This window comes from Pseudomonas sp. RGM 3321, from assembly GCF_022836805.1.
Taxonomy (GTDB): domain Bacteria; phylum Pseudomonadota; class Gammaproteobacteria; order Pseudomonadales; family Pseudomonadaceae; genus Aquipseudomonas.
In genome coordinates this window covers 1-110,678 of sequence record NZ_JALHBH010000099.1, presented here as the reverse complement: position 1 = coordinate 110,678, position 110,678 = coordinate 1, and the positions used below count along the sequence as shown (strand labels likewise).

99 protein-coding genes, 1 tRNA gene and 1 pseudogene are annotated in these 110,678 nt (G+C 58.3%); 53 read left to right on the top strand and 48 right to left on the bottom strand.

Translation table 11 applies throughout. The annotated features are described in order from the left end of the window. Positions 1 to 764 precede the first annotated feature (764 nt). From RGM3321_RS07950 to RGM3321_RS07935, 4 genes are all read right to left on the bottom strand, one after another. The gene (locus tag RGM3321_RS07950; RefSeq protein ID WP_244392453.1) at positions 765 to 1,490 is read right to left on the bottom strand and encodes a hypothetical protein; all 726 of its coding nucleotides are present in this window, start codon (positions 1,488 to 1,490) and stop codon (positions 765 to 767) included. Positions 1,491 to 1,583: 93 nt separating this feature from the next. Continuing rightward, positions 1,584 to 2,030 (bottom strand): GNAT family N-acetyltransferase, encoded by a 447-nt coding sequence (locus tag RGM3321_RS07945; protein ID WP_244392451.1) that lies wholly within the window; start codon positions 2,028 to 2,030, stop codon positions 1,584 to 1,586. A gap of 145 nt (positions 2,031 to 2,175) precedes the next feature. Continuing rightward, on the bottom strand, positions 2,176 to 2,916 hold the full coding sequence (locus RGM3321_RS07940; RefSeq protein ID WP_244392449.1) for a FadR/GntR family transcriptional regulator: 741 nt from the start codon (positions 2,914 to 2,916) through the stop codon (positions 2,176 to 2,178). 119 nt (positions 2,917 to 3,035) lie between these two features. Further along, complete coding sequence (locus tag RGM3321_RS07935) at positions 3,036 to 3,215, bottom strand: hypothetical protein (protein WP_244392447.1); 180 nt, start codon at positions 3,213 to 3,215, stop codon at positions 3,036 to 3,038. Between the two features lie 169 nt (positions 3,216 to 3,384). Here RGM3321_RS07935 and RGM3321_RS07930 point away from each other — a divergent pair, with 169 nt between their 5' ends. The 5 genes from RGM3321_RS07930 (at position 3,385) to RGM3321_RS07910 (ending at position 9,470) form a co-directional block, all read left to right on the top strand. Continuing rightward, positions 3,385 to 4,710 (top strand): MFS transporter, encoded by a 1,326-nt coding sequence (locus RGM3321_RS07930; RefSeq protein ID WP_244392456.1) that lies wholly within the window; start codon positions 3,385 to 3,387, stop codon positions 4,708 to 4,710. A gap of 51 nt (positions 4,711 to 4,761) precedes the next feature. Beyond that, positions 4,762 to 6,114 carry a glucarate dehydratase gene (gene gudD / locus RGM3321_RS07925; RefSeq protein WP_244392446.1) on the top strand — a complete coding sequence of 451 codons (1,353 nt, stop codon included), beginning with the start codon at positions 4,762 to 4,764 and terminating at the stop codon, positions 6,112 to 6,114. A gap of 154 nt (positions 6,115 to 6,268) precedes the next feature. Next, on the top strand, positions 6,269 to 6,922 hold the full coding sequence (locus tag RGM3321_RS07920; RefSeq protein ID WP_244392445.1) for a DUF1345 domain-containing protein: 654 nt from the start codon (positions 6,269 to 6,271) through the stop codon (positions 6,920 to 6,922). Positions 6,923 to 6,962: 40 nt separating this feature from the next. Then, positions 6,963 to 7,919, top strand: a complete 957-nt coding sequence (locus tag RGM3321_RS07915; RefSeq protein ID WP_244392444.1) for a D-2-hydroxyacid dehydrogenase family protein — start codon at positions 6,963 to 6,965, stop codon at positions 7,917 to 7,919. A gap of 300 nt (positions 7,920 to 8,219) precedes the next feature. Continuing rightward, on the top strand, positions 8,220 to 9,470 hold the full coding sequence (locus tag RGM3321_RS07910; RefSeq protein WP_244392443.1) for a cellulase family glycosylhydrolase: 1,251 nt from the start codon (positions 8,220 to 8,222) through the stop codon (positions 9,468 to 9,470). A gap of 103 nt (positions 9,471 to 9,573) precedes the next feature. Here RGM3321_RS07910 and RGM3321_RS07905 read toward each other — a convergent pair whose 3' ends face one another. Beyond that, positions 9,574 to 11,700 (bottom strand): TonB-dependent receptor, encoded by a 2,127-nt coding sequence (locus RGM3321_RS07905; protein ID WP_244392442.1) that lies wholly within the window; start codon positions 11,698 to 11,700, stop codon positions 9,574 to 9,576. Between the two features lie 192 nt (positions 11,701 to 11,892). On the opposite strand from RGM3321_RS07905, the gene pncA reads away from it, so the two are divergent. The 7 genes from pncA (at position 11,893) to RGM3321_RS07870 (ending at position 21,459) form a co-directional block, all read left to right on the top strand. Next, positions 11,893 to 12,537: a bifunctional nicotinamidase/pyrazinamidase gene (gene pncA / locus RGM3321_RS07900; RefSeq protein WP_244392440.1), complete on the top strand. Its 645-nt coding sequence runs from the start codon at positions 11,893 to 11,895 to the stop codon at positions 12,535 to 12,537. Between the two features lie 140 nt (positions 12,538 to 12,677). Continuing rightward, complete coding sequence (locus RGM3321_RS07895; RefSeq protein ID WP_244392438.1) at positions 12,678 to 13,616, top strand: formate/nitrite transporter family protein; 939 nt, start codon at positions 12,678 to 12,680, stop codon at positions 13,614 to 13,616. Between the two features lie 86 nt (positions 13,617 to 13,702). Beyond that, on the top strand, positions 13,703 to 14,386 hold the full coding sequence (locus tag RGM3321_RS07890) for a response regulator transcription factor (RefSeq protein ID WP_244392436.1): 684 nt from the start codon (positions 13,703 to 13,705) through the stop codon (positions 14,384 to 14,386). Next, a complete protein-coding gene (locus RGM3321_RS07885; RefSeq protein ID WP_244392435.1) occupies positions 14,364 to 15,761 on the top strand; it encodes a HAMP domain-containing sensor histidine kinase in 1,398 nt (465 codons plus the stop codon). Before RGM3321_RS07890 ends, RGM3321_RS07885 begins: the two co-directional genes overlap by 23 nt. 432 nt (positions 15,762 to 16,193) lie before the next feature. Further along, on the top strand, positions 16,194 to 17,120 hold the full coding sequence (locus RGM3321_RS07880) for an alpha/beta hydrolase (protein WP_244392433.1): 927 nt from the start codon (positions 16,194 to 16,196) through the stop codon (positions 17,118 to 17,120). 98 nt (positions 17,121 to 17,218) lie between these two features. Further along, entirely contained in the window at positions 17,219 to 18,424 is a 1,206-nt protein-coding gene (locus RGM3321_RS07875) for an efflux RND transporter periplasmic adaptor subunit (protein ID WP_244392431.1), read from the top strand. After that, on the top strand, positions 18,421 to 21,459 hold the full coding sequence (locus tag RGM3321_RS07870) for an efflux RND transporter permease subunit (RefSeq protein WP_244392429.1): 3,039 nt from the start codon (positions 18,421 to 18,423) through the stop codon (positions 21,457 to 21,459). Before RGM3321_RS07875 ends, RGM3321_RS07870 begins: the two co-directional genes overlap by 4 nt. 4 nt (positions 21,460 to 21,463) lie before the next feature. Here RGM3321_RS07870 and RGM3321_RS07865 read toward each other — a convergent pair whose 3' ends face one another. From RGM3321_RS07865 to RGM3321_RS07845, 5 genes and pseudogenes are all read right to left on the bottom strand, one after another. After that, entirely contained in the window at positions 21,464 to 22,309 is an 846-nt protein-coding gene (locus RGM3321_RS07865; protein WP_244392428.1) for an amidohydrolase family protein, read from the bottom strand. 52 nt (positions 22,310 to 22,361) lie between these two features. After that, complete coding sequence (locus RGM3321_RS07860; RefSeq protein ID WP_244392426.1) at positions 22,362 to 23,648, bottom strand: MFS transporter; 1,287 nt, start codon at positions 23,646 to 23,648, stop codon at positions 22,362 to 22,364. A 50-nt stretch (positions 23,649 to 23,698) separates the two neighbouring features. Beyond that, the gene (locus tag RGM3321_RS07855; RefSeq protein ID WP_244392424.1) at positions 23,699 to 24,430 is read right to left on the bottom strand and encodes a GntR family transcriptional regulator; all 732 of its coding nucleotides are present in this window, start codon (positions 24,428 to 24,430) and stop codon (positions 23,699 to 23,701) included. Positions 24,431 to 24,595: 165 nt separating this feature from the next. Then, positions 24,596 to 24,988 (bottom strand): annotated as a pseudogene (locus RGM3321_RS07850) (TIGR02646 family protein); the annotation flags it as partial. After that, positions 24,975 to 26,333, bottom strand: a complete 1,359-nt coding sequence (locus tag RGM3321_RS07845; protein ID WP_244392455.1) for an AAA family ATPase — start codon at positions 26,331 to 26,333, stop codon at positions 24,975 to 24,977. The pseudogene RGM3321_RS07850 and the gene RGM3321_RS07845, both read right to left, overlap by 14 nt. 246 nt (positions 26,334 to 26,579) lie before the next feature. Between RGM3321_RS07845 and RGM3321_RS07840 the strand changes: the two genes are divergently transcribed. Beyond that, complete coding sequence (locus RGM3321_RS07840) at positions 26,580 to 27,776, top strand: MFS transporter (RefSeq protein WP_244392422.1); 1,197 nt, start codon at positions 26,580 to 26,582, stop codon at positions 27,774 to 27,776. 227 nt (positions 27,777 to 28,003) lie between these two features. Further along, entirely contained in the window at positions 28,004 to 28,750 is a 747-nt protein-coding gene (locus tag RGM3321_RS07835; protein WP_244392420.1) for a hypothetical protein, read from the top strand. Between the two features lie 50 nt (positions 28,751 to 28,800). Here RGM3321_RS07835 and RGM3321_RS07830 read toward each other — a convergent pair whose 3' ends face one another. From RGM3321_RS07830 to RGM3321_RS07770, 13 genes are all read right to left on the bottom strand, one after another. Further along, the gene (locus RGM3321_RS07830; RefSeq protein ID WP_244392418.1) at positions 28,801 to 29,520 is read right to left on the bottom strand and encodes a dienelactone hydrolase family protein; all 720 of its coding nucleotides are present in this window, start codon (positions 29,518 to 29,520) and stop codon (positions 28,801 to 28,803) included. A 73-nt stretch (positions 29,521 to 29,593) separates the two neighbouring features. Continuing rightward, positions 29,594 to 31,921 carry a type II secretion system secretin GspD gene (gspD, locus tag RGM3321_RS07825; RefSeq protein WP_244392416.1) on the bottom strand — a complete coding sequence of 776 codons (2,328 nt, stop codon included), beginning with the start codon at positions 31,919 to 31,921 and terminating at the stop codon, positions 29,594 to 29,596. Continuing rightward, positions 31,921 to 32,451, bottom strand: coding sequence for a type II secretion system protein N (locus RGM3321_RS07820; protein ID WP_244392414.1), 531 nt, complete (start codon positions 32,449 to 32,451; stop codon positions 31,921 to 31,923). Before RGM3321_RS07820 ends, gspD begins: the two co-directional genes overlap by 1 nt. Continuing rightward, positions 32,448 to 33,059: a type II secretion system protein GspM gene (gene gspM / locus RGM3321_RS07815; RefSeq protein WP_003343405.1), complete on the bottom strand. Its 612-nt coding sequence runs from the start codon at positions 33,057 to 33,059 to the stop codon at positions 32,448 to 32,450. Before gspM ends, RGM3321_RS07820 begins: the two co-directional genes overlap by 4 nt. Then, positions 33,034 to 34,131, bottom strand: a complete 1,098-nt coding sequence (locus RGM3321_RS07810; RefSeq protein WP_244392412.1) for a type II secretion system protein GspL — start codon at positions 34,129 to 34,131, stop codon at positions 33,034 to 33,036. The genes gspM and RGM3321_RS07810 overlap by 26 nt, the downstream gene beginning before the upstream one ends. After that, positions 34,128 to 34,862 (bottom strand): general secretion pathway protein GspK, encoded by a 735-nt coding sequence (locus tag RGM3321_RS07805; RefSeq protein WP_244392409.1) that lies wholly within the window; start codon positions 34,860 to 34,862, stop codon positions 34,128 to 34,130. The genes RGM3321_RS07810 and RGM3321_RS07805 overlap by 4 nt, the downstream gene beginning before the upstream one ends. Next, a complete protein-coding gene (locus RGM3321_RS07800; RefSeq protein ID WP_244392407.1) occupies positions 34,859 to 35,491 on the bottom strand; it encodes a prepilin-type N-terminal cleavage/methylation domain-containing protein in 633 nt (210 codons plus the stop codon). The genes RGM3321_RS07805 and RGM3321_RS07800 overlap by 4 nt, the downstream gene beginning before the upstream one ends. After that, positions 35,488 to 35,859, bottom strand: coding sequence for a type II secretion system protein (locus RGM3321_RS07795; RefSeq protein ID WP_002553961.1), 372 nt, complete (start codon positions 35,857 to 35,859; stop codon positions 35,488 to 35,490). Before RGM3321_RS07795 ends, RGM3321_RS07800 begins: the two co-directional genes overlap by 4 nt. Next, positions 35,859 to 36,293 (bottom strand): prepilin-type N-terminal cleavage/methylation domain-containing protein, encoded by a 435-nt coding sequence (locus tag RGM3321_RS07790; RefSeq protein WP_279613934.1) that lies wholly within the window; start codon positions 36,291 to 36,293, stop codon positions 35,859 to 35,861. The genes RGM3321_RS07795 and RGM3321_RS07790 overlap by 1 nt, the downstream gene beginning before the upstream one ends. Positions 36,294 to 36,301: 8 nt before the next feature. Next, on the bottom strand, positions 36,302 to 36,733 hold the full coding sequence (gene gspG / locus RGM3321_RS07785) for a type II secretion system major pseudopilin GspG (RefSeq protein ID WP_244392405.1): 432 nt from the start codon (positions 36,731 to 36,733) through the stop codon (positions 36,302 to 36,304). Positions 36,734 to 36,758: 25 nt separating this feature from the next. Then, positions 36,759 to 37,961 carry a type II secretion system inner membrane protein GspF gene (gene gspF / locus RGM3321_RS07780; RefSeq protein WP_244392403.1) on the bottom strand — a complete coding sequence of 401 codons (1,203 nt, stop codon included), beginning with the start codon at positions 37,959 to 37,961 and terminating at the stop codon, positions 36,759 to 36,761. After that, on the bottom strand, positions 37,958 to 39,682 hold the full coding sequence (gene gspE, locus RGM3321_RS07775; protein WP_004665672.1) for a type II secretion system ATPase GspE: 1,725 nt from the start codon (positions 39,680 to 39,682) through the stop codon (positions 37,958 to 37,960). The genes gspF and gspE overlap by 4 nt, the downstream gene beginning before the upstream one ends. Before the next feature lie 83 nt (positions 39,683 to 39,765). Next, positions 39,766 to 39,993: a hypothetical protein gene (locus RGM3321_RS07770; protein WP_005745674.1), complete on the bottom strand. Its 228-nt coding sequence runs from the start codon at positions 39,991 to 39,993 to the stop codon at positions 39,766 to 39,768. 497 nt (positions 39,994 to 40,490) lie between these two features. On the opposite strand from RGM3321_RS07770, the gene RGM3321_RS07765 reads away from it, so the two are divergent. Then, positions 40,491 to 43,232 (top strand): glycoside hydrolase family 3 C-terminal domain-containing protein, encoded by a 2,742-nt coding sequence (locus RGM3321_RS07765; RefSeq protein WP_244392401.1) that lies wholly within the window; start codon positions 40,491 to 40,493, stop codon positions 43,230 to 43,232. A 38-nt stretch (positions 43,233 to 43,270) separates the two neighbouring features. Here the strand turns inward: RGM3321_RS07765 and RGM3321_RS07760 are convergent, their stop codons facing one another. The 3 genes from RGM3321_RS07760 to RGM3321_RS07750 form a co-directional block, all read right to left on the bottom strand. Beyond that, positions 43,271 to 43,915 carry a TetR/AcrR family transcriptional regulator gene (locus RGM3321_RS07760; protein ID WP_244392399.1) on the bottom strand — a complete coding sequence of 215 codons (645 nt, stop codon included), beginning with the start codon at positions 43,913 to 43,915 and terminating at the stop codon, positions 43,271 to 43,273. Between the two features lie 84 nt (positions 43,916 to 43,999). Further along, positions 44,000 to 45,160, bottom strand: a complete 1,161-nt coding sequence (locus RGM3321_RS07755; protein ID WP_244392397.1) for an MFS transporter — start codon at positions 45,158 to 45,160, stop codon at positions 44,000 to 44,002. Positions 45,161 to 45,165: 5 nt separating this feature from the next. Further along, on the bottom strand, positions 45,166 to 45,705 hold the full coding sequence (locus RGM3321_RS07750; protein WP_244392395.1) for a GNAT family N-acetyltransferase: 540 nt from the start codon (positions 45,703 to 45,705) through the stop codon (positions 45,166 to 45,168). 103 nt (positions 45,706 to 45,808) lie between these two features. On the opposite strand from RGM3321_RS07750, the gene RGM3321_RS07745 reads away from it, so the two are divergent. From RGM3321_RS07745 to solA, 3 genes are all read left to right on the top strand, one after another. Further along, complete coding sequence (locus tag RGM3321_RS07745; protein WP_244392393.1) at positions 45,809 to 46,705, top strand: LysR family transcriptional regulator; 897 nt, start codon at positions 45,809 to 45,811, stop codon at positions 46,703 to 46,705. A gap of 271 nt (positions 46,706 to 46,976) precedes the next feature. After that, positions 46,977 to 48,560 (top strand): aldehyde dehydrogenase (NADP(+)), encoded by a 1,584-nt coding sequence (locus RGM3321_RS07740; RefSeq protein ID WP_244392391.1) that lies wholly within the window; start codon positions 46,977 to 46,979, stop codon positions 48,558 to 48,560. Positions 48,561 to 48,992: 432 nt separating this feature from the next. Beyond that, on the top strand, positions 48,993 to 50,168 hold the full coding sequence (gene solA / locus RGM3321_RS07735) for an N-methyl-L-tryptophan oxidase (protein WP_244392389.1): 1,176 nt from the start codon (positions 48,993 to 48,995) through the stop codon (positions 50,166 to 50,168). Between the two features lie 10 nt (positions 50,169 to 50,178). On the opposite strand, the gene RGM3321_RS07730 is transcribed toward solA, so the two are convergent. The 6 genes from RGM3321_RS07730 to RGM3321_RS07705 form a co-directional block, all read right to left on the bottom strand. Next, positions 50,179 to 51,528, bottom strand: a complete 1,350-nt coding sequence (locus RGM3321_RS07730; RefSeq protein ID WP_244392387.1) for a TolC family outer membrane protein — start codon at positions 51,526 to 51,528, stop codon at positions 50,179 to 50,181. Between the two features lies 1 nt (position 51,529). Continuing rightward, entirely contained in the window at positions 51,530 to 52,867 is a 1,338-nt protein-coding gene (locus RGM3321_RS07725) for an HlyD family type I secretion periplasmic adaptor subunit (RefSeq protein ID WP_122258956.1), read from the bottom strand. After that, positions 52,864 to 54,648, bottom strand: a complete 1,785-nt coding sequence (locus RGM3321_RS07720) for a type I secretion system permease/ATPase (protein WP_244392385.1) — start codon at positions 54,646 to 54,648, stop codon at positions 52,864 to 52,866. The genes RGM3321_RS07725 and RGM3321_RS07720 overlap by 4 nt, the downstream gene beginning before the upstream one ends. Before the next feature lie 81 nt (positions 54,649 to 54,729). Beyond that, positions 54,730 to 55,113, bottom strand: coding sequence for a protease inhibitor Inh/omp19 family protein (locus tag RGM3321_RS07715; RefSeq protein ID WP_244392384.1), 384 nt, complete (start codon positions 55,111 to 55,113; stop codon positions 54,730 to 54,732). 56 nt (positions 55,114 to 55,169) lie between these two features. After that, positions 55,170 to 56,600: a serralysin family metalloprotease gene (locus RGM3321_RS07710; protein WP_244392382.1), complete on the bottom strand. Its 1,431-nt coding sequence runs from the start codon at positions 56,598 to 56,600 to the stop codon at positions 55,170 to 55,172. A gap of 490 nt (positions 56,601 to 57,090) precedes the next feature. Next, positions 57,091 to 57,762: a Bax inhibitor-1/YccA family protein gene (locus RGM3321_RS07705; protein WP_002553978.1), complete on the bottom strand. Its 672-nt coding sequence runs from the start codon at positions 57,760 to 57,762 to the stop codon at positions 57,091 to 57,093. A gap of 122 nt (positions 57,763 to 57,884) precedes the next feature. Between RGM3321_RS07705 and RGM3321_RS07700 the strand changes: the two genes are divergently transcribed. Further along, positions 57,885 to 57,972: transfer RNA gene (locus tag RGM3321_RS07700), tRNA-Ser, on the top strand. 143 nt (positions 57,973 to 58,115) lie between these two features. Beyond that, a complete protein-coding gene (locus RGM3321_RS07695; protein ID WP_244392380.1) occupies positions 58,116 to 59,024 on the top strand; it encodes a LysR family transcriptional regulator in 909 nt (302 codons plus the stop codon). Here the strand turns inward: RGM3321_RS07695 and RGM3321_RS07690 are convergent. Both RGM3321_RS07690 and RGM3321_RS07685 read right to left on the bottom strand, forming a co-directional pair. Then, a complete protein-coding gene (locus tag RGM3321_RS07690; RefSeq protein ID WP_244392378.1) occupies positions 59,010 to 59,789 on the bottom strand; it encodes a substrate-binding domain-containing protein in 780 nt (259 codons plus the stop codon). The two genes, RGM3321_RS07695 and RGM3321_RS07690, sit on opposite strands and share 15 nt — an antisense overlap. 15 nt (positions 59,790 to 59,804) lie before the next feature. Beyond that, positions 59,805 to 61,106 carry an MFS transporter gene (locus tag RGM3321_RS07685; RefSeq protein WP_244392376.1) on the bottom strand — a complete coding sequence of 434 codons (1,302 nt, stop codon included), beginning with the start codon at positions 61,104 to 61,106 and terminating at the stop codon, positions 59,805 to 59,807. A gap of 234 nt (positions 61,107 to 61,340) precedes the next feature. Here RGM3321_RS07685 and tusD point away from each other — a divergent pair, with 234 nt between their 5' ends. The 6 genes from tusD (at position 61,341) to RGM3321_RS07655 (ending at position 64,833) form a co-directional block, all read left to right on the top strand. Beyond that, a complete protein-coding gene (gene tusD / locus RGM3321_RS07680; RefSeq protein WP_244392374.1) occupies positions 61,341 to 61,733 on the top strand; it encodes a sulfurtransferase complex subunit TusD in 393 nt (130 codons plus the stop codon). Position 61,734: 1 nt separating this feature from the next. Beyond that, positions 61,735 to 62,097, top strand: coding sequence for a sulfurtransferase complex subunit TusC (tusC, locus tag RGM3321_RS07675; protein ID WP_244392372.1), 363 nt, complete (start codon positions 61,735 to 61,737; stop codon positions 62,095 to 62,097). Further along, positions 62,097 to 62,396 carry a sulfurtransferase complex subunit TusB gene (gene tusB, locus RGM3321_RS07670; RefSeq protein WP_244392369.1) on the top strand — a complete coding sequence of 100 codons (300 nt, stop codon included), beginning with the start codon at positions 62,097 to 62,099 and terminating at the stop codon, positions 62,394 to 62,396. Before tusC ends, tusB begins: the two co-directional genes overlap by 1 nt. Then, positions 62,393 to 62,728, top strand: a complete 336-nt coding sequence (locus RGM3321_RS07665) for a TusE/DsrC/DsvC family sulfur relay protein (RefSeq protein ID WP_244392367.1) — start codon at positions 62,393 to 62,395, stop codon at positions 62,726 to 62,728. The genes tusB and RGM3321_RS07665 overlap by 4 nt, the downstream gene beginning before the upstream one ends. Continuing rightward, positions 62,725 to 63,726, top strand: coding sequence for a glycosyl transferase family protein (locus RGM3321_RS07660; RefSeq protein WP_244392365.1), 1,002 nt, complete (start codon positions 62,725 to 62,727; stop codon positions 63,724 to 63,726). The genes RGM3321_RS07665 and RGM3321_RS07660 overlap by 4 nt, the downstream gene beginning before the upstream one ends. Before the next feature lie 108 nt (positions 63,727 to 63,834). Further along, positions 63,835 to 64,833 (top strand): glutathione S-transferase family protein, encoded by a 999-nt coding sequence (locus RGM3321_RS07655; RefSeq protein WP_244392364.1) that lies wholly within the window; start codon positions 63,835 to 63,837, stop codon positions 64,831 to 64,833. 51 nt (positions 64,834 to 64,884) lie between these two features. On the opposite strand, the gene cysG is transcribed toward RGM3321_RS07655, so the two are convergent. The 6 genes from cysG to ftsK form a co-directional block, all read right to left on the bottom strand. Then, complete coding sequence (gene cysG, locus RGM3321_RS07650) at positions 64,885 to 66,279, bottom strand: siroheme synthase CysG (RefSeq protein WP_244392363.1); 1,395 nt, start codon at positions 66,277 to 66,279, stop codon at positions 64,885 to 64,887. Continuing rightward, positions 66,280 to 67,560, bottom strand: a complete 1,281-nt coding sequence (serS, locus tag RGM3321_RS07645; protein WP_244392362.1) for a serine--tRNA ligase — start codon at positions 67,558 to 67,560, stop codon at positions 66,280 to 66,282. 16 nt (positions 67,561 to 67,576) lie between these two features. Then, positions 67,577 to 67,951, bottom strand: coding sequence for a fluoride efflux transporter CrcB (crcB, locus tag RGM3321_RS07640; RefSeq protein ID WP_244392361.1), 375 nt, complete (start codon positions 67,949 to 67,951; stop codon positions 67,577 to 67,579). After that, positions 67,951 to 69,273 carry a replication-associated recombination protein A gene (locus RGM3321_RS07635; RefSeq protein WP_244392360.1) on the bottom strand — a complete coding sequence of 441 codons (1,323 nt, stop codon included), beginning with the start codon at positions 69,271 to 69,273 and terminating at the stop codon, positions 67,951 to 67,953. Before RGM3321_RS07635 ends, crcB begins: the two co-directional genes overlap by 1 nt. Before the next feature lie 18 nt (positions 69,274 to 69,291). Beyond that, positions 69,292 to 69,915, bottom strand: coding sequence for an outer membrane lipoprotein chaperone LolA (gene lolA, locus RGM3321_RS07630; protein WP_244392359.1), 624 nt, complete (start codon positions 69,913 to 69,915; stop codon positions 69,292 to 69,294). 75 nt (positions 69,916 to 69,990) lie between these two features. Beyond that, positions 69,991 to 72,396 (bottom strand): DNA translocase FtsK, encoded by a 2,406-nt coding sequence (ftsK, locus tag RGM3321_RS07625; protein WP_244392358.1) that lies wholly within the window; start codon positions 72,394 to 72,396, stop codon positions 69,991 to 69,993. Between the two features lie 468 nt (positions 72,397 to 72,864). Between ftsK and aat the strand changes: the two genes are divergently transcribed. The 3 genes from aat (at position 72,865) to infA (ending at position 74,630) form a co-directional block, all read left to right on the top strand. Beyond that, positions 72,865 to 73,554, top strand: coding sequence for a leucyl/phenylalanyl-tRNA--protein transferase (aat, locus tag RGM3321_RS07620; RefSeq protein WP_244392357.1), 690 nt, complete (start codon positions 72,865 to 72,867; stop codon positions 73,552 to 73,554). 48 nt (positions 73,555 to 73,602) lie between these two features. Beyond that, positions 73,603 to 74,310, top strand: a complete 708-nt coding sequence (locus RGM3321_RS07615; RefSeq protein ID WP_058400396.1) for an arginyltransferase — start codon at positions 73,603 to 73,605, stop codon at positions 74,308 to 74,310. A 101-nt stretch (positions 74,311 to 74,411) separates the two neighbouring features. Continuing rightward, positions 74,412 to 74,630, top strand: a complete 219-nt coding sequence (gene infA / locus RGM3321_RS07610; RefSeq protein ID WP_002553999.1) for a translation initiation factor IF-1 — start codon at positions 74,412 to 74,414, stop codon at positions 74,628 to 74,630. A 117-nt stretch (positions 74,631 to 74,747) separates the two neighbouring features. On the opposite strand, the gene clpA is transcribed toward infA, so the two are convergent. Together clpA and clpS are read right to left on the bottom strand one after the other, a co-directional pair. Further along, positions 74,748 to 77,021 carry an ATP-dependent Clp protease ATP-binding subunit ClpA gene (gene clpA / locus RGM3321_RS07605; RefSeq protein ID WP_004665689.1) on the bottom strand — a complete coding sequence of 758 codons (2,274 nt, stop codon included), beginning with the start codon at positions 77,019 to 77,021 and terminating at the stop codon, positions 74,748 to 74,750. A 30-nt stretch (positions 77,022 to 77,051) separates the two neighbouring features. Then, positions 77,052 to 77,414 carry an ATP-dependent Clp protease adapter ClpS gene (gene clpS / locus RGM3321_RS07600; protein ID WP_002554001.1) on the bottom strand — a complete coding sequence of 121 codons (363 nt, stop codon included), beginning with the start codon at positions 77,412 to 77,414 and terminating at the stop codon, positions 77,052 to 77,054. Positions 77,415 to 77,627: 213 nt separating this feature from the next. Between clpS and cspD the strand changes: the two genes are divergently transcribed. From cspD to nuoN, 23 genes are all read left to right on the top strand, one after another. After that, positions 77,628 to 77,912, top strand: coding sequence for a cold shock domain-containing protein CspD (gene cspD, locus RGM3321_RS07595; protein WP_279613933.1), 285 nt, complete (start codon positions 77,628 to 77,630; stop codon positions 77,910 to 77,912). Between the two features lie 596 nt (positions 77,913 to 78,508). Beyond that, a complete protein-coding gene (locus RGM3321_RS07590) occupies positions 78,509 to 80,740 on the top strand; it encodes an NADP-dependent isocitrate dehydrogenase (RefSeq protein WP_244392356.1) in 2,232 nt (743 codons plus the stop codon). Positions 80,741 to 80,877: 137 nt separating this feature from the next. Continuing rightward, positions 80,878 to 81,324, top strand: coding sequence for an NUDIX hydrolase (locus RGM3321_RS07585; protein ID WP_244392355.1), 447 nt, complete (start codon positions 80,878 to 80,880; stop codon positions 81,322 to 81,324). A 60-nt stretch (positions 81,325 to 81,384) separates the two neighbouring features. Continuing rightward, entirely contained in the window at positions 81,385 to 82,515 is a 1,131-nt protein-coding gene (mnmA, locus tag RGM3321_RS07580) for a tRNA 2-thiouridine(34) synthase MnmA (protein ID WP_244392354.1), read from the top strand. Further along, positions 82,515 to 83,135, top strand: a complete 621-nt coding sequence (hflD, locus tag RGM3321_RS07575; protein ID WP_002554006.1) for a high frequency lysogenization protein HflD — start codon at positions 82,515 to 82,517, stop codon at positions 83,133 to 83,135. Before mnmA ends, hflD begins: the two co-directional genes overlap by 1 nt. Positions 83,136 to 83,266: 131 nt before the next feature. Next, a complete protein-coding gene (purB, locus tag RGM3321_RS07570; RefSeq protein ID WP_244392353.1) occupies positions 83,267 to 84,637 on the top strand; it encodes an adenylosuccinate lyase in 1,371 nt (456 codons plus the stop codon). Between the two features lie 60 nt (positions 84,638 to 84,697). Next, a complete protein-coding gene (locus RGM3321_RS07565; protein ID WP_244392352.1) occupies positions 84,698 to 85,864 on the top strand; it encodes a cupin domain-containing protein in 1,167 nt (388 codons plus the stop codon). Continuing rightward, positions 85,857 to 86,288: a GNAT family N-acetyltransferase gene (locus RGM3321_RS07560; RefSeq protein WP_244392351.1), complete on the top strand. Its 432-nt coding sequence runs from the start codon at positions 85,857 to 85,859 to the stop codon at positions 86,286 to 86,288. Before RGM3321_RS07565 ends, RGM3321_RS07560 begins: the two co-directional genes overlap by 8 nt. A gap of 177 nt (positions 86,289 to 86,465) precedes the next feature. Further along, entirely contained in the window at positions 86,466 to 87,209 is a 744-nt protein-coding gene (locus tag RGM3321_RS07555) for a secretin N-terminal domain-containing protein (protein ID WP_244392350.1), read from the top strand. A 277-nt stretch (positions 87,210 to 87,486) separates the two neighbouring features. Further along, positions 87,487 to 88,812, top strand: a complete 1,326-nt coding sequence (aceA, locus tag RGM3321_RS07550; protein WP_244392349.1) for an isocitrate lyase — start codon at positions 87,487 to 87,489, stop codon at positions 88,810 to 88,812. Positions 88,813 to 89,274: 462 nt separating this feature from the next. Continuing rightward, positions 89,275 to 89,688: an NADH-quinone oxidoreductase subunit A gene (locus RGM3321_RS07545; RefSeq protein WP_002554011.1), complete on the top strand. Its 414-nt coding sequence runs from the start codon at positions 89,275 to 89,277 to the stop codon at positions 89,686 to 89,688. Between the two features lie 10 nt (positions 89,689 to 89,698). Further along, a complete protein-coding gene (locus RGM3321_RS07540; protein ID WP_244392348.1) occupies positions 89,699 to 90,373 on the top strand; it encodes an NADH-quinone oxidoreductase subunit B in 675 nt (224 codons plus the stop codon). Between the two features lie 74 nt (positions 90,374 to 90,447). Then, positions 90,448 to 92,229 carry an NADH-quinone oxidoreductase subunit C/D gene (gene nuoC, locus RGM3321_RS07535; RefSeq protein WP_011268276.1) on the top strand — a complete coding sequence of 594 codons (1,782 nt, stop codon included), beginning with the start codon at positions 90,448 to 90,450 and terminating at the stop codon, positions 92,227 to 92,229. A 2-nt stretch (positions 92,230 to 92,231) separates the two neighbouring features. Continuing rightward, the gene (gene nuoE, locus RGM3321_RS07530) at positions 92,232 to 92,729 is read left to right on the top strand and encodes an NADH-quinone oxidoreductase subunit NuoE (protein ID WP_002554014.1); all 498 of its coding nucleotides are present in this window, start codon (positions 92,232 to 92,234) and stop codon (positions 92,727 to 92,729) included. After that, positions 92,726 to 94,084, top strand: a complete 1,359-nt coding sequence (nuoF, locus tag RGM3321_RS07525) for an NADH-quinone oxidoreductase subunit NuoF (protein WP_244392347.1) — start codon at positions 92,726 to 92,728, stop codon at positions 94,082 to 94,084. Before nuoE ends, nuoF begins: the two co-directional genes overlap by 4 nt. Before the next feature lie 136 nt (positions 94,085 to 94,220). Next, positions 94,221 to 96,938, top strand: coding sequence for an NADH-quinone oxidoreductase subunit NuoG (gene nuoG, locus RGM3321_RS07520; RefSeq protein ID WP_244392346.1), 2,718 nt, complete (start codon positions 94,221 to 94,223; stop codon positions 96,936 to 96,938). Then, a complete protein-coding gene (gene nuoH / locus RGM3321_RS07515) occupies positions 96,935 to 97,942 on the top strand; it encodes an NADH-quinone oxidoreductase subunit NuoH (protein WP_003371726.1) in 1,008 nt (335 codons plus the stop codon). The genes nuoG and nuoH overlap by 4 nt, the downstream gene beginning before the upstream one ends. Positions 97,943 to 97,953: 11 nt before the next feature. After that, positions 97,954 to 98,502, top strand: a complete 549-nt coding sequence (gene nuoI / locus RGM3321_RS07510; protein WP_002554018.1) for an NADH-quinone oxidoreductase subunit NuoI — start codon at positions 97,954 to 97,956, stop codon at positions 98,500 to 98,502. A 10-nt stretch (positions 98,503 to 98,512) separates the two neighbouring features. Next, positions 98,513 to 99,022 carry an NADH-quinone oxidoreductase subunit J gene (gene nuoJ / locus RGM3321_RS07505; protein WP_005731865.1) on the top strand — a complete coding sequence of 170 codons (510 nt, stop codon included), beginning with the start codon at positions 98,513 to 98,515 and terminating at the stop codon, positions 99,020 to 99,022. Then, positions 99,019 to 99,327 carry an NADH-quinone oxidoreductase subunit NuoK gene (gene nuoK, locus RGM3321_RS07500; RefSeq protein WP_002554020.1) on the top strand — a complete coding sequence of 103 codons (309 nt, stop codon included), beginning with the start codon at positions 99,019 to 99,021 and terminating at the stop codon, positions 99,325 to 99,327. Before nuoJ ends, nuoK begins: the two co-directional genes overlap by 4 nt. Then, positions 99,324 to 101,177, top strand: a complete 1,854-nt coding sequence (nuoL, locus tag RGM3321_RS07495; protein ID WP_244392345.1) for an NADH-quinone oxidoreductase subunit L — start codon at positions 99,324 to 99,326, stop codon at positions 101,175 to 101,177. The genes nuoK and nuoL overlap by 4 nt, the downstream gene beginning before the upstream one ends. Positions 101,178 to 101,216: 39 nt before the next feature. Continuing rightward, positions 101,217 to 102,749: an NADH-quinone oxidoreductase subunit M gene (gene nuoM, locus RGM3321_RS07490; RefSeq protein ID WP_004665700.1), complete on the top strand. Its 1,533-nt coding sequence runs from the start codon at positions 101,217 to 101,219 to the stop codon at positions 102,747 to 102,749. Between the two features lie 7 nt (positions 102,750 to 102,756). Beyond that, complete coding sequence (gene nuoN, locus RGM3321_RS07485; RefSeq protein ID WP_244392344.1) at positions 102,757 to 104,226, top strand: NADH-quinone oxidoreductase subunit NuoN; 1,470 nt, start codon at positions 102,757 to 102,759, stop codon at positions 104,224 to 104,226. A gap of 55 nt (positions 104,227 to 104,281) precedes the next feature. On the opposite strand, the gene RGM3321_RS07480 is transcribed toward nuoN, so the two are convergent. From RGM3321_RS07480 to RGM3321_RS07455, 6 genes are all read right to left on the bottom strand, one after another. Further along, the gene (locus RGM3321_RS07480; RefSeq protein WP_244392343.1) at positions 104,282 to 105,346 is read right to left on the bottom strand and encodes an AI-2E family transporter; all 1,065 of its coding nucleotides are present in this window, start codon (positions 105,344 to 105,346) and stop codon (positions 104,282 to 104,284) included. Between the two features lie 148 nt (positions 105,347 to 105,494). Then, on the bottom strand, positions 105,495 to 107,174 hold the full coding sequence (locus RGM3321_RS07475) for a methyl-accepting chemotaxis protein (RefSeq protein ID WP_244392342.1): 1,680 nt from the start codon (positions 107,172 to 107,174) through the stop codon (positions 105,495 to 105,497). Between the two features lie 124 nt (positions 107,175 to 107,298). Then, the gene (locus RGM3321_RS07470) at positions 107,299 to 108,618 is read right to left on the bottom strand and encodes a sensor histidine kinase (RefSeq protein WP_244392341.1); all 1,320 of its coding nucleotides are present in this window, start codon (positions 108,616 to 108,618) and stop codon (positions 107,299 to 107,301) included. Then, complete coding sequence (locus tag RGM3321_RS07465) at positions 108,615 to 109,283, bottom strand: response regulator transcription factor (RefSeq protein ID WP_004659446.1); 669 nt, start codon at positions 109,281 to 109,283, stop codon at positions 108,615 to 108,617. Before RGM3321_RS07465 ends, RGM3321_RS07470 begins: the two co-directional genes overlap by 4 nt. Further along, positions 109,283 to 109,591, bottom strand: coding sequence for a PepSY domain-containing protein (locus RGM3321_RS07460; RefSeq protein ID WP_002554027.1), 309 nt, complete (start codon positions 109,589 to 109,591; stop codon positions 109,283 to 109,285). The genes RGM3321_RS07465 and RGM3321_RS07460 overlap by 1 nt, the downstream gene beginning before the upstream one ends. Next, positions 109,591 to 109,899: a PepSY domain-containing protein gene (locus RGM3321_RS07455; protein WP_244392340.1), complete on the bottom strand. Its 309-nt coding sequence runs from the start codon at positions 109,897 to 109,899 to the stop codon at positions 109,591 to 109,593. The genes RGM3321_RS07460 and RGM3321_RS07455 overlap by 1 nt, the downstream gene beginning before the upstream one ends. Before the next feature lie 214 nt (positions 109,900 to 110,113). Here RGM3321_RS07455 and queD point away from each other — a divergent pair, with 214 nt between their 5' ends. Beyond that, positions 110,114 to 110,470: a 6-carboxytetrahydropterin synthase QueD gene (queD, locus tag RGM3321_RS07450; protein ID WP_002554029.1), complete on the top strand. Its 357-nt coding sequence runs from the start codon at positions 110,114 to 110,116 to the stop codon at positions 110,468 to 110,470. The last annotated feature ends 208 nt before the right edge of the window (positions 110,471 to 110,678 follow it).

Here is a 110,678-nt window from a genome sequence, read left to right as displayed (position 1 = left end):
TGGACGGGAGAAACACGCAACTGGAACCCGATAGGGACGGTGTATCTGAATCCTGAAAGGGAGCTGACTGTGGTGGTAAAGGTCGCGTAGCACGCGGTGGACGCGACAACTACCTTGAGAAACGCCGCTACAGGGGAACCAGGCCTCTGTCGGAGCGAACGTGTCCGCGAAGGCGTTGTTTTGAGCGCCAAATCTTCTGCGACTGTAAGGGTCCTTTTGCGGTAAGCGTCGGGCCAATACACATTGCCCGGTCTAGTCTAGATATGCCCAGCTATCGGCACCGTCGAAATGGCGCACGGGTGTTGTCCCTACTAACGCCTGATCGAAATTATTGAGATTCACCCCAACGCCAGCACCTGGCCCCGGAAGGATCGCTTCCCAGTGAGTGGCGCACCCACAATTACTGCAACGGATTGTCCTCAGGGTTTCCTGCCCCCAAACGTACGATGAGGTATTTTGAGGGTGTCCCTCGAACTTTACTGCACCAGCTTCATACTGAGCCCAAAGCGCCCCGAGTCTCCGGCAAATCGAGCAATTACATTTGATGGCATGAACTGGCAAATGCGGGATGAGCACGCGCACGTTTCCGCAATGACAGGAACCGTGTAGCGGTTCATTTTTAGCGTTGGCCTGCATGACGACTCCGTGGCCGACTTTATGCCAGGAAGGAGCCCGACTTATTTCAGCTGGGCATGATTTAGTGTCCATTCATGGGGCAGCAGGTAGCTTATCTCACTCGCCCGTTGGGTCGGCAGACGAACTCCCTAGCAACCACCTTTTACGTTACACGATTTAGGGTTTGGTCGCCGACGGCATGATACTTTTGATTCAGGATGATCCAAACCCAATTTTGCATCGTGCCAAAGAGGCTCGGGTTCAATCGATATCAAGTGTCGGTGTGCAGCAAGGTTTTTTTGATCCCGAGGCTGGCCGAGCACGCCGTTTTGTCCCAACAAAGACAGCCAGTCCGCGAACGCTTGGATACGGTCTGAATCTCGGACGTACGCAAAGCCCTGTCGGCTGCGGATAAGCCATGGAAACTTATCAGTAATTCCCTGGATAGCCGGCATGGGATTGTTCGCGCCGAAATACCAAAAGTGATCATTACCCTGGGCCAGATAAACTCGCCTTCCGGTGTCTTGCCGAAAGGAATCAACGCTGTTGTGCTCAGCCGATGGCAAACGCATCCACCGATCATCTTCGCGAAAGTACATGTTGTCGCCGTACTGCTGCTCGATGCTTCCATATGGATCAGGGTGCTTCTCGGGGAACTGGACGAAGTACTCCTCCATGCTGAGCACCTTTGTCAGTTTCATAGCGTACACAAGACGATTGCTCGTTGCTTTGGTCGTATGGCCGACAATCCAATCACCCACTGACAGGCGTGCATTCATGTGGTTGGGCGTACAAAGCGCCAGCGAACATGCGCCGAAGAAAGGATTGGGTGCTAGTCCAGAGTCATGCGTAAGTACATATTTAAGTAGTTTCACGGCAGACTCGCGTCGTGTTTTCGTATGCCAGGTTCGGTTTGTTCGTAGGCGTCTGGCAGATACACATTATCAGCAATATGATGACTGCCTACATCAGTTGCTGCTTAGCTGCATGACATGGGTAACATGGGGACTATCTGTTCGTATGAAACCACAGTGTAGATAAAATGCATCGCCCTCGAGCGTATCAGTAGAAAGGCGTACCCTCCGAAAGCGAAGAGCCGCATGTGTCAGCAGCGCTTTTACTAAAGCTTGACCAACATGCTGCCCTCTTGATGAAGCTGCGACGTATACCCGACGTAGCCTTGCCGTATTGGCCTCCGCATATGGATCAATGGACAAGCCCCCGACGCCTATCAGTTGCTGGTTCAAGCATGCCACCATAAGACACTCGCCGGGTGCATCGAAACGGTTCGTCCCCGAGTGCCACTCGTCAATCAACCGGGTGATAAACCTGAAGCCTTCCCCAATCGCCTCTTTTTCCAATGCCAGAATCTGCGGTGGCAAGTGCGTGGTCTGATGAATCTCGAATTGTTTCATTCATCGTCCTTGTTTTTTGAGGCGGGACTTATTGGTAATTGTACCTGGAGCATGTCTCACACAGATCAAGCTGGCATCCACTGATGCAGTTATTCAGCGATGAGACCTGCCGTTTCCTGGCGTAATCGCCAACGGTCTTCGTCGCTCATTTGCTTGGCGTGTCGCTCGACTCCGAACCCAGCGGAACCAGTCGCTCACGGCTATTGCTCAGGTGCGTCCACATCGCCGCACGCGCTGCATCCGGGTCCTTGCGGCGAATGGCGCTGAGCAGTGCTTCGTGTTCCAGGTTGGCCAGATAGCCTTGATGCGCGAGGTTATTGCCCGCCCGCTCGCTTGAGGCAATGCGGCTACGCGGAATGATCGCGCTGCCCAGGTGCTGCATGATTTCCATAAAATACGGATTACCAGTGGCTTCGGCGATAAGCATGTGAAAGCGTTTGTCGGCCTCCACACAACTGTCGTCATTGGCCAGCAGGTCCTGATAGTCATCCAGTGCCTGACGCATGGCCGCCAGTTGCTCATCGGTGCGACGCACAGCGGCCAGCGCGACGGCCTGGGTTTCCAGGCCAATACGCAGTTCGATGATATCGCGCACCCGTGAAACGGTTTCGACCTTCAGACGCAGGCCGGTCTGGTCACTGCGCTCCAGCACAAACGTACCGATGCCGTGGTGGGTCACCACCAGCCCTGACGCCTGCAACTTGGAAATGGCCTCGCGCACGACAGTGCGGCTGACGCCGTGCTCACGGACGATCTGGTTTTCGGAAGGCAGCTTCTGACCGGGTGCGATCTTGCCCAGCAAAATACGCTGGCTCAGTTCGGTGACCAGATCGGTGGCCAGGCTGTGCTGACGACGTTTGGGCGCTGCGCTGACAGGCTCTTGCATGGCGAATAAATCCTGACTTGTCTGGTTGGGCTGCCGAATCACGGTCATAACAGCGCGAATGTGAGGTTGAGTACGCAAAAAGGCCGGTGGCATCGGCCTGCGCAGTTGTCTTACTTGTATTACAAGCTATCTATCACTGTCAAAGCTCCTGATTTACCTCGAAGCGTTTTTTCAACAGCACAGCTTGAAAGAAACGACCCGTGAATAGGCCAGACCCGACTAATAAAAAAGGCTAATACCCAGTAATCAATGGGCAAAACCATTAAATTAATATCGTCATACTGACGATTCTTGCGCATGTACCCGCGTCCAGAAAAACCTTCCTAATCGTCGAATTCATCAGCATCAGGGGATTGCACAAGCCTATTTTACTTGTATGATGACCGACAATGCGAGGGACACACTTCGCACATACCCGCATAAAAACAACGAGTGGGAGATTCAACAGTGAGCACATCCAATTCCAGGATGGCCGACGGCACCGATTCGGTTCTGAGTTCAGCCGTATCGAAGGTCAAACGTCACGTCCTGCCGCTTTTCGTCATCATGTTCATCGTCAACTACATCGACCGGGTCAACATCGGCTTCGTGCGTTCGCACATGGAGCATGACCTGGGCATCGGCGCTGCAGCCTATGGCCTGGGTGCCGGACTGTTCTTCATCGGTTATGCCCTCTTCGAAGTCCCTTCCAACATCCTGCTGCAGAAGGTTGGCGCACGTATCTGGCTGACGCGGATCATGCTGACCTGGGGCATCGTTGCTGCCTGCATGGCCTTCATCCAGAACGAAACCCACTTCTACATTCTGCGCTTTCTGCTGGGCGTGGCCGAGGCAGGCTTCTTTCCGGGCGTGATCTACTACTTCACCCGCTGGTTGCCCGGGGTTGAGCGCGGCAAGGCAATTGCCATTTTCCTCAGCGGCTCGGCCATCGCTTCGCTGATTTCCGGACCACTGTCAGGCCTGCTGTTGCAGATCACCGGTTTCGGAATGAAAGGCTGGCAGTGGATGTATTTCATCGAGGGCATGTTCTCGGTGGGTCTGTGCTTCTTCGTCTGGTTCTGGCTGGACTCCAAACCGCACGACGCCAAGTGGCTGACCCGCGAAGAACAGGACGCGCTGGTCAGCGCCATCGATGCCGAACAGGCTGCCCGCGAAGCGGCGACGCCAGTCAAAGCCTCCATCGGCAAGTTGCTCAAGGACAGCCAGATCATTCTGTTCTGCGTGATCTACTTCTTCATTCAGTTGACCATCTACGCAGCGACCTTCTGGCTACCGAGCATCATCAGAAAAATGGGCAGCCTGACTGACTTTGAAGTCGGCATGTTCAACTCCATTCCATGGCTGCTGTCGATCATCGGAATGTACGCTTTCGCCACGCTGTCCGCCAAGTGGAAACGCCAGCAGGCGTGGGTCGCCATTGCGCTGCTGATTGCCGCTGCCGGGATGTTCATGTCCACCACTGGCAGCCCGATCTTCGCCTTCGTTGCCATCTGCTTTGCAGCACTGGGTTTCAAGTCGGCTTCGTCACTGTTCTGGCCCATTCCGCAAGCGTATCTGGATGCACGTATCGCTGCGGCGGTCATTGCGCTGATCAACTCGGTGGGCAACCTGGGTGGCTTCGTGGCACCGACCACTTTCGGTTTGCTGGAAGAGCACACCGGCTCGATCCAGGGCGGGCTGTATGGCCTGACGGTCACATCGATCATTGCCGCGATCATCGTCTTCGCTGCGCGCAATACGCCCAAGCCAGGGGCGACGCCGGTAGCCGCCATCCACACCCCGGCCACACATTGATGCACGTTCGAAGCGACGCCATTACAGGCCATATTTTTTACGGGATCAGTCATGAATATTCAACACGCTAACATCACCAGCAAGGCCCCTGTCATTACCGAAATGCAGGTAGTGCCGGTGGCTGGCCATGACGACATGCTGCTCAACCTCAGCGGCGCGCACGGCCCTTATTTCACCCGCAATATCGTGATACTCAAGGACAATGCCGGGCATGTCGGCGTCGGCGAAGTGCCGGGCGGCGAGCTGATTCGCCAGACGCTGGAAGACGCACGCTCGCTAGTGGTCGGCAGCAGCATCGGCACCTACCAGAAGATCCTCAATGAGGCACGCAAAGCCTTCGCCGATCGCGATTCGGGCGGCCGCGGCCTGCAGACCTTCGACCTGCGCATCGCCATTCACGCTGTCACCGCGCTGGAAGCCGCCCTGCTCGACCTGCTTGGTCAGCACCTGGACGTACCGGTTGCCGCATTGCTGGGCGAAGGTCAGCAACGTGATCAGGTCGAGATGCTCGGCTACCTGTTTTATGTCGGCGACCAGCGCGAAACCGACCTGGCCTACCGCAGCGAGCCCGACGCCGATAATGACTGGTTCCGCATTCGCCATGAAGAAGCGCTGACTCCGCAGGCGGTGGTCCGTCTGGCTGAAGCTGCGCACCAGCGTTACGGCTTTCAGGACTTCAAGCTCAAGGGCGGCGTACTCAGCGGTGACGCAGAGATCGAAGCCGTCACGGCGCTGGCTGAACGTTTTCCCGATGCGCGGATTACGCTTGACCCCAACGGAGCCTGGTCGCTCAAGGAAGCCATCCGCCTGTGCCGCGATCAGCATCACGTGCTGGCGTATGCCGAAGATCCGTGCGGCGCGGAAAACGGTTTTTCCGGTCGCGAAGTCATGGCCGAGTTCCGGCGCGCCACCGGCCTGAAGACTGCCACCAACATGATTGCCACCGACTGGCGGGAAATGGGCCATGCCATTCAGCTGCAATCGGTGGACATTCCACTGGCTGATCCGCACTTCTGGACCATGCAGGGTTCGGTACGGGTGGCGCAGATGTGCAATGAGTGGGGTCTGACCTGGGGCTCGCATTCCAACAACCATTTCGATATTTCATTGGCGATGTTCACCCATGTGGCCGCCGCGGCGCCGGGCAACATTACGGCGATTGATACCCACTGGATCTGGCAGGACGGCCAGCGCCTGACCAAGGCCCCGCTGCAAATTATCGGCGGCAAGGTCGATGTGCCGAAGCAGGCGGGGCTGGGCGTCGAGCTGGACATGGACCAGTTGGCCAAGGCTCACGAACTCTACAAAGGCATGGGTTTGGGCGCACGTAATGACGCAGTGGCCATGCAGTTCCTGATCCCGGACTGGAAATTCAACAACAAGCAGCCTTGCCTGGTGCGTTGAGCCTGCCCGAGCTTAAAAAACCACTCGCCGCCTGATAACAATCTGGCTGGCACACGGCGCGCAACCCCCTTGCGCGCCGTTTTTTTTCACATCAGGCTTGGCATGCAAACTCGGCATGCTACTGTCTCGTAACCTCCAGTAACGACTAGACCGCATGCGCCATCTTGCCCGCACCCGCCCTCGCCTGACCTTCGCAGCTCTGGTTGGCCTCACCGCCGGCATCGCCTGGGCCTGGCTGATCCCGCACGCAACACTCACGCAGAGCGTGCTGACCGGCTGGGACACAGGCGTGTGGCTGTATCTGATCCTTATTTTCGTTCGCACACTGCGCAGCAATGCCGACGATGTCCGCCGAGTCGCGATGATGGAAGACGAAAACGCGGGCGTCATTCTGGTAACGGTCTGCGTGGCGGCACTGGCCAGTCTGGCGGCGATCATCTTCGAAGTCGCGGGCAGCAAGGGCCTGTCCAGCGACGCCAAAATGCTCCATCACGCCTTCACCGGCCTGACCGTCATAGGTTCGTGGCTGATGATCGGGGTGATCTTCAGCCTGCATTACGCACGCATGTTCTATACCTGGAAAGGCAAGGAGCCCGCGCTGGCGTTTGTCGGCGGAGAAAAGCACCCCGACTACTGGGACTTTCTGTACTTTTCTTTCACCCTCAGCGTTGCGGTACAGACCTCAGACGTCGGGGTCGCGACCCGTGAAATGCGCAAGGTCGTGCTCGGCCAGTCGTTGATCTGCTTTGTGTTCAACACCGCGATTCTGGGCTTTTCGATTAATATCGCTGCCAGCCTGTTCAATTAGCGCTCGGATTCATAAAAACCCGTCAAGAGGCCTTCAGACAATGACCCAATTGAAAATCGCGGTGCTCGATGATTGGCAAAACGTCGCCAGCGATGTGGTGGACTGGTCGGTGCTCGACTCAGTGGGCGACATCAGCTTTCTGCACGACTTCCCGGCCGACACCGCAACCATGGTGCAACGGCTGCAAGGCTTCGACATCATTTGCCTGATGCGCGAGCGAACCCTGTTCGATGAGGCACTGCTCAGCCAACTGCCTGCGCTCAAATTGCTGGTCACAGGCGGCATGCGCAATGCAGCGATTGATATCCCAGCGGCCACGCGGCACGGCATTGTGGTGTGCGGAACAGAAAGCTATAAACACGCGGCACCGGAACTGACCTGGGCGCTGATCATGGGCATCACCCGCAATCTGGTGGCCGAGGCCAACTCTTTGCGTGCAGGCAACTGGCAGTTCGGGCTGGGCAGCGACCTGCACGGCAAGACCCTGGGCATTCTCGGGCTGGGCAGTATCGGCAAATGGATTGCCCGCTACGGTCAGGCGTTCGGCATGCAGGTCATTGCCTGGAGCCAGAATCTGACACCCGAAGCCGCCGCCGAATCGGGCGTCACGTACGTCAGCAAACAGCAACTGTTCGAACAGGCGGACGTGCTCTCGGTGCACCTGGTACTCAGCGACCGCAGCCGTGGGCTGGTGGACGCGGAGGCACTGGGCTGGATGAAGCCGAGCGCCTACCTGATCAACTCGTCGCGCGGCCCGATCATCGATCAGACTGCGCTGCTTGAAACACTGCGACAGCGCAACATCGCAGGCGCCGCACTCGACGTATTCGACATCGAACCGCTGCCGGCTGATCACCCGTTCCGCACGCTGGACAACGTGCTGGCAACACCGCATATCGGTTACGTCACCGAAAACAACTACCGGACCTTTTATGGGCAGATGATCGAAGACATTCAGGCCTGGCATGCGGACTCGCCGATTCGGCTGCTTGGCTGACATGTCGGACGCCGTCAAAGCGGTAATCTGTTGGCTCAGTCACTCAGACTTTTTGTTGCTCTAAAAATCCTGTTTATGCGACCCTGCTCCGCTTGCAGATAACGCTTGAAACAGGATTACGCCAGGAAGCCATATTTCAAGGAAGAACAGAAAAAGAAAAACGTTAATAAAAGCGTCATCTTAAGTTCCCCTTCTCGTTATATGAATACTGCAATCCACTAAGTTATAGCTGGCCCGGCGACTTATCTCCTGTTTCGCAGGGCGCAGCCACTTGTCGCACGGAGCCTATAGAGACATTCGATGAATATTCGCTCAGACAGGTCATATGACCCTCTCATGGCTGCCAGGGAAAAGCCTGTAATGGCCGACAGAACCATGCGAGCCGTGAGCACTGGCGCTATTGAAGCGAATCCGGATACGCAGGCGAAGCTCGACACTTATACCGCCTCTGACAACCGTTCCGCCGATGCACCGGAAGCTTTTCCGGTCTACACGAGAACCATGCTCAGTCGAAATGCTCGATCACTGGAGAGCGAAGCATCTCCGTCGGATACGGCATTGCTTGCCAGTCAACAGACGCTTGCCACTCAGAGCGATACCAAGGCTCTGCGCGACGAAGTGGCCACTGTCAAAGACAACACAACCCCTTCCGCGCCAGAAACGAAAGTCACGGACAAAGACAAGGTCGCCTCTGCAGAGCCTGTCAAAATCGCCGAGAAAGTCTCGCGCGGGGGAGCCAACGTCAACCCTGATGACATCGCCACACCCGCTGCTGCCACGAAGATGATTCAGGACCTGAAAACGATTGGAGGCGGGACCTTACGCTTTCAGATGACGCATGATCAGATCAAGGACGCCAGGCAGATGGATAAACTCAGGGCATTGCTTAGCGAAGGAGACAAACAGGGTGTGAAGGTTCAGTTCACCTTTCGCGACAGTGCGAACCAGGGTGGCGGAAACGTGCTCACCGGAGAAAAGTTGAAGCAGGCCTCGGCCGACATCAGTAATGTGGTCAGAAAGTTTGGCAGTCGTACCAGTTTCGTCCTGGACACTTTCAATCAGGGCGGCAAAAGCGCCAGTCAGGACTGGGCTGACATGCAGACCACATTAATCAAAGCCGCGCGCAATTCCGGCTATAAAGGAACTATTGTTGTCGAGGACAGTAACTGGGGAGGTGGCCTGACCGCTGGCCCGCAAAGCGGCCTGGTCAAGTTTGCCGATCAATTAAAGGCCGCCAATGGCGAAGGCAATCCTGCCCTGGTTGGTAGCTTTCATGTGTATGCCAGGGAAAGCGAAGCCTCTTCCCGGCTTGCCAACCAGATCAAGGCACTGCGAGAGGCTGGCTATAAATTCCAGATTGGCGAAGTAGGTAATGCCAAATTTCTGGTAGGAAACACGTTCCAGCAAAAGGACGAAGCCACCAAAGCCTTGAAGGATAATATGACCGCTCTCAAAGCAGCCGGAGCGGACATTCTACCCGGCAAGGACCAGTTCCAGGATGGCAAGCTTCGCCGCCGTGCCGGCTTTTCAAAGACAGATCAATTCCTATGATTCAGTACGGCGTGTGATCAGGGTCCGGTATCCATGACACACGCTGCTGAACCTGCCCCCCAAAGGGTCAGGTTTTGCATCTAAGAATCAGATACCTGCACCATCACAACGTATAAGCAATCCCCACCTGCACCGTTCGCGGCGCCCCCGGATACGCATAGACGTTTCCAAACGCGCCTTCCTCATACTCGGTATCGAAAACGTTCTTCAGGTCGAGGTTGAGCTTCACGTGCTGATTGACCTTGTAGTAGGCCAGCAGGTCGAACACGGTGTAGCTGTCCATCGAAAAGGCAACGTTGGCGGTGCGCCCGGCGCGCTGGTCGACATAACGACCGCCGCCGCCCAGACCCAGGCCGCGCAAGGCACCCTCCTGAAACTCGTAGACGTTGAGCAGGCTGAAGGTCTGCTCAGGGATGTTCATCAACCGTGTGCCGGAGCGCAGCGTGTTGTCCTTGGTTACTTCAGCGTTGACGTAAGCGTAGCTGCCCATCATCCGCCACTCGGGCGTCAGGTTGCCGACCACGTTGAGGTCCAGGCCACGGCTGCGCACTTCGCCTGCCGCTACACTGAATGTGGAATCAACCGGGTCGGTGGTCAGTACATTACGCTTCTCGATCTGGTAGATCGCCGCATCAACACTCAACTGGCCGTCCAGCGTTTCCCACTTGGTGCCGATCTCGTATGACTTGCCCTCTTCCGGCTTGAAGCCGCCGCCCAGTCGACTGGCACCACTGTTGGGTTTGAACGAACGTGCGGTATTGGCGTAGACCGCGACGGTGTCGGTCAGGTCGTAGCTCAGGCCAACGCGCGGTGTGACGGCGTTATCGCTGGCTGTCCAGCTGCTGGTGCCGGGCAGAAAGGAATCGTAGTCATGCTCAAAACGTTCCAGACGCACGCCGCCCAATAGCTTCAGGCGCTCGGTCAGCGCCACCTGATCCTGCACGAAGGCAGCCCAGGTCTTGAGGTTTTCCTTGTCATGGGTCGTGGTCCGGGTCAGTGCCGGCCGGGCCTGACCATAGACAGGGTTGAAGATGTCTATCGGGTAGGCGCCGACGGCACCGCTTGAGCGCTGGATGATCGACTTGTAGTCATAATCCTCATACTCAACCCCGGTCAGCAGCGTGTGATCGAAGCCACCGGCGGAAAAGTGCCCGGTCAGGTTCAACTGCACATCGCGGTCTGTCCATTCCAGCTTGCGATAGTTGAAGTTGCGCCCGAGGGTGCGACCATCAGCCGCCAGGCCGTTGGCCTCGATGGCATCGCCTTGCAGGGAACCGTCGAGAAGCTGTACGCCACCGCCCAGCTTCCAGTCGGCATTGAGGTCATGGTCGAAGCGCAACTGTGCCATGTTGTTATCGTTATGCAGCTTGCCCACGCTCTTCTCGCCGAAGAACGTATCGCGCGAGGCGGTACTCGTCTGGTTGGCATAACGCGTCAGGCCACGATCCAGCGGCGCATTGTTGCGCATGAAGTCGCCTTCGAAGGTAATGCGCGTGGCGTCGTTGACCTCCCAGCTCAAGACCGGAGCCACGCCATAGCGCTCGGTCTCGACGTGATCACGAAAGGTATCGCCGCCTTCGCCCACGACGTTGAGGCGATAGGCGAAACGCCCTTCGTCATCCAGCGGACCGGACGCGTCCAGCGTGCCGCGCTTCATGCCCTGATCATTGAGTTGGCTGCCCAGCGTGACCTTGCGCTCGGCCAGTGGCTGCTTGGAGACCACGTTGAAAGTGCCGCCCGGATCGCCCCGGCCGTACAGCGTGGTGGCCGGGCCGCGCAACACTTCAAGACGCTCGATGGTATTGGCATCCGGCATGTTCGGATAACCGCGATTGATCGGGAAGCCGTTGCGATAGAACTCGCCGGTGGTAAAACCGCGCACCGTGAATGTGGTCAACCCTTGACCGCCGAAGTTGTTGGCGCGCCCGACGCCGCCCGCGTAGTCCAGAGCGTCCTGCAAGCGCGTGGAACCGATGTCTTCTACCGCGTCGCGGGTCACAACGCTGACGGACTGTGGCGTTTCATGCAGCGAGGTATCGGTGCGCGTGGCGCTGGCGGACCGGGTGGCCCGATAGCCTTCGACCGGCCCTTGCGCCGTTTCGGCATTGGCAGCGCCCTGAATGTCGATATTCTGCAACTCTATGGAAGGTTGCCCGGCAGTAACCTGGTCAGCCCAGGCGGCTTGAGAGATCACTTGAATGACGCAAAGTGAAACGAGAGTACGACGCATCGACGTGCAGCCCTTGGCAAGAAACCAGGCCTCTTGGGACCCGGCAGGATTTTTCGCGAATAGTACAGATTCGTATTAGCGCCTGATACAAATTCGCAAAAATATCTTTTGCCTATGCTGCGCATCTCGCTTCGCAACCGTGAGGACAAACAGGCAAACTGGTGCTCATCGCACCTGACACGAGAACCGACAATGCCTCTTTCCGACAAGCCTGCCGACCCGCGCTGCGCTTTGCTGGTGATCGACATGCAGTACGACTTCATGCCCGGCGGACAACTGGCGGTGGCTGACGGCGACGCGTTGCTGCCGTTGATCAATTGTCTGGGCGCGCGCTTTGCCCGGGTGATCATCACGCAGGATTGGCATCCTGCCGGGCACATTTCGTTTGCTTCAAGCCATGCTCAGCGCTTGCCATTCGAGAGCATCACCCTGCCCTACGGCCCGCAAACCCTGTGGCCGGACCATTGCGTGCAAGGCAGCCACGGTGCGCAGTTGCACGCCGATCTTGACCTGCCTCACGCGCAACTGATCCTGCGCAAGGGCTGCAATGCGCATATCGACAGCTATTCGGCATTTCTGGAGGCAGACCGTACGACCAGCACAGGACTGGCCGGGTATCTGAAAGAGCGCGGTATAGACACGGTATTCGTGGTCGGCCTGGCGCTGGATTTCTGCGTCGCCTGGTCTGCTCAGGATGCACGCAGTGCCGGTTTCAATACGTATGTCATCGAAGATGGCTGTCGCGCCATCGACATGAACGGCTCGCTGGAGAACGCCTGGAAGACCCTGCTGAGCATGGGTGTAGAACGCGTGCAAAGCGCCGATCTGCTGGGCTAGACAGGCGCATCCTGCAACCGGTGCAAACAATCGTTGATACGTCCCGCGGTTAGCGAACGACCGCGCGTGGCGCCTGTCTGAACCATCGGACCGGCAATGCCCGTGCCGGTCCATTTCATCACTGGCGCTGAGGATGTTGTATGGATCACGAAGTAGACGGCAAGACCCCCGGCCTGTCAGCCGAGGAAGAGCGCGAGATTGATGAAAACCAGCCGCCCCGCGCGGCGGCGTTACACGAAACCATCCGTATTCAGGGCGATCACGAACTGGAGCGCAGTGTTGCCGCCCTGTGGTGGTCGGCACTCGCGGCCGGGCTGACCATGGGCCTGTCGTTGATGGCGATGGGGCTGTTCAAGTCTCGACTGGAAGGCATACCCGGCAGTCACGTCATCAGCAGCCTTGGCTATTCGGCCGGGTTTCTCGCGGTCATCCTGGCGCGTCAGCAATTGTTCACTGAAAACACTATTACCGCCGTGCTGCCGATCATGAGCAAGTTGAACCTGGCCAATATCGGTCGATTGTTCCGGCTATGGGGTGTGGTACTGGCGGGCAACCTCGCTGGGACGCTGCTGGTGGCCTATGTCATGCTCAATCTGCCGATTTTCGACACCAGCACAGACAAGGCATTTCTGGAGATTGGCCACAAGGTCATGGAAAACGACGTCAGTCAGATGTTTTCCAAAGGCATCGTGTCCGGCTGGATGATCGCGACCATGGTGTGGATGATCGCGTCCATGGAAAATGCCAAGATCGCCATTATCATTCTGATCACGTACCTGATGGCGCTCGGGGACTTCACGCACATTGTCGTCGGCTCGGCCGAAGTGTCCTATCTGGTGTTTGCCGGAGAACTGGGCTGGAAGGATTTCTGGTTTACCTTTGCCGCTCCTACATTGGCAGGCAATATCATTGGTGGCAGCTTTATCTTTGCCTTGATCAGCCACGCACAGATCCGCAGCGAAAAAGACACGACCGCCAAACTGGAACGCGATCGTCAGAACAAGGCAGAAAAAAACCGCCGCGAAAAGCAGCAGCAAGAGCTCAAGGACGCTGATATCAGCATGCGGAATGACATATGATCCCTATCATTAAACTTTCTTTCAGGAAGCGCGGTGGCTTTTAAAGGCAGAATGAGTTTTTGAACGCACTTATTCAGGCAGGGACCATGACCCGAATTCTGGCAATCGAAGATGATGCCATCACAGCAAAGGAAATCGTGACCGAACTCAGCAACCACGGACTGGAAGTGGACTGGGTGGACAACGGCCGTGACGGTCTTGCACGTGCAGTCAGCGGCGACTATGACTTGATTACTCTGGACCGCATGCTTCCGGAGATGGATGGTCTGACCATCGTCACTCATTTGCGCGCCCAGGGTATCTCCACGCCAATCCTGATGATCAGCGCCCTTTCCGACGTCGACGAGAGGGTGCGCGGGCTGCGCGCAGGTGGGGATGATTATCTGCCCAAACCGTTTGCTTCCGACGAAATGGCGGCGCGTGTCGAAGTGCTCCTGCGCCGCAGCAACCCGGTCAGCGCCGGCAAGACAGTGTTGCATGTCGCTGACCTGGAACTGAACCTGATCAGCCGCGAAGCCTGCCGTGGTGGTGAGCCGCTGATTCTGCTGCCCACCGAGTTCAAGCTGCTGGAATTCCTGATGCGCAACAGCGGCCAGATCATCACCCGCATGATGATTTTCCAGGAAGTCTGGGGCTATCATTTTGATCCGGGTACCAACCTGATCGACGTACACATCGGCCGTCTGCGCAAGAAGATAGACCAACCTGGCACCGCACAGCTGATCCAGACCGTGCGAGGTTCAGGTTATGTTATTGCCGAACCCGTCTAAGGGCTGGCGATCTTCAACAAGCCGATTACTGGCACTATACAGTTCCCTGTTTGTCGCGTGGAGCGTGATGCTGCTGGGCGTTCTCTACTGGGAGGTCAACTCCTACCTGGACAACCTCGCCCGCCAGTCACTCACTCACCGCCAGCAGCTGTTTTCGCGCTTTGAAGGTCAGGCACTGGTTGATGCTCTGGCCACCAGCATGACCTTCGATACGCGCGCAGTGGACGCCTACGGCCTGTTCGACCGCAACTTTCGTCCCGTGGCAGGCCCTATCACTCGCGTGCCGAAAAATCTGCCCATCGACGGCCAGATCCATGTACTGAGCGACTGCATCGAATCGGATGACCCGGGCCTGCCGCAAGGCAGCTGTGATGCGATAGTCAACCGAACGTCCGACGGGCGCTGGCTGGTACTGGTGCGCGAGAATGGCTCGTTGCTTGCCGTCAGCACCCTGATCCTGCACGCCTTGCTGTGGGGCATCTCACTGACCATTATTCCCGGGGTCGCCGGCTGGCATTTGCTGCGCCGCCGCCCGTTGCGCCGCATACGCGCCATTCAGGCCAGCGCCGAATCAATCATCGCCGGCGACATGGCCGGCCGGCTGCCGGTCTCGAACAGACGTGATGAGCTGGACATGCTGGCGGTGATCGTCAACGCCATGCTCGACCGTATCGAAAAGCTCATGAACGAGGTCAAGGGCGTCTGCGACAATATCGCCCATGACCTACGCACGCCACTGACCCGGCTGCGCGCTCAGCTTTATCGCATTCAGCAGCAATCAGCGCACGATTCGCCCCACTTTACCCAGATTGCCCAGGTCATCAGCGAAGCAGACACGCTGATGGCGCGTTTCCGTGGGCTGCTGCGTATTTCGGAACTGGAAGACCGCCAGCGACGCTCGGCGTTCGTTGAGCTGGAGCTGCAACCACTGCTGCAGGAACTGCATGATTTCTACCTGCCGCTGGCCGAAGAAGACCAGATCACCCTGCTGCTGGACCTGCACGACACGTTACCCACACTGGTAGGCGACCGAGCCCTGCTGTTTGAAGCGCTGACCAACCTGCTGGGAAATGCAATCAAGTTCACCCCTTCCGGCGGGATCGTGAAAATCAGCGCCTACCCCTCAAGCGACGGCCTCACGCCATGCATCGAAGTACAGGATTCCGGGCCCGGCATCCCCGTCGCCGAGCGCGCAGCCGTCTTCCAGCGCTTCTATCGCAGCGAAACCGGCACTGAACAGAGCGGTTTCGGGCTCGGTCTTTCCGTAGTCGCGGCCATCGTCAATCTGCATGGCTTTACGCTGCAGATAGGCATCAGCGAATACGGCGGCGCAAGCTTGTTGCTGGAATGTCGCACCGTAAACACCCTCGCCTGAGATTCAGTCACGACCCCCTTCCGTAAGACGCTGCGCGCCTGCTTTTTGACGAGATTGAAGCGTCTGCCTCAGTGGTTCCAGAGCTTTCGATAGTTATCTGGCGCAGTCTGCCAAGCGCTAAATTGTAACAATATGCTTCAATAATCGACACAGCTTGACCGTTTCAGCGCTCACAAGTTCCGCTCAATAAATGCGCTTTTCTGGCGTTATATGACGGTTTTCCCCGAATAAATCACCCCATCGAGCAGATGGCGGTTCTTCGCCTCCTGGGCGAAATGTGAACGAATAGACATTTTTATGACGTCAGCGCCTTGTCGCTGCACTGGCACTGCGCTATCTATAACCGGGCAAACGAGGTTCCTGCTGCACCGCTTGGCTGCACCCAAAATAATAACTCACCGGATTTCGCCACTAACAAGGCGAGGCTTTGACATGGCTGCCAGAGCAGAGAACGCTGTACTAATTAGTTGGATCAACATCGGCTGGGAGGCTGTTATGGGCGCACAATCAAAGATTTTAAGCGTAGGTCAGTACAAGGTTTACACCGAGACTTACTGGAAAGGCAGCGAGGCCAAGACCATCTTGCTGGTCAACGGTGCGTTATCGACCACCGGCTCTTTCGGGCAGACCGTCAAGTACCTGCAACCGCACTACAACCTTGTACTATTCGACCTGCCGTTTTCGGGGCAGTCCCGAGCCCACAACCCGGACGACATGATTGTCAGCAAGGAAGATGAAGTAAATATCCTGCTGCAGTTGATCGACCTCTACCAGGTGAACCACCTGCTGTCGGTGTCCTGGGGCGGTGTATCGGCCCTGCTGGCCCTTGCCGAATGCCCGCCATCCGTGGAAAAGGCGATCATCAGTTCGTTCTCGCCGGTCCTCAACGAGGCCATGCTCGACTACATCGACAACGCCCAGATCTACCTCGCCGCACGCGAGAAGCGCAAGATCGGCTCACTGCTCAATGACACCGTGGGCAAGTACCTGCCGCGCCTGTTCAAACTTTATAACTACAAGCACCTGATCAGCCTTGCCGAACACGAATATCGCCAGATCGATTTTCACATCAGCCAGATTCGCAAACTAAGCGCCACTAACTATGTCGAGCGTTTCTCCTCGATCAAGATTCCGGTGCTGTTCATCAACGGTGAAAAAGATGAATACACCACCGTTGAAGATGCGCGGATGTTTTCCAACTACATCGCCAAAAGCAGTTTCAACGTAGTTCCGGACACCGGGCACTTTCTGGACCTTGAGAGCAAGGCGGCGTGGCACCACTCGCAACGCACCGCACTGACTTTCCTGGGCACTGAAACCACTCAACAGGTGTGGCCAAGCGTCACCGCGATGGCCTGAAGCACGCTCGCCTGCGCCCGGGAAGCCGTTCAGCTTTTCCGGCGTGACGCAGTGATTCACCGGAGTTGGTTTCTTTGATCGGGCAGTGCTATTCGTTGATGACTTTTCCCTTTGCAACGCGTTTGCGTTGGTACTGCCGTGCTACCGGAAATGTCCGGCCATCGCACTTCATACCTGTTCAGTCCGGCCTGGTGCTGGGGTTCATTTCACTGCTCTCGCTCAGCGCTTGCTCCGCAGGAAAACCTGCAGAAAAGGCGCTGGTGCGAGTCGAGGTGCAGCCAGCTGCCTTGGTGGACGTCTCAAGCAGTGTGACGCTGACAGGCGATATCCAGGCGCGCAAAGTGACCGAGCAAGCGTTTCGCGTGTCGGGCAAGCTGATCAAACGCTATGTCGATGTCGGGGACCGCGTGCGTGCCGGGCAAGTGCTTGCCAGGCTGGACCCGCAAGAACAGAAGAACGAACTGGCGTCGGCCAATGCCGAAGTGGCCATGCGACAGTCGCGGTTATACCTCGCCGAACAAAATTACCAGCATCAGCAAGTGCTGCTGCCCAAGGGCTATACCAACCTCAGTGAATACCAGAAGGCACACTCCGGCCTTGAGAGTGCGCGCGCTGAATTGGCAGCGCTGCAAGCTCAACAGTCCAACGCACGTGATCAAGTCGGTTACACCGAACTGCTCGCAGTAGCCGATGGCGTCATCACTGCACGGCATGCCGAAGAAGGTCAGGTGGTCCAGGCCGCCGCGCCGGTGTTCAGTGTTGCTCACGATGGCGAACGCGAAGCGGTATTTTCCGTGTATGAATCGCTGCTGCGCTCCGATCAGACAGGCACCACGGTGATCATCAGCCCTATTGCTCAGCAGGGCATTCAGTGGACCGGCATCATCAGGGAAATCACGCCCATCGTTTCCGCCGCAAACGGCACGTTGCGAGTGCGCGTTGCGCTGCCGAAAGTCGCCGCTGCGCCTGCGCTCGGCTCAGTGGTCAGCGCCCGCCTGCAGGTTCGGTCGCAACGGGCGTTCGCCCTGCCCTGGTCGGCGCTGAGTCGCGCCAAGGGTCAACCGGCAGTCTGGCAGGTGGACGCTCAGGCCAGGGTCAAGCTGACGCGGGTCAACGTGCTGCGCTATGAACAAGGTCAAGTGATCGTTTCCGAGGGGCTGTCCGAGGGCGATCGGTTGGTTTCCCGAGGGCTGCAGTTTCTCTATCCGGGGCTACAGGTCGAGGTGGCCGAAGTGATGACTGCCGGCGTCAACGGCATGCAGTCTGGACAGAAAGCACGTATGCAGCGAGAGGTCAGTTTGTGAGGGAACGCTTCAATCTGTCGGCTTGGGGGCTCAGGCATCGCACGCTGGTCTGGTACATGATGTTCGTTTCACTGCTGATGGGCAGTTGGTCGTTTCTGAATCTGGGCCGCGAGGAAGATCCTTCCTTTGCCATCAAGACCATGGTCATTCAGGCGCGTTGGCCGGGCGCTACGTTGCCCGACACCTTGCAACAGGTCACCGACCGGCTGGAAAAGAAGCTCGAAGAAATCGACGCGCTGGATTACGTGAAAAGCTACACGCTGGCCGGCGAATCAACGCTTTTTGTCTTTCTCAAAAGCGAGACCCGCAGCGCCGACATCCCGGCAGCGTGGTATCAGGTGCGCAAGAAGATCAGCGATGTACGCAGCGAATTGCCCAGCGGCATTCAGGGTCCTGCATTCAACGATGAGTTTGGTGACGTGTTCGGCAGTATCTATGCGTTCAGCGGTGATGGCCTGTCTTTCCGCCAACTGCGTGATTACGTCGAGCAAGTGCGCACCGACATCCGCAGCGTACCCAACCTGGGCAAGATCGAGCTGCTCGGCGCACAGCGCGAAGTCATTTATCTGAATTTCTCGATCCGTAAGCTCGCGGCGCTGGGCATCGATCAGCGCCAGGTACTGCAAAGCCTGCAAGCGCAAAACTCGGTAACGCCTGCTGGGGTGATTGAGGCAGGCCCGGAACGCATTGCCGTGCGCGCCAGCGGTCAGTTCAGCAGTGAAAAGGACCTTGAGGCCGTCAACCTGCGCTTCGGCGAGCGGTTCTTTCGCCTCAGCGATCTGGCGACCATCGAACGCCGCTACGCCGACCCGCCCTCCTCGCTGTTCCGTTTCAATGGCCAACCGGCCATCGGGCTTGCGGTGGCCATGAAACAAGGCGGCAACATTCAGGCGTTCGGTACGCAGTTGCAGCAGCGCATCGACCAGTTGACCACCGAGCTACCATCGGGCATCGACGTGCATCTGGTGTCCAGCCAGGCCGACGTGGTTGAAAAAGCTATCGGCGGCTTCACCCATGCACTCTTTGAAGCAATCCTGATTGTGCTCGTCGTGAGCTTCATCAGCCTCGGCATTCGCGCAGGTCTGGTGGTGGCCTGTTCGATTCCGCTGGTGCTGGCGCTGGTCTTCGTGTTCATGGAGTACAGCGGCATCACCATGCAGCGCATCTCGTTGGGCGCGCTGATCATCGCCCTGGGCCTGTTGGTGGATGACGCCATGATTACCGTCGAAATGATGGTGACCCGCCTGGAAAGCGGCGATTCGTTACCGCAGGCCGCGACCTTTGCCTATACCTCGACGGCCTTCCCGATGCTGACCGGCACGCTGGTGACTGTTGCCGGTTTCGTGCCCATCGGCCTGAATTCCAGTTCAGCGGGCGAATACGTGTTCACCATGTTCGCTGTCATCGCAGTGGCGCTGTTGCTGTCCTGGCTGGTGGCGGTGCTGTTTGCGCCACTGATTGGCGTGCACATCCTCAAGGCGTCGGCGCCGCATGCGGCGCCGGGGCGCTGGATGCGCGGCTTCAGCGGCCTGCTGGTCAAGACACTGGAGCACCGCTGGTGGGTGATCGGCATCACATTGCTGATGTTCATCGGCTCGCTGTTTGCGGCCAGGCTGCTGCAGAACCAGTTCTTTCCGGACTCCGACCGCCCGGAAATCCTGGTGGATATCTATATGCCGCAAAATGGCTCCATCGAAGGTACACGCCAGACCATGGATCGCTTTGAGGCCACCCTCAAGGACGATCCCGATGTGCTGCGCTGGAGTTCCTATGTGGGCAAAGGTGCGGTGCGTTTCTACCTGCCGCTGGATCAGCAATTGAGCAATCCCTTTTATGGGCAACTGGTGATCGTCAGCCAGGGCGGTGCAGCGCGTGATCGTCTGATCGAGCGTCTGCGCCAGCGCTTTCGTGACGATTATGTCGGAGTGGGCGGCTACGTCCAACCACTGAATATGGGGCCGCCAGTGGGCTGGCCGGTGCAATACCGGGTCAGCGGCCCGGACATCGAACAGGTGCGCAGCAAGGCGATGGCACTGGCGGCCATCCTCGACGCCAACCCGAACATCGGCCAGGTCATCTATGACTGGAACGAGCCGGGCAAAGTACTGAAGATTGATATCGCGCAGGACAAGGTGCGTCAATTCGGCCTGTCTTCGGAAGACGTGGCGCAAATCCTCAACAGTATGGTCAGCGGAACGACCATCACGCAGGTGCGCGACAGTACCTACCTGATCGACCTGGTCGCGCGCGCAGAAAACGATGAGCGCAGCTCGGTACAAAGCCTCGGCAACCTGCAGATCCCGACACCCAATGGCGCGAGCGTGCCGCTGCTGGCGTTCGCCACGCTCAGCTACGAGCAGGAACAGCCACTGGTCTGGCGTCGCGACCGGCTAGCGACCATTACCCTGAAAGCCAGCGTGCTCGGAAAATTGCAACCGGCCGCTCTGGTCAGGCAATTGAAACCGGAAGTCGACGCCTTCAGCGCCCGCCTGCCACTGCGTTATTCGCTGGCTACCGGTGGTGCGGTCGAGGCCAGCGCCCGCTCGCAAGGGCCCATATTGAAGGTCGTGCCACTGATGTTGCTGCTGGTGGTGAGCTTTTTGATGATCCAGCTGCACAGTGTCAAAAAACTTCTACTGGTGGTCAGCGTAGTGCCGCTCGGGCTGATTGGCGTGGTCGCAGCGTTATTGATATCCGGCTACCCGCTGGGCTTCGTCGCGATTCTTGGTGTGCTGGCGCTGATCGGCATCATTATTCGCAATTCGGTGATTCTGGTCACACAGATCGACGAGTTCATCGCTGCCGGTGAGAGTGCCTGGACATCGGTGGTCAAGGCCACCGAACATCGCTGCCGGCCGATTCTGCTGACCGCAGCAGCTGCAAGCCTGGGCATGATCCCGATTGCCCGCGAGGTGTTCTGGGGCCCTATGGCGATCGCCATGATCGGCGGTATCGCCATTGCCACCTTACTGACGTTGTTTTTTCTGCCTGCGCTGTATGTGGTCAGCTACAGGATCAGGCCGCCTGCGGCTTAGCGGATCAGATTTCGATTGGCAGAAAATCAAACAACGCCTGAGGAGCCTCGACCAGCAACATGTTTTTGAGCGGTTCCGGGCATTCAAGCGCCCGGAACTGCTCGACCACACTGGCGTAACTGACCGCTTGTTCATGCTGGGTGTGTGGCCAGTCGCTGCCCCATACCAACCGGCGCGGACCAAAGCTTTGCAGCAGCATAGGCAATGCAGCGTGAGCAAACGCCGCATTCTGTTCGGTACTGCCGCCCAGTCGATAGATTGCCGAGACTTTCATCCACAACTGCCCGCTCAAACCCAACTCCAGCAATGCCTGGAATGCCGGGTCATCGATACCAAGGCGCGCATCGGGTCGACCAAAATGGTCGATCACAATCTTGCAACCGAATGGCAGCAACTGCCGGATCAGCCCCGGCAAGTCGGCAACCTCACGGTGCAGTTCAATATGCCAGCCAAGGGTCCAGACGTTCTTGAACAACGACTTCCATTCAGGTGCAGTGAAGTCAGGCAACGCCCTGCCGATGAGGTTCAGGCGAATACCGACAATGCCCAGCCCGGCCATACGCTGCAAGGCGCCACGACTGATATCGGTATCGACCACCGCCACGCCACGCAACCGATCAGGGGCCTGTGCCAGGGCGTCGAACAGAAACCGGTTATCGGTGCCCAGAAAACTAGGCTGCACCAGTACGCCATGACTCAAACCATGTTCGTGCAGGTGGGCCAGATACGCTTGCACAGTGGCATCGTAGTCCGGGCTGTAACGTCGTCCTGACGTCAGACTCAAATCCTTGCTGAAGACATGAGCATGGGCATCAATGCCCAGAATTGGCGTGGTACAGGAGTCGGTCATGAGTTCATCTATAAGTCAGCGCGGTGCCGTAACACCGCGGGAGAAAGGATATTCAAGCCTGCTGCGCCGCGCCCTTATCCAGCGGGTCGGCAACAACCGGCGTGGCCTCAAGATTGCGCCCACGGGTTTCGGGCAGACAGAAAGCAGCCACCATCGCCATGCCATAGGCAATACCGGCATCGATGCCGATGGCAGTGCCCAGCGACATCGATTCACTCATATGGCCCACCAGAAAGGGGAATACCGCCGACAATACGCGCCCGAAGTTGTAGCAAAAGCCAACCCCTGCCCCACGTACGTCTGCCGGGTACAACTCGTTGAAAAACGAACCCAGACTGGCCGGAATGCCAGCGGCGAAGAACCCCAGCGGGAAGCCGAGAAACAGCATTTGCGTGTTGCTCAGCGGCAGCATCAGATAGCACTGCACCGTGACCACGCAGCACAGCGCGAACAGCATGATGTTCTTGCGTCGACCAATGCGGTCGATCAACAGACCGCTGCATACGCAACCGCACCAGAATGCAACGATAATGACCGCCAGGTAGCCACCGGAGCTGAGCACTGACAGGTTGCGTTCGGTTTTCAGAAAGGTGGGCAGCCACGTCATGACCGCGTGGTAACCGCCGTGCGCACCAAGACCCAGCAAGCCGCCGAGCAAGGTGACGCGCAATAATTCGGGGCGAAAGATTCCGGCCATCGACTTGAAGAAATTACCCTTCGGCGCAGCATTTTTCTGCATGCGCTGGAAGCTGTCCGGCTCCTCGACATTGCGGCGCACCCAGATAATCATCAGTGCTGGCAGCAGGCCGACGAAAAACATTACCCGCCAGGCAATGTCCTCCGGCACAAACGAATAGATCAGGGTGAACAGCACCACCGCCAGCCCCCAGCCGACAGCCCAGGCGCTTTGCACCGTTGCCATGACCTTGCCGCGGTAGCGCGACTGGATCGTTTCGGCCATTAACACCGCGCCCGCCGCCCACTCACCGCCGATACCAAAACCCTGCAGCGCCTTGACGATCAGCAACTGATTGAAGCCGGTCACGAAGGCAGACAGAAAGGTGAAGAAGGAAAACAACAGGATCATCCATTGCAACGTGCGAACCCGGCCATAGCGATCCGACAACGTTCCGCCGACCCAGCCACCCAGTGCCGACGTCACCAACGTCACGGCGCTGATCAGTCCTGCGTCGCCTTTGGTCAGGGCAAAGGCGGCAATCAGGGCCGGAATGGCCAGACCGAACATCTGCACCTCCAGAGCGTCCAGCGACCAGCCGCCGAAACAGGCCCAGAAGGTCTTGCGCTCCTTGGGAGTGACTTCGCGATACCAGTTGAACATGGCTTCCTATCCTTATGAGCGTTGAATGAGTCGGAGTGATTGCAGTGCGCTCAGCGAATTTCCACGCTGTAGCGGAAATGGCTGGCGTGCCCTCGTGAACGTCGCCACTCCAGAGGTTCACCGGCGTAATTGCGCGCCAGTCGTTCGATGACCACTACCGGGCTGCCGGCCGAAACCTGCAGCAACCGGCCGTACACATCGTTGACCGCTTCAGCCGTCAGGCTCTCTTGCGCATAAGCCACAACCTGACCGCAGGCCTCTTCATAGATCGGATAAAGCAACGGCCCCTGGGTATCGAGGTCCAGATCCAGCAACGCCTGGAAGCGGATCCGAGGCAGCCAGATTTCTTCAGCCAGCACCGGCTGACCATCCAGCAAGCGCAGCCGGATCATCCGAATGACCGGCGCACCGGACACCAGGCCCAGTGCCTGGCTGACCGATGAAGGCGCTGCCACAGGCTCTATCGATAAAATTCGGCTTTCCGGCACACGGCGCTCACCCGCTTCGGTCTGAAAACGGAAAAAACGGAACAGTGACGACTGAAACCGGGCACGCCGAATAAACGTGCCACGCCCCTGCTGGCGCTCCAGAACGTTGTCGCTGACCAGCAGATCAATGGCCTTGCGCACGGTGCCAGTGGACAAGCAATACTCAGCCGACAGCGCAGCTTCGGTAGGAATCGCCTCACCCGGACGCCAGCGATTATTGGCAATCTGTTCGGCCAGACTGTCGCGCAGGCGTTGATAAAGCGGAAGGCGTTCGTCGCTGGAGAGCTTGTTCATTGTTGTAGTTATCCAGTCATATATATGAATATTTGAGCGAATTATTGGCACGTCGCTGTTGGGCGTCAAGGACCGATAGTCAGGACGTCAGATCGGGGATATGAACTCAAAAGGTCCTTGGTGGTGCGGAAATAGCCTTGGTCAACGCTGACGAATACTTGCGCACGCCCGAGGCGTGGTGCCTGCCACCAGACCCGAAAGCTCAAACTGCAGCTCTTTTTCACATTCGATCATCAGCGGCGTAAGCGGCAAAAGCTGACGGCCATGAGCCTTGTCAAATCGCTTGGCGTTAGTGCAGCTCGCGACAATGTTGCCGAAATCCATAGTGCGATGCGGTGCTAGATGCTGCGCTTCAACATGTTTATTGCAGGCACTGCCTTTCTCTGTGGTGATCCTGCAGCAGCAATAGGCGCACAAGCCATGCTGCTCAGTGACACAGGCGTGGCGAATGGCATCCTTGATATCTTCACGCCCCACCAGGTCGGCGTATTTCTTTCCCTTGTTCGCTCGCTTCCATTTTTCCAGCACCGCGAGAGATCCCTTTTCAATCTTTCTCACGGCGCACTTCCAGCTTGCGAATCAGCAGCGAAGCTTTCGCCAGTTCGATGTGATCTGCAGGTAACTCGTCAGCCAACCCTGCGTAGAGAGTACGAGCTTCATCGAGCTCTCCTCTCATCAAAAAGTGCTGCAGTTTATCCAGGGCTGTTTGAATCACTTCATTTCGAATATCGGTGTCCATGATACTCGACAGCACCTGATTGGCATCAAGGCCATAAAGACTGTCCTGCTCATGTAACTCGCCATCGTCCATGACGTACACCAGCACATCCTTGCTGTCGCTGATGACCAACGGCGAATGCGTGGTCAAGAGGAACTGGCAATTGGGGAACGTTGTAGTGAGTTGGGCGATGAGACTGCGCTGCCATTTGGGATGCAAGTGCAGATCAACTTCGTCGATCAGGACGATGCCATTGCCGTGTAATGGGTTTTCCAGCACCGGGTTCATCATGGCCAGGCGTCTGGCGATGTCGCCGACGAGCGCCATCATCGATTTTTCGCCTTGGGACAGCTGGGATACGTTTAGCGTCTTGCCGTCTTTATCAATAGCCATGTGCAAGCGCGGCTTACGCTTGACACGCAGTTTTGTGAAGCCTGGCATGAACGCCTCAACCGCAGTTCTGACCGCAGTCAGCTGACGGTCACGTGAAGAGGCATGCTCCCTGGTCAGCACTTTCCAGAGCTCTGTATCAATCAAGATCTTTTGAGACAGCTCATTCAGCAACTCTGTCGAGATACCCGTTTCATTCTCGCTGTCTTCACGCTCCCGAAACCACTCGAAAAAGCGGCGAAAATCCACGCCACGCCCCAAGGCGTTGTCGTAGCCGTCGAGTTGATCAAAGGTATGTCTGGCGTGGACTTTGAGCGGTATCTCGATGACAGAGCGCTCGACGGGGTAGAAAGCCAGAAGAGGAAGAGACGTATCACTTTTTTCAGTCAACTTTGAGCGATAGCCATCTGCAAGTCTGTTGAGCTCGCTTAATACTGTGGATGAGGTGGCGTTTCGGCCTTTCCGAGTAGCGGTTATTCCCCATTCAGTTTCAAGTGGATTGATCTCGTCATCCGAAATCAACACATCCTCTATCCGAATGGTAATCGAGGATGTAGCGGCACCGTTCTGAACCATACCCTCATCGATACGACTGCCAGCACCTTTCGGTGTTCTGACTCTCGCCACCAGCCAGCTCAATGATGTAGCGACAGACTTGAGCAGCGTAGTCTTCCCCGCCCCATTATTGCCGACCAGCACGGTCACCTTCGACGCGTGTCTTTCGGTAGGCGCCAAAGCGACTTCAAGATCGCTGAAACGCCCCACATTAACGAGCCTGAAGCTTTTGATTTCCATGAAGGTCCCTGAGGGGATTGATCCAGAACACAATGCGGTCGGCATTATGGCACTCCTGCACGCTCCGTGAAGACCTCGCCATAAAACGACTTACATCAAATCATCATTCCCGGAAATATCCTGTATCAACTCGCCGCACCTACTTAATCCCCGACAAAACCGTTAGCCTGCTTGCCATCAGTCAAAAACCCGCCTGACAGATGCGCCTCGCGTGTCTGCCAGGTTTACGCTCAAGCGAGAATCTTCATGCCCCACTCGTCCCATGCGGCGCACAAAGCCGTGAGCATGACCCCGGCCATGGTCATGCTGTTTGCCTTCTGCTGCGGCGCGATTGTCGCCAACATCTACTATGCGCAGCCGATCATCGAGCTGATTGCCCCGGACATCGGGCTGTCGAGTAAGGCGGCCAGCCTGATCGTTTCGTTGACGCAGATCGGTTACGCGCTGGGCTTGTTCTTTCTGGTGCCACTGGGTGATTTGCTGGAGAACCGCAGACTGATGCTGATCACCACGGCGGTTGCGGTGCTCAGCCTGCTGGGCGCCGCGTTTGCCGAGCAGCCGAATCTGTTTCTGCTGGTGTCGCTGCTGGTGGGTTTCAGTTCGGTGTCGGTGCAGATGCTGATCCCGCTAGCGGCGCATCTGGCACCGGAAGAATCCCGCGGCAGAGTGGTGGGCGGAATCATGGGCGGGCTGTTGCTGGGGATTTTGCTGGCGCGGCCGATTGCCAGTCTGGTGGCTGACCATTTCGGCTGGCGCGCAGTGTTCGGGGCGGCGGCCGTGGTGATGATCGGCATCAGTGTGGTACTCGCAACGACCATGCCCAAACGCGTTCCGGATCATCGTGCATCCTACGGCCAGTTGCTGTTCTCGCTCTGGACGCTCTTGCGCACCCAACCGGTGCTGCGCCAGCGTGCCTTTTATCAAGCGTGCATGTTCGCAACGTTCAGTCTTTTCTGGACCGCCGTGCCTCTGGAGTTGTCACGCAATCACGGGCTGTCGCAGACCCAGATCGCGATCTTTGCCCTGATCGGCGCAATTGGTGCGATTGCGGCCCCCATCAGCGGCCGTCTGGCAGACGCCGGTTACACCCGTATCGCGTCCTTGGGCGCGCTTCTGTTCGGTGCACTGAGCTTTCTTCCGGGTCTTATTCATCCTGCCTACAGCGTGACAGGCCTGGCGGTAACGGGCGTGGTGCTGGATTTCTGCGTGCAGACCAGCATGGTGTTGGGCCAGCGCACCGTCTATGCACTGGATGCCGCGAGCCGCAGCCGGCTCAACGCGCTGTACATGACCAGTATTTTCATCGGCGGCGCGATTGGCTCGGCGGTGGCCAGTCCGTTGTTTGATCATGGTGGCTGGACCTGGGTGCTGATCGCAGGCACGGTGCTGCCACTGACCGCCTTGCTGGCGCTGCTCAGGGATCGATCCAGGCAGAATGCGTAAACGCTGCACTTTGTAACTGATTTGCAGGATAATGCCGCGGCGATGGCATGGCCCATCGCCCTTCTGGCTCTCTCTCGCACCTCAAGGCTCGCGTATCCGGCACCTCTGGATCTGCGCGATTGAACACGGATTGTACAGACGCCTCATCCCAAGGCCCCGAATCCGCCGATACTGCTTTTCAAGCGCATCGGTACGCACTTGCGCAACCCGAACAAGGCAAAACAGCAATGGACGCAGCACCACGAACAAGCAAAATTTCCGCGATTTTCGCCAAGATATCGCTAGGCATCAGCGGCATGATCGGGGCTATCTGGAGCATCTTCACTTACCTTTTCCCGGACCCGGCCGTTCTCGGCCTCAGTATTGACTTCATCAACTGGAAGACATTGGTCATTATCGTCGGCACCGGTATGGTGATAAGCGGGCTGTATATCGCAATCATGGCCAGAAAGCTTCCATCTCCGCTCAAGCTCGGCGTGTGGCTGGCGCTGTCACTGTTTCTCTGCGCGGTGTTCTTCAAACTCGGCGGCGAATACGCTAAACCTTCGGTCGATTTCGCCCGCGGTCAGACACTGTTCACCGAGAACGAAAGCGCCAACCTGTTCGGTAAACGCTCCGAGACAGTCGACAACGTGAGTATGGAGTTGCTGGGTTGTGATCAGAATGGCCAGTCGCCTACCTGCATGCTGGAGCTGACCAACAAAAGTACAGACCGCGACTTCCGTTTCCTGAACCCGATCAGCCTGTTCGAAGAAACCGGCGGCGCGCTGGGCCTTTCGCAACTGCGTGTCGGCGATGCGAAATACGACCGCTGGGACAGCTTCCAGTTGATCCGTAACGTCCCTACCCGCGTGACGCTGATCTTTGAAGCGGCCAAGGGCCGGGTCAAGCAGTCACCTGCTTTGAAGCTGACCTTCCGTGATCGCGAGAACAAGGACAACGTGCTCAAGTTCAACGAGGTCAAGGTCAATTAACTAGCAAAGAGGGTGCGTCGTCGTCTTGAGTATGACGACGCACGTATTCGCTACCGGACTGACTGCTGCAGCCAGTTGGCCAGGTCAATGACCTCGGCTTCGTTGATGCTATGCCCCAGCCCTTCATACCCATGAAATTGCGGTGTCAGGCCGAGCGACTTCAGCGTGGCTTCGGCTTGCGGGCCGCTGGCGTAGGCCACCTGGCGATCCTGTACCCCGTGACCGATGAAGACGTTCAGGCGCTTGAGGTCATCAGAGGCTTTGACCTCGGACTGCACCACCGGCAACAACCGCCCGCTCAACGCCGCAATCCCCCCTACCAGCTTCGGCTGACGCAGGGCGACTTCGTAGCTCATCATCGCGCCCTGACTGAACCCGACCAGAAACACCTTGCCCGGCTGCGTGTGGAACTTGCCGGTGGCCTGGGTGATGAATGCGCTCAGTTGCTTGCCGCTGCTCTTGAGGTCTTCAGTCACGCCATCGTAGTCAGGCACGCCCGGTTTCTGGGTGAACCACTTGTAACTGTCGGCGCGCAACTCCATTGGCGCTTGTACCGACACATAGTTGTAGTCGGCCGGAAGCTCTTCCTTGAGCCCGAACAGGTCGGCGGCATTGCTGCCGTAACCGTGGATGAAAATCACCAGAGGCTGGTCGGGCTTGTCGACATTGGTCTGCGCCAGGTAATCCAGCGGCAGATCGGTGTGCAAGGTGTCCTGCGCCTGTGCCATTGCGGTAAAGGCAAATAGCAAGACAGCGAAGATTTTCAGCATGTTCATGACCTCTGTTTGACGCTGCCCGCAAGCAGCGTCGTGAGTGGGTGCGGAAGCAGAAACTGACATAGCCTCAGTTCTGCATGCTGGTCCGCGAAACTTCCGGCTTGATCAACTGCATCTGCTGACGGTAATCATCCGTCACCTGACGCGCCTGGCTACTGCTGGTGATGACCCGAGGCGTTATCAGCACGATCAGCTCGGTACGGCCCTTGGACTTGCTGGTATTGCCGAACAACCATCTCAAGCCCGGGATGCGTCCCAGGTAAGGTACGGCGTTGACCGTCTCGGCGTTGTCCTGCTTGATCAAACCGCCCAGCAGCACGGTCTGGCCACTCTGCGCGGCCACTTGCGTGGCTACCGAGCGCGTGGAGATACGCGGGTTACCGTTGGCGTCGCTGGTACTGGAATTGGTGTCGGCGCTACTGACCTGCTGCTGAATGTCCATGTACACCAGGCCGCCCGGATTGATGCGCGGCACGACATCGAGAATCACGCCAGTCTGCACATATTCGACGCTGCTCAATGTGGTGTTGGTGGAGGTGTTGGTGTTGATCGAGGTCTGGCTGATCGGGATGTTGTCGCCGACCTGAATCTGCGCCTGCTGGTTGTTCATTACTACCAGCGACGGCGCCGACAGGACCTGGGTGCGGCCATTGGTTTCCAGCGCCCGCAAGGCGACCTGCAGGTTGTTGCTGACGAAGGAGTAGAAGAACGCGTCAGTAGCACCCAGCGCAGCCCCGCCTGTACCAATCGCACCCTGGCTGCCTGCCGTATTGGTGACGTTGCCGGTTGTGCCCGAATTCCCCGCAAGGCGTCCCAGATACCACTGCACGCCCATGTCCAGCTCACCCGTCAGCGAGACCTCCAGAATGCGCGTCTCGATTTGTACTTGCAGCGGTGGATTGTCGAGGCGCTTGATCGCCGACTCGATTTCCTTCCACTGCGCCGGACGGGTGCGCACCAGCAACTGGTTGCTGCTCTTCTGCGCAGTGATGCGCGTGCTGGCGTCCAGAGACTTGCTGTTGCCGTTCGCTGCTCCACCCTCCTGGCTGGCCGAATCCGATTCACCGCCGCTCTGATCGTCGCCCTCGGATTCACTGTCGCTACTGTTCTGGCTGTTGTTCATGCCCTGGCTGTTGCCAAAGCCGCCGCCATTGCTCATGCCACCGCCGTTGCTGCCCAGGCCGTTGGAACTGCTCATGCCGCCGACACCGCTACCGCCATTGGAGTTGAGCGATGACAAGGTGGTGGTGCGCAGCCCTGGCGCAACCTTGGCTGCCGAATCTTCCTTGATGGCACCCGACCCGTAGATCTGCCGCAGGTATTTGGCCAGGTCGGTGGCTTTCATGTTGCGCACGTCGTACACGTACATCTGCGGCTCGTTACCGCCGCCTTCATCGATGGTATGAATCCACTCGCCGACTTCGCGCAGGTATTCAGGCTGCGACGAAATCGCCACCACCGAGTTGGTCCGCTCGATAGGCAGGAAACGCACCATGCCCGCCAGCGGCATGCCGCTCTCCGGGCCGAACATTTTCTGCAGCTCGGGCATCAGCTCGCCGACCGAGGCACGTTGCAGGCCGAATACGCCGACCGACATGCCTTTGAGCCAGTCCACATCAAACGTGTCGATGGTGTCCTGATAGTTGGCCAGTTCTTCGGGCGTACCCGCCAGGCTCAGTACATTGCGCGCCGGATCAACCAGCAGGAATGCGTTTTCCCGAGCGAACGGCTTGAGCAGCTTCTGCATTTCGGTCGCAGAGATGTAGCGCAACGGAAACAGCCGCGCCGACATGCCCGGCGACGGTTGCGCCACCGGCATTTCCGGCACCAGCTTGCCGGCCACGGCCTGATTCGAGGGCAGGATCACATAACGATTGCCCTGCTTGATCATTGCGTTGTCGGTCCAGGACAGCAACGTTTCGAGAATCGATAACGCTTGCTGCTTGTTGACCGGCTTGGAGGTCGAGAAGCTCACATCGCCCTTCACACCCTGGGCAATGCTGTAATTCTCGTGCAGCAGATCGCCCATGATGCTGTTGATCACCGCCTGAATCGGCTGATTGGTGAAGTTGAAGACGATGTCACCGGTTTCGGCCGGACGCGCCGCCGGAGCAGCAGCGGGCTGGCGGATGAAACGCTGGTTGCCCCTGATGATCTGGCGCTGCGGCGAGCTCGCCGGTTGCTGTGAAGGTGGCTCGACTGGCGGTCGTTCGCTGCGCGGGTCTACCGGCGGGCGTTGTGAACCGGTTCCCTGGAGCGCTTCCTGCAGCATGCCATTGTCGGGATCGAGAGTGTCGGGCTTTGACGCGCAGCCGCCTAGGGCGACGGCGGTAGCCAGGCAAAGCAAGGGTGTGCGCAAGGTAGCGATGGCAGGAACTCCAGAAAAGGTACCCATCACAGGGTGGAATCGTTGGTTAAGGTAATCGGCGGTGTACTCGACGGTGGCGGCAGACGCAACGCGGGCAGGCGCAGCATTTGCGTACGACCATCGAGTTGAAAGGTGGCCTGGGTAGGCTCCAGGCGGTCCAGCGTCCAGCCGTTGGGCAGGCGATCGCCCTGACGGATCTTCAACGCCGGACCGCTGGCTTGTTTAATCAGTGCGACACGTAGCGAGCCGTCCATGATCACCCCGGTCAGGGTCAGCCCGGCCAGGCTGGTGGCCTGCGCGTCGGCTTTGCGAACAGCTACATCCGGGCTGCGGTCAGGACTGAACAGCGGGGTTTTCCAGGTATTGGCCAGGCTGTCCAGTGTCGCCGACGGCGCATTGTGGGTCTGCGCCTTCTGATCGATCGGGTTGCGCGGTGCCTGCTCCGGCAGCCAGTCGGGCGAGTGCGCAGCGCCGCTGAAAATCAGGGCGATCAGCCCCGCCAGCAGCGCGGCCAGAGCCAATAGCGACCACTCCATCGGGCGTAAGGAACCGATCATTGCTCACCCTCCCCGGCGCTGGCCGGTTGCAGGTAGCCGCGCACCAGCAGGTGCACCACCAGTTTGCCGGCAGCACCGCTGGCCGGAGCATTGGCATCGCGACGCATACTCATCTCGTCAATGAACAGAAACGGGCGCTGGTACTCCAGCGCATGCAGGATGGCCGTCAGCGGTTCGATGGCGCAGTTCAGGGTCAGGCTGACCTTGACCTGCCGATACGGCTCGGCGCTGTCCTGCTCTGGCGTAATCGGCATGCGCTGGGTCAGCTCGCAGCCGCCACCGGTACTGGCCTGGCTGCTGATCAGGTCGGCAATACGCTGCATCAGATCGGCGGCAACGGCACTGGGATCTTCGCCCGGCAGCAAACTTGTGCTGCTGGCCGGATCGCGGCGAGCCTGTTCCAGTTGCTCGCGCAAAGAATCGCCCTGCTGCAACAGGCCGGCGTAACGCTGCTGTTGTTCGCGCAACTGGTCGGTCTGCTCGTTGATGTCGCGCAAGGGGCCGGCGAACCAACTGTCGATCAACAGCCAGTAAGCCAGGCACAGCACCAGGGCAAGAATCATCAGGGCCGCGCCCCGCCGCTCACGGCTTGTCAGTGGACGGCGCATCGGCGTTCTCCTGATGCTGGTTCTGGTGCAAATGCGCACGCAGTGAATACTGATCCTTGCCGGTCTTGGTGTCCGGCTGGATCACGCCCTGAAACTGCGCGTTGTCCAGACTGTGGCAATCCTTGACGCGGCCGATCAGGGCACTGGCCTTGGCGCTTTGCCCGGAAAACGCGACTTCGGCGCTGTCACTGATTTCCAGGTGCTCGATCCAGGTGTCCGAAGGCAGGCAAGCGGTCAATTCGCTGAGCAGCGCCGACAACGGCGGTTGCGCAGCCTTGCGGCGGATCAGGTAATTGGCTGCGCCCAGCGTGTTGGTCAATTGCTGGCGCAGCTGTTGAATCTCACCCACCTGGGCCTTCTGCGCCTGGACGCTGGCCTGCATGTCATCGAGCAGGCTCTGCCGGTCATTCAGCCACAGCAGCATGGCGCTCAGCAGCAAACCGGCACACAGCCAGATCAGCCAGCGCTGCAAACGATGACCGGAGTGCGATTGCTGCGGGCGCAGTGGCATCGGCAACAGGTCGATGCCCATGCGCTGCCCGGCAGTATCCATGCCGGCAGTACCCATGTCAGCGACGACATCTACCGCATCGGGACGCAAACCGCGCTCGGCGCACTCGCTGAGTATCGCGTCCAGCCGCTCGCGCAATATCGCCACCAGTGTGACCTGCACAAAGCTCGCGCTGCGACTGTCCTGACGGGCCACAAAATACAACTGGCCAGCGTCGAACGGGGTGAAGCGGTCCAGCTCGTAACCGACGACGGTCGACAGATTACGCGCTGCGGCAGCCGGCAGTTGCAGGGGCTGCACCAGCACCGCCGACGCCGGCAGCAACAACACACGTCGTGCCTGAGGCGATGCATCGGGCAGCGGCTCGACCAGCGGCCAGACGTGCGCCTGCTCCAGGGTCTCGCGGCCCAGCCAGCGACGCACACGCGGCGGCAGGCAGGCGCGAAGCTCCGCGACCCACCATTGCCAACCGTGTTGCGCCGGACTGCCACGCCACTGCCGGGCGACCTGTTCGCGTAACGCGTAAACAGGCGCCAGACGTGCAGAAACTGATGAATTCATTCTTGCCAACGCAACACCCTGTAGGGCTGTGCGCCTCCCTCCGATGGGCTCAATAAAACAGTGGTTTGTAACAGGGCAATTACACCGCCCGGTCTTTCTGCGCGGCTGTCGATGGCCAGCACTTCACCTGGATCGGCCCCGACCGCGCTTTGGTTCGGCAGGTTCAAGGCCCGTCGCAGCAACGCCGAAGCGAATGCCGGGTCGGGCCGATCGAGGCCGCTCCATAATGTTATTTCCGGCAACAGCCGGGCATACAGCGCCTGACTCATGCCCGGCAGCTGGCGTACTTCCTCAACAACCCGCAACGGTGACTGACCGCCGTTGCGCTGCTCTTCCAGCACCTGGGCAATAACGCTGGCCTGATTCTTAGCCGCGCCGCAGGCCTGCAACAGCCGCGATATATCCGCCACTGGCGCGCTGTTGAGGTCCAGCTTGCCGCGCTCGCTCCTGATGCTGACGAGCAACTGCGTATCATCCATCCGTAACGACACCAGACGCCCATCGGCAATCCAGCGTTTGCGCTGCGCAGGATCAAGCAAACCCTGCACAGCCATATTCATGCCAGCTTCGGCGGCCATCAGTGCCTGAGTGTTCTGGCGCAACCAGAGTGCCTGCCGGCTTTCCAGTTGCACCCACCCGGCCAGCCCGCCAAGCAGCAGGCTCAACAGCGCGAGCACCCAAAGCACCACCAGCAGCGCAACACCACGCTGCTGTCGACTGGCTATATTCATTCGCCGCCCGCCCCACCGGACAGGTCCAGACGCAAAGCGACTACTTCGGGGACCCACTTCACCGCCCCGCTGGTCTTCAGATCGATCCTTACAGCACCGGGCAAACGATTCGGCCAGGGCCATTTGGCCATCCAGCCTGTCGGCTTGCCCTTGGGGGTCAGCCCGCGATAACTGAACGTCAGTGACTCGACGTTTTGCAACAACACCTGAGGCTCACCCCACGGTTTCAAGGCAATGCCGTTTGCACCAGACTGGACCTGAGCAAAAGACACTTGCAAAGACCGATGGCCTTGCGGCCCTCCAAGTTCCAGGCTGTGCACCTGTATGCCACCGCCCAGCTCACCGGGCAGCGTGGCGACAAAGCGCAACTGCTGCGCCGAGCCTTCAAAAAAACCGCTGTTGACGTCATCTTCGGCAGACGTATCCAGCGGCAGGGCCTGACCGATCGAGCTACGCAGAAACGCCTGCGCGGCGCGGACTTCGTCCAGGTTCACGGTGTAACGTTCAGCCTTGAGCACCGCACGGTTGGCGCCCAGCAGCGCCCCTGCAACCAACACCAGCAGCACGCCCAACAGACTGATCACCAACAGTACTTCCAGCAGCGTGAAACCACGCTGGGTGCGGGTCATGATCCGGCCCCGCTGACAGCGCCGCGCAGTTTAAGCGTACTGAACTGCGCCTTGCGCTGGTGCTCGCTGAGCATCAGGTCGAGGCGAAACATCCGCGCCTCACCATTGGCACCCGACAGTTGACGGATGTCCAGGGTCCAGTCGATGCCTGCGAGCGTTCCCTGACGCGTACCGTTTTCCAGCGGGCCGGCACTTTCCTGATCCATAATTGTGCGTGCTGCATGGCTGATCCGGTCACTGCGCGACACCTGTTGCAGAGAGCGGGCGCTCTGCCCGAACGCAACCAGCAGAACGCCGCTGCACACTGCCATAACGGTCAATGCAGCAAGCATCTCCAGCAGGGTGAACCCCGACTGCGATGTTTTCATTAAAGCGACCGTACCTGAACGCTACCGGTCAGCCAGCCAATATCAATACGCCAGCGCCGGTCGCCGTCGGCGACAACCACGTTGCCGCCACTGGAACCGCCATCCGGGTAGAACTCCACGGACGAGCCGAGATCCGACGCGGTCTGCATGGTCACATGAAGATTTTCAGGCCAGTGCACCTCACGCTTGCCGGGTGCCTTGAGCGTCGCCTTGCGCAGATTGAACTCAGTGCGTGCAGGCTGACCGGTGACAATCGCGCGCACTCTGGTTGCCCTGAGCGCCTCGACCATGTCGCCGACCGCGCGTCGCTCACTGGCGGTACTCAAACCCTGTTGCAGACCGAAACCCACCAGACCGACGGCAATGCTCATCAACACCAGCACTACCAGCATTTCCATGAGGGTAAAACCCCGGCTTGCGACAGGCGTTCTCATGCCGAACGTTACTCCCAGTTGCCCAGGTCGGCGCTGTACCCTTCGCCACCCGGCTGACCGTCCTGGCCGTAGAAAATCAGGTCGAAGCTGCCGTGCTGGCCCGGGAAGCGGTAGCCGAACGCGTGGCCGAACGGGTCTTTAAGGTCCGAAGGCTTGGCGTAAGGGCCGTTCCAGTTCGAGGCGTTACCCGGTCTCTCGGCCAATTGCTGCAAGGTCTTGGGTGGCGAACCGACGTCCAGCGCATAGCTTTCGATCTTCATGCCCAGGCTGGCCAACTGAGCCTTGCCTGCGCCGTATTTGCCCTTGTCGACGTTGCCGCCTACCTGGCGCACGACGATGGTCGCAACAATGCCCAGCAAGACGATAACCGCGAGCATTTCCAGCAAAGTGAAACCGCCCTGTCGGCGTGCGGGTTTGAAGCGTGTGCGGCTAAAAGTCATCGGAGTGGTTTCCTCTTTCATGGATTCAGATATTGCTGGTCAGGCTCATCAGCGGCAGCATGATGGCCAGCATGATCACTGCGACCATGCCCGCCATCACCACGGTCAGCGCCGGGACCAGTGCAGCCAGCATGCGGTCGATACCCCGCCTGGCTTCGACGTCGAACACATCGGCGACCTTCATCAGCATGGTGTCCAGTTCGCCAGCCTGTTCGCCGACCTCGATCATTTGCAGCGCCAGATCCGGCAGCAGCGGTTGCGCGCCGAACGCGCTGGCCAGTGTGCCGCCGCCCTTGACCGACTCGGCCGCCTGTTCCACCTGCGCCTGCAAGGCGCGATTGGTGCATACCTGGCGAGCGATCACCAGCGCCTGCAACAACGCCACTCCATTGGTCAACAGCGTGCCAAGCGTTCGAGTCAAACGCGCTGCCTCGATGCGTTGCAGCAAGGGACCGATCACCCGAATGCCGAGTATTCGGCGGTCACGGCGTTCACGGCGCTGTGGGTCGCGCATGCGAATGGCCATGCCCCAGATCAGCGCGATCAGGCCCGCCAGAACAGCCAGGCCGTAGTTGCTCAAAAATTGTCCGAGGTTGAGAATGACCTCGGTGATCAACGGAATCGGCACGCCGAGATCCTTGAAGATCGGTACGAATTGCGGCACTACATAGGCCAGCAACAGGGCCAGCGAGCCCAATACGCCGACCACCAGAAAGGCCGGATAGATCAGCGCGTTGATGACCTCGCCACGCAGCAGCTGGCTACGTTCCAGATAATCACTCAGTTGACGCAGCGTGCTTTCCAGCGCCCCTCCGGCTTCACCGGCGCGAACCATGCTTATATAAAGCGGCGAAAACTGTGTGCCCTCTTCTTCCAGCGCAACGGACAATGGCTTACCGGCCTTGACCTGTTCTCGGATGCGCTCGATCAACGCCTTGGTCTGCGGTTGTCCAGGCTGTTTGAGCAGAATTCCAAGAGATCGTTCCAACGGCTGCCCGGCACCGAGCAACGTTGCGAGCTGCTGCGTGAAACTGACCAGCGCTGCCCCATTGAGCAAGCCGCTGCCCAGCGCGCGGCGCAACCCGCCCATACCGGCCGCGTCAATCTGCAAGACCATCAGACCACGTTTTTGTAGCGCGGCGATTGCAGCATCCTGGTCGCGGGCTTCCAGCGTGCCGTTCTGCGGCGCACCTTGAGCATCCAGCGCGCGATACTTGAACAGGCTCATGTGCCTTCACCTCGGGTGACGCGCAGCACCTCTTCCAGCGAAGTCACCCCGGCCACGGCCTGACGCAGCCCTTCTTCATGCAGCGTACGCAACCCACCGCGTCGGGCAGCTTCTTCCAGAGTCGAAGCATCGGCGTGGCGCATCAACAGACTGCGCAGTTCTTCGTTCATAACCAGCAACTCGGTGATTGCACTGCGCCCCCGGTAACCGCCGCCAGGTGCATCGGCACGCGGGCGATACAGGCGAATCGGGCGTTCGTCAGTGAAGCGCTCCAGCCCGTGCTCGGCAATCAACTCCGGCGGCGCATCGAAGGCCTCACGCGTTGCCGGATCAAGACGGCGGACCAGACGCTGGGCCAGAATGCCGTTGACCGTCGAAGCGATCAGGTAGCTTTCGACGCCCATGTCCAGCAGACGGGTAATACTCGCCGCCGCACTGTTGGTGTGCAGCGTCGAGAGTACCAAGTGACCGGTCAACGAGGACTGAATGGCGATACGGCAAGTTTCCAGGTCACGCATCTCACCGATCATGATGACATCCGGGTCCTGACGCACGATGGAGCGCAGTGCCCCGGCGAAGTCCAGGCCGATGGAAGGCTTGACCTGAATCTGATTGATGCCCTCGAGCTGATACTCGACCGGGTCTTCGACGGTGATGATCTTGCGCTCGGCGGTATTGAGCCGTGAGAGCGCAGTATAAAGAGTGGTGGTCTTGCCGGAGCCAGTCGGCCCGGTGACCAGCAGAATGCCGTGTGGACGCTCCAGCACATCGAGAAATTCATCCAGCCGCTCGCCGTCGAAACCCAGGCTGGGGAAATCGAAATTGATGGTCTGCCGGTCCAGCAAACGCATGACCACCGATTCGCCGAAGCTGGTGGGCACCGTAGACACCCGCAGGTCCAGCTCCTTGCCCTGGATGCGTAGCATGATCCGGCCATCCTGCGGCAGACGACGCTCGGCGATGTCCAGGCGCGCCATGATCTTCACCCGGGAAATGACCGCCGCCGAAGAACTGGACGGTGGCGCTTCGGCCTCATGCAACACGCCATCGATGCGATAGCGCACCTTCAACTGGCTCTCGAACGGCTCGATATGAATGTCCGACGCACGCTGTTCGACCGCACGTTGCAGAATCAGGTTGACCAGACGAATGACCGGTGCTTCGGAGGCCAGATCCTTGAGGTGCTCGATGTCTTCCAGCGAGCCACCCTCCTCATCCAGGTTCTCGATCAGGGTGCCCATCGCCGAGCGGCCCTGTCCGTAATAGCGCTCAATAAGGGTTTCGACTTCATTGCGCGGCCCGATGGACAGCCGCACCGGCACTTCGCAGGCATAAGCGATGGCCTGGAACGGGTATAGCGTACCGGGATTGGCGCTGAGCACTTGCAGCCCTTGATCGCTCCAGCCTACGGGCACGACTTGATAGTGGCGCATGAAGCGCTCGGTCAAAGGCGGCAAAGGATCGAGCAACGGCGGCACAGCGTCAGCGAGCAACAGCGGCGCCTGCAACAGTGCAGCCCATGCGCGGGCCAGTTCAAATTCGGAAACCAGACCCAGACGAGTCAACAACCCGAGCAGCTCGGTGCCTTCAGACTCCTGCTGCAAACGTTGCGCCCGCTCCAGATCGGCCATTTTCAAACCCGCGTGCTCCGTCAGCCAGGCGCAAACCTGCGCGGCATCCGGAATGAGGAGGCGGGAAACATCGACGGGAACTGGCGGCATGGATGAGGGCATTTTGCTACTTCGGAGGGACATGTTACAGCACTCTCCGACTGGAAAGTGCTGTGCTCAAAGGCTTCAAACGATCAATTTGACTGCTTTTGAGGAGTTGCGTTCTGTGGACGACCACCTTTTGTCGTCTCGGTCTTCTGGTTTTGCGCCTTCTGCGCTGCCTTGGCGTCCTGGGTCTGGGTCATGACCGTCGAATCGCTTGCACCGGATGTTGCATCGTCATCGGTCGCTTCAGCGGCAACTACTGCACCACTAAGGGCCAGACCCAGAACAACGCCTGCACTGATTACAGAGAATTTCATCGTAGTTAACTCCACAGAAAAAAGAAGTGAATTCTGCAAAAGGCAGAAATCGGATAAAGACCGGGCAAGAAATAGCGTACAGCACGCATCGCAACTTGCGAGCTGTCTTTCTTCGTCCTGAAAAATCTTAAACCAATCGACCAGTAGGTTTAACAAGAGTTCCTCAATTGTAAAGAAAAAATACGAAATGAAAGAAAAATACGCTTTTATTTGACATTTATGCCTTGTTTTAGGGTTAATTGTAACGGTTTTGAGATTCAAAGTGCCACCATGAGATAGCGATTTGATGGCACATTAGAAGTAGAAAAGATAATAAATAAAACATCGAAACAGTACTTAAACAGTCATAAGTTGCTCCCCTATAAGAGGGGAAGAAAACGCGACAACGGGCAACTTTTGCCCGAAGAAAATAGTAAGCCGCAAAGGCAAATAACGACGAGTTAGTTCTGCGCACGTGCGCAGGCAGCCAGTTAATTGAAACGTAGTTGGAGAGCAATATGAACAAGCGAAAGATGATAGGCGCGCACTCGGCGCTGGCCTTGCTGGCATTGGCAGTTTCCCAGGTGCACGCCGCTGACCCTACTGTGCAACAAGGCCGCGAAGACCGCGCTGAAAAAGCCGCGCAGAAAACCCTGGCCAAGATGACCATGGAAGAAAAGCTGGCCTACATCGGCGGCACTGGCGGCTGGGATGTCAAGCCGCTGACCAACTACGGCGTTCCACAGATTCACGGTGCCGACGGCGGCGTGGGCGTGCGCTACACCAGCGAAGGCAACGATCAGGGTGTTGTCTACCCGTCCGGCCCTAACCTGGCCGCCACCTTCAACCCGCGTCGTGCCATCGACCTCGGCCGTGCGCTGGGTTACGACACTGCCGTCGGCGGCTACCAGTTCATCACTGGCCCCGGCGTCAACCTGTATCGCATGCCGTACGGCGGCCGTGCGTTCGAATACCTCTCCGGTGAAGATCCGTTCCTGGGTGCCAGCCTGGCACCGGGCGTCATCAACGGTATCCAGTCTCGTGGTGTATGGGCCAACGCCAAGCACTACGCGGCCAACGACCAGGAAAGCAACCGCTTCAACCTGGACCAGAAGATGCCAGAGCGCGTCCTGCGCGAAATGTCGTTGCCTGCATTCGAGTCGTCCTCGAAGAACGGCAACGTTGCGATGATGATGTGCGCCTTCCAGAAAGTGAACGGTGATTTCGCTTGCGAAAGCGAGCACCTGATCGCGCAGATCCTGAAGAAGGAATGGGGCTTCAAAGGCTTCGTACAGAGCGACTACAACGCAGTAGTTCACGGCTTCGAAGCCGCCCGCGCCGGTACCGATCTGGACATGATGGGCTACCAGATGAACAGCTCCGTGCTGAAGCCGCATCTGGACGCTGGCGACCTGAGCGCTGCGACCATCGACGACAAGGTCCGCCGCATCCTCAAGCAGATCTACCTGTACAAGTTCGACAGCAAGACGCCGCTGACCACGCACAACATGAACAGCTCGACCAGCAACAAGGTTGCTCTGAACGCTGCGCGTGAAGGTATCGTCCTTCTGAAAAACCAGGACAATCTGCTGCCGCTGGACAAGCAGAAAGTCAAGAAAATCGCCGTTGTCGGCACCCTGGCCAAGTACTCGCCACCGACCGGTTTCGGCAGCGCCAACGTCATGGCCAGCCATTACGTCAGCGAGCTGAGCGGTCTGCAACAAATCGCGCCTAACGCCAAGGTCGATTTCATCGAAGGCCTGTCGCTGGACCCAAGCACCAGTGCCTGGACCACCACCGACGCAACTGGCAATGAAGTCCAGGGCATGAAGGTCGAGTACTTCAGCAACACCAACTGGTCTGGTGATGCCGCTGTCACCCGTACCGAGAAGCATGTTGACCTGGACTGGGCCAACGACAAGAACCTGCCGTTCGAAAGCAACACCTCGACGTCCGATCCGTACACCAGCAAAGGTTCGACCGCTGGCGAACTGAATGGCGATACATCGTCGACTTCGATTCGCTACACCGGCAAGGTCACCCCGACCCAGAGCGGCGAGCAGGTGTTCAAGGTTCGTGCCGACGGCGCCGTGCGTCTGTGGGTCAACGGCAAGAAAATCATCGACAACGGTGACGGCAAGCCATTGCCGGGCAACAGCATCCCGCCGACCATTCCAGAGTTCGCCAAGATCAATCTGGAAGCTGGCCAGTCTTACGATGTGAAGCTCGAGTACTCGCGTCGCGCCGGTTACCTGTCGACCATGGGCGGCCTGGTAGGTGTGCAACTGAGCTCGGCTTCGCTGAACGCACCTCAGGACTTGTCCGGCTATGACGCCGTTGTGGTTGCCGTGGGTAACAGCAACGAATACGAAGGTGAAGGTTTCGACCACAGCTTCGATCTGCCTGAGTTCCAGAACGAGCTGATCCAGAACATCGCCAAGGTCAACCCGAACACCGTGGTGACCATGTATGGCGGTACGGGTCTGAAGATGAGCGACTGGATCGAACAGGTTCCGGTAGCGCTGCATGCCTTCTACCCGGGTCAGAACGGTGGTCAGGCTCTGGCCGAGATCCTGTTCGGCAAGGTCAATCCGTCGGGCAAGCTGCCGATCAGTATCGAACGCAACATCGAAGACAACCCGGCTTACGCTTCCTTCCCGAAATTCGACAATCAGAACACTCTGACCGACATGGATTACAAGGATGACCTGATGCTGGGTTATCGCGGTTACGAGAAGAAAGGCATCAAGCCGCTCTACCCGTTCGGTTACGGCCTGTCGTACACCACGTTCGGTTACAGCAACATCAAAGTGACGCCGGGCGTTGCGGTGGGCAACACGCCGATCAAGGTTTCCTTCGATCTGACCAACACCGGCAAGGTTGGCGGCTCTGAAGTCGCTCAGTTGTACGTGGGCCAGCAGAACCCGAAAGTCGAGCGTCCGCTCAAGGAACTCAAAGGCTACAAGAAAGTGTTCCTCAAGCCGGGTGAAAGCAAGCGCGTGACCATTGAACTCAATGACCGCTCGCTGGCCTACTTTGACGTGAAAACCAATCAGTGGGTGGTCGATGCCGACACCTTCAACCTGTCGCTCGGTGGTTCGTCGCAGGACATCCGCCTGAACGCCAAGCTGGTCAACTCGTTCCGTCAGGAACTGTCGACCACCACCAGCAACCCGCTGCCACGCTCCGCTCTGAACTCGGTTCTGGTCGAGAAACCACCGGTCAAGACCGGCGGTGTATTCAAGCAGACCGTCGAGTAAGCGTTAGCTGACTGAAGGGTAAACGGACAAATAAAGGCTCAGGGACGAGCCCTTACCGCTGCATCGACCTGCGCAATGTAGGCATCGAAACACTCGACCAGGTCCACCTGATCGGGAAAGCGTAACCACTGAATCTGCAAGCCATCCATCATCGCCAGAATCTGCCGGATGATCTTGTCCAGATCCACATCCGCACGCACCTCCCCGCGCTCCACCAAACCTGAAAACTGTCCCATCAAGTTCGCGTGAATACGCTCGTAGCGTGTCTGGAACCATTCAAAGGCAGGCTGGTTTTCCAACAGACTTTCCGCATTGAGAATCGAAAAGGCACGCACCACGCCGGGCGCTGTGGCGTTGGAACGGTTGATAGCGCGCAGGCCGCCGAGCAGGCCGGTCAGTGTATTGTCTGTGCGCACCTCGGCAGCAATGCGGCTATTGACCTCATCGCGTCGGTCCAGCACGCCCATCAATAGCGAGATCTTGCTGGGAAAATGGTGCAGCAGCCCGGCGACGGAAATACCGACGATGGCCGCTACCTTAGCCACCGAGGCGCCGGTATAGCCCTCAAGGGAAAACACTTGCAAGGCCGCATCAAGCAGCTCTTTGCGGCGCTTTTCACCCTTCGGCGCGCGCCTGTGTCGGGTGACTGCCGTGCCCGTTTCCGTGGGGTCATGCAGAGTCATATCAGGCTCCTTCTTGAACAGCCGCGTACCCTAACCATTCAGGCGGCGACTGGCAACGCTATTGAACCGGATTGTTGGACAATTTCATTTTGCGCGGCCATTTAGATTCAACGCAATTGCCACTGCAATCAACACCAGGCTGACCGCCAGCGACAACCACAGCAGGCCCCTGTCGCCCTGCTCCTCACGCACGCACGCAAAAAACCACGGAGCGCCAGCTGACAGTAGAAAGGCAGGAGCCAGTAATCGGCCCTGCAGGTGGACGTAATGCGAATGTGCAAACAGCTCAAAGGGTAGATTCGCCCTAAGCAATGTGGCCAGTCCGTTCATCGCGCCATAACCGAACAGGAACATGCAGGCCAGCAGGGTATGGCCCTGACTGAGCAGTCCCAGGGCGAAACACAGCACCATTCCGGCAGCGACCCAGACATTCAGGCGCAGTGCAGGCATCGACTGCGCCAGCAAAGCCTGCGCCAGACGCGCGCAGGTCTGACCGATGCCCCACAGCGCTGCCAGCACGACCGGCACACCCGAAACAGCCAGCAACGCGGGTAAATGGGCAGACAGACCGGCTGACAGGAACGCGATCAGGGACATGCTCAGGGCGTAGCCGAGCTGAGGTATCCAGGGCATGGTGTTAGCGGGCGCAGGCGCGGTCGGCCCGGCGTTCAAGACCAGCAATCGTGAGTCCGGCAGGCCGCTGACCAATAACCCGCTGAGCAATGCCAGGCAGCCGTAGACCGCAACCGCACTACGCCAGCCCAACGCATTCAACAAGCCGTGGCCAAGCGGCCAGAATACCGCCGAGGCCAGCCCGCCCAACAAGGTAATCTGCACCATCAGCGCCCGCGAGCGTGCACCGAACAGCGCTGCCAATGCGGCAAACAGCGCATCGTAAAGTGACAGACGCATGCCGACGCCCAGCACTGCCCAGCCAAGAAACCACAACTGCGGGGTATCACACACAGCCAGCACGCAGCAGCCAAGCGCGTTGAGCCCGGCCCCGTATTGCAACACCTGCCGTGCACCGAGACGCTGGAGCAAACGCGCGCTGAAGATCGAAACCAGGCCCATGACCAGCAGCGCAACTGACAGCCCGGAAAAAACCTGCTGGCCGCTCCAGCCCAGATCATCGGCAATCGCATTGCCGAAAGCCCCCGGCAGATAAAACGTCACCCCCCAAGTGATCAGTTGCGCGAGCCCCAGTTTGACTACCGTCAGCCTGGAAAGATCAGCGCGGTCCACGTCAGTCAGGCCCGCTCGGAAGGTGCACTGCCCGAGCCGTCGCCGAGCATGCGCTGCATCAGCACGGTGTCCACCCAGCGGCCGTGCTTGAAGCCGACTGACTCGAATACCCCGACACGGCGAAAACCCAGGCGCTCGTGCAGACGCAGCGAAGCGATATTCTCGCTATTACCGATCACCGCGACCATCTGCCGCCAGCCGTCCTGCTCGCAGCGCTGTACCAGCTCGCCAAGCAATGCCAGACCGATACCCCGCCCGCCCATACCGTCCCGTATGTAGACCGAGTCTTCTACGGTAAAGCGGTAGGCCGGACGCGGACGATAGGGTGTGGCGTAGCCATAGCCGACCACCTCCCCGGCGAGCTCGGCCACCAGATATGGCAGGCCGTTGTCGAGCACCTGCGTACGGCGCTGCAGCAGCTCGGCGACACTCGGCGGATCGAGTTCGAAACTGGAAATGCCATGCAGCACATGATCGGCATAAATCGCCTGTACAGCAGGCATGTCTTGATCACACGCATCACGCAGGATAAAAGTCGGGGTCATGTCGGGCTCTGGGCAAATGTCGTTGGATGAGTGCAATCATGCCGCTCGCCACATCATTAAAAAAGCTATGATTCATCATTCACAGCATAAGAAATACTTTGCCATGCGCCGACTCAACCTGAATCACTTGCACACCTTCTCGCTGGTCATCGCGCACGGCAGCTTCTCCGCAGCGGCCGAGCGACTGCACCTGACCCAGCCTGCGGTAAGCCTGCAAGTTCGGCAGCTGGAAGACCAGTTGAAACTGAAATTGATCGAGCGCGTAGGCAAGCGGCTCAAGCCCACCTCGGCAGGCACTACGCTGCTGGAGCATATTGCGCGCATTGATGCGGTGGTCGAGGACGCCCTGCTGGAGTTGTCCAGTCACGCCAGCGGCGTTGCCGGGCAGGTTGCGATCGGCACTGGCGCGACCGCCTGCATTCATCTGCTACCGCCCATGCTGCAAGCGTTGCGCCGCCGCTTTGCACAACTGGATGTGCGGGTCAGCACCGGCAACACGGACGGCATTCTCAAGGCGGTGGAGGAAAACCGTCTGGACCTCGCGCTGGTGACGCTGCCCGCCTCGGGGCGTAGCCTGCATATCACCCCGCTGCTTGAGGATGAGTTTGTGGCGATCTTCGCCAGCAGCCAGCAGCCGATTCCCGCTGAAATGACTCCGGAGCACCTCAGCGAACTACCCCTGGTGGTCTTCGAAGCAGGCAGCAGTACCCGGCTGCTGATCAATGAATGGTTCTTGCAGGCCGGAATCCGGGTAAAGCCGGTCATGGAACTGGGCAGCATCGAGGCCATCAAGGAAATGGTCGCGGCGGGCCTGGGCTACAGCATCGTGCCGCGCATGGCGGTTGCTGCGGCCCATCATCGCCGCGGCTTGCAGGTGCTGCCGCTGGTGCCGGGGCTGAGCCGCACACTGGGAATTGCGTTGCGCCAGGACAAACCGGTCAGCAAGGCATTGCGCCAGGTGCTGGATGCGCTGCACAAACTCAACGCTACACCGCCTTAAAAGTCACAAAGGCGTGCCACGATAGAAGCCTGCTTGCGCCCATGCACTATAAAGAGCAACAGCGCTTGACCTGACAAATCAGGGCGACAGTTGCATCAGCAGTGAATCAAGTTGTACGATGACTGCCCACTGGTTTTAGAAAAATGATTGCTGGCCTGCTTTTACACGCCACATCACTGACAATCTGTAAAGCAACTCGGCAACCCATAAGGAGCGCCGGTCCGGATACCTTCCATGCCGACCTCCAACCTCAAAACAACAGGAGATACCGATGCCTAACATTCTCGGCCAGAATTTCATCGCTGGCGGCCGCAGCGCTCTGGGCCAAAGCCTGCAAAAAAGTCTGGATGCCACAACAGGCGAAGAACTGCCTTTCAGCTTCCATCAGGCTACCGACGGCGAAATCGACGCTGCCGCCCTCGCCGCCAAGGCTGCCTTTCCAGAATTCCGTCAACTGAGCCCGGCCCGCCGCGCTGACTTCCTCGACGCCATTGCCGATGAACTGGATCAACTGGGTGATGATTTCGTCGCCATCGTCTGCCAGGAAACTGCCCTGCCCCAGGCACGTATTCAGGGTGAACGCGGTCGTACCAGCGGCCAGATGCGCCTGTTTGCCAAGGTTCTGCGTCGCGGTGATTTCGTCGGTGCACGCATTGACCTGGCCCTGCCGGACCGCAAGCCGCTGCCACGCGTCGACCTGCGCCAGTACCGCATCGGCGTGGGCCCGGTTGCCGTGTTCGGCGCGAGCAACTTCCCGCTGGCGTTTTCCACTGCTGGCGGTGACACCGCTGCTGCACTGGCTGCCGGTTGCCCGGTGGTGTTCAAAGCACACAGTGGCCACATGGCGACTGCCGATCTGGTGGCCAGCGCTATCATTCGTGCCGCCGAACGCACCCAAATGCCGAAAGGCGTATTCAACATGATCTTCGGCAACGGCGTTGGTGAAGGTCTGGTCAAACACCCGGCCATCCAGGCCGTCGGTTTCACCGGCTCGCTGAATGGCGGCAACGCTCTTTGCAAAATGGCCGCCGAGCGTCCACAGCCGATTCCGGTGTTTGCCGAGATGTCCAGCATCAACCCGGTAGTGTTGCTGCCAGGTGCCCTGCAGGCACGCGGCGAAACCGTGGCCAAAGAGCTTGCCGGTTCGGTGGTGATGGGTGCCGGTCAGTTCTGCACCAATCCTGGTGTGGTCATCGGCCTGCGCTCCCCGGCGTTTTCCAAGTTCGTCGAGCAACTGACCGAACAGATGGGCAGTCAGGCGCCGCAGACCATGCTCAACGCAGGCGGTCTGCGCAGCTACAGCAAAGGCGTTGAGCATTTGCTGTCGCATCCGGGCGTAACGCATCTGGCGGGCAAGCCGCAGGAAGGCAAACAGGCGCAGGCCCAGTTGTTCAAAGCTGACGTCAGTCTGCTGTTGGAAGGCGACCAGTTGTTGCAGGAAGAAGTCTTCGGCCCGACCACGCTGATAATCGAGGTCGCTGACGATGCGCAGTTGAAAGACGCGCTGCAAGCCTTGCGTGGTCAGCTGACCGCGACTGTGATCGGCGAACCTGCAGACCTGAGCCAATACAATTGGCTGCAACCGATACTGGAAGAGAAAGTCGGCCGTATTCTGTTCAACGGCTACCCGACCGGTGTTGAGGTCTGTGAAGCCATGGTGCATGGCGGCCCGTACCCGGCAACCTCGGATGCACGCGGCACGTCGGTGGGCACTCTGGCCATCGACCGCTTCCTGCGCCCGGTCTGCTATCAGAACCTGGCCGACAGCCAGTTGCCGCCTGCATTGCAGAATGCCAACCCGCTGGGTCTGCGTCGCTTGGTCAACGGTGAATGGAGCGATCAGCCTCTCGTGTAACGACCATCGCTTGACTCGTAAACAAAGCAGCGCGACCTGATGAGGGTCGCGCTTTTTTTTGAAAAATATTTCTTTTTTGTGCTTTAAATCGCTTATAGCGGACCTGTTTTCCAGCCTGGTGGCAGCACCAGGGAAGTGCAAAACATGAGCTGTTCATAAAATAACCACACAGCTGTAAGCCACGTGTAACAAGGGTTTCAAAAAGTTACCCACAGACATACCCACGATTTCCGTGGACAACTTTTCATCAATTTCGGACCTTAAAAACCCTGAGCAGCGCAAGCGTAAATTTTTGCAGGTTGCCCACATCCTCAGAGGTGATGGCACCGATAATGGCCATTGAGGCGTCGTGACATAACCTTATGCACGTTTGGCGGTTGATTCGGCAGGCTGTACGGCGTGAAATGGGCGATTTATCGAGGCATTCCGATTATGCAGCAGCGTTGTGAAGTGGCCGTGCTCGGTCTGGGTGCCATGGGTGCAGCCACTGTCTATCAACTGGCGAAGGCCGGAGTCGATGTGATTGGCGTTGATCGCTACGCCCCTCCGCACACCCAAGGCTCCAGCCACGGCGATACGCGCATCACACGGCTGTCGGTTGGCGAAGGCCCGCAATACCTGCCGCTGGTACGCAGTTCGCACAGCATCTGGCGCGAACTCGAGGCGTTGAGCGGCGAGTCGCTGTTCGAGCAGTGCGGAGTGCTGGTGATGACCTCCAGCCATGCGTACGATCCTGAAGACAGTAAAGACTTCACCCACCAGACCATCGCTTTGGCCCGCACCTATGGCGTGAAGCACGAGGTATTGTCGGCGGCGGCCATTCGCGAGCGCTTTCCCCAATTCACCCCTGTTCGGGATACCGCCATTGGCTACTTTGAACCCGAAGGCGGATTTGTCCGTCCAGAGCGCTGCATCGCGGTACAGCTAAGGCTGGCGAGGCAATACGGCGCAAGGTTGCAGCCCCATGAGACGGTCACGCACTTACAGGCACAGGGTGATCAGGTGCGTATTACCACCGACAAGGGCACGATCATCGCTGACAAGGTCGTGGTCAGTGCGGGCATGTGGTCAGCCGAATTGCTCGGCGCTCCGTTCAGCGATCTGCTGCGGGTGTGTCGGCAAAAGCTGTTCTGGTTCGAGTTGCAGGAGAATGCCGCTTTTGCAACGGTTTCGCCGAGCTTCATTCTGACTCACGGGCCCGGAGAGGGTGACGTCAACTATGGTTTCCCGCCCCTGCCCGGTGAAAACAGCCTGAAGGTCGCCACAGAGCAATACATCGAAGCATCCGCTGCCGACCAGCTGGATCGCACTGTTACGGCAAGGGAGGAGCAGGAAATGTTCCAGACCCAGGTGCATGGCAAGATTGCGGGACTGACGCCGAACGTGGTCAAGTCTTCGGTATGCGCCTACACCGTCACGCCGGACTGCCACTTCATCATCGATGAACACCCCCATCTGAAGAACGTGACAGTGGTTTCGGCCTGCTCCGGCCACGGCTTCAAACATTCAGCCGGACTCGGGCTGGCCCTAGCGCAACGCTGTATTCACGGCACCAGCGATGTAGACCTTTCAGCCTTCTCGCTGGCGCGTTTCACCACGCAGAACTGACCGATGACAGTCAGCGCGCCACAACGAAGGCCTCGTCAATGCGTGCCAGATCGGTGTCGCGCAACGTACCGGCGTAGTAATGCAGCTTTATCCAGGCCATCAAATAGTCATAGCGGGCTTTCGCCAGATCACGCCGAGTGCTGTAAAGCTGCTGTTCGGCGTTGAGTGCGTCCAGGCTGATGCGCTCGCCGCCGAGAATGCTCTGACGTGTCGACTCGACCAGTGCCTGCGCCGAGACCAGTGCTTTCTGATAAGCGCGCAACTTGCTCACCCCTGACGCACAGGCGTTGAACTGGCGACGCAGCTCGATCAGGGTTTCGCGGGTCTTGCCCTCCAGCTCGTATTCCGCCTGCTCGCGCTTACTGTTGGCCTGACGCACCGAGGCGCTGGTGCCGCCTCCGGCGTACAGCGGAAGACTGAGCTCGATACCTATCGTGTTGGTGTCGTAACGCTGATTGTAGGTGTTGCCGCTGTCCGATTCGTTCTGACGGATGCTTGCGTAAGCATTCACCGTCGGCAGATGCCCTGCGCGGTTGCGCTCCACCTCGTATCGCGCCACTTCCAGCGACTGACGTTGCGAGGCCAGGATCGGGCTGTTGGCCATGGCCAGCGCATGCCACTCGGTAAAGCTGGACGGCGCCAGGACCAACGCCTGAAAGCTGTCCCTCAACGGCTCCAGTTGCGCAACATCGATACTTGGCTCGCCCAGCAACGCGGCAAGCTCGCGCAAAGCCGCGTCCTGCTCATCGCTGGCTTCGATCTGCTCGGCAATCGCCAGTTCGTTGCGCGATTCGGCTTCGAGAATATCGGTGCGCGTGCCCTCTCCCTGCTCGAACATCTGTCGGTTCTGCGCGAACTGGCGTTCGAACGCCTGCTGCTTGGCACGCGCGATATTGATCTGGTCCTGGGCGAAGAGTGCCTGGGTGTAGAGGGTCAACACCCGCACCAGTAATTCCTGGCTCTTGCTGCGAAAGGTCTCGTCGGCAAACAGCGCCTGGGCCAGCCCCTTGCGGTAATTGGCGTACGCCTCGTAATCGATCAATGGCTGCTGAACCGTCAGGCTCGAACCAAAACTGTTGTAGTGGCGATGGTCAGTGGTGTCTTGAGCGCTGCCTTTGAGGGTCGCCTTGGAGTCGTTGCGCCCCTTGTTGTAGCTGTATGACACGCGAGGCAACAAGCCGGCACGACCGATCACCCGGTTTTCCAGGCCTGCGTCGCGCTCCTTGAGTGCGCCCAGATAAACCGGGTCATTGCGAAGCGCCAGCTCATAGACCTGAAACGGGCCCATTGCATGACTCAATGAAGAAGTGCCCAGCAGGATGGCCGTCAGCAAAGCGGCTTTCAGGGGATGACGAGACATCCTATTCCTCCGTCAACGCGGAGCCGGCACGGTCCAGCAAAGGTTTGAACAGATAATTGAGCAGCGAGCGTTCGCCCGTGCGCACAAACATTTCAGCGGGCATGCCCGGCTTGATCACCAGCCCGTTGAGTTTTTCCAGTGCCGCATCGCCCACCGAGGTGCGCAGCACGTAATAGGGCTGGCCGGTTTTCTCATCCTGCATCTGATCGGCGGAAATCAGGTTTACCTCACCGGAAACCCGCGGCGTGCGACTTTGATTGAACGCAGTGAAGAGGATATCGACCGGCAAGTGGCTGGCGACCTTATCGATCAACTGCACTGGCAGACGCCCTTCGACTTCCAGCCGTGTGCCTTGCGGAACGATCTCCAGCAGGGTTTCACCGGCCCGCACCACTGCGCCCTCGGTGTGCACGCCCAGGTTGACGGCGATGCCATCAGCAGGGGCAAGAATTGCACTGTGCTGCAGACTGAAACCTGCCGAAGCCAGTTGTTGTTCAAGGGTAAGCGCCTTGACCTGAGCATCGGCCCACTGGCTGCGCACCTCTTTCTGATACTCCTCGCGCTGCTGCTGAAGACGCAACCGCGACTCGACTATCCCCTGCTCTATCCGCCCGGTTTCGCCTGCGTTCTGCGCCAGGCTCTGCTGCACTTGAGAAAGCTGGCGTTGAAACTCCAGCAGACGGTTGCCCGGAATGAAACCGTTCTGCGCCAAGGGCTCCAGGTTACTCAGTTGCTTGCGTAGCGAGTCAGCCTGAGCCAGCAGGTCCGATCGAGCGCGGCGCATACCGGCGAGTTGCAGCCCGGCACCTTCGATACTCGCCTGCAAACCGGACTGTTCTCGAGCCAGCGCCTGTCGCCGGCTGCTGAACAGTTGCCGCTGGCCCTCAAGCACCAGTGCCAGACGCGGGTCGGGGTTCTGCCCCTGCCCGGCGGCGATCAGTTCTGCGGGAAAGTGCACCTCATCCAGGTTGTCACGCTCGCTCTGCCAGCGCGCGAGGCTGGCCCAGGCCATTCGATACTGGGCACGCAGCGATTGCACGTCGGCCTCGACCTGAGTCTGATCAAGACGAAACAGCGGCTCGCCCTCCTTCACGGACTGGCCTTCGCTGACGAGAATTTTACTCACTACGCCACCATCCAGCGACTGCACGGCCTTGCGCTTGCCCGACACCACAACGGTGCCCTGCACGGCAATGCCCTGATCCAGCGGGGCGAGGCTCGCCCACAGAAAGAAACTGCCCGCCCCTGCCAGCATGAGAATCCAGCCGGCACGGACAAAAAACTGCACGCCGCGCTCCTTGCCCGGCACGGTGTAATGAGTGTCGATAGGGCTGCTCATACGTCGGACTGCCTGTTCTGCGTGCCGTACTGACGGCTCATGGAAAGCCCGGCGGGTGCCGGTCGGGGTTGCGCTGGCGGTGCTTGCCCGGGCGATGTCTGTCCCGACAAGGCCTGCAACACCTGAGCCGTGGTGCCGAATGCCTGCATGCGACCGTCGCTCAGCACCAGCAGACGATCAGTCTGGTTCAACGACTGCGTACGGTGAGTGACGAGCACGACGGTACAGCCGCGGGTCTTGAGCTCAGCGATCGCCTGAGTCAGGGCCGCTTCGCCAGCGGCGTCCAGATTGGAATTGGGCTCATCAAGCACCACCAGCCGCGGATCGCCATACAGCGCTCGGGCCAACGCGACGCGCTGTTTCTGACCGCCTGACAAGCCAGCGCCATCGTCGCCCAGCCGCGTGTCGTAGCCCTGCGGCAGACGCAGAATCAATTCGTGTACGCCTGCCAGTTGCGCAGCAGCAACCACGGCGCTCGCGTCGCCCTCGCTAAAACGCGCGATGTTTTCTGCCACGGTGCCACCGAACAGCTCGATGTCCTGCGGCAGATAGCCAATATAGGGGCCCAGCGCCTCGCGGTCCCAGCGATGCATATCGGCACCGTCCAGACGTACCGTACCGCCCAGCACCGGCCAGACACCGACCAGCACGCGTGCCAGGGTAGACTTGCCGGAACCGGATGCTCCCAGCACGCCGAGCACTTCACCGGCTTGCAGTTGAAAGCTCACTTGCTGAATCGTCGGCGATGTTTTGCCCGGAGGCGCAGCGCTGACCTGTTCCGCGCTGATCTGACCGCGCGGTGCTGGCAGTGGCATGCGCGGCGCGGGCTCGGCGTAGGTCTTGAGTAACTGGTCCAGACGCCCGTAAGCCAGGCGTGCAGAACTCCATTGTTTCCAGACTGCGATCAGTTGATCGATGGGGCTGAGGACCCTTCCCATGAGGATCGAACCGGCGATCATCATGCCTGCGGTCATGTCTCCGTTTATCACCAGCAGTGCGCCCAGGCCCAGCACCAGCGACTGCAGGCACAGACGCAGGGCCTTGCTGATCGAACTGATCACCGCGCCAGTGTCACTGGCACGGTTTTGCAAGGCCAGAAAGCGCCCATGCACATGGAACCAGCGACGCCGCAACACTTCGAGCATGCCCATCGCCTGGATCGCCTCGGCCTGTTGCAGGTGTCGGGTCGCCAATTGCGCAGACTGCTGCGAGTAACCGCTGGCTTCGGCCAGCGGTTTGCGGGTCAGCCATTCGTTGAGGCAGGCCAGCCCAACCAGCAACACCGTCCCCACGCTGGCCAGCACGCCAAGCCAAGGGTCGAAAAGAAAGATCACCGCCAGGTAGATAGGAAACCACGGGGCGTCGAAGAACGCGAACAACGCCGGCCCGGTGAGAAACTGGCGGATAAAGGTCAGGTCACCCAGCGCCTGTCCAGCCTGACGCTGGCCGGCGTGCAGGTTGCTCTCGAACGCAGCCTGATAGACGCGCAGATTGAAACGCCTCTCCAACTCGCTGCCGATGCGGATCACCACAAAGCTGCGGACCATCTCCAGCAGGCCGATAAACGCAAAGAACCCGACCACCATCAGCGTCAGCATGGCCAGAGTAGTCTGGTTCTGCGACGTCAGTACACGATCATAGACTTGCAACATGTAAATCGATGGGGCGAGCATCAACACATTGATCAGCGCGGTAAAACAACCGACACCAATCAACGCGCTCTTGTAGTCAGCCAGCGCTTTATAAAGCGGCGGCCGGGCGCTTTGGGGCAACGCACTCATGGTTGTTCCTTGATGGTCTTGCTGGTGACGGAGTGACATCCCTGGGTTTTAACAAACAACTCGCGCAGGTCCATGAAACGCTTAATCGGCGAGCCGTCCAAGGACCAGCACTTCACCGCCGGGCAGACGCGCCTGATAGATCTGCTCCCCCATGTTATTGAGGTGAATCAGGCGATTGCCTTCCTTGTCGGTGAATGCCAGGCCATCCGGAGTCGGAAACCAGCCAGTGGGTGCTTCGTGCAACCACTTTACTGCACAAGCGAGATCGCCCGTCAGTTTTGGTACATCGATATTGAGGTGCAATTCACAGACTTCGTTCGTCTTTCCCTGAAGAGAAAGTCGCCATTTGCCGCTGAGTTCAGCAGGATCGGGCAGTTTCAAACTCATGGCCATGCTTGCTCCAGAAATACCCGCCAGCAACGCAAAGGCGGCCGGCACGATTCGAACAACGTGATTGATCTTCATGATGGGGTACTTTCCAGATCATGGACGACAGCAGGGTCGTCCATGATTGTTACAGATTAAACCACGATATCAGTAGCCAACGCTTGACCAACAGTCCCCACGACGAAGTCCCCCACACCCTGACCTGTGAAGTCGATCGCCAGGCTACCCAGATTGCTGCTCTGGTTGTAGCTGAGGATCGCTTCGCCGACATGGCCGCTGAACGCGTTGACGAACTGCAGCGCGCTCAGCGTGGAAATGGCCGATACATCGATTTTGTCCTGACCGCTGACAAAGTCACGAATCGTATCCTGCGCTGCACGGTTGGAGTCGGAACTGGCACCAAACACAAAAATGTCTGCACCAGCACCACCGGTCAGGCTGTCGGCACCGCCGCCGCCGTAGATGATGTCGTTGCCGGCACCACCTTTGAGGTCGTTGGCAGCGGCATTGCCGATCAACAGGTCGTTGCCCGAACCGCCCACCGCGTTTTCAACCACCACGCCTTTGGCAATTGAAACGTTGCCCACCATGCCACCCACATCCGAGAACGAGGCCGCATTGAGGTTGATCTTCTGGTTCTGGGTGAAACCCGAGAAGTCGAGGGTATCCTTGCCCCCGCCATCCCACACCGAGAACACCACCTTGGAAGAGGCGGACGTGGCGCTGTAGAAATCGCGCCCGGCAGTGGAGTTGAACCCATAGACCGTATCACCGGCACGGGTGCTCATGTTCGCGCCATAGAGCTGCTGAACGGCAGTGATGTCATCCAGCAACGGTGCCGAAGAGTACGACGGAGCGCCGCCCTTGACGAAGTTCTGGTCAGTGTTGGACTCACTCCAGTAACTCATGACGCTGTAGCCACGGGTGTCTTCTGCGTAAGTGGCGTCCTTGTAGCTCGGATTGCCCTCGCCCGCGTTGTAGTCACCCGGGTGAGACAGGCCCAGAGTATGGCCGATTTCATGAGTGAGGGTCTGACGGCCGTAGTTGCCATTGTCCGGGGTGGTGTTGACCTTGTAGCTGTTATCGACAAGGTACCAGGACTGGCCGTCAGTGCGGCTGTTGCCGCTGGGCAGGTAGGCAAAGGCTGCCCCGCCCGCGCTGCCGTTGCTGTAGTTACCGAAGGTCATATGCCCGTCGCCGCCGGAAGCCGCCTGGGTAAAGCTGACCTTGGCGACGTCAGCCCAGGATTGCATCGACAATACCGCCTGTGCTTTCTGCTGCGCGTTGAACGCACTGAAAGTCCCCAGCGAATTGTCGAACCCGGCAGGCTTGGCCGTGAGGAACGTGTAAGTGAGGTTGATGGTGCCGTTGCCATCACGATCAGTCCACGCAGCGTCGTCGCGAAGGATGTAATCGGCGGCCTGATCGACCGAGTACGAAGGCTTGCCATTGATCGTGAGGTTACCGCCACGGTCATACTGGTGAGCGAACGTATTGATCTGGTCGAAAGAGGTGCTGGTAGCAGCAGAGAGTTGAATTGCAGCATTTTCTTTGACTTTCGTCATGACACTTCCTTGTTTGCTGATTAACAGGTTAGGTGCAGCGGGACTCCCCCCTGTAGCGAGAGAGTCCAGTCACTCGCTTTGTGTTGCTGTTGCGTAACGCTTTGATGCGTAACAAAGCTGACACATTTGGAAATCTTGTGTCCAGCTCTCTTCAGTGATGTCAATTGGCCCAAACGGGGAAGTGCCTACAGGCCTTGGGGAATGGTCCGATATTATTTTTTGTGATGATCAAAAGCTGATAAGTGCTTGAGCAGACGAGGGCAATCTTGATAAAGATGACTGATCGGTCAGGTGTCCTACGATGCGTAATTTGACTGGACGGAAAGTCTCTGGCCAATCCGGCTTGCCCTTCCCGTACTTCCGGAAAGGCATATCGCTATCACCTGAGATCCTGACACTTCTCAAATCCCGGAAATGCAAAAGCCCCGAAAGATCGGGGCTTTTGTTTGAAGTGTTTGAAGCGGCGGCCTGAGTAGTCAGGCCGACGTCATCAGTCGTCGCGGCTCATGATGCCGAAAATCTGCAGCAGGCTGATAAACAGGTTGTAGATCGATACATACAGGCTGACCGTCGCCATGATGTAGTTGCGCTCACCACCCTGAATGATCGCGCTGGTCTGGAACAGAATGCAGACCGACGAGAACAGCACGAAGCCTGCGCTGATCGCCAGTTGCAAACCGCTGATCTGGAAGAACATGCTGGCCACTACTGCGCCAAGCAGAACGAAGAAGCCTGCGGTGATGAAGCCACCCAGGAAGCTCATGTCCTTGCGGGTGATCAACACGTAAGCCGACAGACCGCCGAAAACCAGTGCAGTCATCGCGAAAGCGGAACTGACGACTTCAGCGCCACCGGCCATACCCAGATAACGATTGAGGATCGGGCCCAGCAGGAAACCCATGAAACCTGTCAAGGCGAAGGTCGAAACCAGACCCCAGACCGAATCACGCAATTTGTTGGTCAGAAAGAACAGACCATAGAAGCCGATCAGTACCACGAAAATATTCGGGTAGCCGACGCGCATCTGCTGAGCGACAAATGCCATGACACCGCTGAAAGCCAGCGTCAAAGCGAGAAGACCGTAAGTGTTGCGCAGGACACGACTAACCTCTAGCTGGTCGGCCTGCATGCCGGTTTTAAGGCTGTAATCCTGTTCGCGCATGGCGAAACTCCTTCCTGTTGAAATGTTGAGTTGCAAAGATCATAACAGAGGCGCTGCAACTGGCTAGTCACAGAGTTTGACAGCTTGTTTCATTCCGGTATTATGGCGCCCGCAACGATAGTGGAGGTATGGCCGAGTGGTTTAAGGCAGCAGTCTTGAAAACTGCCGACTGTAACAGGTCCTAGAGTTCGAATCTCTATGCCTCCGCCATATTTGGTAGCGCAAAGCCCTGATTATTCAGGGCTTTGTCGTTTCTGGCCTTTATGAAAATCCCCCCTCTCCTCCCCCCTGCCGGCGGGCCCGCGCAACCTGATATATTGATGCGCACCCCGTATCAATAGACTGACGTTCGAATGCCCATCAATTTCGACCTAAACGACCTCCAGGCATTTCGTGCCGTGGTCGAGAATGGCAGCTTCCGCAAGGCTGCTGAAACCGTGCAGATAACCCAGCCTGCACTCAGCCGGCGCATAGAAAAGCTTGAGTCTGCGCTGAACGTGAAGCTGTTTGAGCGGACCACCCGCAGGGTCAGCCTGACCACGGTTGGCCGTGCATTTCTGCCTCAGGTCGAGCGAATACTGGATGACCTCGACATCGCATTGATGACCATCGATGGCGTCGGTTCCACCCGGATGGGTAGCGTCACCATTGCTTGCGTGCCTTCAGCCGCCTATTACTTCATGCCGCAGGCCATCAGCGCGTTTCATAAGCTGTTTCCGAAAATCAGAATCCGGGTCGTGGATGCCAGCGCCAACGAGGTCAACAGCGCGGTTGCCCTTGGCGAGGCAGATTTCGGGGTGAGTTTCAGCGGCAATCTGGCACCGGAGGTCGACTTCGAATTGCTTCTTCAGGAACGCTACTTGATGGCCTGCCGCCGGGATCACCCGCTTGCGATGTGCGCCAGCGTGAGCTGGGAGGAAATGTACCGCCACGACTACATCGCTCTGGACATAACGTCAGGTAACCGTCTGGTACTGGATCAGGCGCTGGCGCTCTCGCGCCCGCACAAGGAGAGTATCTGCGAAACGCGGCATGTCACCACCATGATCGGCCTTGTGGAGGCTGGCCTCGGCGTGGCGGCGGTGCCCTCGATTGCCATGCCGATGACCGCTCACCCGTTTCTGGTGAGCGTGCCATTGGTTGCACCTGAAGTGGTTCGCAACGTAGGGCTGATCAAACGTCGCGGGAGGACATTGACGCCTGCAGCCCTTGAACTGGAGCGACTGGTCAGGAAGATGCCGCTACGCTCAGCGGGGAACTGAATCCAGCCCGGTAGACTGCACCGTGGCCTGCGCCTCTGGGGACGCCAGGTAATCGAGCAATGCCTTCGCCTGCTTCGGGTGCTCGGCATTGACCGGAATGCCAGCGGCGTAGCGGGTAACCGACTGAACGTCTTCCGGAATCTTCGCCACGAACGTCACGCCGGGAACCGGCAACAGCTCGGCCACCTGTTGAAAGCCCACTTCGTAGTCGCCCTTGGCAACCACTGAAGCAACCGGGACGCGCTCGATCATCTTGCCCTTCGGCGCAAGCTCCTTCTCGATACCGAGTTTTTTGAAAAGCTCTTTTTCGATGTACACACCACTGGCGCTGTCGGAGTAAGCCACCGACTTCACCTTGAGCAGCGTGTCTTTCAACTCGCTGTCGGTACCGATTGCAGGCTTGGCGGCGCCCTGCTTCACGACCATACCAATACGCGAATCCGCCAGCTCGACCCGCGATTCCGGGTCCACCTTGCCTTGCTTGATCAAATCATCCAGCGCATAGCCGACCATGATCACCACATCGGCATGCTCGCCACGAGCCAGGCGGTTTGGAATGGCCTCGGGTGCCTTGCCCATCGACGGGCCAAGGATGGTGTCCAGTGTATCTCCGGAAGACGTCGCGTATTGCGGCCCCAGCAGTTCATACGCAGCGGTAAAACCGCCTGATGTCATGACCTTGAGCTCTTCAGCCTGGGCGGCAACACTGACTGCCATGCAGCTCAGAAAAAGCACCGCCAATTGATGTTTATGCAACAGTTTCATAGTTATTTTCCTTTATTAAACAGCCAGTTGTGGACGAACCGAAAGATGCCGATAGAGCACCAGGGTTGCGCCCAGCGCGCAAGCTGCAGCGAACGTCATCCAGTAAGCAGGTGCGGCCTTGTCACCGGTCAGATGGATCAACCAGGTCGAGATTGCCGGGGTAAAACCGCCGAAAACCGCTGTCGCCAGGCTGTACGCCAGAGAAAAACCGGCCACCCGTACCTCTACCGGCATGATTTCAGTCAATGCCGGAATTATCCCGCCGTTATACAAACCGTAGAGAAACGAGAACCACAACAGCACTTCCAGCATATGAGCAAAGCTTGGTGCATGAGCGAGAAAGGACAGCGCCGGATAAGCGCTGATGATGGTCAGCAGGGTCATCGCTACCAGCAGCGGCTTGCGTCCGAAACGGTCGCTCAACATGCCGCCGACCGGCAGCCAGATAAAGTTGGAGACACCGACCAGGAACGTCACCAGCAGCGCATCGGAGGTACTCAGATTGAGTACGGTTTTGCCGAATGTAGGTGCATAAATGGTGATCAGGTAAAACGTGGTGGTAGTCATCGCCACCATCAGCATGCCGGCAATCACCACGTGCCAGTTTTGCAGCAACGTCGCGAACACCTGTCGCATGGTCGGACGGTTAGCGCGCGTGGCGAACTCTTCGGTTTCCTGCAGACTGCGGCGCAGCAGGAAAATGAACGGGATGATCAGGCAACCGATGGCGAACGGAATTCTCCAGCCCCAGTCGGCGACAGCAGCAGGTGTCATCCATTGGTTCAAGCCGTAACCCAGCGCAGCGGCGACAATGATTGCCACCTGCTGGCTGCCTGACTGCCAGCTGGTGTAGAAGCCCTTGCGACCGGGTGTCGCCATCTCTGCCAGATACACCGACACGCCGCCCAATTCCGCGCCGGCAGAAAAGCCTTGCAGCAAGCGGCCGACCAGCACCAATGCCGGTGCCCACAAGCCGATGCTCGCGTAACCGGGCACCAGGACAATCAGCAACGTGCCGCTGCCCATGATCGACAGGGTCACGATCAAGCCTTTGCGCCGGCCCACATCATCGATGTAAGCGCCCAGAATCACGGCACCCAATGGGCGCATCAGGAAGCCCGCACCGAAGACCGCGAAGGTCATCATCAGCGAAGCAAACTCACTGCTGGCCGGGAAAAAGGCGGAGGCGATCTGGGTGGCATAAAAGCCGAACAGGAAGAAGTCGAATTGCTCGAGGAAGTTGCCTGAAGTGACGCGAAATACTGCTCCGGCCTTCGGCCGGGTGTTGCCTGTTCCTGATGGGGATGAGCTGTGCATCAGTGTTCTCCAGCGATCTTATTAGAGTGTTGTAAGCGCTTATGGGGAAGGAGTCTGCCGGACACACTTTGCAACGAGAAGTGCTATGTTTTCATCGATTGATGCCTGATGGGCATCAATCGACACTCAGACGGTTGCCCCCTGACCCAGCGCTTGCAGGTCGAACCGCGCCAAACTCACACGCCGGCCCTTGAATTCTTTATCATTGCGCATGTTTTGTTGGCAGAGCCGATCATGAAATTCGCCATCTCCCTTTTTTCCGCCGCCCATGCACCCTCCTCGCGAAGAGCCTTGCTGTTCGCCAAAGCCGTACTCGCAGGCGGACATGAGATCGTCCGGTTGTTTTTTTATCAGGACGGCGTACACAGCGCGTCGGCCAATGTCGTTACGCCTCAGGACGAGCAGGATGTGACACAGCAGTGGCGTGACTTCATCGTCGAGCACAACCTGGATGGCGTGGTGTGCATCGCCGCAGCGCTGCGTCGTGGCGTGCTTGATGTCCAAGAGGCCGAGCGTTATCAGCGGCCAGCGGCGAATCTGCGGGAGCCGTGGGAATTGTCCGGGCTGGGGCAGTTGCACGATGCCGTGCAATCGGCTGATCGCTTGATCTGCTTTGGAGGGCCGTGACATGCCCAGATCATTATTGGTAGTCAGCCGTCAGTCGCCGTGGTCCGGCCCCGGAGCCCGTGAAGCGCTGGACATCGTGCTGGCGGGTGGAGCATTCGATCTGTCGGTCGGCCTGCTGTTTCTGGATGACGGGGTTTTCCAGTTGTCGCCGCAGCAATTGCCCGACGCCCTGCAACAGAAAGACCTGACTGCAAACCTCAAGGCCTTGTCGATGTTCGGCGTTGAAGACCTTTATGCCTGCGGACAAAGCCTGACCGAGCGCGGCATCCCTGCCAGCGCATTGAACGAAGAAATCAGTCAGTTGTACACACGCTCCGAACTGTCGGCACTTTTTGACCGCTACGACGAGGTGATTACGATCTGATGGCTACTTTGCACGTTCTCTCCCATTCGCCTTTTGTCGACACCCGACTGGACAGCTGCCTGCGCCTGCTGGGCCGTGACGACGGTGTATTGCTCTGTAGCGACGCTACTTATGCACTGACACCGTCATGCGCACCATTGAAATCCCTGCAGCCCCTGCTCCATTCATTGCAGTTGTTTGTGCTTGATGAAGACATCAAGGCACGCAATCTGCCACTGCCCGCCGGAGTAAACAGCATCGACTACCCTACCTTCGTGGAACTGTCCTTACGCTTCGACAAGGTCAATACCTGGCTATGAAACAGTTGACGATTGACGGGCACAGCATCGAACTGGACAAGGATGGTTTTCTGCAGGACCTCAACGACTGGTCGCTGAACGTCGCCCACGCCCTGTCCGCCCAGGAAGGTATCGCCCTGAGTGCCGAGCACATTGAAATCCTCCAGTTGCTGCGGGATTTCTACGCCGAGTTTCAGCTTTCGCCGGCTACCCGGCCGCTGATCAAATACACCGCACTGAAGCTGGGTAAGGAAAAAGGCAACAGCATGCACCTCAACCGCCTGTTCAACGGCACTCCCGCCAAACTCGCCGCCAAGCTGGCGGGCCTGCCTAAACCGACCAATTGCATATGAACGATTACGCCGCGCTTGTTACCGAAACACCCGAAGAACATCCCTTCGCGACATTTGTGCGCATTCTGGGCAAAGGCAAACGCGGTGCGCGCAACCTGACGCGCGAAGAAGCGCGAGAGGCCATGGGCATGTTGCTCGATGAAAAAGTCGAGGACACCCAGCTCGGGGCTTTTCTGATGCTGCTGCGCCATAAGGAAGAAAGCCCTGAGGAACTGGCGGGGTTTACCGAAGCCGTGCGCGAACGCCTTAATGCTCCGGCCATTCAGGTCGATATCGACTGGCCGACCTACGCAGGGAAAAAGCGTCATCTGCCGTGGTACTTGCTGGCGGCCAAATGTCTGGCGCAAAACGGCGTGAAGATCCTCCTGCACGGCGGCGGTGCCCATACTGCGGGACGCCTGTACACCGAACAATTGCTCGGCCTGCTGAATATTCCCCTGTGCCGCAACTGGTCAGCAGTCGAAACCTCGCTTGAGCAAGGCAATATAGCGTTCATTCCGCTTGCAGACTGGGCACCGCAGCTGCAACGCATGATTGATCTGCGCAACACGCTGGGCCTGCGCTCCCCCATTCATTCTCTGGCACGCATTCTCAACCCGCTTCATGCCCGTTGCGGCCTGCAAAGTATCTTTCATCCGGGCTATCAGAGCGTGCATCGCGAGGCCAGCAGCCTGCTGGGCGACAACGCCATTGTGGTCAAGGGTGATGGCGGCGAAATCGAGATCAACCCGGACACCATCAGCCATTTGTACGGCACCACTGGCGGTCAGCCCTGGGACGAGGAGTGGCCAGCGCTTTCGCCGCGCCGTCATGTAAAACCAGCGACACTCGACCCACAGCAACTGTTGGCCTTGTGGCGCGGAGAAATCGAAGACAGCTACCCGCAACTGGCGTTGATATCGACCATCGCGCTTGCCCTGCGCGGCCTGGGTGTCGCTCGCGACGAAGCTTTCGAGCAAGCCCGAGTATTCTGGGATCGCCGCGACAAGAGCCTTTGACCTATCGGCTGTGACGATCACCAGCCCCTATAATCCTGCACGTTTTAGGTCGAACCGATGCGCCCTGGCTGACCTCCAAGCTCTATAACCTGGAAATGGGAGTCAGACATGGGCCTTCTGGTCGAAGGACACTGGCAAGACCAGTGGTACGAAAGCAGCAAAGATGGTGCCTTTCAGCGCGAAAATGCGCAACGACGCAACTGGGTCACAGCCGATGGACAAGCGGGACCCTCCGGTGAGGGCGGCTTTGCCGCGCAGGCCGGCCGCTACCACTTGTATGTCTCACTGGCATGCCCGTGGGCACACCGCACACTGATCGTACGCAAGCTCAAGGGGCTGGAAAGCCTGATCGGCGTTTCAGTGGTCAGTTGGCTGATGCTGGAAAATGGCTGGACTTTCGATAAGCAGAAAGGCTCCAGCGGCGATGCGCTGGATGACTTCCAGTTCTTTCACCAACGCTATACCGCCGATGACCCTCGCTATACCGGCCGCGTGACGGTTCCGGTGCTGTGGGACAAACAGCAGCAATGCATCGTCAGCAACGAGTCTGCGGAAATCATCCGCATGTTCAATGGCGCATTCGACGAATTGACCGGCAACACGCTGGACTTTTATCCGCAAGCCTTGCGGACGAGCATCGACGAGCTCAACGAGCAGATTTATCCAAACGTCAACAACGGTGTCTACAGGGCCGGGTTCGCCACCTCGCAGGGAGCATACGAAGAGGCGTTCAATGATGTGTTCGCCGAACTGGACGTGCTGGAAAACCTGCTCGGGGAAAAGCGTTACCTGACAGGAAAACACCTGACCGAAGCCGACATACGCCTGTTCACCACCATCGTGCGCTTCGATGCAGTGTATTACAGCCACTTCAAGTGCAACCTGCGGCGCACCGCGGAATACCCGAACCTCAGCAACTGGCTACGTGAGTTGTACCAATGGCCAGGTATCGCGGAGACCGTGAACTTCGAGCACATCAAGGGCCACTACTACGCAAGCCATCGCACCATCAATCCGACCGGCATCATACCGAAGGGTCCAGCGCTTGATCTGCAGGCAAGTCACGACCGGGAGCGGCTGTCCGGCGAGGGTGTCTGGAGCAATTGACAGTTTGGCAAAAAAGGATGGATAGCCCGAACGGGCTATCCAATATCGGCTTCAGACAGTCGCCTGAGCCCCTTCGAACCACGCCAGCTTTTCACGCAGCTTGACCACTTCGCCGATGATCACCAGCGTCGGCGCATGTACCTCATGCTCGGCGACCAGTTGCGGCAGATTGGCCAGAGTGCCGGTAAATACGCGCTGATTGACCGTCGTGCCCTGCTGAACCAGCGCAGCAGGCGTGTCGGCAGAGCGACCATGCCTGATCAGCTCTTCACAGATGACCGGCAAGCCGATCAGCCCCATGTAAAACACCAGCGTCTGAGCAGGCGCAACCAGGTCGGACCAGGGCAGGTCTGTCGTGCCGTCTTTCAAGTGACCGGTAATGAAACGCACGGACTGTGCATGATCACGGTGCGTCAGCGGTATACCGGCATACGCCGCACAACCACTGGCGGCGGTAATACCCGGAACCACTTGAAACGGAATGCCATGCGCTGCCAGCTCTTCGATTTCCTCGCCGCCACGGCCGAAGATAAACGGATCGCCGCCTTTAAGGCGCACCACCCGCTTGCCTTGTTTGGCCAGTGCAACCAGTTGCTGGTTGATCTGTTCCTGCGGAACAGCATGCTCTGCACGGCGTTTACCGACATAGACACGCTCGGCATCGCGACGGCACAGGTCAAGAATAGTTGGCGCGACAAGGCGGTCATAAAGCACCACATCCGCTTGCTGCATCAGGCGCAAGGCCCGGAAAGTCAGCAAGTCAGGATCACCGGGGCCAGCCCCCACCAGATACACCTCGCCGGTCTCCGGCGGCGGCTCGCCAGCGATCTTGGCGATCAGCAGACGCTCGGCCTCGGCCCCCTGCCCGGCCAACTGGCGGTCGGCAATAGCACCCTGAAAAACATCCTCCCAGAACGCTCGGCGTTGCTGCACATTCGGAAACAGACCTTTGACCTGATTGCGAAAGCGCGCAGCCAGCCCGGCGAGTTGCCCGTAGGTGGAGGGAATCCAGGTCTCCAGCTTGGCACGGATCAAACGTGCCAGCACCGGCGCATCGCCGCCACTGGACACAGCGATCACCAATGGCGAGCGGTCGACAATGGCCGGGAAGATAACCGTACACAACGCCGGGGCGTCCACCACATTGACCGGAACGCAGCGCAGCCGGGCGTCCTGGGAAACCTGGGCGTTAAGCGGCTCGTCATCCGTCGCGGCAATAATCAGCACACAACCATCAAGATCGCTTTCGCTGTAGCCACGCAGGATCATCTCACCGCCGCTCTGGACGACCAGCTCACTCAGTTGGGCCTCGATTTCTGGCGCAACCACGCGCAGCACTGCGCCAGCGTCGGCAATGAGGCGTGATTTGCGCAAGGCAATTTCACCACCGCCGACCACCAGCACCCGGCTGCCACGCAGGTTATGGAACAGCGGCAGAAATTCCATTTAACCGATGACCTCAAGGCCGCCCATGTAAGGCTTGAGCACCTCGGGCACGCGAATCGACCCATCCGCCTGCTGGTAGTTTTCCAGCACCGCCACCAGTGTACGACCCACCGCCAGCCCCGACCCGTTGAGGGTGTGGACCAGTTCCGGCTTGCCGGTTTCCGGATTGCGCCAGCGGGCCTGCATGCGGCGCGCCTGGAAATCACCGCAGTTGGAGCACGAAGAGATTTCGCGGTACTTGTCCTGGCTCGGAATCCACACTTCCAGGTCGTAGGTCTTCACGGCACTGAAACCCATGTCGCCGGTGCACAGCGCCAGCGTACGGTACGGCAGTTCCAGCAATTGCAAAACGCGCTCGGCATTGCCGGTCAGCGATTCAAGCGCAGCCATGGAGTCTTCAGGCGTAACGATCTGAACCATCTCGACCTTGTCGAACTGGTGCTGGCGGATCATGCCCCGCGTGTCACGACCCGACGCACCCGCTTCGCTACGGAAGCAAGGGGTGTGGGCAACAAACTTGAGAGGCAGCTGTTTGGCATCGAGAATTTCACCCGACACGATGTTGGTCAACGACACTTCCGCGGTCGGAATCAGGTACAGATCAGCTTCGCCTTCGCGGGTGATCTTGAACAGGTCTTCCTCGAACTTGGGCAACTGGCCTGTACCCTGCAACGCAGGTGCCTGGACCAAGTAAGGCGTGTAGGTCTCTTCGTAGCCGTGTTCGTTGATGTGCAGATTGATCATGAACTGCGCCAGCGCACGGTGCAGGCGCGCGATCGGGCCCCGCAGCAGGGCAAAACGCGCACCGGACAGTTTGGCAGCGGTCTCGAAGTCGAGCCAGCCGAACTTCTCGCCCAGAGCGACGTGATCCTTGACCTCGAAATCGAAGGCAGTCGGCGTACCCCAGCGACGCACCTCGACGTTGCCTTCTTCGTCAGCACCGACCGGCACCGACTCGTGAGGCAGGTTCGGAATGCTCAGCACCAGCGCATCCAGCTCGGCCTGAATGCCGTCCAGCTCGACCTTGCCTTCGCTCAGCTCGTTGCCCATGCGCTCGACATCAGCCATCAACGGCGCAATGTCTTCACCGCGCTGCTTGGCCTGACCGATGGATTTGGAACGTGCATTGCGCTCGGCCTGCAGCTGTTCGGTGCGGGTCTGCACCACCTTGCGCTGGGCTTCCAGCGATTCAATGCGCGCCACATCCAGTGTAAAACCACGGGAAGCCAGGCGATCCGCTACGTCCTGAAGTTGAGTACGTAACAGTTTGGAATCGAGCATATCGTTCTCTCGTCTATCAAAGTCTGGTCAGGGACAGGCCAACCCAGGTTGCGAGCAGCCCGCCGAATACGCTGATACCGGCATAACCAAGGGCCAGCGGTACTTGCCCGCTTTCCAGCAGGCGCAGCGTATCCAGTGAAAAGGATGAAAAGGTCGTCAGACCGCCTACAAAGCCGACAATCAAGCCGGCACGAATTTCGATGGGCACTTCCGGGCGCAGTAGAAACAAGCCATACAGTACGCCGATTATCAGGCACCCGACGATGTTGACCGCAAGCGTTGCAGCGTAAAAATGTCGTGGCCAGTTGGCGCTTACCCAGGTACCCGCTGCAAAACGCAATAATGTACCAGCGATCCCGGCAATCGACACCGCAAGAATGGTGTGAATCATCACTTTCTCCGCTGGCGGGGGCTGGCATCGTCCAATGCGCTCAGACGCCTGAGCTTCTCCCCTATCTTGAGCTCCAGACCGCGTGGCACAGGCTGGTAATACTGCCGTGGTTCCAGCTCGTCCGGAAAGTAGTCTTCGCCAGCCGCATAGGCTTCAGGCTCGTCATGGGCATAACGGTATTCTTCGCCATAACCGAGCTGCTTCATCAGCTTGGTCGGCGCATTGCGCAAGTGCAGCGGCACCTCCAGCGAGCCATGCTCGCCAGCTTCGCGCATTGCTGCCTTGAAGGCCATGTAGACCGCGTTGCTTTTTGGCGCACAGGCCAGATAGACGATGGCCTGTGCTACCGCCAGTTCGCCCTCGGGGCTGCCCAGACGCTCCTGAACGTCCCAGGCCGACATGCACAGTGGCAAGGCGCGCGGATCTGCATTGCCGATATCTTCACTGGCCATGCGCACCACGCGACGCGCCAGATACAGCGGATCGCAGCCGCCATCGATCATCCGGGCAAACCAGTACAGGGCTGCGTCGGGGTCGGACCCGCGTATTGACTTGTGCAAGGCCGATATCTGGTCATAGAACGCCTCACCGCCCTTGTCGAAGCGGCGTCGGCTGTCACCGAGCAGACTCTGCAGCAGCTCGACATCGATCTCGCTGCCGTCTTCGGCAAGATCGGAGGCGTTTTCCAACAGATTGAGCATGCGCCGACCATCGCCATCGGCGGCGGCCATCAGAATCGTGAAACCTTCATCGCTCAGGCTCAGTTGGCGCTTGCCTAACCCGCGCTCCTCGGTCAGGGCACGATTGACCAGCTTGCGCAGCGCTGCCTCGTCCAGGCTTTTGAGTACGTAGACACGGGCCCGGGACAACAAGGCATTATTGAGTTCGAACGAAGGATTTTCGGTAGTAGCGCCGATAAAAATCAGCGTGCCATCCTCGACATAAGGCAGGAACGCATCCTGTTGCGACTTGTTGAAGCGGTGCACTTCGTCGACGAACAGAATCGTGCGTTTGCCATATTGCCCGGCCTGCTGCTTGGCGACTTCCACTGCCTGACGGATTTCCTTGACCCCCGCCAGCACAGCGGAAACAGTCTCGAAATGCGCGTCCGAAACCTTGGCCAGCAGCCTTGCCAGGGTGGTCTTGCCCACACCGGGCGGGCCCCAGAAAATCATCGAATGCAGCGCGCCCTGCTCCAGCGCCTCACGCAGAGGCTTGCCGTGGGCAAGCACGTGTTCCTGACCGACATATTCATCCAGATTGGTAGCACGCAAACGTGCAGCCAGAGGCTGAGCTATCGGTTCGCGGCTGAACAGATCCATGATCAGGAATTAACCCTTTTACTCTTGAATGACATCAGCACCCTTGGGAATCTGGAACTGAAACTTGCTGGCCGCAACAGGCTCGTTGGCCTTGACGCCGGTGAACAGGATATTGGTGCGCTGGCCCACGCTGTCGATCAGTTGCATGTCGTTGATGATGCCGTTACGAAACGACAAACGCAGGCTGTCGAACAGGGTGTCCTTGGTCTTGGGCTTGAGCACGAAGTCGATCACACCACCCGCCTCTTTCGCCGTGATATCGAAGCTTTCGCTGATCTTCGACACGTCACCGGACAGCAGCAAGGCTGGGGTCTGGGTCAGGCGCTGATCGAGCTTCTTGACGGTGACCTGCTCCAGATCAGGGTCCCACAACGACACTTTCTTGCCGTCGGAAACCATCAACTGCTCCTGAGGCGCATCGGTGTGCCAGTTGAACAGCCCTGGACGCTGCAACGTCATTTCGCCCGTAGTCTCTTGCAATTGCGTGCCGCCACCGTCCAGCGTCAATTGCGAGAAGCGTGCGGTCAGGGTCTGGGATTTCTCCAGCAACTGGGTCAGGCGAGCCACGTCCTTGCTGTCGGCATGGGCGGACATCACGGAGAAGGTCAGTGCGGTGGCCAACAGCATGCGGATAAGACGCATGGGATTCCTCTTTGAAGTCGATGATGATGCGGCAGCTGCCTGGCACGCTGCCACCGCAGTTCGGGGTGATAAAAATCAGTCGCGCACCGGTCCTGGAGCCAGAACTTCACGCGAGCCATTGGTGTTCATGGAGGTCACGACGCCAGCCATTTCCATCGCTTCGATCATGCGCGCTGCGCGGTTGTAGCCGATCTTCAGCTTGCGCTGCACGGCAGAAATCGATGCACGACGGCTTTCGAGTACAAACTTGACCGCCTCATCGTAAAGCGCGTCGCTTTCGCTGTCTTCACTGCCTTCGCCGCCACCGCCATCAAAGCCGCTGCCGGGCTCTTCCACACCGGCGAGAATATCGTCGTTGTAGTCAGGCGAACCACGCAGTTTCCAGGCTTCTACCACGCGATGCACTTCCTCGTCGGAAACAAACGCGCCGTGTACGCGAATCGGCAGGCTGGTGCCCGGCGGCATGTACAGCATGTCGCCGTGGCCCAACAGTTGTTCGGCACCGCCCTGATCGATGATGGTCCGGGAATCGATCTTGCTCGATACCTGAAACGCCATGCGTGTCGGAATGTTGGCCTTGATCAAACCGGTAATCACATCCACCGAAGGACGCTGTGTCGCGAGGATCAGGTGGATACCTGCCGCACGAGCCTTCTGGGCGATACGGGCGATCAGTTCTTCGACCTTCTTGCCGACGATCATCATCATGTCGGCGAATTCGTCCACCACCACCACGATGGTCGGCAGCTTGGTCAGCAGCGGTGCTTCATCATGGATGCTTTCCCGCTTGTACAGCGGATCGGCAAGTGGCTCCCCGGCATCCTGCGCATCCTTGACTTTCTGGTTGAAGCCCGAGAGGTTACGCACACCCATTTTCGCCATCAGCTTGTAACGGCGTTCCATCTCGGCAACGCTCCAGCGCAAGGCGTTGGCAGCGTCCTTCATGTCCGTAACGACCGGACACAACAGGTGCGGAATGCCTTCGTAGATGGACAGCTCAAGCATCTTCGGATCGATCATGATCAGCTTGGCGTCCTCCGGGCCGGACTTGAACAGAATCGACAGGATCATGGCGTTCACACCAACCGACTTACCGGAACCGGTCGTACCAGCCACCAGCAAGTGGGGCATCTTGGCCAGATCGGTAATCACTGGCTTGCCGCCGATGTCGTGGCCCAGCGCCAGGGTAACAGGCGACTTGGCATTATCGTATTCAGGGGTCGACAGCACCTCGGAGAAGCGCACGATCTGGCGGTCTTCGTTGGGGATTTCGATACCGACAGTGGTCTTGCCCGGGATCACCTCAACCACACGCACGCTGGTTACCGCCAATGAGCGTGCAAGGTCCTTGGCGAGGTTGGCAATGCGACTGACCTTGACGCCAGCGGCCGGCTGAATCTCGTAACGGGTAATGACCGGACCGGGATGGATGGAGTCAACCGAGACCTCGACACCAAATTCCTTGAGCTTGATTTCCAGCAGATGCCCGACCGCCGCCAGTGACTCTGGCGAGTAGTTGAGCTGCTTCTTTTCTGCCGGATCAAGGATGGAGATAGGCGGCAAGGTGCCTTCAACTGCGCTGTCTACGAACAGCGGGGCCTGTTTTTCCTTCATGACCCGCTTGCTCGGCTCTGCAGGCTTTGAAGGGGCTGGCGCGATGACTGCAGGCACGTGTTTTTCGCGCTCGGTCATGTGCTTGCTCAGCGACACTTCGCGCTCCATCAGACGCTCTCTGGCCTTGGCCTGCTCGCGACGGTCAGGGGCAACGGGCGCGACCACATCGTTGACGCGCATATCGACCTCACGCAACTGCGCGACCATCTGCTTGCGCTCGGCACGGGCGGTCCACCAGCGGTTCGCCGCCCCTTGGAACAATTCGAACAGGTCAAGGGTGATCTTGCCGGTGACGTCCATCACCTTGAACCACGACAGGTCGGTAAACACTGTCAGGCCGAATAGAAACAGGGCGATGAACAGCAAGGTGCTGCCCTGGATGTTCAGGGCTTTCTTGGCCAGATCGCCCAGCACTTCACCCAGTACACCGCCCGCTGACCCGGGGAAGCCTGCCGAGAAGTGGAAATGAATGTGCGCCAGCGCAGCGCCCGCCAGTATCAGGAATACCAGCCCGATCAGACGCCAGGAGAAAAGCCAGCCACTCCACTGCCAGGGCTCGTGACGATGACGAAACACCTGCCAGGCCTTGATTGCCAGCAGCAGCGGGAAGATATAGGCGAAATAGCCCAGGATCATGAACAGAATATCGGCACAAAAGGCACCGGCACGCCCCGCAGCGTTCTGCACCTGCGCGGCGTTACTGCTGGTGTGGCTCCAGCCGGGATCACTCTGATCGTAGGTCAACAATGCCATTATCAGGTACAGGCACAGGGCGCCAAAGGCGATCAGGGCCCCTTCCTTGAGCCGGTAGTGCAATTGCTGCCGCCAAAGCGGAACAGCGCTGGGTGCTTGGGTGGATTTCTTCAAAACGCTTTAATTCCTGCGCTGTAGCGCGAACATCTCGTTGATTGACCAGAAACGGCTGTCGAACGGCACTGAATGCTCCCGCATGGACAGGGATAGCAGACACCGGGAAGCCCGTTCGGAAGACGTTTGAATGATAACGCCCAAAGCAGGCATTGTACGGCTTTACAGGCGCTTGGGTCTGTACGAAAACACGCCAGACCGACTTCAGACAGTTCCGCAACGCGGGCCATGCTTTCATGTTCGCTGATGATGTTCAATTTGAGCATGCATTCCGTTTTGTGACAAAGGCTTATGACGTGTTTCTATCAACCGCCCACAACTTCAAGGGCTGCACCATCATCGCCGCGCCCTTGCCCTACCGTATGTGCCAGGTACGCGCCATAATGACAACCGCTTGTGACCACGCCTGCCGCACAGAGTTGCACTGACTGGCGGGTCCGCCCTCCCCTTCCGCAAAGTTGTGATGCCATGCTGAACTGGTTGAACCGCAACAGCCTAGATTTCCCACCACTGGAAAAAGCCCTCCGCGAGCCTAACGGCTTGCTCGCAGCCGGTGGAGACCTGTCGGCCGATCGTCTGATCAATGCTTACCGGCACGGCTGCTTTCCATGGTTTCAGGACGGCCAGCCGATTCTCTGGTGGTCTCCCGATCCGCGTACCGTACTGTTTCCCGAAGAGCTGCACGTTTCGCGCAGCCTTGGCAAAATGTTGCGCCAGTCTCGCTATCGAGTGACCTTCGATCAGGATTTCGCGAGCGTGATCAAGGCCTGCGCTGCGCCCCGCAGTTACGCCAATGAAACCTGGATTACCGGCTCGATGCAGGATGCCTATCTCGAGCTGCACCGACGTGGCCATGCGCACAGCGTCGAGGTCTGGGACCAGGATGAGCTGGTCGGCGGGCTGTATGGCCTGGCAATGGGCCAGTTGTTCTTCGGAGAGTCAATGTTCAGTCGTGCAGACAACGCTTCCAAAGTCGGATTCGCCACGCTGGTCCGGCACCTGACTGAATGGGGTTTTGTATTGATCGATTGCCAGATGCCGACCCAACACCTTCACAGCTTCGGCGCACGCTCGATTCCCCGGCAGACTTTTGCCGACTATCTGTCCCGCCACCTTGATCAACCGACCGGTGCCGACTGGTCATCTAGGCGAGTTTGACAGGCTGGCATACACTCATGGGTAGGGATTTACCATTAGGCGACGACAATGACAGAGCTGGCGAGGCTGAAGTTTTATGCCACTCAACCGCACACCTGCAGTTACCTGCCTGAAGAGCAGGCGACTACCCTGTTTCTGGACCCCAGCCAGCCAATGGATGTGCAGGTCTACGCCGACCTGTCGGACATGGGCTTTCGCCGTAGCGGCGATCACCTTTACCGCCCCCACTGCCAGAACTGCAGCGCTTGCGTGCCCGCGCGCATTCCTGTGAACCTTTTCGCACCCGACAGGCAGCAAAAACGCATATTGAAACGTAATGCCGATATTCAGGTGCAAAGCGCCAGACCGGCCTTCACCGAGGAATATTTCGATCTTTATCAGCGCTACATAGAACAACGTCACGCTGACGGCGACATGTTTCCACCCAGCCGGGAGCAGTTTTCGACATTTCTGGTTCGCGACCTGCCCTTTTCGCGTTTTTACGAATTCCGCGTCGATCAACGCCTGCTGGCAGTTGCGGTCACCGACCTTTTGCCCAACGGCCTCTCTGCGGTCTACACGTTCTACGAACCTGATGAAGAGCGCCGCAGCCTGGGCCGTTACGCGATTTTATGGCAGATCGCCGAAGCCGCCAGACTTCAACTGCAGGCGGTGTACCTGGGTTACTGGATCAAAAACTGCAAAAAGATGAATTACAAGACCCAATATCGGCCCATTGAGCTACTTACCAATCAAAGATGGGTCACTCTGTATTGAACCCCTTGGCTTAAACTGGTTTTTTCGGGCACAATGCACGCCGCTTTTGCCTGGCGCCACTTGCACCGGGCCACTCATTTGTATACCGAGGGCTTTACTGCATGTCGAAAGAAGACAGCTTCGAAATGGAAGGCACTGTCGTCGACACCCTGCCCAACACCATGTTCCGCGTGGAGTTGGAAAACGGGCACGTCGTAACCGCGCATATCTCCGGCAAGATGCGCAAGAATTACATCCGTATTCTGACCGGTGACAAAGTGCGTGTAGAACTGACGCCCTATGACCTGAGCAAAGGGCGCATCACCTACCGCGCTCGTTAAACAGGCATTGACGAAAACGCCCGGCATAAGCCGGGCGTTTTTGTTTGCCTGTTTCATACAACCAGAGACCTCTGGCCTGCCCCGCATCCGTTCACGATGCAGAGCGAGGCTTCGGTGTCAGGCCATTTCTGCTGTGGTTTCGAAGTCGAAGGTAATCTCGCCATCCTTGATATCAATGTGAACCACACCGCCGTGCTCTGACAATTCGCCGAACAGAATCTCTTCGGCCAGTGGCCGCTTGATCTTGTCCTGAATCAGGCGAGCCATCGGTCTGGCCCCCATCGCCGCATCGTAACCACCCTGCGCCAGCCAGCTTCTCGCCGCCTCGGACACTTCGAGCAGTACGCGCTTGTCTTCCAGCTGGGCCTGAAGCTCGGTAAGGAACTTGTCGACCACGCTCTTGATGACTTCGTGGCTGAGACGGCCAAACTGAATGATGGTATCCAGACGGTTGCGGAACTCCGGCGTGAAGCTCTTCTTGATCACTTCCATCGCATCAGACGAGTGGTCCTGATGCGTGAAACCGATCGAAGCACGCGCGGCGGACTCAGCCCCGGCATTGGTGGTCATGATCACGATCACGTTGCGGAAGTCTGCCTTGCGCCCGTTGTTGTCGGTCAGCGTACCGTGGTCCATCACCTGCAAAAGCAGGTTGAAGACTTCCGGGTGAGCCTTTTCGATTTCATCGAGCAGCAGCACGCAATGCGGTTGACGAGTGATGGCTTCAGTCAACAGACCGCCCTGATCGAAACCGACGTAGCCCGGAGGCGCACCGATCAGACGGGAAACGGTATGCCGCTCCATGTACTCGGACATGTCGAAACGAATCAGCTCGACCCCCAGCGCCTTGGCCAACTGGCGAGCGGCTTCGGTCTTGCCGACACCGGTAGGGCCTGCGAACAGGAACGAACCGACTGGCTTGTCAGGCGACTTGAGGCCTGCACGCGAAAGCTTGATCGCCGTAGACAGTGAGTCGATTGCTGCATCCTGACCAAACACGGTGAGCTTCAGATCACGCTCCAGGTTACGCAGCAGCTCCTTGTCCGAACTATTGACGTGTTTTGGCGGAATACGCGCGATCTTGGCGACGATATCTTCGACCTGAGGCACGTCGATGCGCTTGACGCGCTGCTCGACAGGCTGCAGACGCTGGTAGGCACCGGCTTCATCAATGACATCGATAGCCTTGTCGGGCATATGGCGATCATTGATGTAGCGCGACGCAAGCTCAGCGGCGGCACGTAGCGCTTCGTCACTGTATTCGATGCTGTGATGCTGCTCGAAACGACTTTTCAGGCCACGAAGGATGCCGATGGTGTCTTCGACCGAAGGCTCGGACACATCGACTTTCTGGAAGCGACGCGCCAAGGCGCGGTCTTTTTCGAAAATCCCGCGAAACTCCTGAAAGGTTGTAGAGCCGATGCAACGGATCTCGCCAGACGACAGCAACGGCTTTAACAGATTGGAGGCATCCATCACCCCGCCTGACGCTGCACCAGCACCAATGATGGTGTGGATCTCGTCAATGAACAGAATCGCCTGAGGACGCTTGCGCAGCTCATTGAGCAACGCTTTGAAACGCTTCTCGAAATCGCCGCGGTATTTGGTCCCGGCCAGCAGGGCACCCAGATCAAGAGAGTAGACAACGCTGCTGGCGAGCAAATCAGGGACCTGGTTGTCCACGATACGCTTGGCCAGGCCTTCGGCAATAGCCGTTTTACCGACCCCAGCCTCACCGACCAGCAACGGGTTGTTCTTGCGACGACGAGCCAGAATCTGAGCTACACGCTCGACTTCGCTTTCGCGACCTACCAGCGGATCGATGCGCCCCTGGCGCGCCAATTCGTTCAGATTGCTGGCATAGGCATCCAGAGGATTGCCTGAGGAAGATGCTTCACCGCCCTCGTCGTCCTGCATATCCTGCTCACCTTCAGAAGAGTGTTCGCCATGCCCCGGAACCTTGGAGATACCGTGGGCGATATAGTTGACGACATCAATCCGGGCCACGCTCTGCTGCTTGAGCAAAAACACGGCCTGGCTTTCCTGCTCACTGAAAATTGCAACCAGCACGTTGGCGCCGGTCACTTCGCGCTTGCCGGAGCTTTGCACGTGGAAAACTGCCCGTTGCAGCACGCGCTGGAACCCGAGCGTCGGTTGCGTCTCGCGATCCTCGTCATGAACGGGGATCAGCGGAGTGGTGGAGTCGATAAACTCCTGCAGATCATGCTTGAGTTTATCGAGGTTTGCACCGCAGGCACGCAGAACAGTGGCTGCAGCCTCATTATCCAATAGAGCCAGCAGGAGGTGCTCGACCGTCATGAACTCATGACGCTTCGAACGTGCCTCCTTGAAGGCAAGATTGAGGGTGACTTCGAGCTCACGGTTTAACATAGCTTCACCTCATACCCAAGTGGTCGGCGTTTAACCGTCCTTCTCGATCTCACAGAGTAGCGGATGCTGGCTCTCCCTGGCGTATTGATTGACCTGCATTGCCTTGGTCTCGGCGATGTCGCGGGTAAACAATCCGCAGACTGCCCGTCCCTCTGTATGGACGGCCAGCATGACTTTGGTGGCCAGCTCACGATTCAGGTTAAAAAACACCTCGAGTACTTCTACGACGAAATCCATCGGGGTGTAGTCATCGTTGAATAAAACCACCTTGTACATCGGTGGCGCCTGCAGGGTCGGCTTGGCGTCCTGCACCGCGATGCCTGCCGCGTCGTCCTCGTGCGACTGCGGACTGTCCTGATTGAATGTTAGTCGAATCTTGCTAAATGCATGCATGGAAAGAAATGTTCGTTTGAGGGCGGATTGAGCTGTCAGTCGCAGTCTGGACGCTTTTCAAACAGACCGCCACATGACCTTGACTATCAGCTAAACGGTGTTACAAACAATAGAGCCCACATTGGGTAAAAAGGGTCCGCGCAGTCAACCAAAATTTTTGGGGAGGCGGATGGAAGTGGATGATACTCCTGACGGAGTCCTTTGCAGAGGGATATGGCGATGCTTAACGGAAAAGTCAAGTGGTTCAACAATGCAAAAGGTTATGGATTCATAATCGAAGACGGCAAGCCGGATGACGACTTGTTCGCCCATTTCTCGACCATCCAGATGGAAGGTTATAAGACCCTCAAAGCCGGCCAGCCGGTCAGTTTTGAAATCATTCAGGGGCCAAAAGGGCTGCATGCCGTGAATATCGCGCCATTGCTGGCTAAAACAGGTGAGCCTGTGAAGGAAACGCATGCTGCGTCTGAGCATGAACCTGAACATGCACACGCTTGAAATGCTCAATGGAAACAGCCTGACAGTTGACCAGTGGCCTTTCGAGCCAGTTAACTGAATAATCAGAAACACGCAATGAGCCTGTGCCGGACCTTGAGAAACCGCAGCTTTGGTAGCTTGAACCGATGCGACTCCACAGGGTATCGAATTAGCGGTTATTGCACCGCGGATGCCCCGACTGCAATGCCGGGCGAGCTGCAAACGTCAATCCATGACAGAGCCACTAGCGCCCCACTCCTCCGCCAGATCCCGCCTCTTGACGCCTGATTGACACCTCGTAGACATCCCGGTCGTTCGACCAACGGCGGATGTTCATTATTCGATGGCACGCATAGCATTAATGCCTCGCGCCAATGGTTTGATATACTCGCGCCGTGACCGAAGAGTCATAAAGGCTGACCCGTCTGAAATCAGACCCTCAACCTTCCTATGCGTCGGGTCGCTACCTGGCCTGACAGCTTGACGCTCGACTGATGCACCCAACATCACCGCGAATGAACCTCGACCTGGGCCCATGGCCGAACCGTGGGCAAGAGTGCATACCCTGCGCGTATCGAGATTTTGTGCATGCTCAGCAAAACAGAGAGTTAATACGAATGTCCAACCGCTCGAAGATCATCTACACCTTCACCGACGAAGCTCCGGCCCTCGCCACCTATTCGCTGCTGCCTATTATCGAAGCTTTCACAGCCTCCTCCGATATCGACGTGGAAACGCGCGACATCTCCCTGGCGGGCCGTGTTCTTTCAAGCTTCCCGGAGTCGCTTGGCGCCGATCAACAAGTGCCGGATCATCTCGCCGAGCTGGGCAAACTGGCCACTACGCCAGAAGCCAACATCATCAAGCTGCCTAACATCAGCGCCTCGGTCCCTCAATTGAAGGCGACCATCAAGGAGCTTCAGGATCAGGGCTACAAGATTCCCGACTACCCTGAAAACCCTGCCACTGACGCGGAAAAAGAAACCCGCGCACGTTACGACAAGACCAAGGGCAGCGCCGTGAACCCGGTGCTGCGCGAAGGCAACTCCGATCGTCGCGCACCGCTGTCGGTCAAGAATTACGCTCGCAAGCACCCGCACAAGATGGGCGCCTGGTCTGCCGACTCCAAGGCACACGTTGCGCACATGAGCAACGGCGACTTCTACGGCAGCGAAAAAGCTGCCCAGATCGCAGCCGACAACACCGTCAAGATCGAACTGATCGCTCAGGACGGCACCACCACCGTTCTGAAGGAAAAAACTGCCGTCAAGGCTGGCGAAGTCGTTGACTGCTCGGTGATGAGCGCCAAAGCCCTGCGCAGCTTCATTGCCGCCGAGATCGAAGACGCCCGCAAGCAAGGCGTTCTGTTCTCGGTGCATCTGAAAGCCACCATGATGAAGATCTCCGACCCGATCATGTTCGGCCAGATCGTCGATGAGTTCTACAAGGATGCATTGACCAAGCACGCTGACACGCTGAAGCAGATCGGCTTCAGCCTGAACAACGGCATCGGCGACCTGTACGAGCGCATCACCAGCCTGCCTGCTGAAAAACAGGCAGAAATCAAGGCTGACATCGAAGCGGTCTACGCCACTCGCCCACAACTGGCGATGGTCAACTCCGACAAGGGCATCACCAACCTGCACGTACCGAGCGACGTTATTGTCGACGCATCGATGCCAGCAATGATCCGTGACTCCGGCAAAATGTGGGGCACCGACGGTCAACTGCACGATGCCAAGGCAGTGATCCCGGATCGCTGCTACGCCACCATCTATCAAGCGGTCATCGAAGACTGCAAGAAAAATGGCGCGTTCGACCCGACCACTATGGGCAGCGTACCGAACGTTGGTCTGATGGCTCAAAAAGCCGAAGAATATGGCTCCCACGACAAGACCTTCCACATCCAGACCAATGGCGTGGTTCGTGTAACCGACAGCCAGGGCAACCTGCTGATGGAACAGAATGTCGAAGCGGGCGATATCTGGCGCATGTGCCAGGCCAAGGACGCGCCGATCCAGGATTGGGTTAAACTGGCCGTCAACCGCGCTCGCGCCAGCAACACCCCGGCTATCTTCTGGCTGGATTCGTCTCGCGCCCATGACAGCGTGATGATCGAGAAAGTGCGCAAGTACCTGGGCGACCACGACACGTCGGGCCTGGATATCCAGATCCTGTCACCTGTCGACGCGATGAAGCTGACCCTGGAACGCACTCGCGCAGGCAAGGACACCATTTCGGTCACCGGTAACGTTCTGCGCGACTACCTGACCGACCTTTTCCCGATCATGGAACTGGGCACCAGCGCGAAGATGCTGTCGATCGTTCCGTTGATGAACGGCGGCGGCCTGTTCGAAACCGGCGCTGGTGGGTCAGCCCCCAAGCATGTGCAGCAGTTTGTTGAAGAAAACTTCCTGCGCTGGGATTCGCTGGGCGAATTCCTGGCTCTGGCAGCGTCCCTTGAGCATCTAGGCCATGCCTACAACAATCCGAAAGCGCTGGTTCTGTCCAAGACCCTCGACCAGGCCACTGGCGAGTTCCTGGACCGCAACAAGTCGCCTTCGCGCAAGGTCGGCGGCATCGACAACCGTGGCAGCCATTTCTACCTGACCCTGTTCTGGGCTCAGGCACTGGCTGCTCAAAACGACGACGCAGACCTCAAGGCACAGTTCACGCCTTTGGCCAAAACCCTGACCGATAACGAAGAAAAAATCGTTGCCGAACTGAACGCTGTTCAGGGCAAGCCAGTGGCAATTGGCGGCTACTACTTCCCTAACCCGGAAGTCACCAGCAAGGCCATGCGCCCGAGCGCCACTCTCAACGCAGCTATCGATGCGTTGAAAGCGTAAGCGGCAGACCGGTGCGACGCATTACCGCGTCGCCCAGCCAAAAGCCCCGGCCCGCGTGTCGGGGCTTTTGCATTCAGGCGAAAGACATACCCGCAGCCCATACTGAACATTCTTATCTGGCAGCAGAGGATCAATCCATGACCTGGCAAGCCCACGTTACCGTCGCCACCATCGTCGAAGATCAGGGACGCTTCCTGTTCGTCGAAGAAATGAAAGGCGGACGCGCCGTACTCAACCAACCCGCCGGGCACCTCGACCCGAACGAGAGCCTGCAACGTGCGGCAGTGCGCGAAACCCTTGAAGAAACCGGCTGGGACGTCGAACTGACCAGCGTGGTGGGTATTTACCTGTACACCACGCCGAGCAACGGCGTGACCTACCAGCGGATATGTTTCGCCGCCAAGGCCATACGCCATAACCCTGAATATCAGTTGGACGAAGGCATCGTTGGCGCCGTCTGGCTGACTCGCGACGAACTGCTGGCCCAACAGGAGCGCTGGCGCAGTGAGCTGGTACTGCGCTGCCTGGACGATTACCTCAATGCCGAACATTTCAGTCTCGACCTGCTGCGCGACAAGGCGTGAGACTCGACGCCCTCAGCCTGATAGAATCGCGTCCTTTTACAGGTCAGCCGTTGAATCCCCATGCGTGATCCAGCCCCCTCGAACTCAGAAATGAAGCGCGTCATAGTCGGCATGTCCGGCGGCGTGGACTCTTCCGTTTCCGCCGTACTGCTCATGGAGCAGGGTTATCAGGTGGAAGGCTTGTTCATGAAGAACTGGGAAGAAGACGACGGAACGGAATATTGCACCGCCCGCGAAGACCTGGCAGATGCCCAGGCCGTGTGTGACAAGATCGGCATCAAGCTGCACACGGCCAACTTCGCCGCCGAGTACTGGGACAATGTCTTCGAACATTTCCTTGAAGAGTACAAGGCCGGGCGCACACCCAACCCGGACATCCTCTGCAACCGGGAAATCAAGTTCAAGGCGTTTCTTAATTATGCGCTGATGCTGGGTGCCGACCTGATCGCCACTGGTCACTACGTGCGCCGTCGCGATATCGATGGCCGCACCGAACTGCTCAAGGGCCTGGACCCGAACAAGGATCAGAGCTACTTCCTGCATGCCGTCGGTGGCGAACAGATCGCCCGGACGCTGTTTCCAGTGGGCGAGCTGGAAAAGCCGGAAGTACGTGCCATTGCTGAGAAACACGGCCTGGCGACGGCCAAAAAAAAGGACTCCACCGGAATCTGCTTCATTGGCGAGCGCCGTTTCACCGACTTCCTGCGTCAGTACCTGCCCGCCCAGCCTGGAGAGATCAAGACCACCGAAGGCGAAGTCATCGGTCGTCACAGCGGCCTGATGTATCACACCATCGGCCAGCGCCAGGGCCTTGGGATTGGCGGTCTCAAGGACGCCAGCGATGATCCGTGGTACGTGCTGGTCAAGGATCTGGACAACAACGAACTGATCGTTGGCCAGGGCAACGACCACCCGTGGCTGTTTTCCCGCGCACTGGTGTCTTCGGAAATATACTGGGTCAATCCGATTGACCTGAGCAGCCCGCGCAAACTCACGGCGAAAGTCCGTTACCGTCAGAGCGACCAGCCATGCACACTGGAAAAGACCACCGACGGCTACCGAGCCACATTCGATGATCCGCAACGGGCTGTCACACCCGGACAGTCCGTGGTGTTCTACGATGGCGAAATATGTCTGGGTGGCGGCGTGATCGAAATTGCCGAACCCTGGACCAGCAAGGACAAGCGTTGATGACTCCGATTCAGGAACAACTGATCGCTCTGGGTGGCGTATTTCAGGCCGCCGTACTGGTCGACCGGATCGCCAAGACCGGACAGGTCAGCGAAGCGGCGCTGAGCTGCATGCTCGGCAGCCTGCTGGTGGTTGACCCGAAGGATACGCTGGACGTCTACGGCGGCGATGACCTCAACCTGCACGAAGGCTATCGCGCCATGGCCAGCGCTCTGGAACGCGACCCTGCGACACTGCAGCGCGAACCGCTGCGCTACGCCCTGTCGATGCTCGGCCTGGAGCGACAGCTGGCCAAACGCGACGACCTGCTCGAAATCATCGGCAGGCGCATCCCGGTGATTCAATCGCAGGTCGAACATTTCGGCATCGCTCACGAAAACGTGATCGCTGCGACCGGTGCCCTTTACGAAGATACCCTGAGCACCCTGCGCCAACGCATTCAGGTCCAGGGCGATATGCGCAACCTGCAGCAACCGAACAATGCATCGAAGATTCGCGCCATCCTGCTGGCAGGCATTCGCTCCGCGCGCCTGTGGCGACAAGTTGGCGGTCATCGCTGGCAACTGGTGTTCAGCCGTCGCAAGCTATTGAAAGAACTCTACCCATTGCTGCACGGCTGATCCGCCACGCACCAATGACCTTCACCACCACAGGCACGGCGCTGTCTACGCTGGTCGGCGGGCTCCGGTCCGAGTGACTTTTCATGTATGATATGCGCCCTTTTCGTTGCCCGACTGTCCGAGAGCATCCCATGCAGCTTTCTTCGCTCACTGCGGTTTCCCCTGTTGATGGCCGCTACGCCGGCAAAACCCAGGCCTTGCGCCCTATTTTCAGCGAATACGGCCTGATCCGTTTCCGTGTGATGGTTGAAGTTCGCTGGCTCCAGCGCCTGGCGGCTCACCCGCAAATCACCGAAGTCCCGGCTTTCTCCGCGCAAGCCAATGCCATTCTCAACACATTGGCTGAAGACTTTTCGGTGGAGCATGCCGAGCGCGTCAAGGAAATCGAGCGCACCACCAACCACGACGTCAAGGCCGTGGAATACCTGCTCAAGGAGCAGGCTGCCAAGTTGCCAGAGCTGGACAAGGTCAGCGAGTTCATCCATTTTGCATGCACCAGCGAGGACATCAACAACCTTTCTCACGCACTGATGCTGCGCGAGGGCCGTGACACTGTAATGCTGCCGCTGATGCGCCAGATTGCCGATGCTATCCGTGAACTGGCGATCCGCTTCGCTGACGTGCCGATGCTCTCGCGTACCCACGGCCAGCCAGCTTCCCCGACTACGCTGGGCAAGGAATTGGCCAACGTGGTTTACCGCCTGGAACGCCAGATCAACCAGATCGCCGCAGTGCCCTTGCTGGGCAAGATCAACGGTGCGGTCGGCAACTACAACGCCCACCTCTCCGCCTATGCCGATATCGACTGGGAAGCCAACGCGCGCGCGTTCATCGAAGACGAGCTGGGTCTGGGCTTCAACCCCTACACCACGCAAATCGAACCGCATGACTACATCGCCGAACTGTTTGATGCAATTGCGCGCTTCAACACTATCCTGATCGACTTCGACCGCGATATCTGGGGCTATATATCTCTGGGCTACTTCAAGCAGCGCACCATTGCTGGCGAAATCGGCTCGTCGACCATGCCACACAAGGTCAACCCGATCGATTTCGAAAACTCTGAAGGCAATCTGGGCATCGCCAACGCGCTGTTCCAGCATCTGGCAAGCAAACTGCCTGTCTCTCGCTGGCAGCGCGACCTGACCGACTCCACCGTCCTGCGCAACCTGGGCGTCGGTTTTGCCCATAGCGTTATTGCTTACGAAGCCAGCCTCAAAGGCATCAGCAAGCTGGAACTGAACGAGCAACGCATCGCTGCCGACCTGGACGCGTGCTGGGAAGTTCTGGCAGAGCCGATTCAGACCGTCATGCGCCGTTACAACATCGAAAATCCGTACGAAAAACTGAAAGAACTGACACGCGGCAAGGGTATCGGCCCGGAAGCGTTGCAGACTTTCATCGACGGTCTGGACATGCCTGCCGATGCAAAGGCCGAGCTGAAGAAGCTCACGCCAGCCAATTACATCGGTAACGCAGCGGCTCAGGCCAAGCGCATCTGACACGCAAAAAAATTGCACACGCCCGGCTGTGCCGGGCGTTTTCATTTCAAGGGCTTACACATGAATCCTGATATTCCTCTGCAACTTCTGGGCGGCATCAGTGCACGCGTTTTTCTGCGTGACTACTGGCAGAAAAGACCGCTGCTGATCCGCCAGGCTCTGCCGGACTTTCAAAGCCCGATCGATGCGGACGAGCTGGCTGGCCTTGCTCTGGAGGAAGAAGTCGAATCCCGCCTGGTCATCGAAAACGGCGAGCGTCCCTGGGAACTGCGTCGCGGCCCCTTTGCGGAGGATGAATTCAGCAAGCTGCCCGAACGCGACTGGACCCTGCTGGTGCAGGCCGTGGACCAGTTCGTTCCGGAAGTCAGTGAACTGCTGGAAAACTTCCGCTTCCTGCCAAGCTGGCGCATCGACGATGTCATGATCAGCTACGCCGCCCCAGGTGGCAGCGTCGGCCCGCATTTCGACAACTATGACGTGTTCCTGCTTCAGGGCCACGGCAAGCGTCACTGGCAGATCGGCCAGATGTGTGACGCAGAAAGCCCGCTGCTGCAGCATGCCGACCTGCGCATCCTTGCCGAATTCGAAAAAACCGAAGAGTGGACGCTGGAACCGGGCGACATGCTTTACCTGCCGCCACGCCTGGCTCACTGCGGCGTCGCCGTCGACGACTGTCTTACCTATTCGGTCGGTTTCCGCGCTCCAAGCGCTGCCGAGGTCCTGACTCACTTCACCGACTTCCTCAGCCAGTTCATCCCGGATGAAGAACGCTATACCGACGCCGACGCGCAACCGGTCAGCGATCCGCATCAAATCCAGCACGACGCGCTGGACCGCCTCAAAGCGCTGCTGACCGAGCACATGAGTGACGAGCGCCTGCTGCTGACCTGGTTCGGCCAGTTCATGACCGAACCTCGCTACCCCGAACTGGTCACCGGTCCGGAACTGGAGGAAAACGACCTGCTCGACAGCCTCGAACAGGGCGCGGTACTGATTCGCAACCCGAGCGCAAGACTGGCGTGGTCTGAAGTCGACGACGATCTGCTACTGTTTGCCAGTGGTCAGAGCCGTCTGTTGCCGGGCAGTCTGCGCGAATTGCTTAAACTGATCTGTGCCGCCGACGCATTGCACAGTGAAAACCTCGGCCAATGGTTGGTCGATGACGATGGACGCAATCTGCTTTGCGAACTCGTAAAACAAGGAAGCCTGGGATTTGCCGATGAATAAAGTCACCGTAGCTGTCGCACAATGGCAGAAAAACAACGCCGACATCCGGCGCATACGCGATTCGGTATTCATCGCCGAGCAATCGGTGCCGCCGGAGCTGGAGTGGGACGCCGAAGATGCGACTGCCGTGCATTTTCTCGCCTATGAAGGGGAATACGCAGTAGGCACCGCTCGCCTGCTGCCCGACGGTGAAATCGGTCGGCTGTCGGTGCTCAAGGACTGGCGTGGCCTGAAAGTCGGTGAAGCGTTGCTCGGTGCGGTGATCCACGAGGCCGAACAACGTGGGCTGGAGCCGTTGAAGCTCAGCGCCCAGGTGCAGGCCGTCGAGTTTTACCAGCGCTTCGGGTTCGCCGTGGTCAGTGACGAGTTTCTCGAAGCCGGTTTACCGCACGTCGAGATGCGCCGCGACACACCCGAAAGCTGAGTATGTAGGCGCTTTTCACGGCACTACATGATGATCGCCCTGCCCTTTTTCGCTAGACACTTTTCAGGTCGAGACGAAAAACGCCAGGGCGTTTTTGTGTCGGCCCATTCAGCTTGTCCGGCTATGGCCGATACACTGGCAAATTCATGCTTTACGAGCTTACCGCGGAGAATGATCATGTCAGTCCGTAACCTGCTTAACGTGGTAATCACCTCAGTGCTGATCGCATTCAGCACTCAGGCCCTTTCAGCGACCGAGGTCGTTCCGCTCAATTACCGCACCAGTGCCGATCTACTACCCGTAGCTAAATCCTTTCTAGGCACCGAAGGCTCCGTCAGTGCTTATGGCAATCAACTGATTGTCAATGCAGAGTCGCGCAAGATAGAAGAGCTTCGCACCCTGATTGCGCAACTCGATACCGCGCCGAAACGCCTGTTGATCAGCGTCGACACAAGCGATAGCGCGACGCGCAACAGCAGTGGCTCACGCGTCATCGAGTACGGCACAACCAGCCGTGATGGCGGCGTTCAGCAAGTGCAGACCAGCGAAGGTACGCCAGCACTTATCCAGATCGGTCAAAGCGTTCCGCTGACCTCCTCGTCCACGGATTCCTATGGCTATTCTCAAAGCAATACTGAATATCGCAATGTAACCCAGGGCTTTTACGTCACTGCCAGTGTGACCGGCGATACCGTTCACCTGAGCATCAGCACCAACCATGACCGCATGAGTCAGGAACGCGCTGATGCCATAAAAGTGCAAAGTACCGACAGCCAGGTCAGCGGCCGGCTCGGAGAATGGATCACACTGGCGAGCAATAGCGATCAATCGGTTGCCGATCAGCGTGGCCTCGCACAACGCTATTCCACCCAGGGTCGCGACGACATGATTTTGCGCGTAAAGGTCGAAACCCTCGAGTAGCCTGCGCTGGCGCGAAACCCAGCACCTACGGGCCTTTTAGTGACTCACCAGTCTGTTTACGCAATTATGTAGTGTGATTAAAAAAGCACTACAAATTGTTTGACGACCCCGATACCCCGAGGCATGATTGCCTCGCTCCCGCTGATTGGAGGCTGCGCAAAAAGCCTTTGATTGTCGCTCTCCGAGCAGCGAGCAGCCATCTACAGTGCCTTCGATAAACGAGGCGTTTTGGCGGAGCAGGACTTCTAATCAAGACCTACTTCTCGGGGTTTACAAAATGGCACTGACACGCGAACAACAAATAGCCGCTCTCGAAAAAGACTGGGCCGAAAATCCGCGCTGGAAAAACGTGACCCGTACTTATTCTGCAGCCGATGTGGTCCGCTTGCGTGGCTCGGTTCAACCCGAACACACCTTTGCAAGGCTGGGCGCTGACAAACTGTGGAATCTGGTGACCCAAGGTGCCAGGCCGTCTTTCCGGCCGGATAAGGACTTCGTCAACTGCATGGGCGCTCTGACCGGCGGTCAGGCCGTGCAGCAGGTCAAGGCCGGCATTCAGGCGATCTACCTTTCCGGCTGGCAGGTTGCTGCCGACAACAACTCTGCCGAATCGATGTACCCGGATCAGTCGCTGTACCCGGTCGACTCGGTGCCAACCGTAGTCAAACGCATCAACAATTCATTCCGCCGCGCCGATCAGATCCAGTGGAAAGCCGGCAAGGCTCCGGGCGATGAAGGTTATATCGACTATTTCGCGCCCATCGTGGCCGACGCCGAGGCCGGATTCGGCGGCGTGCTCAATGCGTACGAACTGATGAAAAGCATGATCGAGGCGGGGGCCGCCGGGGTGCATTTTGAAGATCAGTTGGCATCGGTGAAGAAATGCGGCCACATGGGCGGCAAAGTGCTGGTCCCGACTCAGGAAGCGGTTCAAAAACTGGTTGCTGCGCGCCTGGCCGCCGACGTGGCCGGTGTGCCGACGATCATTCTGGCCCGTACCGACGCCAACGCTGCCGACCTGCTGACTTCCGATTGCGACCCCTATGACAAGCCGTTCGTGACCGGCGAACGGACTCCTGAGGGGTTCTACAAAGTACGTGCGGGTCTGGATCAGGCAATCTCACGCGGCCTCGCCTACGCGCCTTATGCCGACCTGATCTGGTGTGAAACCGCCAAGCCGGATCTGGACGAAGCACGCCGCTTCGCCGAAGCGATCAAGAAGGAGTATCCGGACCAATTGCTTTCCTACAACTGCTCGCCGTCCTTCAACTGGAAGAAAAACCTCGACGACGCAACCATCGCCAAGTTTCAGCGCGAGCTTTCGGCCATGGGCTACAAGCACCAGTTCATCACCCTGGCGGGCATTCACAACATGTGGCACAGCATGTTCAACCTGGCGCACGATTACGCCCGCAACGACATGACTGCCTACGTGAAGCTACAGGAACAGGAATTCGCCGATGCTGCCAAGGGCTATACCTTTGTGGCCCACCAGCAGGAAGTGGGCACGGGTTATTTCGATGACATGACCACCGTGATTCAGGGCGGCGTATCGTCGGTAACCGCACTGACCGGCTCGACGGAAGAAGAGCAATTCCACTGACACACCGCGCAACGCGTTGAAAACACAGACCGTCCGTAAGGGCGGTCTGTGTTTTGTGTCAGATAGTGCCTGCATTGATTTCGGACAATGTGCCGCTCATGAACAGATGCTAAAAAACCGCACTTTATAAGCGGTGTCCTGCGTAACTATGCTGCGAGTATCCTTTGGCGAACTATGCAGGCCGATTTAAATGATATTAATTATCATTCAAATTGCCTTTCGTTCCTTTTCGTCATCGAGAAACATAATTAGCCAAAACCTTGCTGACGCCCGGCTGGCATGCCTTACAGCCCTCACGAACGACGGCGGGCGATTAATTTCGTAAATAAATTTGATGTAGAAAATTTACTTGCCAACTGTTTGCACATAAAATCAATCCGTTGACCGCACTGCGACATTTCGTCACTGCCTCGACTCTTTATCAAGCACAGAGACCTTTGCTCTCTAACAAGGACTGCCAGCATGCCCGAATCGACAGGTCTGATTGCCCACAACTGGGGCTTCGCCATTTTCCTTTTGGGTGTTGTCGGCCTCTGCGCCTTCATGCTCGGCCTCTCCAGCCTGCTAGGAAGCAAGGCCTGGGGCCGCAGCAAGAACGAACCTTTCGAATCCGGCATGCTGCCTACCGGCAGTGCGCGCCTGCGGCTCTCCGCAAAATTCTATCTGGTCGCGATGCTCTTCGTGATCTTTGACATTGAAGCCCTCTTTCTCTTTGCCTGGTCTGTGTCCGTCCGCGAAAGCGGCTGGACCGGATTCGTCGAAGCTCTCGTTTTCATAGCAATTCTGTTGGCAGGTCTTGTCTACCTATGGCGGGTTGGCGCTCTTGACTGGGCTCCTGAAGGTCGCCGTAATCGGCAAGCGAAGCTGAAACAATGAGGCTTTGGCGATGCAATATAATCTCACCAGGATCGACCCGGACGCTCCTAACGAGCATTACCCCATCGGCAAACGGGAAACCGTTTCCGATCCGTTAGAAGATCAAGTCCACAAAAATATCTACATGGGCAAGCTGGAAGACGTGCTGAATGGTGCGGTCAACTGGGGACGTAAGAACTCCCTGTGGCCCTACAATTTCGGCTTGTCGTGCTGCTATGTGGAAATGACCACCGCCTTTACGGCCCCTCACGATATCGCGCGCTTCGGTGCGGAAGTTATCCGGGCGTCGCCACGGCAGGCGGATTTCATGGTCATTGCCGGTACCTGCTTCATAAAGATGGCACCGATCATCCAGCGTCTCTACGAGCAAATGCTCGAACCCAAGTGGGTCATCTCCATGGGTTCATGTGCCAACTCCGGTGGCATGTACGACATCTACTCAGTGGTCCAGGGGGTGGACAAGTTCCTTCCCGTGGATGTCTACGTGCCCGGCTGCCCGCCCCGCCCCGAAGCATTTCTGCAAGGCTTGATGCTGTTGCAGGAATCCATCGGCAAGGAGCGTCGCCCTCTTTCCTGGGTCGTTGGCGATCAAGGCGTATACCGCGCCGAGATGCCTTCGCAAAAGGAACAGCGCCGCGAACAGCGTATTCAGGTGACCAACCTGCGCAGCCCCGACGAAGTCTGATACAGCCCGTTCTTCTTATAAAAAAGACAGGAACCGGGGTTGATTCTGTACGTTGACCGAAGTGATTGAGACCTATGACTGCAGACAACGCTCTGTACATCCCGCCTTACAAGGCTGACGACCAAGACGTCGTCGTTGAACTGAACAACCGTTTTGGTGCCGAGGCGTTCACTGCCCAGCCGACCCGTACCGGCATGCCGGTGCTGTGGGTCGAGCGCGCCCGGCTGTTTGAAATTCTGACGTTCCTGCGCAACGTGCCCAAGCCCTACTCCATGCTCTATGACCTGCATGGCGTGGACGAGCGTCTGCGCACCAACCGTCGCGGTCTGCCCGGTGCAGACTTCACCGTGTTCTATCACCTGCTGTCGATCGAGCGAAACAGCGACGTCATGATCAAGGTAGCGCTGTCCGAAAGCGACCTGAGCGTGCCCACCATTACCAGTATCTGGCCCAACGCCAATTGGTATGAGCGCGAAGTCTGGGACATGTTCGGCATCGACTTCCCGGGACACCCGCATCTAAGCCGCATCATGATGCCGCCAACCTGGGAAGGTCATCCGCTGCGCAAGGACTTCCCTGCCCGCGCGACGGAGTTTGACCCGTACAGCCTGACCCTCGCCAAACAGCAACTGGAAGAGGAAGCCGCACGTTTCCGTCCGGAAGACTGGGGCATGAAACGTTCTGGCGCGAACGAGGACTACATGTTCCTCAACCTCGGGCCGAACCACCCTTCCGCCCACGGTGCGTTCCGTATCATTCTGCAGCTGGATGGCGAAGAAATCGTCGACTGCGTTCCGGACATCGGCTACCACCACCGTGGTGCAGAAAAGATGGCCGAGCGCCAGTCCTGGCACAGCTTCATCCCGTACACCGACCGCATCGATTATCTCGGCGGGGTGATGAACAACCTGCCTTACGTACTCTCTGTTGAAAAACTGGCAGGCATCAAGGTGCCGGAAAAGGTCGACGTCATCCGCATCATGATGGCCGAGTTCTTCCGTATTACCAGCCACCTGTTGTTTCTGGGTACCTACATCCAGGACGTGGGTGCCATGACGCCGGTGTTCTTTACGTTCACCGACCGCCAGAAAGCCTACACCGTGATCGAAGCCATTACCGGTTTCCGTCTGCATCCGGCCTGGTATCGTATCGGCGGCGTCGCCCACGACCTGCCTCGTGGCTGGGAAAAACTGGTCAAGGACTTCGTCGACTGGTTGCCCAAGCGCCTTGACGAATACACCAAGGCGGCCCTGCAAAACAGTATTCTCAAGGGTCGTACCATTGGCGTCGCCGCCTACAACACCAAGGAAGCCCTCGAGTGGGGCGTCACCGGTGCAGGCCTGCGCTCCACCGGTTGCGACTTCGACCTGCGCAAGGCGCGCCCTTACTCGGGCTACGAGAACTTCGAATTCGAAGTGCCACTGGCCGCCAACGGCGATGCCTATGACCGCTGCATGGTCCGCGTCGAAGAGATGCGCCAGAGCATCAAGATCATCGACCAGTGCATGCGCAACATGCCGGAAGGCCCGTACAAGGCGGATCACCCGCTGACCACGCCGCCACCGAAAGAGCGCACCCTGCAGCACATCGAAACCCTGATCACGCACTTCCTGCAGGTTTCGTGGGGCCCGGTCATGCCGGCCAACGAGTCCTTCCAGATGATCGAAGCGACCAAGGGTATCAACAGCTATTACCTGACGAGCGACGGCGGCACCATGAGCTACCGTACCCGGATCCGCACCCCGAGTTACCCGCACCTGCAGCAGATCCCTTCGGTGATCAAAGGCAGCATGGTTGCGGACTTGATCGCGTACCTGGGTAGTATCGATTTCGTTATGGCCGACGTGGACCGCTAAGCATGAATAGCCCGCTAATCCAGACTGACCGTTTCGCCCTGAGCGAAACCGAGCGCTCGGCCATCGAGCACGAGATGCATCACTACGAAGACCCGCGCGCGGCGTCCATCGAGGCCCTGAAGATCGTTCAGAAAGAGCGTGGCTGGGTGCCAGACGGCGCCATCTACGCAATCGGCGATTTACTGGGCATCCCCGCCAGCGACGTCGAAGGGGTTGCCACCTTTTACAGCCAGATCTTCCGCCAGCCGGTCGGACGTCACATCATTCGTGTCTGCAACAGCATGGTGTGCTTCATCGGCGGCCATGAAAACGTGGTAGACGAGATCAAGAGTTCACTGGGTATCGGCCTGGGTCAAACCACCGCTGACGGTCGCTTCACCTTGCTGCCGGTCTGCTGCCTCGGCAACTGTGACAAGGCACCGGCCGTGATGGTCGACGACGACACTTTCGGCGATGTACAGCCTGCTGGCGTTGCCAAGATGCTGGAGGGTTACCTATGACCATCACTTCCTTCGGCCCTGCCAACCGCATTGCGCGCACGGCAGAAACCCATCCGCTGACCTGGCGTCTGCGCGACGACGGCGAGCCAGTCTGGCTCGACGAGTATCAGGCCAAAGACGGTTATGCAGCAGCGCGCAAGGCGCTGACGCAACAGTCGCCTGACGATATCGTCCAGTCGGTCAAGGACTCGGGCCTCAAGGGACGCGGCGGTGCGGGCTTCCCTACCGGCGTTAAATGGGGCCTGATGCCCAAAGACGAATCCATGAACATTCGCTATTTGCTATGCAATGCGGATGAGATGGAACCCAACACCTGGAAAGACCGCATGCTGATGGAGCAACTGCCCCATCTGCTGGTCGAGGGCATGCTGATCAGTGCCCGTGCGCTGAAAGCCTATCGTGGCTATATCTTCCTGCGTGGCGAATACGTAACGGCCGCGAAGCACTTGAACCGCGCCGTAGCCGAGGCGAAGGCAGCCGGTCTGCTGGGCAAGAACATCCTCGGCACCGGCTTCGACTTCGAACTGTTCGTGCACACCGGTGCCGGTCGTTACATCTGCGGTGAAGAAACCGCGCTGATCAACTCGCTGGAAGGCCGCCGCGCCAACCCGCGCTCCAAGCCGCCCTTCCCTGCTGCCGTAGGCGTCTGGGGCAAGCCGACCTGCGTAAACAACGTCGAAACCCTGTGCAACGTGCCCGCCATCGTTAACAACGGCAACGACTGGTACAAGTCGCTGGCCCGCGAAGGCAGTGAAGACCACGGCACCAAGCTGATGGGTTTCTCCGGCAAGGTTAAAAACCCGGGGTTGTGGGAGCTGCCATTTGGCGTACAGGCTCGCGAACTGTTCGAAGACTACGCCGGTGGAATGCGCGACGGCTTCAAGCTCAAGTGCTGGCAACCCGGTGGCGCCGGTACCGGATTCCTGCTTCCGGAACATCTGGACGCCCAGATGTATGCAGGCGGTATTGCCAAGGTCGGCACCCGGATGGGCACCGGTCTGGCGATGGCCGTCGACGATTCGGTCAATATGGTCTCGCTGCTGCGCAACATGGAAGAGTTCTTCGCTCAGGAGTCCTGCGGCTTCTGCACCCCATGCCGCGACGGTTTGCCATGGAGCGTGAAAATGCTTCGCGCGATCGAGAAGGGTCAGGGGCAGCCGGGGGATATCGAAACCCTGCTGGGTCTGGTCAATTTCCTCGGCCCAGGCAAGACCTTCTGCGCTCATGCACCGGGCGCTGTTGAACCGCTGGGCAGCGCGATCAAGTATTTCCGTTCGGAGTTCGAAGCCGGTATTGCGCCAGCCAGCGCAACCTCGCTCGTTCCGGGCAAAAGTCCGACCGTGGTCGGCGCATAACAAGACACAACGGCCGGCGGCTGTTCGGGCTGCCGGCCTCGTACCTGCTGACGCCCTCCGGGCTGAACGATACGGGTACTACCGAGATTCCATTAGCCACGCCCGCTGACAACGGGCCAACGAAGACCTTTGAACCATGGCTACTATTCACGTAGACGGCAAAGCGCTCGAAGTCGATGGTGCAGACAACCTGTTACAGGCATGTCTGTCGCTGGGCCTCGATATCCCTTATTTCTGCTGGCACCCTGCCCTTGGCAGCGTTGGCGCCTGTCGCCAGTGCGCGGTCAAGCAGTACACCGACGAAAACGACACCCGTGGTCGTATCGTCATGTCCTGCATGACGCCAGCCACCGACAACACCTGGATCTCCATCGAAGACGATGAGTCCAAGGCCTTCCGGGCCAGTGTCGTCGAATGGCTGATGACCAACCACCCGCATGACTGCCCGGTCTGCGAGGAAGGTGGTCACTGCCACCTGCAGGACATGACGGTGATGACCGGCCACAACGAGCGCCGTTATCGCTTCACCAAGCGTACCCACCAGAATCAGGAGCTGGGGCCGTTCATCGCGCATGAGATGAATCGCTGCATCGCCTGTTATCGGTGCGTACGTTTCTATAAAGACTATGCAGGCGGAACTGACCTGGGCGTTTACGGCGCTCACGACAATGTTTACTTCGGTCGCGTTGAAGACGGCACGCTGGAAAGCGAGTTCTCCGGCAACCTCACCGAGGTCTGCCCGACCGGTGTGTTCACCGACAAGACCCACTCCGAGCGCTACAACCGCAAGTGGGACATGCAGTTCTCGCCAAGCATCTGCCACGGTTGCTCAAGCGGCTGCAACATCAGCCCGGGTGAACGCTACGGTGAATTGCGCCGCATCGAAAACCGCTACAACGGCTCGGTCAACCAGTACTTTCTCTGCGACCGCGGCCGTTTCGGCTATGGCTATGTCAACCGCACAGACCGTCCACGTCAGCCACTGCTCGCTGAAGGCCAGGTCAAACTGAGCCTTGACCAAGCACTTGACAAGGCGGCGGACCTGCTGCGCGGCCGTAACATCGTTGGTATCGGCTCTCCTCGCGCCAGCCTTGAAAGCAACTACGCACTGCGTGAGCTGGTCGGAGCCGAGCATTTCTACAGCGGTATCGAAGCCGGTGAGCTGGAGCGTATCAGGCTGATCCTCAAGGTCCTGAACGACAGTCCGCTGCCGATCCCGACCCTGCGTGACATCGAAGATCACGATGCCATTTTCGTGCTCGGCGAAGACCTGACCCAGACCGCTGCACGTATGGCTCTGGGCCTGCGTCAGGCGGTCAAGGGCAAGGCTGAAGACATGGCTGCGGCGATGAAAGTCCAGCCGTGGCTCGACGCTGCCGTGAAGAACATTGGCCAGCACGAACTTAACCCGCTGTTCATTGCCAGCCTCGCCGGGACCCGTCTCGACGATGTCGCAGAAGAATGCGTGCACGCTGCACCTGACGACCTGGCTCGCATCGGCTTTGCCGTAGCCCATGCACTGGATGCCAGCGCCCCCGCCGTAGAAGGTCTGGACAGCGAAGCACTCGAACTGGCGCAACGCATCGCCAACGCCCTGCTCGCGGCCAAACGTCCGCTGATCATTTCCGGTAGCTCGCTGGGTTCGACAGCGCTGATCGAGGCGGCGGCAAACATTGCCAAGGCGTTGAAGCTGCGTGACAAGCAAGGCTCTATCAGCCTGATCGTGCCGGAAGCAAACAGCATGGGCCTGGCGATGTTTGGTGGCGATTCTGTCGATGCCGCCCTGCAAGCAGTGATTTCCGGTCAGGCCGATGCCGTCGTGGTATTGGAAAACGATCTGTATCGCCGTGTAGACGCTAAAATCGTCGACGCTGCGCTGAGCGCTGCGAAAGTCGTGATCGTCGCTGACCATCAGAAAACCCCGACCAGCGACCGTGCCCATCTGATTCTGCCAGCAGCCAGCTTCGCTGAAGGCGACGGCACACTGGTCAGCCAGGAAGGCCGCGCCCAGCGCTTCTTCCAGGTTTTCGATCCGACCTATCTGGATGCCAGCATTCTGGTCCACGAAGGCTGGCGCTGGTTGCATGCCCTGCGTGCCACCTTGCTGAACAAGCCGGTCGACTGGACGCAACTCGACCACGTCACCGAAGCCTGCGCCGGCAGCACACCGCAACTGGCGGGTATCGTCAACGCCGCGCCGTCTGCATCGTTCCGCATCAAGGGCCTGAAACTGGCTCGCGAACCGCTGCGTTATAGCGGCCGTACAGCGATGCGAGCCAACATCAGCGTGCATGAGCCGCGCACCTCGCAAGACATCGACACCGCGTTCTCCTTCTCCATGGAAGGCTACTCGGGCTCGGCCGAGCCTCGTCAGCAGGTGCCATTCGCCTGGTCGCCGGGCTGGAACTCGCCGCAGGCCTGGAACAAGTTTCAGGACGAAGTCGGCGGTCACTTGCGTGCCGGCGACCCGGGCACTCGCCTGATCGAAAGCCAGGGCGATGGTCTGTCATGGTTCTCCAGCGTGCCACGCGCGTTCTCTCCAGAACGCGGCACCTGGCAGGTCGTGCCGTTCTTCCACCTGTTCGGCAGCGACGAAACCTCGTCTCTGGCCGCGCCGGTTCAGGAACGCATCCCGCAGGCCTATGTCGCCCTGGCCAAATCCGAAGCCGATCGTCTCGGCGTCAACGACGGTGCCCTGCTCTCCTTGACCGTTGGCGGCGAATTGCTGACCTTGCCGTTGCGCATCAACGAAGAACTGGGCGCGGGTCTTGTGGCATTGCCGGCAGGACTGCCCGGCATTCCGCCAGCACTCTTCGGCAAATCCGTTGACGGTCTGCAGGAGGCAGCGCAATGACCTGGTTTACCCCTGATGTGATCGACGCAATCATCGCGGTGGTCAAGGCCATCGTGGTGTTGCTGGCCGTCGTGGTTTGCGGTGCTCTGCTGAGTTTCATCGAGCGTCGTCTGCTGGGTTGGTGGCAAGATCGTTATGGCCCGAACCGCGTAGGCCCGTTCGGCATGTTCCAGATCGCTGCAGACATGCTGAAAATGTTCTTCAAGGAAGACTGGACCCCACCGTTCGCCGACAAGGTGATCTTCACCCTGGCACCGGTCGTGGCCATGAGCGCATTGCTGATCGCCTTTGCGGTCATCCCGATTACCCCGACATGGGGTGTGGCGGACTTGAACATCGGTCTGCTGTTCTTCTTCGCCATGGCCGGTCTGTCGGTGTATGCGGTGTTGTTCGCCGGCTGGTCGAGTAATAACAAGTTCGCCCTGCTGGGCAGCCTGCGTGCTTCGGCACAAACCGTGTCCTACGAAGTGTTCATGGGCCTTGCTCTGATGGGCATCGTGGTTCAGGTCGGTTCGTTCAACATGCGCGACATCGTTGAATATCAGGCGCAGAACCTGTGGTTCATCATTCCGCAGTTCTTCGGCTTCTGTACGTTCTTCATCGCGGGTGTTGCAGTGACTCACCGCCACCCGTTCGACCAACCGGAAGCCGAGCAAGAACTGGCTGACGGCTACCACATTGAATATGCCGGCATGAAATGGGGCATGTTCTTCGTGGGCGAATACATCGGGATCATCTTGATCTCGGCGCTGCTGGTCACGCTGTTCTTCGGTGGCTGGCACGGCCCGTTCGACATTCTGCCATCGCTGGCATTCTTCTGGTTCGCCTTGAAAACCGCGTTCTTCATCATGCTGTTCATTTTGCTGCGCGCTTCCATCCCGCGTCCGCGTTATGACCAGGTCATGGATTTCAGCTGGAAGTTCTGTCTGCCGCTGACCCTGATCAATTTGCTGGTGACTGCTGCGATTGTGTTGTTGAACACACCGGCAGGCTCGGTTCAGTGAGGATTTGACCCATGTTCAAATATATTGGTGACATCGTTAAGGGTACAGGTACCCAGTTGCGCAGCCTGGTCATGGTCTTCGGCCACGGCTTCCGCAAACGCGACACCCTGCAATACCCCGAAGAGCAGGTATATCTGCCGCCCCGCTACCGTGGCCGTATCGTTCTGACCCGCGACCCTGACGGCGAAGAGCGTTGCGTAGCCTGCAATCTGTGTGCAGTGGCATGCCCGGTCGGCTGTATTTCGCTGCAGAAGGCCGAGACAGAAGACGGACGCTGGTACCCGGACTTTTTCCGCATCAACTTCTCGCGCTGCATTTTCTGCGGCCTGTGTGAAGAAGCGTGTCCGACTACCGCAATCCAGCTTACGCCGGACTTCGAGATGGCCGACTTCAAGCGTCAGGATCTGGTGTACGAGAAGGAAGATCTGCTGATCTCCGGTCCCGGCAAGAACCCTGACTACAACTTCTATCGCGTTGCCGGTATGGCCATCGGCGGCAAGCCCAAGGGCTCCGCACAGAATGAAGCCGAGCCGATCAACGTCAAGAGCTTGCTGCCTTAAGGAAGTAAAGATGGAATTCGCTTTCTACTTCGCATCCGGTATCGCTGTTGTGTCCACCCTGCGGGTGATCACCAACACGAATCCGGTGCATGCCCTGCTCTACCTGATCATCTCGCTGATCGCTGTGGCGATGACTTTTTTCAGCCTCGGTGCGCCGTTTGCCGGTGTGCTGGAAGTCATTGCCTATGCGGGCGCGATCATGGTCCTGTTCGTGTTTGTGGTGATGATGCTGAACCTCGGCCCAGCCTCGGTTCAGCAGGAGCGTGCATGGCTCAAACCCGGCATCTGGATTGGCCCGGTGATTCTCGGCACGCTGTTGCTGGCCGAGTTACTGTACGTACTGTTCGCCAATCAGACCGGCGCTGCAATCGGTCACACCACAGTCGACGCCAAGGCGGTCGGCATCAGCCTGTTCGGGCCTTATCTGCTGGTGGTGGAACTCGCCTCGATGCTGCTGCTTGCTGCAGCCGTCACGGCATTCCATCTGGGCCGCAACGAGGCCAAGGAGCCAAGCCAATGAATGCTATCCCTCTTGAGCACGGTCTGGCTGTCGCCGGGGTCCTGTTCTGCCTGGGTCTGGTCGGCCTGATGGTGCGCCGTAACATTCTCTTCGTTTTGATGAGCCTGGAAATCATGATGAACGCGTCTGCACTGGCGTTCGTAGTTGCCGGCAGTCGTTGGGCGCAACCGGATGGGCAGGTAATGTTCATCCTGGTGATCAGCCTTGCGGCAGCCGAGGCCAGTATCGGCCTGGCGATCCTGATGCAACTGTATCGCCGCTTCCACACTCTCGATATCGATGCTGCCAGCGAGATGCGCGGATGAATCTTCTCTTTCTGACTTTCGTATTTCCTCTCATCGGTTTTCTGCTGCTGTCGTTCTCTCGTGGGCGCATATCGGAAAACCTCGCGGCGCTGATTGGCGTCGGTTCCATAGGCCTTTCAGCCATTGTCACGGCCTGGGTCATCTGGCAATTCAATATCGCACCGCCAGAAGGTGGCCACTACACCCAAGTGCTGTGGCGCTGGATGGACGTTGATGGCTTCCAGCCCAACTTCGCGCTGTATCTGGACGGTCTGTCCGTCACGATGCTGGGCGTAGTGGTTGGCGTCGGCTTCCTGATCCACCTGTTTGCGTCCTGGTACATGCGCGGTGAAGCGGGCTACTCGCGCTTCTTCTCCTACACCAACCTGTTCATTGCCAGCATGTTGTTCCTTATTCTGGGCGATAACCTGCTGTTCCTTTACTTCGGTTGGGAAGGTGTGGGCCTGTGCAGCTACCTGTTGATCGGTTTCTATTACAGCAACCGCAACAACGGCAACGCAGCACTCAAGGCGTTTATCGTGACGCGAATCGGCGACGTGTTCATGGCCATCGGCCTGTTCATCCTGTTCCAGCAGTTGGGTACGCTCAATGTGCAGGAACTGCTGGTCAAGGCACCGGAGCACTTCAAAGTCGGCGATTTCTGGATCGTGCTGGCAACGTTGATGCTGCTGGGCGGTGCTGTCGGTAAATCGGCACAGCTGCCACTGCAAACCTGGCTGGCAGATGCGATGGCCGGTCCTACACCGGTTTCGGCACTGATCCACGCAGCAACCATGGTTACCGCGGGCGTCTACCTGATCGCGCGGACTCACGGCCTGTTCGCACTGGCACCGGACATACTGCATCTGGTAGGCATTGTCGGCGGCGTGACGCTGGTTCTGGCGGGGTTCGCAGCGCTGGTACAGACCGACATCAAGCGTATCCTCGCCTACTCGACCATGAGTCAGATCGGTTACATGTTCCTGGCATTGGGCGTAGGCGCTTGGGAAGGCGCGATTTTCCACCTGATGACACACGCCTTCTTCAAGGCACTGCTATTCCTGGCTTCCGGGGCGGTGATCGTTGCCTGCCATCACGAGCAGAACATCTTCAAGATGGGCGGTCTGTGGAAGAAACTGCCATTGGCCTACGCCAGCTTCATCGTCGGCGGTGCGGCACTGGCTGCCCTGCCGCTGTTGACGGCAGGCTTTTACTCCAAGGACGAAATTCTCTGGGAAGCGTTCGCCAGCGGTAACAACGGCCTGTTGTATGCCGGTCTGGTGGGCGCGTTCATGACGTCGCTGTACACCTTCCGTCTGATCTTCATCGCGTTCCACGGTGAAGCCAAGACCGAAGCACACGCAGGTCACGGGATTGCCCACTGGTTGCCGCTGTCGGTACTGATCGTGCTGTCGACGTTCATTGGCGCGCTGATCACCCCGCCACTGGCCGGTGTTCTACCGCAGAGCGTTGGCCACGCCGGTGGCGAAGCCAAACACAGCCTGGAAATCGCCTCTGGCGCCATCGCCCTGGCCGGTATCCTGCTGGCAGCGCTGCTGTTTCTCGGCAAGCGCCGCCTGGCAACGGCAATCGCCAACAGTGGTCCGGGCCGCGTCCTGTCGGCCTGGTGGTTCGCTGCCTGGGGCTTCGACTGGATCTACGACAAGCTGTTAGTCAAACCTTATCTGGCGATCAGTCATGTGCTGCGTAGCGATCCGTTCGACCGCACCATCGGCTTGATCCCACGTCTGGTCAAAGGCGGTCATAACACTATGAGCCGTACCGAGACCGGCCAGCTGCGTTGGTATGCTGCCTCGATCGCCGTGGGTGCCGTTCTGGTACTTGGTGCCGTCGTTCTGGTTGCGGTCTGACATGAACCTTGCGAATTTGCGAAAGGAATTGAGCCCGTCATGATTCTGCCTTGGCTAATCCTGATCCCCTTTATCGGCGGCCTGCTGTGCTGGCTGGGTGAGCGCTTCGGCTCTACCCTGCCGCGCTGGATTGCGCTGCTGACAATGACCCTCGAACTGGTTCTCGGCCTCTGGCTGTGGGCTACCGGCAATTTCGGCTACGCGCCGGTGCCTGGCGCCGACCCGACCTGGGCCCTGGAATTTCACCACCCGTGGATCACCCGCTTCGGCATCGACGTGCATCTGGCACTCGATGGCCTTTCTCTGCTGATGATCCTGCTGACCGGCCTGCTTGGCGTGTTGTCGGTACTGTGCTCGTGGAAGGAAATCCAGCGCAAGGTAGGCTTCTTCCACCTTAACCTGATGTGGATTCTGGGCGGTGTCGTTGGCGTGTTCCTGGCCATCGACCTGTTCATGTTCTTCTTCTTCTGGGAAATGATGCTGGTGCCGATGTATTTCCTCATCGCGCTCTGGGGTCACAGCTCTTCGGACGGCAAGAAGACTCGTATCTACGCCGCAACCAAGTTCTTCATCTTCACTCAGGCCAGCGGCCTGATCATGCTGGTGGCGATCCTGGGTCTGGTGCTGGTGCACTTCAATCAGACCGGCGTGATCACCTTTGCCTACGCTGACCTGCTGAAGACCAAACTGGCACCGGGTACCGAATATATCCTGATGCTGGGCTTCTTTATTGCCTTTGCCGTGAAACTGCCGGTGGTTCCGTTGCACTCCTGGCTGCCGGATGCGCATGCCCAGGCACCGACTGCGGGTTCTGTCGACCTGGCAGGTATCCTGCTGAAGACCGCTGCCTACGGCCTGTTGCGCTTTGCCCTGCCACTGTTCCCCAACGCATCGGCCGAGTTCGCACCCATTGCAATGACGCTGGGCCTGGTCGGTATTTTCTACGGTGCATTCCTGGCGTTTGCCCAGACCGATATCAAGCGCCTGATCGCGTTCTCAAGCGTCTCGCACATGGGCTTTGTACTGATCGGCATCTACTCCGGCAGCCAGCAAGCGCTGCAAGGCGTACTGATCCAGATGATTGCCCACGGCCTGTCGGCTGCGGCACTGTTCATCCTCAGTGGCCAGTTGTACGAACGCCTGCATACTCGTGACATGCGCGAGATGGGCGGTCTGTGGTCGCGTATAGCCTACATCCCGGCCATCAGCCTGTTCTTTGCTGCCGCCTCTCTGGGTCTGCCGGGCACCGGCAACTTCGTAGGTGAGTTCCTGATTCTGCTGGGCAGCTTCGCCAGTTCGCCATGGATCACTGCAATTGCCACGTCCGGCCTGGTGTTCGGCTCTGTCTACTCGCTGATCATGATCCACCGCGCTTATTTCGGCCCGTCGAAGTCCGACGAGGTTCTGAAAGGCATGGACGGACGTGAAATGATCATGGTGCTGGGCCTTGCGGTGTTGCTGGTCGTGCTCGGGGTTTTCCCGCAGCCGTTCCTCGACACATCTGCAGCGACCATGCACGGCGTGCAGCAATGGCTAGGCACTGCCTTCACTCAACTCGCTTCGGCCCGGTAAGAGCGCTATGGACCTGACGATTCAACACTTTATTGCGCTTGCGCCACTGCTGATCACCAGCCTCACCGTTGTAGTGGTGATGCTGGCGATCGCATGGCGCCGTAATCACTCGCAAACGTTCCTGCTTTCGGTAGCAGGTCTCAACCTGGCCCTGCTGTCGATCTATCCGGCACTGAAAGTTGCCCCACTGGTCGTGACACCACTGCTGCACATCGATAACTTTGCCTGCCTGTACATGGCGATCATCCTTGCCTCTACCCTGGCCTGTGTGACCATGGCACACGCCTATCTGGGTGACGGCAAGGCAGGCTATCCAGGCAATCGTGAAGAGCTTTACCTGCTGATCCTGCTGGCAGCTGCCGGTGGTCTGGTGCTGGTCAGCGCTCAACATCTGGCCGGGCTGTTCATTGGTCTGGAACTGCTCTCGGTGCCGGTCTACGGTCTGGTGGCGTATGCCTTCTTCAACAAGCGTTCGCTGGAAGGCGGCATCAAGTACATGGTGCTATCGGCTGCAGGTTCAGCGTTCCTGCTGTTCGGCATGGCGCTGCTGTACGCAGAAGCCGGCTCGCTGAGCTTCGAAGGCATTGGCAAAGCCATTGCCGCGACAGGGATGCCAAGCCCGATTGCCAGCCTGGGTCTGGGTATGATGGTTGTGGGCCTGGCCTTCAAGCTGTCACTGGTACCTTTCCACCTGTGGACCCCAGACGTCTACGAAGGCGCTCCTGCGCCGGTAGCGGCCTTCCTGGCTACGGCAAGCAAGGTGGCAGTGTTTGCCGTGCTGGTGCGTCTGTTCCAGATTTCTCCGGCAGCAAGCAGTGGCGTACTGCATGACGTGCTGGCAGTCATTGCCGTAGCGTCGATTCTGGTCGGCAACCTGCTTGCGCTGACTCAGACCAACCTCAAGCGTCTGCTGGGTTACTCGTCCATTGCACACTTCGGTTACCTGATGATTGCGCTGGTGGCCAGCAAAGGCATGGCAGTAGAGGCTATTGGTGTCTATCTGGCAACTTACGTGCTGACCTCGCTGGGCAGCTTCGGTGTGATCACCATGATGTCTTCGCCTTACAGCGGACGTGACACCGATGCGATGTTCGAATACCGCGGGCTGTTCTGGCGTCGTCCGTACCTGACGGCAGTCATGACCCTGATGATGCTGTCGCTGGCAGGTATCCCGCTTACCGCAGGCTTCATCGGCAAGTTCTACATCATTGCCACCGGTGTCGAGTCGCAACTGTGGTGGCTTATCGGAGCACTGGTGATCGGTAGCGCCATTGGCGTCTTCTATTACCTGAGAGTGATGGTCACCATGTATCTGGTCGACAACAAGCTTCCACGCCACGATGCAGCGATCAACTGGGCGCAGCGCACTGGCGGCGTTATGCTGCTGGCCGTCGCGATCCTGACCTTCGTGCTGGGTGTGTACCCGCAACCACTGCTGGATCTGGTACTCAATGCCGGTCTGCACGTAGCAGGTTGATCATCCAGAAACAAAAAACCCTGCCATTCAGCAGGGTTTTTTTGTCTCTGGAAAACTAGCCCGGCAGCTTCATAGGCTTCTTGGCACCGCTGAACAAACCCCAGCTGGAGATGAACAGTGCAGCGATCAGAGGGCCGATCACAAAACCGTTCAGGCCAAAGACCGACATGCCGCCCAGCGTGGAAATCAGGATCAGGTAGTCCGGCATTTTCGTGTCCTTGCCCACCAGGATAGGACGCAGCACGTTATCCACCAGACCGATCACGAAAACACCGAACAACCCAAGCACCACACCTTGCCAGATCATGCCACTGAGCAGGAAGTAGACAGCCACCGGAGCCCAGACAATCCCCGCCCCCACAGCGGGCAACAGCGACAGGAAGGCCATGATCACCGCCCACAGCAACGCACTCGGGATGTCCAGCGCCCAGAAGATAAAACCGCCCAGCGCACCTTGCGTTACCGCGACCACCACGTTGCCCTTGACCGTGGCACGTACCACTCGGGTGAACTTGAGTTGCAGACGACGCTTCTGCTGTTCGCCCAATGGAAAGGCCGTACGTATCTTGCGTACCAGTTCCTGTCCATCTCGCAGGAAGAAGTACAGCAGGTACAACATGATGAACACGCTGACCACGAAATCGAAGGTGCCCTGGCCAAAACTGAACGCTTGAGTCGCCAGATACTGACTGCCCTGCATTGCCCCTTTGGTGATCTTGTCGCGTAATCCTTCAAGGTCGCCCATCCCCAGTCGGTCGAGCAGTGCCTGAATCGAGTGCGGCAGCAGATCCTTGAACTCGGCGAGATAACCGGCGATATCCAGTTGCCCGGTCTCGACATTCTTGTAGAGCGTGGTGCCCTCCTGAACCAGCAAGGCGCTGATGACGATCACTGGCAGAATCGCAATCACCAGACAGATTGTCAGGGTGCACAGGGAGGTAAGATTGCGTGACCAGTTGAACTTGATCTGCAGCCTGCGCTGCACAGGCGCAAAGATGATCCCGAGAATGACCGCCCAGAATACTGCGCCGTAAAACGGCAGCAAAATCCATATGAAGGCAATGGTGACCAGCACCAATAGCATAATGAGGGTTTTGTATTGCAACGTGGTTTCGTTCATGTCCTGTCCATGTCAGTAGACCGCGCCTCGCGCCCGGTCTAGAGCTTAGTCAGCACTTGAACGTACGAGTGCCATCTTCTAGAAGGCAATATGACCGCGATGGCAGGCGCAGGCTGTTGCGGGCACCAGCGCCCCTGCCACGCAGGCATCAGACACGGAACTGACCGACCAGACTGTCAAGGCGCGAGCCCAGTTCGGCAAGGCTGCGTGAGGTCTGTGCGCTTTGCCGGGTTTCATCGGCGACGCTTTCAACTGCACCTGCGATCTGGTGAACACTGCGATTGATTTCTTCGGCAACCGCCGTCTGCTCTTCCGCTGCGCTGGCGATTTGCGCGTTCATCGAATTGATCGTCGCAATCAACTCACCGATGGTCACCAGCGATGTGCCTGCTTCGTTGGCTTGCACAGAGGTCCCGTCGCCAGCCTCGCTGGAGCGGCGCATCGCTGTGACCGCCTCCTGAGTGCCCTGCTGCAGACGGTCGATCATCCCTTGAATTTCCTGTGTGCTTTGCTGGGTGCGGCTGGCCAACGCCCGAACCTCGTCGGCAACCACGGCAAAACCGCGCCCTGCTTCCCCTGCCCTTGCGGCCTCGATGGCGGCATTGAGTGCGAGCAGGTTGGTTTGTTCGGCGATAGAGCGAATGACGCCCAGTACGCTGACGATCGAAGAAACGTCCTTTTGCAGAACATCCAGTGACGAGCCACTTTTGCGGATGTCGTCTACCAGTGCATGAATCTGTCTGATACTGCCATCCACAACGCGCTTGGCGGCGCGCCCTTGTTCGTCGGTCTGCTGAGCAGCCACGGAAGCACCCTGCGCGCTCTTGGCAACCTCTTGAGCCGCAGCTGACATCTGATTGATTGCAGTCGCCACTTGATCTGTTTCGTGGCGCTGACGGTCCATGGCGGTTTCCGAGCGCTGTGCCTGGGATGACACTTCTCCGACCAGGCCATTGAGTTGCCCGGTCATTTCGCTGACCTGACGAACCATACCGTGGATCTTGTCGACAAACCGGTTGAACGACCCAGCCAGATCACCAAGCTCGTCATTACTGGTAATGGTCAGACGCCGAGTCAGATCGCCTTCACCCGCGGCGATGTCATCCAGATTGTTTTTCATCAAGCCAAGCGGACGTAGCAGAGTGCCGGCCATCAATATCCCGATGACTCCGATGATGACCAGCACCAGGACGGTAATCCCCAATATGCTGTACAGCATTTCCTTCAGACGCGCTTCGACGTTCTGCCTGACGTCAGCGACTTTAGCGTCAATGCCGTCGATATTGACGGCAGAGCCGATGACCAGATCCCACTTCGGCAGATAATCCGTGTAGCCGATCTTGGGCACAGGTTCGGTCTTGCCAGGCAGGGCCGAGGAGTACATCACATAGTGAGTGCCCGCCTTGCCGACCGCCACCAGTTCGCGGTTGATGTAGACCCCGTTCGCATCGCGGGCTTCACTGAAGCTCTTGCCCACGCCATCAGGACTGTTGCTACGGAATATCCGGATTACCTGAGAGTCATAGCCAAAGATATAACCATCCTTGCCATAACTGATGGAGGAAAGCAGCTTGATCGCCTTAGCGCGCGCAGTTTCATCACCCGGCGCTGCAGCCTCGTAAAGCGGCTTGATAGCCGTCATGGCGATCGCAACGTAGTTCTGCAACGTTGCCTTGGCTTCAGAGAGCAGACGCTCTCGCGTATCACTGACCTCGCGCTCGGCCTGCCGGTGCAGCATGAACACCGTGGTTGCACTGATCACCAGCGCAAATATCAGAACCGGCAGGACTGCCAGCGACAGAACCTTGGCTTTCAGACTGAGACGCATAGGAGTGGCCTTATGTTTATTTTTATGAGTCAGAGATACCCATCAGGCTATCGGCGGCATCCGACGGACATTAAGACCTGACGTATTTTTTGTATGAAGACTCTGAAAGTTACAGGCTGGCAACTTATGGAGCGGTGCGCTCAGGAAGATCGATGCGTACGCGAAGGCCCCCAGCGGGGCTCTCCTGCAATTGCAGTTGGCCGCCCCAGGCCTCGACGATATCGCGCACAATCCCCAGGCCAAGGCCATGACCGGTAATCTGCTCGTCAAGGCGAGCGCCACGGCTGAAAACCTCTGCGCGCTGCGACTCCGGAATACCGGGCCCATCATCGTCCACAAGAAGACTGAAGCCCTGAGCCTGACTGAGAATGCTCAGACGTACTTCGCTGTCGGCCCACTTGCAGGCGTTGTCCAGAAGGTTGCCCAGCAGTTCGAGGATATCCTCCCGGTCCCACGGCAGATGCATGCCTGCTTCGACATCGTTGACCAAATGAAGGTGGGCACCATGAATCATGCCCAACGTGGAAAACAGCCCGGGCAGTTCGGCATCACAGTCGAAACGGGCTCCGGGCAGCGCGTCCCCGGAAAGGCGGGCCCGATTGAGTTCACGCTCCAGACGCAGACGGATATTTTCCAACTGCTCCTGCAACGTCTTGCGCAATGCAGGGTTGCCGTCCATCTGCCCACTGAGAGCAAGGCTGAGTAATACCGCAAGCGGTGTCTTCAAGGCATGCCCCAGATTCCCCAGTGCATTGCGTGAGCGTTTCAGACTGTCTTCAGTATGCGCAAGCAGATGGTTGATCTGAGCCACAAGGGGCTCAAGCTCAAGGGGCACCTGATTGTCCAGTTGCGAACGCTGACCCTGCTGAAGCTGGAAGATCTGCTCGCGAACGGTTTCCAGAGGCCGAAGCGCCCTGCGTACAGTGATGCGCTGCAAAACCAGCACCAGGATCAGCGCTGCGAGCCCGAGCCCGAGCCCGATCTGCTGCATGAGGCGAAAGCTCGCCCTGACCGGCGTGTAATCCTGGGCAACGGTAATTGAAATCTGCTTGCCGAACTTTCGGTATTCGCTGGTCAGCATCAACAGCGATTGCCCGGTCTTGCCGAGTTCAAGGTTGGCGTGCAATCCCACTCCAGGCTGAGGCAGCTCAAAATCCCACAAAGAACGGGAGCGCCAGTGGCCCTGCGGCAAGTCCATACGAAAATAGTGGCCGGACAGCGGGCGCTGATAAGCACCCGACAAACGATGGTCATCCAGTTGCAACCCGGCAGGACCTCGCACCAGCGCCACCAGCAGGTTCTCGCTCTCATTGCGTAAGCCCGACTCCAGATAGCGCTGCAGGCCCACTTCAAACAACCAGAGACTGGTCTGCGCCATCACCAGGCCGACAACGACCATAACGGCGATAAGACCCAGGCTCAGACGCCGTTGTATGGATTTCAACCTCCGGCTCCGCCGTACAGATAGCCTTGGCCGCGACGTGTCTCGACCACTGCGCGGCCTAGTTTGCGCCTCAGGTGATTGACATGGACCTCAATGACATTGGAGTCACGCTCGTTTTCGCCATCGTACAAGTGCTCCGAGAGATGGCTTTTGGAGAGAATCTGTCCAGGGTGGAGCATGAAATAGCGCAGCAGACGAAACTCAGCAGAAGTGAGCTGGATATCCACGCCATCCCGGCTGACACTCTGGCGACCTTCATCCAGATTAAGGCCGGCAGACTCCAGGGTAGGCTGGTTGGCAAGCCCGTGCGAGCGCCTCAACAGGGCCTGAATACGCAACTGCAGTTCTTCAGGATGAAAAGGTTTGGTCAGGTAATCATCGGCCCCCGCCTTCAAGCCTTCTATACGCTCTGACCACGAACCTCGTGCCGTCAGAATCAGTACCGGGGTAGCCAGGCCCTTGCCACGCCATTGCTGGAGAACCTCAAGCCCCGGCATGCCGGGCAAGCCCAGATCCAGAACAATGAGGTCATAAGGCTCGGTTGCGCCTTGGTAAACCGCGTCACGACCGTCAGCCAGCCAGTCGACTGCATAGCCTTGCCGTCCCAGCGCAGCGAGTAACTCATCTGCGAGGGGAACATGGTCTTCAACCAGTAGCAGGCGCATCAGTCATCATCCTCGTCTTTCAGCAATCGGCTATCGCGCGCATCGAACTTGAGCTCACGGACAACACCCTGCGGTGTCAGCAACTCGAATTCATACACGTACATGTTATTTTTTTCCTCAAGCTCAGCCTCCAGCAAGCGAGCGCCGGGATGAAGACCCAGCGCGCGCTCGATAAACTGTTCGAGAGGCAGTATCACCCCACGCTGCCGCAGACTGAGCGCTTCATCCTGATTCAGATCTCTGGCATAGACAAAAGAGCAGGTCAGACTCAAACCAAGGATGACACAGAGACGCTTGTCGACATTCATTAGTTATCCTGATGATTCCTGTAGACCTGGCCCGTAGCGGCGTCTATTTCGAGAACCCACTCAATATCGTGCTTGTCACGCAGCTCGACATTGTAAACGTACCTGCCGTATATATTCTTGAACTGTGTATCAAGAATACTGGCACCAGGGTGCTTGCTGAGGGCGTTTGCATCGAGCTTTTCAGCCGACTGGAGAGTGCCCGCATTACTGAGGCGCAATACCTCCTGCGGGTCGACATCACGCGCCTGGATGACACAGGACGTCAGAACACATGTCAGGGCCGCCAGCAGGGTTGTCAGCGTTTTCATTATTGGAGGAGTCCATAGCGTTCGATGCTTTTATGGCGTTTACCTTACCCCGTACAACTTAACTCAAACTGAATAGATCTGGCCGAGTGCCATCAATCGCACCTGAAAGAATCGTCACACACAAGCCCTGCATGGAGTTTAAGGCCATTGCTGTTAAACTCGTCGATTGCATTTATCGCGTCTGCGATCGCCATTTTTCCGGGGCCAATACACAGTGGAAATCTTCAAAGAGTTTACCTTCGAGTCAGCACACCGCCTCCCTCACGTACCAGAGGGTCACAAGTGTGGACGTCTGCACGGCCATTCGTTTCGTGTCGGCATTCATCTGGCTGGCAAGGTTGATCCTCACACAGGCTGGATCCGCGACTTTTCGGAAATCAAGGCTATTTTCAAACCGCTGTACGAACGCCTTGATCATAATTACCTGAATGACATCCCCGGCCTTGAGAATCCAACCAGCGAAAACCTGGCGAAATGGATTTGGGATGAGCTGAAGCCTCTGCTGCCGGAGCTGTCCGCCGTTCGTATTCACGAGACCTGCACCAGCGGGTGCGAATACCGCGGGGATTGATTCCCCCGGAAAATAAAAAACCACCTCGACCAGGTGGTTTTTTTGTATCTGCACGGTACGAAAAAGACTTTAACATGCCCTAAAAACAAAAACCCTCAACGCGTAAGCGATGAGGGTTTCTGGAATTTAATCTTGACGATGACCTACTCTCACATGGGGAAACCCCACACTACCATCGGCGATACATCGTTTCACTACTGAGTTCGGG

Bases quoted from the DNA above. Each gene is read 5' to 3' on its own strand.
- clpS (WP_002554001.1), bottom strand. From the start codon at position 77,414: ATGCATGCATTTAGCAAGATTCGACTAACATTCAATCAGGACAGTCCG.
- RGM3321_RS07830 (WP_244392418.1), bottom strand. From the start codon at position 29,520: ATGCTGAAAATCTTCGCTGTCTTGCTATTTGCCTTTACCGCAATGGCA.
- RGM3321_RS07665 (WP_244392367.1), top strand. From the start codon at position 62,393: ATGAAACAGTTGACGATTGACGGGCACAGCATCGAACTGGACAAGGAT.
- crcB (WP_244392361.1), bottom strand. From the start codon at position 67,951: ATGATTCACACCATTCTTGCGGTGTCGATTGCCGGGATCGCTGGTACA.
- nuoE (WP_002554014.1), top strand. From the start codon at position 92,232: ATGAATAGCCCGCTAATCCAGACTGACCGTTTCGCCCTGAGCGAAACC.
- RGM3321_RS07565 (WP_244392352.1), top strand. From the start codon at position 84,698: ATGAATCCTGATATTCCTCTGCAACTTCTGGGCGGCATCAGTGCACGC.
- RGM3321_RS07920 (WP_244392445.1), top strand. From the start codon at position 6,269: ATGCGCCATCTTGCCCGCACCCGCCCTCGCCTGACCTTCGCAGCTCTG.
- RGM3321_RS07800 (WP_244392407.1), bottom strand. From the start codon at position 35,491: ATGACCCGCACCCAGCGTGGTTTCACGCTGCTGGAAGTACTGTTGGTG.
- gspE (WP_004665672.1), bottom strand. From the start codon at position 39,682: ATGCCGCCAGTTCCCGTCGATGTTTCCCGCCTCCTCATTCCGGATGCC.
- RGM3321_RS07655 (WP_244392364.1), top strand. From the start codon at position 63,835: ATGGGCCTTCTGGTCGAAGGACACTGGCAAGACCAGTGGTACGAAAGC.
- RGM3321_RS07635 (WP_244392360.1), bottom strand. From the start codon at position 69,273: ATGGATCTGTTCAGCCGCGAACCGATAGCTCAGCCTCTGGCTGCACGT.
- nuoL (WP_244392345.1), top strand. From the start codon at position 99,324: ATGAATCTTCTCTTTCTGACTTTCGTATTTCCTCTCATCGGTTTTCTG.
- RGM3321_RS07460 (WP_002554027.1), bottom strand. From the start codon at position 109,591: ATGAATGTCGACAAGCGTCTCTGTGTCATCCTTGGTTTGAGTCTGACC.
- mnmA (WP_244392354.1), top strand. From the start codon at position 81,385: ATGCGTGATCCAGCCCCCTCGAACTCAGAAATGAAGCGCGTCATAGTC.
- purB (WP_244392353.1), top strand. From the start codon at position 83,267: ATGCAGCTTTCTTCGCTCACTGCGGTTTCCCCTGTTGATGGCCGCTAC.
- cspD (WP_279613933.1), top strand. From the start codon at position 77,628: ATGGCGATGCTTAACGGAAAAGTCAAGTGGTTCAACAATGCAAAAGGT.
- infA (WP_002553999.1), top strand. From the start codon at position 74,412: ATGTCGAAAGAAGACAGCTTCGAAATGGAAGGCACTGTCGTCGACACC.
- nuoF (WP_244392347.1), top strand. From the start codon at position 92,726: ATGACCATCACTTCCTTCGGCCCTGCCAACCGCATTGCGCGCACGGCA.
- RGM3321_RS07810 (WP_244392412.1), bottom strand. From the start codon at position 34,131: ATGAATTCATCAGTTTCTGCACGTCTGGCGCCTGTTTACGCGTTACGC.
- RGM3321_RS07765 (WP_244392401.1), top strand. From the start codon at position 40,491: ATGAACAAGCGAAAGATGATAGGCGCGCACTCGGCGCTGGCCTTGCTG.
- nuoK (WP_002554020.1), top strand. From the start codon at position 99,019: ATGAATGCTATCCCTCTTGAGCACGGTCTGGCTGTCGCCGGGGTCCTG.
- gspG (WP_244392405.1), bottom strand. From the start codon at position 36,733: ATGACTTTTAGCCGCACACGCTTCAAACCCGCACGCCGACAGGGCGGT.
- RGM3321_RS07845 (WP_244392455.1), bottom strand. From the start codon at position 26,333: ATGGAAATCAAAAGCTTCAGGCTCGTTAATGTGGGGCGTTTCAGCGAT.
- clpA (WP_004665689.1), bottom strand. From the start codon at position 77,021: ATGTTAAACCGTGAGCTCGAAGTCACCCTCAATCTTGCCTTCAAGGAG.
- gspD (WP_244392416.1), bottom strand. From the start codon at position 31,921: ATGGGTACCTTTTCTGGAGTTCCTGCCATCGCTACCTTGCGCACACCC.
- RGM3321_RS07890 (WP_244392436.1), top strand. From the start codon at position 13,703: ATGACCCGAATTCTGGCAATCGAAGATGATGCCATCACAGCAAAGGAA.
- RGM3321_RS07540 (WP_244392348.1), top strand. From the start codon at position 89,699: ATGCAATATAATCTCACCAGGATCGACCCGGACGCTCCTAACGAGCAT.
- nuoJ (WP_005731865.1), top strand. From the start codon at position 98,513: ATGGAATTCGCTTTCTACTTCGCATCCGGTATCGCTGTTGTGTCCACC.
- pncA (WP_244392440.1), top strand. From the start codon at position 11,893: ATGCCTCTTTCCGACAAGCCTGCCGACCCGCGCTGCGCTTTGCTGGTG.
- RGM3321_RS07790 (WP_279613934.1), bottom strand. From the start codon at position 36,293: ATGAGAACGCCTGTCGCAAGCCGGGGTTTTACCCTCATGGAAATGCTG.
- RGM3321_RS07725 (WP_122258956.1), bottom strand. From the start codon at position 52,867: ATGAGCAGCCCTATCGACACTCATTACACCGTGCCGGGCAAGGAGCGC.
- RGM3321_RS07585 (WP_244392355.1), top strand. From the start codon at position 80,878: ATGACCTGGCAAGCCCACGTTACCGTCGCCACCATCGTCGAAGATCAG.
- tusC (WP_244392372.1), top strand. From the start codon at position 61,735: ATGCCCAGATCATTATTGGTAGTCAGCCGTCAGTCGCCGTGGTCCGGC.
- RGM3321_RS07805 (WP_244392409.1), bottom strand. From the start codon at position 34,862: ATGAATATAGCCAGTCGACAGCAGCGTGGTGTTGCGCTGCTGGTGGTG.
- gspF (WP_244392403.1), bottom strand. From the start codon at position 37,961: ATGAGCCTGTTCAAGTATCGCGCGCTGGATGCTCAAGGTGCGCCGCAG.
- RGM3321_RS07475 (WP_244392342.1), bottom strand. From the start codon at position 107,174: ATGCGTCTCAGTCTGAAAGCCAAGGTTCTGTCGCTGGCAGTCCTGCCG.
- RGM3321_RS07770 (WP_005745674.1), bottom strand. From the start codon at position 39,993: ATGAAATTCTCTGTAATCAGTGCAGGCGTTGTTCTGGGTCTGGCCCTT.
- nuoH (WP_003371726.1), top strand. From the start codon at position 96,935: ATGACCTGGTTTACCCCTGATGTGATCGACGCAATCATCGCGGTGGTC.
- RGM3321_RS07935 (WP_244392447.1), bottom strand. From the start codon at position 3,215: ATGCGCAAGAATCGTCAGTATGACGATATTAATTTAATGGTTTTGCCC.
- RGM3321_RS07555 (WP_244392350.1), top strand. From the start codon at position 86,466: ATGTCAGTCCGTAACCTGCTTAACGTGGTAATCACCTCAGTGCTGATC.
- RGM3321_RS07855 (WP_244392424.1), bottom strand. From the start codon at position 24,430: ATGAACAAGCTCTCCAGCGACGAACGCCTTCCGCTTTATCAACGCCTG.
- gudD (WP_244392446.1), top strand. From the start codon at position 4,762: ATGAATATTCAACACGCTAACATCACCAGCAAGGCCCCTGTCATTACC.
- RGM3321_RS07750 (WP_244392395.1), bottom strand. From the start codon at position 45,705: ATGACCCCGACTTTTATCCTGCGTGATGCGTGTGATCAAGACATGCCT.
- RGM3321_RS07875 (WP_244392431.1), top strand. From the start codon at position 17,219: ATGACTTTTCCCTTTGCAACGCGTTTGCGTTGGTACTGCCGTGCTACC.
- cysG (WP_244392363.1), bottom strand. From the start codon at position 66,279: ATGGAATTTCTGCCGCTGTTCCATAACCTGCGTGGCAGCCGGGTGCTG.
- RGM3321_RS07865 (WP_244392428.1), bottom strand. From the start codon at position 22,309: ATGACCGACTCCTGTACCACGCCAATTCTGGGCATTGATGCCCATGCT.
- RGM3321_RS07860 (WP_244392426.1), bottom strand. From the start codon at position 23,648: ATGTTCAACTGGTATCGCGAAGTCACTCCCAAGGAGCGCAAGACCTTC.
- RGM3321_RS07740 (WP_244392391.1), top strand. From the start codon at position 46,977: ATGCCTAACATTCTCGGCCAGAATTTCATCGCTGGCGGCCGCAGCGCT.
- RGM3321_RS07590 (WP_244392356.1), top strand. From the start codon at position 78,509: ATGTCCAACCGCTCGAAGATCATCTACACCTTCACCGACGAAGCTCCG.
- RGM3321_RS07720 (WP_244392385.1), bottom strand. From the start codon at position 54,648: ATGAGTGCGTTGCCCCAAAGCGCCCGGCCGCCGCTTTATAAAGCGCTG.
- aat (WP_244392357.1), top strand. From the start codon at position 72,865: ATGCTGAACTGGTTGAACCGCAACAGCCTAGATTTCCCACCACTGGAA.
- RGM3321_RS07930 (WP_244392456.1), top strand. From the start codon at position 3,385: ATGGCCGACGGCACCGATTCGGTTCTGAGTTCAGCCGTATCGAAGGTC.
- tusD (WP_244392374.1), top strand. From the start codon at position 61,341: ATGAAATTCGCCATCTCCCTTTTTTCCGCCGCCCATGCACCCTCCTCG.
- nuoI (WP_002554018.1), top strand. From the start codon at position 97,954: ATGTTCAAATATATTGGTGACATCGTTAAGGGTACAGGTACCCAGTTG.
- RGM3321_RS07545 (WP_002554011.1), top strand. From the start codon at position 89,275: ATGCCCGAATCGACAGGTCTGATTGCCCACAACTGGGGCTTCGCCATT.
- RGM3321_RS07560 (WP_244392351.1), top strand. From the start codon at position 85,857: ATGAATAAAGTCACCGTAGCTGTCGCACAATGGCAGAAAAACAACGCC.
- RGM3321_RS07915 (WP_244392444.1), top strand. From the start codon at position 6,963: ATGACCCAATTGAAAATCGCGGTGCTCGATGATTGGCAAAACGTCGCC.
- RGM3321_RS07945 (WP_244392451.1), bottom strand. From the start codon at position 2,030: ATGAAACAATTCGAGATTCATCAGACCACGCACTTGCCACCGCAGATT.
- nuoM (WP_004665700.1), top strand. From the start codon at position 101,217: ATGATTCTGCCTTGGCTAATCCTGATCCCCTTTATCGGCGGCCTGCTG.
- hflD (WP_002554006.1), top strand. From the start codon at position 82,515: ATGACTCCGATTCAGGAACAACTGATCGCTCTGGGTGGCGTATTTCAG.
- serS (WP_244392362.1), bottom strand. From the start codon at position 67,560: ATGCTCGATTCCAAACTGTTACGTACTCAACTTCAGGACGTAGCGGAT.
- RGM3321_RS07880 (WP_244392433.1), top strand. From the start codon at position 16,194: ATGGCTGCCAGAGCAGAGAACGCTGTACTAATTAGTTGGATCAACATC.
- gspM (WP_003343405.1), bottom strand. From the start codon at position 33,059: ATGCGCCGTCCACTGACAAGCCGTGAGCGGCGGGGCGCGGCCCTGATG.
- RGM3321_RS07840 (WP_244392422.1), top strand. From the start codon at position 26,580: ATGCCCCACTCGTCCCATGCGGCGCACAAAGCCGTGAGCATGACCCCG.
- solA (WP_244392389.1), top strand. From the start codon at position 48,993: ATGCAGCAGCGTTGTGAAGTGGCCGTGCTCGGTCTGGGTGCCATGGGT.
- nuoC (WP_011268276.1), top strand. From the start codon at position 90,448: ATGACTGCAGACAACGCTCTGTACATCCCGCCTTACAAGGCTGACGAC.
- RGM3321_RS07615 (WP_058400396.1), top strand. From the start codon at position 73,603: ATGACAGAGCTGGCGAGGCTGAAGTTTTATGCCACTCAACCGCACACC.
- RGM3321_RS07730 (WP_244392387.1), bottom strand. From the start codon at position 51,528: ATGTCTCGTCATCCCCTGAAAGCCGCTTTGCTGACGGCCATCCTGCTG.
- RGM3321_RS07685 (WP_244392376.1), bottom strand. From the start codon at position 61,106: ATGCACAGCTCATCCCCATCAGGAACAGGCAACACCCGGCCGAAGGCC.
- RGM3321_RS07695 (WP_244392380.1), top strand. From the start codon at position 58,116: ATGCCCATCAATTTCGACCTAAACGACCTCCAGGCATTTCGTGCCGTG.
- RGM3321_RS07835 (WP_244392420.1), top strand. From the start codon at position 28,004: ATGGACGCAGCACCACGAACAAGCAAAATTTCCGCGATTTTCGCCAAG.
- tusB (WP_244392369.1), top strand. From the start codon at position 62,097: ATGGCTACTTTGCACGTTCTCTCCCATTCGCCTTTTGTCGACACCCGA.
- RGM3321_RS07465 (WP_004659446.1), bottom strand. From the start codon at position 109,283: ATGCGCCTGCTACTGGTTGAAGACCATGTTCCCCTCGCAGATGAGTTA.
- RGM3321_RS07715 (WP_244392384.1), bottom strand. From the start codon at position 55,113: ATGAAGATCAATCACGTTGTTCGAATCGTGCCGGCCGCCTTTGCGTTG.
- RGM3321_RS07705 (WP_002553978.1), bottom strand. From the start codon at position 57,762: ATGCGCGAACAGGATTACAGCCTTAAAACCGGCATGCAGGCCGACCAG.
- RGM3321_RS07895 (WP_244392438.1), top strand. From the start codon at position 12,678: ATGGATCACGAAGTAGACGGCAAGACCCCCGGCCTGTCAGCCGAGGAA.
- RGM3321_RS07905 (WP_244392442.1), bottom strand. From the start codon at position 11,700: ATGCGTCGTACTCTCGTTTCACTTTGCGTCATTCAAGTGATCTCTCAA.
- RGM3321_RS07795 (WP_002553961.1), bottom strand. From the start codon at position 35,859: ATGAAAACATCGCAGTCGGGGTTCACCCTGCTGGAGATGCTTGCTGCA.
- RGM3321_RS07660 (WP_244392365.1), top strand. From the start codon at position 62,725: ATGAACGATTACGCCGCGCTTGTTACCGAAACACCCGAAGAACATCCC.
- lolA (WP_244392359.1), bottom strand. From the start codon at position 69,915: ATGCGTCTTATCCGCATGCTGTTGGCCACCGCACTGACCTTCTCCGTG.
- RGM3321_RS07455 (WP_244392340.1), bottom strand. From the start codon at position 109,899: ATGAAAACGCTGACAACCCTGCTGGCGGCCCTGACATGTGTTCTGACG.
- aceA (WP_244392349.1), top strand. From the start codon at position 87,487: ATGGCACTGACACGCGAACAACAAATAGCCGCTCTCGAAAAAGACTGG.
- RGM3321_RS07940 (WP_244392449.1), bottom strand. From the start codon at position 2,916: ATGCAAGAGCCTGTCAGCGCAGCGCCCAAACGTCGTCAGCACAGCCTG.
- RGM3321_RS07820 (WP_244392414.1), bottom strand. From the start codon at position 32,451: ATGATCGGTTCCTTACGCCCGATGGAGTGGTCGCTATTGGCTCTGGCC.
- RGM3321_RS07910 (WP_244392443.1), top strand. From the start codon at position 8,220: ATGAATATTCGCTCAGACAGGTCATATGACCCTCTCATGGCTGCCAGG.
- RGM3321_RS07710 (WP_244392382.1), bottom strand. From the start codon at position 56,600: ATGACGAAAGTCAAAGAAAATGCTGCAATTCAACTCTCTGCTGCTACC.
- RGM3321_RS07480 (WP_244392343.1), bottom strand. From the start codon at position 105,346: ATGAACGAAACCACGTTGCAATACAAAACCCTCATTATGCTATTGGTG.
- nuoG (WP_244392346.1), top strand. From the start codon at position 94,221: ATGGCTACTATTCACGTAGACGGCAAAGCGCTCGAAGTCGATGGTGCA.
- RGM3321_RS07885 (WP_244392435.1), top strand. From the start codon at position 14,364: ATGTTATTGCCGAACCCGTCTAAGGGCTGGCGATCTTCAACAAGCCGA.
- nuoN (WP_244392344.1), top strand. From the start codon at position 102,757: ATGGACCTGACGATTCAACACTTTATTGCGCTTGCGCCACTGCTGATC.
- RGM3321_RS07745 (WP_244392393.1), top strand. From the start codon at position 45,809: ATGCGCCGACTCAACCTGAATCACTTGCACACCTTCTCGCTGGTCATC.
- RGM3321_RS07760 (WP_244392399.1), bottom strand. From the start codon at position 43,915: ATGACTCTGCATGACCCCACGGAAACGGGCACGGCAGTCACCCGACAC.
- RGM3321_RS07690 (WP_244392378.1), bottom strand. From the start codon at position 59,789: ATGAAACTGTTGCATAAACATCAATTGGCGGTGCTTTTTCTGAGCTGC.